Here is a 109503-nt window from a genome sequence, read left to right as displayed (position 1 = left end):
TCGACCACGATGTCGGCGCCGCGCACGCAGGACTCCCAGTCTTCGGTCACCGTGATCTTCGTGCCGAGATCGCGTTCCAGGCGTGCGGCAAAGGCATCCCGGCTCTCGGGTCGGCGCGAGTGCACGCGAATCTCGTCGAAGTGGAAGATCGAATGCAAGAGGCGCACGTTCCAGTACGAGGTGCCGCGCGCGCCGATGTGGCCGAGGATCTTCGAATTCTTGCGCGCCAGATGCTTGGCGCCGATAGCGGTGATCGCGCCGGTGCGCATGTCGGTGATGTCGGAGGCATCGATGATCGCCACAGGGACGCCGGTCTTCGGGTCGAAGAGGTTGAGCAGCGCGAGCTCCGACGGCAGGCCCACTTCGTAGTTGCGATAGAAGTCGCCCACCACCTTCACGCCCGCCACGCCGAGCGGCCGGATGTAGCCGCGCAGCACGTTGAAGTGGCCCGGGTAGTCCTTCTCGGGCACCAGGTGCATGCGCGGCTCGATGGTGGTCTGGCCACGACCCTGGGCCAGCAAGCCGTCCTCGACCGCAGCGACGATCTCGGCGTCGGTCATCGCCAGCGCCTGGACGTCGAGATGGTTCAGGTAGTGCAGGTAGATCTCGGACGACATCGCGTCAGCCCTGCTTGACCATCGGCAGGTTCAGCGCGTGCTTCTTCGCGGTGGCGACGGCCTGCTCGTAGCCCGCATCGGCATGGCGCATCACGCCGGTGGCCGGGTCGTTCCACAGCACGCGCTCGATGCGCTTGGCCGCGGCGTCGCTGCCGTCGCAGACGATCACCACGCCCGAATGCTGCGAGTAGCCCATGCCGACGCCGCCGCCGTGGTGCAGGCTGACCCAGGTCGCGCCGCCGGCGGTGTTGAGCAGCGCGTTGAGCAGCGGCCAGTCGGAGACGGCGTCGCTGCCATCCTTCATGGCTTCGGTCTCGCGGTTGGGGCTTGCGACCGAGCCGGTGTCGAGGTGGTCGCGGCCGATCACGATCGGGCCCTTGAGTTCGCCCGACTTCACCATCTCGTTGAAGGCGAGGCCCGCCTTGTGGCGCTCGCCCAGGCCCAGCCAGCAGATGCGCGCCGGCAGGCCCTGGAACGCGATGCGCTCGCGCGCCATGTCGAGCCAGCGATGCGTGTGCGTGTTCTCGGGGAACAGTTCCTTGATCTTGGCGTCAGTCTTGTAGATGTCTTCCGGGTCGCCCGAAAGCGCCACCCAGCGGAACGGGCCCTTGCCTTCGCAGAACAGCGGCCGGATGTAGGCCGGAACGAAGCCGGGGAAGTCGAAGGCGTTCTTGACGCCCTCGTCGAAAGCGACCTGGCGGATGTTGTTGCCGTAGTCGACCGTGGGAATGCCCATGGCCTGGAAGTCGAGCATGGCCTGCACATGCACCGCGCAGGACTTGGCGGCTGCCTTGCGCAAGGTCGGATGCTGCGTCACGTCTGCCTTCGCGGCCTCCCATTGCGCAAGCGTCCAGCCGATCGGCAGGTAGCCGCTCGCGAGATCGTGCGCCGAGGTCTGGTCGGTCACGAGGTCGGGCTTGATGCCGCCGGCCCTGGCGCGCTTCACGAGTTCGGGCAGCACCTCGGCCGCGTTGCCCAAGAGGCCGATCGACACCGCTTCCTTGGCGGCCGTGTGCTGCTTGATCAGCGCGATCGCGTCGTCGATGTCCTTGGCCTGCTTGTCGAGGTAGCGCGTGCGCAGGCGGAAGTCGATGCTGGCCTGCTGGCATTCGATGTTGAGCGAGACCGCGCCGGCGAGCGTGGCCGCCAGCGGCTGCGCGCCGCCCATGCCGCCGAGGCCTGCGGTGAGGATCCACTTGCCCGAAAGATCGTCGTTGTAGTGCTGGCGGCCGGCCTCGACGAAAGTCTCGAAGGTGCCTTGCACGATGCCCTGGCTGCCGATGTAGATCCAGCTGCCAGCAGTCATTTGGCCGTACATCATCAGGCCCTTGCGATCGAGCTCGCTGAAGTGTTCCCAGGTGGCCCACTTGGGCACGAGGTTGGAGTTGGCAATCAGCACGCGCGGCGCGTTCTCGTGCGTCTTGAACACGCCGACCGGCTTGCCCGATTGCACCAGCAGCGTCTCGTCGTCGTTGAGCTCCTTCAGCGTCGCGAGGATCTGGTCGAAGGAGGCCCAGTCGCGCGCGGCGCGTCCGATGCCGCCGTAGACCACCAGGTCCTGCGGGCGCTCGGCGACCTCGGGATCGAGGTTGTTCTGCAGCATGCGAAACGGCGCCTCGGTGAGCCAGCTCTTGCAGCTGAGCGTGCTGCCGCGAGGGGCGCGGACCACGCGGCTCGCGTCATGGCGAGGATCGTTCTTCTGGGCGACGAACTTGTCGGGTGCATTCATGGCGTAGTGTCCTTTCGATGACGGAGGAGCGGTGTGTCAGGCCTGGCTGGGCAGGATGGCTTGCAGGGCTTCGGGCCAGCGGCCCCGGCGCGCCCACTGGCGCATGGATTCGATGTCGGGCGCGAGGAAGCGGTCCTGGTCGATGAAGGCGACGCGCTCGCGGATGGTGGTGAATTCGGCTTCGACGAGCGGTGAACTCTTGGGGCCACGCTTCAACTCGATGCCTTGCGCGGCGGCCATGGCTTCGATGCCGACGACGACCGCCGTGTTCTCCACCATCTCGGCCAGGCGCCGGCCCGCGAAGGTGGCCATCGACACATGGTCTTCCTGGTTGGCCGAGGTCGGCAAGCTGTCGACGCTGGCCGGATGCGCGAGCGACTTGTTCTCGGAGGCAAGCGCCGCGGCCGTGACCTGCGCGATCATGAAGCCCGAGTTGACGCCGCCGTCGCGCACCAGGAAAGGCGGCAGGCCCGAGAGCCCACTGTCGAGCAGCAGCGCCATGCGGCGCTCGGAAATGGCGCCGATTTCGCTCACGGCGAGCGCGATGATGTCGGCCGCGAAGGCGACCGGCTCGGCGTGGAAGTTGCCACCGGAGATCACGTCGCCGTTGTCGAACACGAGCGGGTTGTCGGATGCGGCATTGGCTTCGATGCGCAGCACGCGCGCCGCATGCGCGAGGTTGTCGAGGCAGGCGCCCATCACCTGCGGCACGCAGCGGACCGAGTACGGGTCCTGCACGCGGCCGCAATCGGCATGCGAGGGAATGATCTCGCTGCCTTCGAGCAGCGTGCGCACCGCGGCCGCCACGGCGATCTGGCCCGGCTGGCCGCGCGCGGCATGGATGCGCGCATCGAAGGGCTTGATCGAACCCTGGATCGCTTCGAGCGAGAGCGCGCCCGCCATCAGTCCGGCCGCGAACACGTCCTCGGCGCCGAACAGGCCGGCGAGCGCGAGCGCCGTCGACACCTGCGTGCCGTTGAGCAGCGCGAGACCTTCCTTGGGGCCGAGCACGAAGGGCTTGAGCCCGATGCGCGACAGCGCCTCCGCGCCGCCGATCACCGCGCCGTCGGGCGCCGTGACCTCGCCCTCCCCGATCAGCACGCAGGCCAGGTGCGCCAGCGGCGCCAGATCGCCCGACGCGCCGACCGAGCCCTTGGACGGAATGCGCGGCAGCAGGCCGGCATTGCCAAGCGCGATCAGCGCATCGACGATCTCGGGCGCGATGCCCGAGTGGCCGCGCGCCAGGCTCACGGCCTTGGTCGCAAGCACCAGCCGCACCACGCCCTCGGGCAAGGGCGCACCGGTGCCGGCGCTGTGCGAGAGCACCAGGTTGCGCTGCAGCTCGGCCAGGCGCTCATGCGGAATGGTGGTCTGCGCGAGCTTGCCGAAGCCGGTGTTGATGCCGTAGACCGTCTCGCCGGCATCGACGATCCTGCGCACCGTCGCCTGGGACGCGAGCAGGCCGCTGCGCGCCGACGGATCCAGCGCGAGCTGCACGCCGCCGGCATGCACGCGGCGCAGCGTGGCGAGGTCGACTTCGCCGGGGGTGAGCACCAGTGGTGGGAGGGAAAGGGAGGCGTTGTCCATGCGGGGTCCTGTCTATACAAGTAGGTGCGTGCGAAGCCGGTTCTGGATTCGCCCGTCAGCCAAAGCTGGGATTGCCGTCGGCGCGGAAGCGGCTGCCCAGCCGATAGCGCGAAGCGGGATGCAGGCAGCGCACCATCGTCACCGGCACGCTGCGCGTCCAGGTGCGGCGCGTGAGCAGCAGGCAGGGATCGGTCACCGGCATCGCGAGGCGCTCGGCCTGCTCGGCCGTGGGCAGCACCGCATCGACGACGTGCTCGATCTGGTCGAAGGGCACGTTGCGAACCAGGTACTCGCTGGGCGAGACGGTGGAGAAGTCCTGCTCCAGGAAAGTCGGCACGGCGTGCGGATTGACGTGGCGGTCTTCGAGCTGCACCGGGATTTCGTTTTCCAGATGCAGGCACACGGTATGGAAGACCGACTCGCCGGGCCTGAGGTCCAGCCACACGGCGACGTCGGGTGAGGCCGCGATGCGCTCGGCCACCAGGAATTCGCAGCGGTAGTCGTGGCCGCGCACCCGGATCTCGCTCGCGATGTTGGCGATCTGCAAGAGCGTCGACTGCGGCTTGTTCTCGGCCACGAAGCTGCCCACGCCGGCCACGCGCACGATGCGCCCCTGCTCCACCAGCTCGCGCAGCGCGCGGTTGACCGTCATGCGCGCGACGCCGAACTGCGCGACCAGTTCGCTCTCCGACGGCAGCCGATGGCCGGCCGGCCAGGAGCCGTCCTGGATCTTGTGCGTGATGAAGGCCTTGACCTGCTCGTACAGCGCGAGTGCGGGCTGCGGCGGCTGGGCCTTGCGTGGGTTCATCTCAATGCTCCACCGCCGCCATCGATTCGGCGCGGATCTCCTCGGTCAGCCGTGCCTTGATTTCCATGAACTCGGGCGAGGTCTTGATCGTGTAGTGGCGCGGATGCGGGAAGTCGACCGCGATCTCGCTCTTGATGCGGCCAGGCCGGGCGCTGAACACCGCCACGCGATTGGCCATGAAGATGGCTTCGTCGATGTCGTGAGTGACGAAGAGCACCGTCTTCTGCGCCGATTCCCAGATGCCGAGCAAGAGCTCCTGCATCAGCACGCGGGTCTGGTTGTCGAGCGCGCCGAAGGGCTCGTCGAGCAGGAGCATCTTCGGGTCGTTGGCGAGCGCCCGCGCGATCGCGGTGCGCTGCTGCATGCCGCCCGAGAGCTGCTTGGGAAAGTGGCTCTCGAAACCGCGCAGCCCCACCTTGGCGATGAAGTAGTCGCTGCGCTCCTTTTGCTCGGCCTCGCTCATGCCGCGCTCGCGCAGGCCGAAGCGGATGTTCTGCGCGATGGTGAGCCAGGGGAAGAGCGTGTAGCTCTGGAACACCACGCCGCGGTCGGCGCCCGGGCCTTCGATGGTCTGGCCGTCGAGCAGCACGCGGCCTTCGGTCGGGTAGTCGAGGCCGGCGACGATGCGCAGCAAGGTCGACTTGCCGCAGCCCGAGGGGCCGAGGATGGTGACGAAGTCGTTTTCCTTGACCTCGAAGTCGATGGGCAACAGCGCCTGCGTGCTCTGGCCGCGCGTGCCGGTGAAGGTGCGGGACACGCCGCGGATCGAAAGCTGGTTCATCAGATCGTGCTCCATGCGAACAGGCGGCGGTTCAAGGCCTTGAAGGCGAAATCCGAGATGAGGCCGATCACGCCGATGACGATGATCCCGAAGATGATCTGCCCGGTGTTGAGCAGCGCCTGGCTGTCGGTGATCATGTGGCCGATGCCCGAAGAGGAGCCGATCAGCTCGGCGACGATCACGTAGGTCCAGGCCCAGCCCAGCACCAGGCGCAGCGTTTCGGCGATGCCCGGTGCGGCGCCCGGGATCAGCACCCGCGCGACGATGCCGCGGCTGTTGGCGCCCAGCGTGTACGCAGCCTCGACCAGGTCGCGGCGCGCGCTGCCGACGGTGACGGCCACCATCAGCGTGATCTGGAACACCGAACCGATGAAGATGACCAGTAACTTCTGCGCCTCGCCGATGCCGGCCCACAGGATCAGCAGTGGGATGAAGGCCGAGGCCGGCAGGTAGCGGCAGAAGGAAACGAAGGGCTCGAAGAAGGCCTCGACGCTCTTCCAGGTGCCCATCGCGATACCCAGCGGCACGGCGACGATGGCGGCCAGCACGAAGCCGCCGAACACGCGCCACACCGTCATGCCGATGTCGTGGATGAAGTTGTACTCGGTGAAGAGCGAAACGCCTTCCTTGAGCATCGTGACCGGGCTGGCCAGGAAGGTGGGCGACACGAAGCCACCGAGCGTGAAGAAGGTCCAGACGACCACGAAGAGCACGAAGAAGCCCAGGCCCAGCAGCCATCGCGCACGCGCGCTGACGGGCTCGAGCGGCGCGAGGGCGCGGCGCCGCCGCGGCGCCGGCTCTGTGGCGGCCGGGCCGGCAGAGACTGCCGGCTTCGAAGCGTTGATGACGGGCGTCGCGTCCATGCTTGCTGCTCGCTCTTACTTGATGAAGCTGGTGTCGAAGGTGACCGAGAGATCCTCGGGCGCCTTGCGGATCACGCCGGCCTCCAGCAGGATGGCTTGGGCGTCCTTCATGAAGGGCGTGATCTCGCTGGCGAAGAACTTCTGGTTGGCCGCCTTGTCCGACCAGCGCAGATAGGCCGAGGACTTGGCGAACTGCTCGCCGGTCTGCTTGACGGCCGCGCCCATGATCTCGTTCGACTTGGCCGGGTCGGCCTTGATCATCTCGATGGCTTCGAAGTACGAGTTGGTCAGAGCCTGGGCTGCCTTGGCGTTGGCCTTGAGCCAGGTCGGCGCGCAGCCCACCGTGTCCATCACCATCGGGTAGTCGAGCGTGGTGGCGAGGATCTTGCCGGCCGCAGGGTTGGCGCGCACGGTTGAGAGGTAGGGCTCGTAGGTCATCGCGGCATCGTTCTGGCCGGCCACGAAGGCCTGCGCAGCGGGCTGCGGCTCGAGCGAGACCAGCTTGACGTCCTTCATCGTCATGCCGTTCTTGTTGAGCATCCAGGCCAGGCCGAAGTACGGCGCGGTGCCCGGCGCGCTGACGCCGATGGCCTTGCCCTTGAGGTCGGCGAAGCTCTTGACGTCGTTGCGCACGGCCAGGCCGTCGGCGCCAAAGGACTTGTCCATCTGGAAGATCTGCACGATCGGCACGCCGTTGGCGTTCCAGGCCACATGGGTCTCGACCGTCGTGGCCGCGCACTGGATCGCGCCCGAGGCGAGCGCCAGATGGCGGTCCTTCTGCGGGATCATCTTGATCTCGACGTCCAGCCCGTTCTTCTTGAAGATGCCGGCCTTGTCAGCCAGCGTGAGCGGCGCGAAGCCGGTCCAGCCGGACATGCCGAGGGCGATCTTGGTTTCCTGCGCGTGGGCGTTCGCCGCCATGCCAGCGACACACACGCCCGCCGCCAGCAGCGAGGCGATTTTTCCGACCGTCTTGACCATCAAGGTTCTCCTGTTGCATTTGAAAAAAATTCGGCTCGCTGCAAGCGTCCGCAGGGACGGTTTGCTGGCAAGGGGCCGAGTTTCATCCGCTGCGATGCACCTGTATATACAGGTTAACCCGGGATTGCGGCCCCGATCAAGCCTGGCTTTGCCCGCTCCCAGTGCGCGGAATCGGTTTCATGCACCAAAAGCTGTCTAGACAGGATAGCGCAGCAGCGAATAGCGCCCTTGTTCGCAAGCGCCATGCCAGCCGGAAAGCCGCTCGCTGCCCGCCCTCGCTTCGTGGACAATCGCCATCGCGCGCACGGGAGGTGCGCGCGTCCGTTTCCCCGCATGCAGCCCCGCCCCTCGGGGCGCCCCTAGAAATACAGCAATCCCTTGTCCACCCTGGCTTCCGATTCACTTGACGCCGCGCCGGAACAGATCCTCCACGAGGTCTTCGGCTACGCGCAGTTCCGCGGCCCGCAGCAGGCGATCGTCGACCACGCGGTGGCCGGCGGCGATGCGCTGGTGCTGATGCCCACGGGCGGCGGCAAGTCGCTGTGCTACCAGATCCCGGCCATTGCGCGGCAGCGCGCAGGCCGCGGCGTGACGGTGGTGGTGTCGCCGCTGATCGCGCTGATGCACGACCAGGTCGGTGCGCTGCACGAAGCCGGCGTCGACGCGGCCTTTCTCAACTCCACGCTCGACTGGGAGCAGACGCAGGACGTGGAGCGCCGCATGCTGCGCGGCGAGATCACGCTGCTCTACGCGGCGCCCGAGCGCGTGACGACGCCGCGCTTTCTCTCGCAGCTCGATTCGCTGCAGGAGCGCGGCAAGCTCTCGCTGTTCGCGATCGACGAGGCGCATTGCGTGAGCCAGTGGGGCCACGACTTCCGGCCCGAGTACCGCGCGCTGACGGTGCTGCACGAGCGCTATCCCGGCGTGCCGCGCATCGCGCTCACCGCCACGGCCGATGCGCTGACGCGCGCCGACATCGTCGAGCGGCTGCAGCTCGAAGAGGCGCGCCAGTTCGTCTCCAGCTTCGACCGGCCCAACATCCGCTACACCATCGTCGAGAAGAAGGACGCGACCATGCAGTTGCTGCGCTTCATCGAGCGCGAGCACGAAGGCGATGCAGGCGTGGTCTATTGCCAGTCGAGAAAGCGCGTGGAAGACGTGGCCCAGACGCTGCGCGATGCGGGCACCAACGCCCTGCCCTACCACGCGGGCCTGGATGCCGCCGTGCGCCAGAAGCACCAGGACCAGTTCCTTCGCGACGAAGGCATCGTGATGGTCGCGACCATCGCCTTCGGCATGGGCATCGACAAGCCCGACGTGCGTTTCGTCGCCCACCTCGACATGCCGAAGAACATCGAGGGCTACTACCAGGAGACCGGCCGCGCCGGCCGCGACGGCGCAGCGGCCGACGCCTGGATGGCCTACGGCCTGCAGGACGTGGTGAATCAGCGCCGCATGATCGACGAGAGTCCGGCCGGCGAGGAGTTCAAGCAGGTGATGCGCGGCAAGCTCGATGCGCTGCTCTCGCTGGCCGAGGCCAGCGATTGCCGGCGCGTGCGGCTGCTCGGCTATTTCGGGGAGAGCTACCAGCGCGCCTCGGCCGACGCCGGGCCGCCCCAAGGCGGCCGCGGCCCCTTCGGGGGGCAGCGAGGACACGAAGTGCCGAGCGTGGGGGCCACATGCGGGAATTGCGACAACTGCTTGAACCCGCCGCAGGTGTGGGACGGCACGGATGCGGCGCGCAAGCTGCTGTCCACCATCTACCGCGTGCAGCAGCAAAGCGGCATCAGCTTCGGTGCCGGCCACATCATGGACATCCTGCGCGGCAAGACGACCGAGAAGGTCACGCAGTTCGGCCATGGCTCGCTCAGCACCTTCGGCATCGGCAGCGAGTTCAGCGAGGCGCAGCTGCGCGGCGTGCTGCGCCAGCTGATCGCGACCGGCGCGCTGGCCGTCGATGCGCAGGCCTACAACACGCTGCAGCTCACCGAGGGCTCGCGCGCCGTGCTCAAGGGCGAGACGCAGGTGCTGCTGCGCGAGTCGGTGTCATCGCCGGCCGAGCGCAAGCCGCGGCGCGAGAAAACCGCGCGCGGCGCGCCCTCGCCGGCCGCGGCCACGCTCGATGCGACCGGCCAGGCACGCTTCGCAGCGCTCAAGGCCTGGCGCGCCGAGGTGGCGCGCGAGCACAACCTGCCGGCCTACGTGATCTTCCACGACGCCACGCTCGCCGCCATCGCCGAGCGCGCGTCGGCCACGCTCGAGGACCTGCAGGGCATCAGCGGGATCGGCAGCAAGAAGCTCGAGGCCTACGGGTCGGACGTGCTGCGGGTCTGCGCGGCGTTCTAGGGCCGCGCCAGCAGCCGGCTTTCACGCGCCGGCGAGCGCACCAGGTAGGGCTGTCCGGCCGCCTCGGCCTTGCGCAGCGCCATCTCTTCCTTGTTCGATGAAACCGGCGCAGGACAGGCGCCGCCGCTGCGCAGCGCCAGCGCGGCCGCGAGCCGCGCCTCCGCCGGATCGCCGAGCGCATGGCCGAAATCGTCGGCGACCACGCAGGCGGGCGCGAAGCCGTCGCTGTAGTCGCCGAAGCCCTGCTGGTTCAAGCCCTGGAACTGGATCGCGAAGTAGGTGGTGCCGCAGTTGTCCTGCGGGAAGAAGCCGTAGGGCTTGCCGCAGGTGGTGCCGCCGACCAGGTTCACGGTGACGCCGATGCCTCGCAGGCCGTTGACCACCGATTCGCTGGCGGAGCAGGTGTCGGGGCCCGCCAGCACGGTGACGCGCGACAGGCCCAGCCGCGGCAAGGCCTGGCCCGCCGGCACCGAGAAGCCGCGCGAAGTCGCGTGGAAGGGCAGGGTGGCCTGCGAAGGCGCCAGGTTGAAGGGGTTCTTGTTGTTGAACTGCAGGCGCTCGAACACGGCGCCGGTGGTCGCTGCGCCCGAGCTGACCATGGAAGCCAGCTCGCTGGCGATGTCGAGCAAGCCGCCGCCGTTGTAGCGCATGTCGATCACCAGGTCGGCGATGCCGGCGCTCTTGAGCTGATTCACGGCCGCGACCAGCGGCGCTTCGGCCGTTGCGAGGTGGTCGTTGAAGAGCAGGTAGCCGACCGGGCCGCTCGCCGTGGCGATGGTCTTCACGTTCTGCACCGGTGTACGCGTGATGCGCGCCGCGGTCAGCGTCAACGTGCGCTCGCTGCCGTCGGGCGCCCGCAGCTTGAAGTTGTGCGCCTCGCCTTCGCGCGCCGGCGCGAGGCCGGCATTGAGCGTGGCGGTGTCGGTGCCGCTCACCAGATCGACGCCATCGATTTCGATGAGCCGCGTGCCGCGCACGATTGCGGCTTGCGCCGCGGGCGAACCGGGCTCGGTGTAGGCCACGCGCACGTCGCGCGGCGGCGAGGCGCTCAGAAAAGCCAGCTCGGCGCCATAGCCCACGCCGACGCCGTTCTGCGACAAGGCGCGGTAGGCGGCAGTGTCCTGCGTGAAATGGAAGCGGTCCTTGGCGCGGCCGGCCGCCGTGAGCTTGGGCGTCTTGAGCACGTTGAAGTAGGTAGTCGGCGTGGCGTAGTCGCCGGCGGCCAGCGTGGTCGGCACCTCGTCGAACCAGAGGTAGGTTTCGTCGATCCATCCGCGCACCCAGCGCTTCTCGGCGGCGAGGGTGCCGAGCTGATCCGGGAAGGCGGCGCCGGTGTCGGGGTCGACGCCGGTGCGCGGAGCCGCGCACTGGCCGGCGACGCTGGAGGACGCGACGATGGGCTCGTCGCCGGAAGCCGCGGGCGTCGGCGCCATGGCCAGCGGCAATCCACCGCCGCCCCCACCGCCGCCGCCTCCGCAGGCCGTGAGCGCGGCCGCGGCCACGAGCATGGCCAGCGCTGCGCGCATGGGCAGTACAACCCTCATGAAGCTCTCCCTCGCGCGCCGGTGCCCGGCGCGGCTATTGCGTTGGTCTTGCTTATTGGACGAAGCCGATGCCGCGCGATTCGCGCACTTCGGGCTTGATCCGGTGCTCGGCATCGAGCTGATCGAGAAACTCGGCGGCCGAAAACTCGACCGCAAGAATATCCGTCTGGCGTTTCACGGCAGCGAAATCGCCCGGACAAAGCTGCGGGAGGCGGGCCAGCCGCCGCGTGATCTCGCTCGTCATGCGGGTCGCGTCGCCGCCCAGCGCCTCGGTGACGAACATGCGCTCGCGCTGCTCGCCGGTCAGCGGCATGAACTTGATCTTGAAGGTGAAGCGGCGCAGCGCCGCCTGGTCGATGCGGTCGAGCAGGTTGGTGGTGCAGACGAAGATGCCGTCGAAGCGCTCCATGCCCTGCAGCATCTCGTTGACCTCGGTCACTTCGTAGGTGCGCTGCGCGCCGCGGCGGTCCTGCAGAAAACTGTCGGCCTCATCGAGCAACAGGATCGCCTTCTCGGCTTCGGCTTCCTTGAACATGGCCGCCATGTTCTGCTCGGTCTCGCCGACGTACTTGCTCATCAGGTCGCTCGCCTGCCGAATGATCAGCGGGCGGCCGATGGTCTTGGCGATGTGTTCGGCCAGCGCGGTCTTGCCGGTGCCGGGCGCGCCGTAGAAGCACAGCGTGCCGTGGCCGCGCGCCTTGAGCGCCTCGACGATGCGTGGGATCTCGAAGCGGGTCTCGACGTTGAGCATGCCGAGGTCGTAGGTGGTCACGCTGCGGCGCGCGCCGAGGGCGTCGGGCGTGCCCAGGGCGAGATCGGCATTGCGCAGCTGCCGCTCGATCAGGCTTTCGACCGACGCGCCTTCGGTCATGGCCAGGCCGGCGAAGCGCACCGCGGTGCGGATCTGCGCCGGCGTCAGGCCCTTGCGGCCGGCCAGCTTGGCGGTGAAGGCCTCGGACACCGAAACGCCTTCGAGCGTCTTGCGAACCAGCTGCTCGCGCGCGCCGGGCGGCGGCGACTTGAGCTCGAGGTGGTAGGCGAAGCGGCGCCGGAAGGCCGGATCGATCTGCTCGATGCGGTTGGTCACCCACAGCGTGGGCACCGCATTCGATTCGAGGATCTGGTTGACCCAGGCCTTGCCGCTCACGCTGCCGCTGGCCGGGGCGGGCACCTGCTCGGCGCGCGCCATGAGCTGGGCGGCCTCGGTGCTGATCGGCGGGAACACGTCTTCGACCTCGTCGAACAAGAGCGCCGCCTGGGCGCTGCCCTTGAGAAAGACCTGTGCGATCTGCAGCGAACGGTAACGGTCGCGGCCCGACAGCGAGTTGCCGTCGCGATCGGCGTACTCGACCTCGAAAAGCTCGAGTCCCGCGGCCTGCGCGACCACCTTGGCCAGCTCGGTCTTGCCGGTGCCGGGCGGGCCGTAGAGCAGTACGTTGACGCCGGCCTCCTTGCGCGCCACCGCGGCGCACAGCAAGGTGACCAGCATCTGCGCGTCGTCCTGGACGAAGGCGAAGTCCTGCACCGACAGCGCGCTCTTCGCGGACGGCCGCGTGAACACGGCCATCAGCTCGTTGTGGTCGCGGTATTCGCGCATCAGCACCGGCGGCAGCTTCTCGCTGACCTTCATCAGGTCGGCCAGGTCGGTGATGTTGTGCTCGGAGATCAGGTTCTCGACCAGGCCAATGCGCTCGAGCCGCGAGCCCGCGCGCAGCGCTTCGCCCACATCGCTGGCATTGACGCCGGCCACCTCGGCGATCGCGGCGTAGGCCTCGGGCGCGTTGTTGACCTTGAACTCGACCAGCAGCGAGCGCAGGTCGCGCTGGTAGCGCGCCAGCGTGCCGTAGAGCAGCAGCGCGCGCTCGGCCTTGTTGAGCTGCAGCAGGCCGGCGAGCGCGTCGATGTTCTTCTCGACCAGGGTCGACTGCTTGCGCAGCGCATGCGTGAGCCAGTCGCGCGTGACCGAGAGCACCGAGAGCAGGTCCTTCGGCTGGTCCTTGGCGTATTCGTCGAGGTAGAAGAACAGCGTGCCTTCTTCATAAGGGCCGCGCCAGACACCGTGGCGCTCCAGCAGCGTGCGGCCGTCGAAGTTCTCGACGCCCTTCCAGATCTCATTGCCCGCGCAGCGGCGCCCCAGGAACTCGCGCAGGCGCAAGAGCACCGGCGCCGGCCACACCAGGTGCCGGCCGGTGAGCGAAAGAAGGCCGTTGAGGTCGCGCCGCACGTTGAAGCGCGGCCCCTGCTTGGCCGCCAGCGTGAGCACGAAATGCGAGCACATGAGCTCGAGCACGGGCGCTTCCTTGAGCCCGGGCGACGGCAATGCGTGCCCGCGCGAAGCAGCCGCTACCACGTCGACCCCGGAACGCTTGACCATCGAACAACCTCACGCTAGGAGAATGAGAACCTGAGCGCGACCATAGCGCAGAGTTTTGGCTTGGGGAAGACTCGGGAACGGTAAAAACCCTGATGTTGCGAATCCGGCCACAATGCCGCCCATGCTTGGAATCGAAGACATCGAACGCGCCGCCGTGCGCCTGCGCGGGCAAGTGCTCAATACACCCTGCGTGGAATCGCGCACTCTTTCCGAAATCGTCGGCGCGCAGGTGTTCCTCAAATTCGAGAACCTGCAGTTCACGTCGTCGTTCAAGGAACGCGGCGCCTGCAACAAGCTGGTCGACCTGTCCCTGGCCGGCACCCGTGGCGTGATCGCCATGTCGGCCGGCAACCACGCCCAGGGCGTGGCCTATCACGCGCAGCGCCTCGGCCTCCGGGCGCTGATCGTGATGCCGCGCTTCACGCCGGGCGTGAAGATCGAGCGCACGCGCGGCTTCGGCGCCGAGATCGAACTGCACGGCGACACCCTGGACGCGGCGCGCGCCCACGCGCTGGCGCTCGCGGAGCGCGAAGGCTTGGCCTTCGTCCATCCTTACGACGACGAAGCGATCATTGCCGGGCAAGGCACGGTGGCGCTCGAGATGCTCGATGCGGTGCCCGATCTCGACACGCTGGTGGTTTCGGTCGGCGGCGGCGGCCTGATCGCCGGCATGGCGCTGGCGGCGCGGGCGCGCAAGCCGGGGATCGAGATCGTCGGCGTCCAGACCCGGCGCTTTCCGGCGATGGTCAACGCCGTTCAGGGTACGCAGCACGTCCAGGGCACGAGCACCATCGCCGAGGGCATCGCCGTGGGCACGCCCGGCGTGCTGACGCGCGAGATCATCGCCTCCCAGGTCGACGACCTGCTGTTGGTCGACGAGGGCGACATCGAGCAGGCCGTGCTGATGCTGCTCGAAATCGAGAAGACGCTGGTCGAAGGCGCCGGTGCCGCCGGGCTGGCCGCGCTGATCCGGCATCCGGAGCGCTTCAAGGGCAAGCGGGTCGGGCTGGTGCTCTCGGGCGGCAACATCGACCCGCTGCTGCTGGCCGCGATCATCGAGCGCGGCATGGTCCGGGCCGGCCGGCTCGCGCGCGTGCGCGTCAGCGCGCGCGACGTGCCCGGCTCCCTGGCCCAGATCACGGCCACTGTGGCGGAAGCGGGCGCCAACGTCGATGAGGTGCATCACCAGCGCGCCTTCACCATGCTGGCGGCGCAGAACGTCGAGATCGAACTGGTGCTGCAGACCCGCGGGCGCCCCCACCTGTCGGCGGTGCTCGACGCGTTGCGGGATGCCGGTTTCGAAGCGGCCGAGCAGCGCTGAAAGCTCTGGCAAGCCCCTAGATGGCCATCCGCAGGCCAGTCGGTAAAATGGCCTCAGTTTTGCGAACCCAAGGAACAACGATGTCCAACCCAACGCCTGTCGAACCCGGCCAAGACGCCGTCGTCGAGAACGACGCCGTCGAATCGATCGTTCATCTGATGCCCCTTGTCCTGCCGGTGGCCGGCGGCGTGCTGATGCTGCTTTTGGCATCCATCGCCGTCTACATGGCCTGACATCCGGCTGTGGCGCCGGCGGACACCGAGCGCCGCCCCGCCCACCGAGGATGCACGAGCCCACCCGGCCGCATCGATCCTCGCCTCCCGAGACGGGAAACGTTTTTTCCAACGGACCTCGCCTGTTCCAGGCACCGAGCCCCGTTCGGAAAGACGATTTTTCAACTTAGGAGACACATTGATGAACGCACCTCTCAAGGGTTTGACCGTACAGGCGCCCTCGTATGTCAGGAATGCGAAGCTGATCGCCTGGGTGGCCGACATGGCCGCGCTGTGCAAACCCGAGGCCATTCACTGGTGCGACGGCAGCACCGAAGAGTACGACCGGCTCTGCCAGCGCCTGGTCGACGCCGGCACCTTCAAGAAGCTCAACTCCGCCAAGCGCCCCAACTCCTTCCTCGCGAGTTCCGATCCGAGCGATGTCGCCCGCGTCGAAGACCGCACCTTCATCTGCTCCGAGAAGAAGGAAGACGCCGGCCCCACCAACAACTGGATGGCGCCGGCGGAAATGCGTGCCACCCTGCAACCGCTGTTCGACGGCTGCATGAAAGGCCGCACGATGTACGTCGTGCCCTTCAGCATGGGGCCGCTGGGCTCGCCGATCGCGCACGTCGGCATCGAGCTGTCCGACAGCCCCTACGTGGCGGTCAACATGAAGATCATGACCCGCATGGGCCAGGCCGTGTACGACGTGCTCGGCGCCGACGGCGAATTCGTGCCCTGCGTGCACACGGTGGGCGCGCCGCTCGAGCCCGGTGAGAAGGACGTGGCCTGGCCCTGCAACAAAACCAAGTACATCGTCCACTACCCCGCCACGCGCGAGATCTGGAGCTATGGCTCGGGTTATGGCGGCAACGCGCTCCTGGGCAAGAAGTGCTTCGCGCTGCGCATCGCCTCGAACATGGGCCGCGACGAAGGCTGGCTCGCGGAGCACATGCTGATCCTCGGCGTGACCAACCCCGAGGGCAAGAAGTACCACGTGGCCGCTGCCTTCCCCAGCGCCTGCGGAAAGACCAACTTCGCGATGCTGATCCCGCCGGCCGGCTTCGAAGGCTGGAAGGTCACGACCATCGGCGATGACATCGCCTGGATCAAGCCGGGCGCCGACGGCAAGCTGCACGCGATCAACCCCGAGGCGGGCTATTTCGGCGTCGCGCCCGGCACCAACATCCAGACCAACCCGAACTGCATGGCCAGCCTGGACCGCGACGTGATCTTCACCAACGTGGCGCTGACCGACGACGGTGACGTCTGGTGGGAAGGCATGACCGAGGAAGCCCCGGCGCATGCCATCGACTGGCAGGGCAATGACTGGACGCCGGCCATCGCGAAGGAGACCGGCGCCAAGGCCGCGCATCCGAACGCCCGCTTCACGGTCGCGGCAATCAACAACCCGGCGCTCGACGACGCCTGGGACGACCCGAAGGGCGTGGCGATCGACGCCTTCATCTTCGGCGGCCGGCGCTCCACCACCGTGCCGCTCGTGACCGAGGCCCGCAACTGGGTCGAAGGCGTGTACATGGCTGCCACGATGGGTTCGGAAACCACCGCCGCGGCCGGCGGCAAACAGGGCGTGGTGCGGCGCGATCCGTTCGCGATGCTGCCCTTCGCCGGCTACAACATGAGCGACTACTTCCAGCACTGGCTGGACCTCGGCAAGAAGCTCGAAGCCCTGGGCGCGCAGCTGCCGAAGATCTACACCACCAACTGGTTCCGCAAGGGCGAGGACGGCAAGTTCGTCTGGCCCGGCTACGGCGAGAACATGCGCGTCCTGAAGTGGATGATCGACCGCATCGAGCACAAGGCCGAGGGCACCGAGCATGTGTTCGGCGTCAGCCCGCGCTACGAGGATCTCAACTGGACCGGCCTGGACTTCAGCGCCGAGCAGTTCGACACCGTCACCCACATCGACAAGGCCGCCTGGCAGGCCGAGCTGAAGCTGCATGCCGAGCTGTTCCAGCAGCTGGCGCACCACCTGCCGAAGGAGCTGTCGGCTACCAAGGCCGCCATCGAGCAGCGCCTGGCAGCCTGATCGCTGCGCTCGCCCAAAAAAAAAGCCGCCCGAGGGCGGCTTTTTTTCAGGTTAAAGAAGATCAGTAGTACTGGCCGAGGTTCACGCGGCGCATCGCCTGGTAGAGCGTCGGCGTCGCGGCATCGGCGGAGCGCTTGGCGAGCACCGGCTCTTCGACCGTGTCCGCTTCCTGGCGCGAAGCGATCGCCTGCAGGTCGCGAAGAATGCGCGGATCGAGCTTCGCATAGGCCATGAACTGCTCGTCGGCGCGGGCCGCGGCACGGCGGCGAGCTGCGGCGCGCATGGCAGACAGGGCACGGACGGCCAGGCTGCGTGCGGTACCGGCGAAGAACGCGATGGCGGCGAACGCCACGCCCCAGAGCACCAGCCAGGCGACGAGCAGGCCGCCGTCGTTCCAGGTCGACATGAGCTTGTCCGCCACCACGAGCAGGGACGCGACGATGGCGGCCAGCAGCAGCGCTGCCAGGCCGCGGGCACCGTCGAAGCTGCGGCGTGCGACGCGAATGTGGTCGATCACGGCCTCCGCGCGGGCGACGCCCGGGTGAGTGGCCGGTTGGTCTACGTGAACAAAGCTGGTCATGATGAAGTCCCTCCAAAAGGACGAAAGGCCGAAGCCGATGGGGTGATATTAGTAGTTTCCCTAATGTTCCACCACTTTATCTTCGTGATGCCTATCATTCACATGACTGATGGACGTCAACTTCCGCACGCTCGACCTCAACCTGCTCCGCGTCTTCGACGAGGTGATGGCGGAGCGCAACCTCACGCGCGCGGCGCGCAATCTCTCGATCACCCAGCCGGCCGTCAGCAATGCGCTGCGCCGCCTGCGCGAGACGCTCGGCGACGAGCTGGTGCGCCGTTCGGGCAGCGGCGTGGAGCCCACGCCGCGCGCGCTGGCGCTGTGGCCGACCGTGCGCGACGCCCTGCGGCAGCTGCAGCACACGCTGGCGCCGGGCGAATTCGATGCCGGCATTGCCGACACCACCTTCCTGCTGGCCATGGCCGACGCCACGGCCGCCGAACTGATCCCCGGCCTGGTGCAGATCGTCGAAAAGGAAGCGCCCGCCGTCTCGCTGCGCGTGCTGCCGCTGACCACCCGCGATCCCCGGCGCATGCTGGAGAACGAAGAGGTGGACATGGCGATCGGCTACTTCCCGGCCGTGATCGCCAGCCTGGCGGCACGCGGCCAGTCCGATGCCGCGGTGCCTTTCGAGACGCAGCGGCTCTACGTCGGCGAATATGTCTGCGTGATGCGGCGCGGCCATCCGCTGGCGCGGGCGCCCCTGACGCTCGACAGCTTCTGCGCCGCACGCCACCTGCTGGTGAGCTTCTCCGGCCGACCCTACGGCTTCATTGACCAAACGCTGGGCGCGCTGGGACGGGAGCGGCGCATCGTGGTCACGGTCAACCAGTTCTTCACTGCCGGACGGGTGGTCGCCAACTCGAATCTGCTGACGGTCCTGCCGCGCCACTTCGTCAAGGTCACGGGCATCGACGAGCAGCTGGTCCTGCGCGAACTGCCCTTCCAGCAACCGCTGGTGCACGTCGATGCGATCTGGCACCGGCGGGCGCAGCACGGCCATGCGCACGAATGGCTGCGGCAGGCGCTGCTGCGCTCCGCCGAGGCGGCCTTTGCAGGCTCAGCGGACGACGCTTAGCCAGGCGCTGGCGGCGGCGCGCAGTTCCTGGGCGTGATGGGCGTCGATGCCGGCGCTGTGGTCGGCGCTTTCCATCAGCGCGGCGGCCGGGCTGGCGGGGACTTCGATGGTTTCGAAACGGAAGAAACGTGCCACTTGGGCAACAAGGCTGAACATGATGGTGCACGGCCCGAAGCCGGCGTTGGAGTGGTGATGGAACCAAGATTAAGGGTTTTCCCCAGTATTTCCAGCCCCTCCTCATGCACGTTATGCATGAGGATATTCGCCTAGACTGGCGCGCCATGAAGCTTCAGCTGCTCTCGGACCTGCACCTGGAAGTGCATCCCCAGCTCCAGATTGCACCGGCGCCGGGCGCTGATCTGCTGGTGCTCGCGGGCGATATCGGCTCCTATCAGCTCGGATCACGCATCATCGAGCCCGATTTCGGGCTGACCCGCTTCTCGCCTCGCCATGGCTGGCCGATGCCGGTGCTCTACGTTCCGGGCAATCACGAATACGACAACGCCGATTTCGACACGGTTCATGCCCGCCTGCGCGAGCTCTGCGAAGCGCTGGACATCCTGTGGCTGGAGCGCGAAAGCCGCGTCATCGAGGGCGTGCGCTTCATCGGCACCACGCTGTGGGCCGACTTCGATGCGCTGGTCGAACCGGCCGACGCCATGACCGAGGCGCTCAGGAAACGCGGCAAGGCGATGCGCGCGGCGAACTTCTACCTCGAGAAAGCCGCCACCTTGCGCTCGGGCGAGATCTTCCTGGCGGACGCACTGAGAGAGCACTCACTGACGTGCCAAGCGTGGCTGCGCAACGCGCTCGCCCAACCCTTCGACGGCCCCACCGTGGCGATCACGCACTTTGCACCCACGCTGGCGAGCGCCGATCCGCGCTACGGCCTGAGTCCGGGAACTGCAGGTTTCTGCAATTCGCTCGATGAGCTGCTGCCGAGCGCCGACTTCTGGCTGCACGGGCATCTTCACCATGCCTTCGACTACGTGAAGAACGGCTGCCGCGTGGTCGCGAACCCGCTGGGGTACATGGGCAAGGGCGAACAGGAGGGCTTCAGGCCCGATTTGCTGATCGAAGTGCCGCGTCGCTGAAAGAATCTAGGCCGGCAGCACCCCGGCCCGACCGGCCTCGACCGCAAAGCGCGCCTGCGTGTGGAAGCTCGCATCGGACGTCACCGGATACGCGGTCGCGCGGAATTCGCACTGCATCGCCTCGGGCGTGAGCTCCATCAGCGCATAGCCTCGCTCGTTGCCGCGGGCATGCACGACGTCCGGGTTGTCGCGCCGCATGCGTGCCATCGCAGCCTGGCTCGCGCCGCGCGAGCTGATCGAACCGCCCACGAATTCGCTCGCGACCACCGGCGAGCCGGGGTCGTTCGGCTGCACGCGCAGATTGGCGGCGACGTAGCGGTGCACGTCGCCGCCCAGCGCCACCACATCCTTGACGCCGGCGTCGGCGACGCCCTGAAACAGGCGCCGGCGCGCTTCGGGATAGCCGTCCCAGCCGTCGGTCCAGGTCTGGCGGCCCTGCGGCGTCTCGAGGCCGGTGGGGCTCATCTGGGTGGATTGGCCGAACAGCTTCCACTGCCGCCTCGAACCGGCCAGGCCCTGCGCGAACCATTGCGACTGCTCGGCGCCGAGCATGGTGCGCGCCGGGTCCGCGAGCTCCGCGCAGCCGATCACCCCGCGGCCGGAATCACGGGCCGGATCGGCGCAGGCATGGTGGCTGCGGTACTGGCGGCAGTCCAGCGTCCAGAGCTCGGCCAACCGGCCCCAGGCATAGCGGTCGTGGATGCGCATCGCCGCGCCCTGCGGCGGCAGCACGAGCGGCATGTGCTCGAAATAGGCCCGGTAGGCCGCGGCGCGGCGGGCCAGGAAAAGCGCGGGCTCGGTATAGGCCGGGTCGCGGTCGCCGGCGTAGTCGTTGACCACCTCGTGGTCGTCCCAGGTCAGGATCCACGGATGCGCGGCATGCGCCGCCTGCAGGTCCGCATCGCGCTTGTAGAGCGCATGGCGCTCGCGGTAGGCCTCCAGCGTGTGCGGTATGGGCGCGCCGTGCCGGCGCATTTCGGGGGCCGTGCTGCTGCCCTCGTAGATGTAGTCGCCGACGAAGAGCACGAAGTCCAGCTCGCGCCCGGCGATCTCGCGGTGCGCGGCATAGAAGCCATGCTCGTAGTTCTGGCAGGAGGCGAGCGCGAAGCGCAGCCGCCGCACATCCGCATCCGGCGCCGGCGCGGTGCGCGTGCGGCCCACCGGACTTTGCGCGTCGCCGCAGCTGAAGCGATACCAGTAGTCGCGCTGCGGCGCCAGGCCCTGCGCGTGGACGTGCACGCTGAAGGCGCGCGAGGCATCGGTCACGATCTCGCCTTGCATGACCAGGCGTTGCAGCGCGGCGTCGCCGTAGATCTCGTAGCGCACGGTGCAGGCCGGCATGGCATTGCGGGCCGATTCATCTTCGGCATCCGGCATCAGCCGGGTCCAGAGCACGACACTGTCCGGCCGCGGCTGGCCGCTCGCGACCCCGAGCGTGAAGGGGTTCGAGCGCCAGCGCGGCGCGGCCTGCGCGCAGGCGGCCAGCGGTGCAGCGCAGCCGGCGAGCGCAAGCCACAGGGCGGCACGATTGAGGTCTCGACGGCTGAGATTCATGGCACTCCTTACAACAGCTCTTCGCCCACCAGCGGCAACAACATCCAGTTCTGGAAGCGCAGCCAAAAGTAGCCGCCCGGCTCGTCATCATGGACGATGTCCTTGCCGGCCTCGTCGTACTCGAGCCACTGCACGTGCTGGCCGTCGGGTGCGAGTCGGAGCCGGTATGAGATGTTGGTCCGCGCGCCTGACAGGAGCCGCCTGAAGTCCGCGACCAGCTCGGCGCTGTTGACGACCAAGCCCGTCTCGGTATTGACCGAGGACGAGCGGCGATCCAGGTTCATGGAGCCGATGAAGAGGCGGTTGTCGTCGATCACCGCCAGCTTGGCATGCAGCCGGCTGATCGACTTGCCGAAATCGCCGAAGCGGCCGGACTTTCCGCTGAGCACCGGCCCGATCTCGCGAATGGTCACACCGATCCTGAGCATGTCGGCGCGGTAGCGCGCGTAGCCCGCGTAGACCAGCGGTTCGTCGGTGGCGCCCAGCGAGTTGGTGACGAGCTCGATGCGTCCGCCCCGCGCCATCGCCGTGTTCATCATCGCCATGCCACGCTCGCCGGGAATGAAGTACGGCGACACGATCATCACCGCTTTGCGTGCCGAATTCACCACGCCGAGCGCGCCTTCGTTCACGCTGCCGCGATAGGCTTCTTCGCTGCTCGCGCGCGTGATCTTGGCCGGATCGTCGGCGAACAGTTGCGCGCTGGCCCAGTAAAGGTCGAGCGCGCCCGCCTCGAGCTGCTGGCCGACGGCGCTGCGGTCCAGCACGTCGCGCGGGCGCAGGGGCACATCGGGCGCGGCCGCGCTTGCGAGCTCGTCGAAACGGCGCCGGGCAAGCTCGGGCGGCATCGCGCCCGGCACCACGTTGCCGATCGGCCGCACCTGCTCGCTGTTCCAGTAGCGGTCGAAGGCGTCGGACATCTCGCGCACGATCGGTCCGCAGGACAGCAGGTCCACGTCGATGAAATTCGCAGACGTGCTGCGCATGAAGTATTCGCTCGCGATGTTGCGGCCGCCCGAGACCGCGAAGCTGTTGTCGGCCACCAGCTGCTTGTTGTGCATGCGGTGGTTGATGCGGCCGAATTCATGCAGCGAGAACAGGACCCGCATGACCAGCGACCCACCGCGTGAAGGCAGTGGATTGAACAGCCGCACTTCGACGTTCGGGTGCGCGGCCAGCGCGAGGAGCAGCTCGCCCTGGCCGCCCGTGTAGAGGTCGTCCATCAAGAGGCGCACGCGCACACCGCGCGCGGCCGCGTCGCGCAGCTCGCGCAGGAACAAGAGGCCCACTTCGTCGTTGTGGATCAGGTAGTACTGCACGTCCAGCGACTTCCGGGCATGGCGGGCCAGCGAGATGCGCGCATCGAAGGCGAAGGGCGCTTCGGGCAGCAGGCGAAAGCCCGAGGAGCCGGACTGCCCGGCCGGGGCAGCGTTTGCGGCGAGCTGCGCCAGGTGCGTATCTGCGACGTCGGTGATCGCGTGCGTCGGCACGCCCGGCACCGGTGCGGGTAGCGTGGCACAGCCGCCGAGCAGCACGGGAGCGAGGAGCATCAGCACGGCGCCGAATTTCGCGAGCTTCGACATCCGCCGCAATGTAACGCTGCACCGCCCCCTATGATCGGCGCGCATTCAACAAGGGATACGCGTGCTCAACGGCCTCTGGCTCGGTTTCTTTCTGACGGCAGCGCTGGCTGCGCTTGTGCGCTGGCTCGTCGGCGGCGACGCCGCGGTGTTCGCCGCCCTGGTCGAAAGCCTGTTCGCGATGGCCAAGCTGTCGGTCGAAGTGATGGTGCTGCTGTTCGGCACGCTCACGCTGTGGCTGGGCTTCCTGCGCATCGCCGAGGCAGCCGGGCTGGTGGCCGGACTCGCGCGCATGCTGGGGCCGCTGTTCCGGCACCTCATGCCCGAGGTGCCCGCGGGCCACCCGGCGCTGGGCCTCATCACGATGAACTTCGCGGCCAATGCGCTGGGCCTGGACAACGCGGCCACGCCGATGGGCCTGAAGGCGATGCGCGAACTGCAGACGCTCAATCCGAGCACGACCACCGCAAGCAACGCGCAGATCCTGTTCCTGGTGCTCAACGCCTCCTCGCTGACGCTCTTGCCCGTCACGATCTTCATGTACCGCGCGCAGCAGGGCGCGGCCGATCCGACGCTGGTGTTCCTGCCGATCCTGATCGCGACCAGCGCTTCCACGCTGGTCGGGCTGCTCTCGGTGGCCTTCGTGCAGCGCCTCAGGCTGTGGGACCCGGTGGTGCTGGCCTACCTGCTGCCGGGCGCGCTGCTGCTCGGCGGCTTCATGGCGCTGCTGGCGACGCTTTCATCCGCTGCCCTGGCTTCGCTGTCCTCGCTGCTCGGCAACCTCACGCTGTTCGGGATCGTGGTCGCGTTCCTGCTGGCCGGCGCGCTGCGGCGCGTGAAGGTCTACGAGTGTTTCATCGAGGGCGCCAAGGAAGGCTTCGACGTCGCGAAGAACCTGCTGCCCTACCTGGTCGCGATGCTGTGCGCGGTCGGCGTGCTCAGGGCCTCGGGCGCACTCGACATGGTGCTCGCCGGTATCCGCTGGCTGGTAGGGCTGACGGGCTGGGACGCACGCTTCGTCGATGCGCTGCCCACGGCGCTGGTCAAGCCCTTCTCCGGCAGCGCGGCGCGCGCGATGCTGATCGAGACCATGCAGAGCCAGGGCGTCGACAGCTTCGCGGCGCGGGTCGCGGCCACCATCCAGGGCAGCACCGAGACCACGTTCTATGTGCTGGCCGTGTACTTCGGGGCGGTCGGCATCCAGCGTGCGCGGCATGCGGTGGGATGCGCGCTGCTGGCCGAATTGGCGGGGGTGATCGGCGCCATCGCCGTCGGCTACTGGTTCTTCGGCTGAAACCTCCCGGACAGCGCCGTCCGAGGCGATCGGCCAGAATAGGCCTTCACTTCCCCGCCTCCCCGTGACCGCTCCTGCCCAGGCGCAACCGCCTTCCTTCACGTCCGACGAATTCCGCGAGGCCCTCGGCATGTTCGCGACCGGCGTGACCATCGTCACCGCGCGCGCCGCCGACGGCAGCCTCGTCGGCCTGACGGCCAATTCCTTCAACTCGGTCTCGCTGGCCCCGCCGCTGGTGCTATGGAGCCTGGCGCGCGGCGCGGCCTCGATGGCGGCGCTCAGCACCGGCTCGCACTACGCGATCAACATCCTGTCCGCCAGCCAGAAGGACCTGGCCGAACGCTTTGCGACCAAGAACGTCGACCGCTGGGCCGATGTGGCCTTCACCGAGGGCCTGGGCGGCGCGCCGGTGCTGGTGGGCGCGGCTGCGATCTTCGAATGCTTCAACCGCAGCCGCTACGACGAAGGCGACCACGTGATCTTCGTCGGCGAGGTCGAACGCTGCACGCACAACCCGGGCGCCTCGCCCTTACTGTTCCACGGCGGGCGCTTCTATACCGAACATCCGCTGTAGCGCGGGCAGCGCTCAGCGACGCAGGGTGAGCTTGTAGCGGAAGGTGTCGGCGCGGTAGACCGCGGTCTCCACATGCACCGGCCCGCCGCCGGCCGCGTGCACCAGCCGCTCGACCTGCAGCACCGGCGAGCCGGGCGCGAGCTGCAGCAGCTTCGCTTCTTGCGGCCGGGCCAGGCCGGCGCCGATCTCGAGCTGCGCCTCGCCGATCTCCAGGCCCCCTTCGTGCTCGAAGACCTCGATCAGATCGCGCTGCGAGAAGTCCACGCGCGCCAGCTTCTCGCCCAGGAAGCGCGGCAGGTAGGAGTTGTTGACCGAGAGCGGCTCGCGGTCGAGGTAGCGCAGCGTCTGCAGGTGGTACACCGTCTCGCCGGCCGCGAGCTGCAGCTGGCGCGCCACGGCAGCCGGCGCCTTCACTTCGCGCCACGCGAGCCGCTTACTGCTGACCGCATGCTGCTCCAGCGCCAGCGCCTCGTTGAGGCCCTGCAGGCGGTTCAGGCTCTGCGCCGCCTTCGGATGGGACACGAAAGCACCTTTTCCGTGCAGCTTGACGATCAAGCCCTCGGCCTGCAGCGCGCCCAGAGCCTGCCGCACGGTGATGCGGCTTACGCCGTGCTCGGCCGTCAGTTCGGCTTCGGAAGGCAGCTTGGCGCCAGGCGCGAGCCGGCCGTCGAGGATGCGCGCACGCAGCGCGTCGCGAAGCTGTGCATGCAGCGATTGCGGAAGTTCAGACATTCGTCACCCTGGGATTTGATTTGGCATAGGGTTTGTATGGCTTGTTATGACATGTCATAACAAGTAGTATCTCACACCGTCTGGGTGCTTTTCTTTCCGTTCATTCCATCGACCGAGGAAACGACCATGTTTGCAACCCGCGCCTTCTTCCGTTCCGCCGCCGCGCTCGCGCTCGGCGCCAGCCTCGGCGCCGCCCAGGCCCAGGGCTACCCCGCCAAACCGATCTCGCTGATTGTGCCGTTCTCGGCCGGCGGCGGCGTCGACGCCACGGCGCGCCTCTTGACTGCCAAGCTCGGCGAGCTGCTCAAGCAGCCGGTGGTGATCGAGAACGTGGCCGGCGCGGCCGGCACCATCGGCACCCAGAAGGCCGCGCGCTCGCCGGCCGACGGCTACACGCTGCTGTTCGCGGTGGCCAGCCCGCTCAACGTCGCGCCGCTGGTCGCACCCTCGGCCGTGCGCTACGACACCTTCAAGGATTTCGTGCCGGTCGCGACGGTGGGCACCTCGCCCTTCGTGCTGATCGGCAAGACGGCGCTGCCCGCGCGCACCGCGGCCGAACTCATCCAGCTCGCGAAGGCGCAGCCCGGCAAGCTCAACTTCGGCACCGACGGCGTCGGCACCTCGCTGCACGTCACGGCCGAGATGTTCAAGCAGCGCGCCGGCATCGACATCGTGCACGTGCCCTACAAGTCCGGGCCGCAGGTGCTGACCGACGTGGCGGGCGGCCAGGTCGATCTGGCGGTGCTGCCGCTCACGCTGGCGCAGCCTTTCATCAAGGACGGCAAGGTCAAGGCCTTCGGCGTCACCTCGCTGGCCCGTTCGCCCAGCGCGCCGGCGATACCGGCGCTGGCCGAAACGCCGGAACTCAAGGGCCTGGAGATGGATTCGTGGCTCGGCGTGCTGGCCCCGGCCGGCACCCCGCCCGCCGTGATCGCGGCCTGGGTGAGCGCGCTCGACGCCACCCTCAAGGACCCGGAAATCGCGCGCAAGCTCGGTGACATTGCGGTCAAGCCGCAGCTGATCGCCGGCCCGGCCTTCGCCGACTATCTGGCCAAGGAACGCAAGACCATCGCCGGCGTGGTCCAGACCGCCGGCATCAAGGCCGAGTGACAACGAGAGATTCCCGATGCTGATGACGATGACCAGCGCCTGGATCGTGCTGCCGGCCGTGCTCTTGGCCGGCGGGCTGATCGGCGCCAGCGGCATCGGCGGCGTGCTGCTGGTGCCGGTGCTGACCCAGCTGGGCGCGGTGCCGCTGCCGCAGGCCATTGCCGCGGCATCGCTGGGTTTCGCGCTGCCGGCGCTGGTGGCGCTCGGCCCGCTGCACCGGGAGCCGACCCTGGCCGCGCGCTGCGTGCCCTTGCTCGCGGGCGCGCTCGCGGGTGCCGCCGCCGGCGCGCTGCTGCTGCGCTGGCTGCCGGCCGGGCTCCTCATGTCCGGCGTGACGGCGTTGGTGCTTTTCGCGGGCTGGCGCGGCTTGATGGCGGCATCCAACCCGGCGCCCGCATCTGTGGCAGCGCTCGGCACCACGGCCCTGCTCGCGCTGGGTGCGCTGGTGGGGCTCGGCTCCGCACTCACCGGCACCGGCGGGCCGGTGCTGGTGATCCCGCTCCTGATGCTGCTGCGCCAGCCGCTCGCCTTCGCGGTGGTCGCGGCGCAGGCCATCCAGTTGCCCGTGGCGCTGGCGAGCAGCACGGTGCATGCGATCGAAGGGCGGCTCGATCTTTCACTTGCGCTGCTTTGCGGCGTGTTGATGCTGGCGGGCTCGATCGCGGGGCAGCGCGCCGCGGCCCTGCTCGACGTGCGGCAGATGCAGCGCATGGTGTCCCTGCTGCTGCTGGCCGTGGGGGCCTGGTTCGCCTGGCTGCTGCTGGCCTGAGACTTTCAACGGAGCGACCATGCTGTCTCCTGACCAACTCGACACACGCAAGGACTTGTTGCTGGCCCCCGAATGGCTGATGCTGCCCGAGGGCCCGCAGCAGGACATGGCCGTGCTGGTGCGCGACGGCCGCTTCGCGCAGGTGGGCCGGCTGGCCGAGGTGAGCGCGGCGCATCCGGGCCTGGCGCCGATCGCATTGCCCCAGCGGCTCCTGATGCCGGGCCTGGTCGACACCCACACGCACCTGACCCAGTCCTTCGGCAAGGCGCTCGCCTTCGGCGAACCCTCGGAGATCTTCCGCCGCATCTGGGTGCCGATGGAATCCACGCTCGGTGCCGAAGCGGCCTACCTCGCCGCCAAGCTCTCGGCGCTCGAGTCGCTGCGCGGCGGCTTCACGACGGTGGTCGATGCGGGCACCCGGTCGGAGGTCGGCCTGGATGCCGTGGCGAGCGCGGCACGCGACACCGGCATCCGCTGCGTGCTCGGCATGATCTGCAACGACGCGGGCCTCGAAGGCGACGAGGCCGGCACCCGGCGCATCCTTGACGCGGCCGCGACCTTCCTGGCCCGGCTCGAACACGACCCGCTGGTGCATCCCTCGCTCGCGATCTCGATCCCGGAGGCCGCGACCGATCGCATGCTGCACGACGTGGCGGCCCTCACGCAGGAAAGCGGGCGCCGCTTCCAGACCCATGTGAACGAACACCTGGCTGCCGTCGAACGCTCGCTGGTCGCGCGCGGCCAGCGTCCGCTCGAACTGCTGCATGCCTGCGGCGCGCTCAACGCCTCGGCCCTGCTCGCGCATGCCACGCTGCTGACGCCGCGTGAAATGGGCCTCTTGCGCGACAGCGGCGCCGCCGTCGCCTACAACCCGGTGGCCAGCCAATGGAAAGGCAACGCGGTGCTCGATGCCGGCCTGCTGGCCATGCTGGGCGTGCCCTTCGGCCTCGGCACCGACGGCACGCGCGCCGACGGCTTTCGGCTGATGGACGCGGCCGAGGCCACCCAGCGCCTGACGCACGGCCTGGCCAACGGCGACTCCTCCTGCGGTGGCGGCTGGCTCTGGCTCGACCACGCCACGCACCGCGGCGCCGAGGCCGCGGGCCTGGGCAGCGTCACCGGCCGCATCGCCTGCGGCCTGGCCGCCGATTTCCTGCTGCTGGACCTCGACGTGCCGGAGTTCGTGCCGAGCTGGGACCTCAGCTGGGAGCTGGTGCGCTTCGCGAACCGCGACCAGATCGAGGCGGTGTTCGTCAACGGCGCGCTGCGCCTCTGGCAGGGCTGGCCGATCGACTGGGATGCGCGCGCGCTGATGAGCGAAGTGGCCGCCATTGCGCGCCGCGATGTCCAGCGCGCGCCGATCCAGCGCGTGCATCCCACGGCCGACCTGCACCGCGCGCAGCAACGTCCCCCGGCCACCGCCTGAAGGATTCGCGCAGGCGGGCTACGATCGGCGCATGCCTTTACGCCTGCGCCGCGCGGCGCCGGTGGCACTGCTCGCCATGGCCTGCGCAGCAGCCATCGCCAGCCCCGAGAAGAAAAACTGGTTCGACGATCCCTTCTTCCAGGTGTCGTCGGGTGCGCGCGGCTGCCCCGTGCCAGAAGGCCCGCTCTACACCGCCGAAGAGCGCCGCAGCCAGATGCATGCGCGGCTGGAGCGCGGCACCAGCTGCTGGCTCGAAGGCAAGTGCAGCGACAGCAACGCCTACCGCTACGACAAGGTTCTGGCACCCAAGCTGCAGACGGCGCTTGCCGCCGTGCCCGGCGTAAAGCGCGCGAGCGTCTGGGCCGTGGTGCAGCGGCGCTGGGTCTATCTGCAAGGCTGCGTGCCATCGCGCGCGCTGGCGCAGCGGCTGACGCGGGCGGCGCGCGCCGTGCCCGATGTCGAGCTCGTCGTCGACGACCTGATGATCGGCACGCACGGCAATCCCTCGTATGCGCTTGCCCCACCCAGAACAGAGACAAGTCCCAGAAGAAAAGAATGATCGAAAGAAAACACCACCTCGACACCCGTGCCACCACCCTGCTGCTCGCCTGCTGCGCTTTCTGGGGACTGCAGCAGATCCTGATCAAGACCACCGTGACCGAGGTGCCTCCTCTGTGGCAGGCATCGATCCGCATGGTGGGCGCGGTGGTGTTGCTGTGGCTGTGGTGCCTGTGGCGCGGCGTGCCGCTGTTCGAGCGCGACGGCACGCTCGCCGGCGGGCTGCTCGCGGGCCTGCTGTTCGCGGGCGAGTTCACCTGCATTTACATCGGGCTGCAGCACACCACCGCCTCGCGGCTCACGGTGTTTCTCTACACCTCGCCCTTCGTGGTGGCATTGCTGCTGCCGCGCTTCGTGCCGGCCGAACGGCTGCGCGGCATGCAATGGATCGGGCTTGCGATCGCCTTCGCCGGCGTGGTGCTGGCCTTCAGCGAGAGCTTCGGCCACAGCAGCTCGGGCCAGTTGTTCGGCGATGCGCTGGCGCTCGCGGCCGGCGTGCTGTGGGGGCTCACGACACTGGCGATCCGCGCCACCCGGCTCGCCACTGCCAGCGCCGAGAAGACGCTCTTCTATCAGATCGCGGTCACCGCGGCGGTCTCGCCGCTGCTGTCGCTCGCGCTCGGCGAGCGGTGGGGCTTCTCATACTCCACCTACGCCTGGTTCTCGATCTTCCTGCAGACCGCGATCGGCGCCTTCGCGAGCTACCTGGCCTGGATGTGGATGCTCCGGCACTATCCGGCGACGCGCATCTCGTCCTTCACCTTTCTCACGCCCTTGTTCGCGCTGGTGTTCGGCGTGGTGCTGCTCAAGGAGCCGCTGACCTTGCAGCTGGTGCTGGCGCTGGCAGGCGTGGCCCTGGGTATCGTGCTGGTGAACCGACGCGCGGGCGTGAAGGAAAAGCCTGAATCAATGGGTCGTGCAAACTGAAGAAAATTTCTTCAATTTGCACGACCTGCCTAGAATCGGGGCATGATCCCGCGCGACATCGCCCCATTGGCCGCACGCCTGGCACAGCAGTACCCGGTGCTCACCCTCACGGGTCCACGGCAAAGCGGCAAGACCACGTTGTGCCGCGAGTTGTTCGCCGGCAAGCGCTATGTCACGCTGGAAGACCCTGACACCCGCCGCTTTGCGCAGGAAGATCCGCGCGGCTTCCTGAAGGGCATCGAAGCCGGCGCCATCGTCGACGAGATCCAGCGCGCGCCGCAACTGCCGTCCTATCTGCAATCGCTGGTCGACGAGGATGCGTAGCCAGGCCGTTTCATCCTGACCGGCAGCCAGCAATTCGAACTGATGTCGCACGTAAGCCAGTCGCTGGCGGGCCGAACGGCCGTGCTGCGCCTGCTGCCGTTTTCGCTCGCGGAAGTCGCACAGATCCATCCCGTTCCCGAACTTTCACAGACCCTGCTTACGGGCTTCTATCCGCGCATCCACGACCGCGGCCTGGATCCTTCGCAGGCCCTCGGCGACTACTTTGCGACCTACGTGGAACGCGATCTGCACCAGCTGGCTGCAGTGCACGACCTGCAACGCTTCGAGCGCTTCGTGCGCCTGTGCGCAGGTCGCATCGGCCAGCTCGTGAACCTGACGAGCCTGGGCAACGATGCCGGCGTCTCGCACGCGACTGCGCGAGCCTGGCTGGACCTGCTTCAGACCAGCTACATCGTGCACGTCCTGCCGCCCTGGTTCACCAACACATCGAAGCGTCTGGTCAAGAGTCCCAAGCTCTACTTCCACGATGTGGGGCTGGCGTGCTGGCTGCTCGGCCTGCGTACGCCGGAACAGGTCGCGCGCGATCCGCTGTTCGGCAGCCTGTTCGAGAACTTCGTGGTCATCGAGGCGTTGAAATCGCGTTTCAACCGCGGCGAGACGGCGGAGATGTATTTCTACCGCGACGCCACCGGCAACGAAGTCGATCTGCTGCTGCCATCCGGACGTCGATTCCGCGCGGTCGAGATCAAGGCCGGCGCCACGGTCAACTCCGACTACTTCAGGGGGCTGTCGGGGTTTTCTGCGCTATTTCCGGATGCGCTGGAAGGCGGCAGTGTTGTCTATGGCGGCGAGACGGCCCAGATGCGCAGCGACTGGCCGGTCATTGCGTGGAAGCGACTGCAGAATCCACCGAAATGAATGCGTCACGCCCACGCTCATGAACTTCCAACCCATCCTCGACGAGATCAACGCCGCAATCCGCCCCCTGCTGGGCGCCGGCGGCACGGTCGCCAGCTACATCCCCGCGCTCGCGCGCGTGCCGGCGCAGCAGTTCGGAATCGCGCTGCGAACCTGCCAGGGACAGGAGGCATCTGCCGGCGATGCTACGACGCCCTTCTCGATCCAGAGCATCTCCAAGCTCTTCACGCTCACGCTCGCGATGCGGCGCATGGGCGACGCGCTGTGGGAGCGCATCGGCCGCGAGCCTTCGGGCAATCCATTCAACTCGCTGGTGCAGCTCGAGCATGAGCAGGGCAGACCGCGCAATCCCTTCATCAATGCCGGCGCCATCGCCGTGGCCGACCGGCTCGTGAGCCAGGGCGATGCCAAGGCCGACATCCTCGAACTCATGCGCAACCTGTGCGGCGAGCCCATCGGCTTCGATTCCGAGGTGGCAGCCTCCGAGGCCGCGACGGGCTACCGCAACTACGCGCTCGCGAATTTCATGAAGAGCTTCGGCAAGCTCGACAATGGCGTCGAGGCCGTGCTCGACATGTACTTCCACCAGTGCGCGATCCGCATGAGCTGCGTGCAACTGGCGCGCGCCGCCGGCTTCCTGTGCCGCGACGGCGCCCACCCGCGCGACGGCGAGCCGGAGATCACGACCGAGCGCCATGCGCGGCGCATCAACGCACTGATGCTGACCTGCGGCACCTACGACGCCGCCGGCGACGTGGCCTTCTCGATCGGGCTGCCCTGCAAGAGCGGCGTCGGCGGCGGCATCGTCGCGGTGGTGCCCGACCAGCTCACGCTGTGCGTCTGGTCGCCCGCGCTCGATGCCACGGGCAATTCGCTGCTGGGCATGAAGGCGCTCGAACTCTTCGTTGCGCGCACCGGCCTTTCCATCTTCTGACCCACCCCCATGACAGAACAGACCACCCTCATTCAAGAAGCCACCCTCTGGAGCGACGAGCGCTGGACCGCCCGCGTGATCAAGAACGAAGACGACGACGGCTGGGCCGTTTCGATGACGCGCCACGGCGACCCCGAACCAGCGCTGGTCGGGCCCTGGACCATGGGCCGCGACAAGAAGAATCCCAAGCCGCTCGATGCGCCGGCCTTCCACACGCTGGTCAAGACGGCTGCCGAGGTGCTGCGCCGGCACGAGCAGCAGCTGCATGCGCAGCTCAACAAGAGCGTGAGCGTCGGCGCGGGGTCGGAGCGCATCCGAGTCTCGCTGCAGATCGTGCCGGACGAGGACAACCCGCATGCCGTGCTCCGCGCGCACGACGAACTCGGCGCGCAGCTGGGTGAGGTGCGCGTGGCCCCGGGCTTCAAGCTCAATGCCGACAGCGCGGCGGTGTGGATCGAAGGCGACTTTCAGAAACCGCGCTGAGCCTGCGGCAGCGCGCTCCTCGGCAGCGCCAGCAGCATCAACAGCGCCGACAGCACGAGCGCGCCGCTCAGGATGTAGAGGCTCAAGCCGAAGCCGCCGGTCGCGGTCTTGATCACACCGACCATCATCGGCGCCACCATGCCCGCGCTCCCGCCCACGGTGCTGATCAGCGCGATGCCGGTGGCGGCAGCGTTCTTCGACAGGAAGGATCCGGGCACCGCCCACAGGATGATGAAGGCGCTGCCGATGCCCGCCGCGGCCAGCGCCAGGCAGGCCACCGCGGCCGGCGGGTTGTGCATGAACAGCGTGGTGAGCGACAAGCCGAGCGCGCCGACGACTGCCGCCACCGCAAAGTGCCAGCGTCGCTCGCGCGTGCGGTCGGAATGGCGGCCGACCAGGATGCTTGACGCGATGCCGACCACCGCAGGCACGATGGAATAGAAGCCGATCTGCAGCACGCTGAGGCCCATGGCCTTCATCATCGTCGGCTGCCAGAACGCCAGCGCGTAGCTGCCCAGGATGATCAGGAAGGACATGAAGCCCAGCAGCCACACGCGCGCGTCGCGCAGCGCGCTGCCGATGGTCTGGCGCCCGGCCGAGCCTTGCGCGGCCTGGTCTTCCTCCAGCGTGCGCAGCACGCGCAGCTTTTCGGCGCCGCTGAGCCAGGGCGCATCGGCGGGGCTGTTGGAAAGCCAGAGGAAGGCCGCGATGCCCAGCAGCACGCTCGGCAGGCCCTCCAGCAGGAACAGCCATTGCCAGCCCCTGAGCGAGAGAGCGCCGTCGAGATAGGTCATCGTGAGCCCGGCGATCGGCCCCGCGACGATGGGCGCGGCGCCATAGGCCATGAAGAACAGCGCCGTGACCTGTGCGCGGCGGCGCGAGGGGTACCAGAGCGTCAGGTAGAACAGCACGCCGGGCGCGAACCCGGCCTCGAACACGCCGATCAGGAAGCGCAGCACGTAGAACTGCGTGGGCGTGCTGACGAACATCATCGCGGCCGAAGTCAGCCCCCACAGCGCCATGATGCGCAGCAGCGTCGCGCGCACGCCGATGCGCGCCAGCATCAGGTTGCTCGGGATCTCGAACAGCGCGTAGCCGACGAAGAAGATGCCGGCGCCGAGCCCGAAGATCGCATCGCTGAAGCCCAGCTGGTCCTTCATCTGCAACTGCGCGTAGCCGACGTTGGTGCGGTCCAGGTAGTTGAGGACATAGCACGCGAACAACAGCGGGATCAGCCGCCAGGTGATCTTGCGAAAGAGGGCGTCGTCGGCGCGCGCCGCCATTTCGTGCGGGGCGCCGGTGGGGGAGCCGGCGAGGGTTGCGGTGTTCATCGGGTTTCTCCTTCGTTGTCGTGTTTCGTGCGCGCGTCTCAGGCCGCCACCGGCGTGCCAAAGGCGGTCTCGCCCCACAGGTGGCTCGCGGGCGCCCCCGGGAACAGCCAGTGCGGCGTGCACTCGCTCGACGGCACGACGTTGCTGAACTCGTGCGTGGCCGAGGCGCCGGCGATGGTCTTCTCGAGCACCATCGAGAGGTACTGGTCGTTGCTGCCTTCCTGCGTGTTGCCGTTGAGGATCGCTTCCGCGCCCGTGGCAAGAGCGTAGCGGCGAATGCCGTTGTGGCGCGAATGCTCGGGCGCCCAGCTGTCGGCCGACACGCCGTTCTCGCTGCTCACGCGGATGCCGTCGGGCGTGCGGTACACCAGCGAATGGTTGCCTTCGGTATGGCCGGGCGTATGCACCAGCGCCACGCCGCGGCCCAGTTGCACGCTGCCCCCGAAGCCGAGGATGCGTTCGGCCGGAATGCCGTCCAGCCCGTGCGGGCAGTACCAGTCGGCCTGCACGGGCAGCAGGCCCTGCACGCTCGCAAGCTCCTGCCGATGCACCAGCAGCTTCGCGTTGGGCATGAGGCCCGGCGTCGTGCCGGTGCCGAGCCAACGCCTCAGGTCCTGCGTGTGCAGGTGGTCATAGCTGATGTAGTCGATCTGCGCCGGCGCCACGCCCATGTTCGCCAGGGCCTGCGGCACGGTCGAATAGATCGGTGCGATGGTGCTGTGCAGGAATTTCGGCGTCTGCTCGCTCAGCCGCTTGAAATAGGGTGTCTCGCCGCCGGCCTCGAAGTCGGCCGGCGTGAAGAGCAGCGTGCGAAGCTGGCCTTCGAAGTCCTTGAACTGGATCAACACGGTGCGCGACAGCAGGTGGACCATGTGCGGCTTCAGCAGCTGCTGCGCATACACGCCGCTGAAGGCGTACCAGGCCGGATACGGGATGCGCAGCAGGTCGACGCTGCGCGCGCAACGCACCGGCGCTTCGTCGAGAAAGCGCTCGCGGAACTGTGCGCCGCGATGGCGCAGCGCACGCAGCCGGTCCTGCGGCATCGGCGCGCTGCGGGCGCCGTCGAAGTCGGTGATCGGCAGCAGGCCGATCCGATGGGGATCGCGGATCATGGCTTGTCTCCTCTTTTCTTGATCCGGGTGCCGCTCAGTAGACCGAGCGCCCGCCCGAAATGTCGAACACGGCGCCGGTGCTGAAGGAGCAGTCGGCCGAAGCGAGCCAGCAGGCCATGGCGGCGACCTCGTCGACTTCGACGAAGCGTGCCATCGGTACACGCCCCAGCAGTACGCGGCGCATCTCTTCGCGGTGCTCGGGCGGAACGCCGGCAAAGATCGCGGTGTCGGCCGAGGCCGGCGTGATGCAGTTGACCAGCACGCCGTCGCCGGCGAGCTCCTTGGCCAGCGATTTGGTGAAGGCGATCAGCCCGGCCTTGGATGCCGAGTAGGCGGCATTGAAGGCATTGCCCTCCTTGCCGGCCACCGAGGCGATGTTGATCACGCGCTGCCTCGCCGGTGCGCCCGGGTCCCGCCTTGGCTCGCGGCTGCGCACGGCCCGCATGGGGGGGCACCAGCGCACGGCAACAGAGGTACGCGCCCGTGAGATTGATGTCCAGCACCTCGCGCCATTGCGCCGGCGTGTAGTCCCAGCTCGGCGCCACCGGGCCGAGCACGCCCGCGTTGTTGACCAGGATGTGCACGTCGCCGAAGGCCTCGTGCGACTCTTGCGCGGCCTGTTCGATCTGCGCCTCCTGCCGCACGTCGACCACCGCAGTGTGCACCCGCCCGAGCGGCGCCAGCAGCTCACGGGCCTCGGCGAGTGCGCCGGCTTCGAGGTCCCACAGCGCGACGCTCGCGCCGGCCTCCAGGTAACGACGTGCAATGGCCAGCCCGATGCCGCGCGCGCCGCCGGTGACGACGGCATGGCGCTCCTTGAGATCGATTGCGTTCATGGCGCGATCAGGCCAGCGCCGCCCCAGTCGCCGCCTCGGCCCGGGGCTGGCCGAGCAGCGCTCCGATCAAACCCGGCAGCGCCGCACTCGGCATGCCGACCAGCAGCTGCCGGAGCATGCTGAGCGTGTCGTAGTAGACGCGCTCGCACACCAGCCGCTCGCCCTCGAAGATGAAGAACGCGACCATCCGGCAGCGGAAGGCATTGCCCGTCGGCGGCAGGCCCTTGAGCGGCCCGCGATGGGTGCCCAGCAGCCAGAACTCGACGACCACCGAATCGTCGGCGTGGCGCAGCCGGATGATCTCGTGGCGCTGATCCGGAAAGGCCTTGCGCGTCTCGGCGTAGTACGCACGCACCTTGTCGATGCCGTCGTGCACCTCGCCGCTGGCGATGAGTTCGTAGTGCGGATGCGGAAAGGTGCCGAGCACGGCATCGAAGTCCTGCCGGGTTTCGTCGGCGAAATGGTCGAGCACGAGTCGCTCGCGCAGCGCTTGGAGTGGTGTGGGGTTGTTCATCGTGGGTACTATCGGCAGGCGTCTGCGCGCAGACTGTCCTTTGTTGGCAGTTGCTTCTCCGGAGAAACCCGCAATGCCAGACTCGACGCCCCCGCCCGGCCAAGGCGCAGACGACATGCGCCTGCCCGAAGACATTCAGCAAACCCTGCTCGCCGTGGCCCATCGCCGGACGCTGGCACGCGGCGATTCGCTTTTCCACAAGGGCTCCTCGCCCGATGCCTTGTTCGGCGTGGTGAGCGGTTCGCTGCGCGTGAGCGTGGTCGCCTCCGGCGGGCGCGAGGCAGTGATCTCGATGCTCGAGCCCGGCCACTGGTTCGGCGAAGTATCGCTCCTGGTCGGACGCGAGCGCGTGTACGACACCTGCGCTGTCGACGCCACCGAGATGGCGGTGGTGGCCGCGAGCGACTTCCACCACCTGATCGCGACGCGTCCGGACGTGCACATGGCGTTCACGCGGCTGGTGTGCCTGCGCCTGCGACAGGCCCTGGCCTGGATCGACGACGCAATCCTGATGCCGCTGCCGGTCCGGCTCGCGCATCGGCTGTTGACGCTGGATGCGCGCGCCGGCAGTACCCTGCTCGCCGTGTCGCAGGAAGACCTCGCCTTCATGCTCGGTGTTTCGCGCCAGAGCGTGAACCGGCAACTGAAGCTGTGGGAAGAGGACGGGACGCTGCGCGTGGGCTACCGCAGCATCGAGCTGCTGGACCGCGCCCGGCTGGAGCACCACGCCGCCACGGCCTAGGCCTGCCCGAAGCGCGCGAGGATTTCAAGCACGCTCTCGGTGGCGCCGTCGAGCGTGGCGCGCGGCCGGTGCGCGATGCCGAGCCGGCGCACCAGGCGCGGGGAAAGCGGCAGGACCTGCATGCGCTCGTTGAGCGGCGCATCGGTGGTCTGCTGCAGCGGCAGCAGCGCGGCGCCGTAGCCGGCGGCCACCAGGCTTCGGATCGCCGCGTCGTAGTTGAGCTCGATGCGGGCGCGCGGCGAGTGGCCGGCGGCGGCGAACCATTCCATCGTCAGCCGATACATGTGGGTGGTGGCGTCGTTGAAGATCAAGGGCTGCGCGGCCAGCCACTGCGGCGTGGCCCGTTTCGGCGCCTTCCAGCGCTGCGGCACGAAAGCCATCATGGCCTGGCTGCGCCAGTGCGTGACCACCAGGTCGCGCAGCGGCGGCTGCGGCATCGCGACCAGGCCGATGTCGAGCGTGCCGGCCGCCAGCCGCGACATCGCCTCGTTCGAACCGAGGATGCTGACCTCGACGTCGATCCCCGCGTGGTGCTCCTCCAGCGCTTCGAGCACCTGCGGCAGCAGGTCGACCACCACGCCGGTCGAGGTGCCCAGGCGCACGCGGCCCACGCGCCCTTCGGCCTGGCGCCGCACCGCATCGACCGCCTCGTCGGCATCGCGCAACAGGCGTCGCGCGCGCTCCACCAGCGCCGCGCCGGCCGCGGTGGGCGTCACGCGCCGGCTGCCGCGCACCACCAGCGGCGCGCCGAGCCGCGATTCGAGCTCGCTGATGTGCAGGCTCACCGTCGGCTGCGCGAGGTGCAGCGCCTGCGCGGCGGCGGAGAAGGTGCCCAGATCGGAGATCGATACCAGGGTGCGGAGTTGGTCCAGGTTCAGCTGTCGCATCAGGAATCCTGATTGGTGGCTTCAGAAATCTCAACTTCCACAATAGCACGCGGCGTCGCACCATCGCTGCATCTCAAGGAGAGACGCGATGGAACTCAGGATGAATCTGCCCGCAAAGGAACCGCTGCAAGCCTTTATCGACTGGTTCGCGCGTGCGCTGGCCAAGCGCCGCGAGCGCCACCAGGCGCTGCAGCTCGCGGCCATGAGCGAGCACGAGCTGCTCGACCTCGGCATCGGACGCAGCGAAGTGCCGGCGCTGCTGAACGGCCACACCGGCACGCGCCGCGAACCCGTCTAGGCCGTGCCGTAGCCGCCGCCTGCCGGCGTTTCGATCACGAACACGTCGTTCACCGCCATCTCGACCTGCGCGCTGTGGCCCAGCGCTTCGATGCGCCCGTCGGCGCGCTCGACTCGGTTGATGCCGACGGCACCCGGCTGGCCGCCGGCCATGCCGAAGGCGCCGTGGTCGCGGCCGTTGCTGAGTATCGATGCGGTCATCGGCTCCAGGAAGCGGATCCTGCGCACGCCGCCGTCGCCGCCGCGCCAGCGGCCGGCGCCGCCCGAGCGCGCGCGGATCTCGTAACTGTCGAGCCGCACCGGGTAGCGGAATTCCAGCACCTCGGGATCGGTCAGGCGCGAGTTGGTCATGTGGGTCTGCACGACGCTGGTGCCGTCGAAGCCCGAGCCGGCGCCCGAACCGCCCGAGATGGTTTCGTAGTACTGGTGCTGCGCGTTGCCGAAGGTGAAGTTGTTCATCGTGCACTGGCTGGCCGCCATCACGCCCAGCGCGCCGTACAGCGCGTTGGTCACGCAGCTCGAGGTCTCCACGTTGCCGGCCACCACGGCGGCCGGCGGCGTCGGGTTGAGCATGCAGCCTTCGGGCACCACCACGTGGATCGGCTTCAGGCAGCCGGCGTTGAGCGGAATGTCGTCGTCCACCAGCGTGCGAAACACGTAGAGCACGGCAGCCATGGTGATCGACCTGGGCGCGTTGAAGTTGTTGGAGAGCTGCGCGCTGGTGCCGCTGAAGTCGACCGTCGCGCTGCGCGCGGTGGTGTTCACGCGCACCCGCACCCGGATCTGCGCGCCGTTGTCCAGCGGCAGCGTGAACTCGCCGTCGGACAGCGCGGTGATCACGCGGCGCACCGACTCCTCGGCGTTGTCCTGCACATGCTGCATGTAGGCGGCCACCGTGGCGCGGCCGTACTGCGCGACCATCGCCCTGAGTTCCTGCACGCCTTTTTCGTTGGCGGCGATCTGGGCCCGCAGGTCGGCCAGGTTCTGCTCGATGTTGCGCGAGGGATGGGCGCCGCCGGCCAGCAGCGCGCGCAGTTCCTCCTCGCGCAGCAGGCCCTGGTCGACCAGCTTGAAGTTGTCGATCAGCACGCCTTCGTCGGCGATGGTGGTCGAGAACGGCGGCATTGAGCCGGGCGTGATGCCGCCGATGTCGGCATGGTGGCCGCGCGAGGCGACAAAGAAGGACGGCCTGGCGTCTTGCTGCTCCAGATACACCGGCGTGACGATCGTGATGTCGGGCAAATGCGTGCCGCCGTGGTAGGGATCGTTGAGCACATACACGTCGCCCGCACGCATGCCGAGGTTGCCGTCGATCACGGTCTTGATCGATTCGCTCATCGAGCCCAGGTGCACCGGCATGTGCGGCGCATTGGCGATCAGGTTGCCGGTGGCGTCGAACAGCGCGCACGAGAAGTCGAGCCGCTCCTTGATGTTGACCGAGTAGGCCGTGTTCGACAGCCGGAGACCCATCTGCTCGGCGATGTTCATGAACAGGTTGTTGAACACCTCCAGCATCACCGGGTCGGCCTCGGTGCCCACTGCGTGGGCCGATACGCGCGGCTTGATGCGCTTCAGCTCGACGCCGAGCGCGGTGACGCGCGCCTGCCAGCCCGGTTCGACCACGGTGGTGGCGTTCTTGCCGGCCAGGATCGCCGGGCCGTCGATGCGTGCGCCGGGGGCCAGCGACTCGCCCACATGGAGGGCCGCCTGGCGCCAGCCGGCCGGCTGCTCGTCGGCCTGGCAGTACATCGAGACGTGGCTGGCCGGCTCGGGCCGATGGCCCTCGGCCGGATCGGCCTGCGGCGCCGATACGCTGCGTTCGCCGGCGCCCACGGCCTCGACCGAGACGGCTTCGATCACCAGCGCCCGATCCGGCATCAGGAAAGCGAAGCGCTGGCGGTAGGCCTGCGCGAACTCGTCGCTGATCGCGGCGACCGCTTCGTCGGGCGTCATGCTCAACGGCAGCGTGCAAGGCAGCGCGGTGTCGGTGCCCTCGTAGCGCACCTGCACGCGATGGAAGCTTTCGATGCCGGCGCGGCCGACGCCCTGCGCTGCCAGCTCGTCTTCGGCCGCGGCACGCAGGCGCCCGGCGGCCTCGGCCGCCGCTGCGAGACCCGCGGCGTCGAGCTGGCGCTCCACCGCCGCCTCGCGCATCGCGATCTGGTCGGCCAGGCCCATGCCGTAGGCCGACAGCACGCCGGCGAACGGATGCGCGTACACGGTGCTCATGCCCAGCGCGTCGGCCACCAGGCAGGCATGCTGGCCGCCGGCTCCGCCGAAGCACTGCAGCGTGTAATGCGTGACGTCGTAGCCGCGCGCCACCGAGATGCGCTTGATCGCGTTGGCCATGCTCGCCACCGCGATCTGCAAGGCGCCGCTGGCCACGTCCTCGGCGCTCACGCTGCGGCCGGTGGCGTCGCTCATCTCTTGTGCCATGGCTTCGAAGCGCTGCCTCGCCGCCTCGCGATCCAGCGCCTCGTCGGCCGCGGGGCCGAACACCTTGGGGAACCAGGCCGGCTGGATCTTTCCTAGCAGCACGTTGGCATCGGTGGTGGCGAGCGGCCCACCGCGCCGGTAGCTCGCGGGGCCGGGGTTGGCGCCGGCCGATTCGGGGCCGACACGCAGGCGCGCGCCGTCGAAGCGGATCACCGAGCCGCCGCCGGCCGCCACGGTGTGGATGCTCATCATCGGCGCGCGCATGCGCACGCCGGCCACCTGGGTTTCGAAGGCGCGTTCGAACTCGCCCGCGTAGTGAGAAACATCGGTCGAGGTGCCGCCCATGTCGAAGCCGATCACCTTCTCGTGTCCGGCCTGCACTGCCGTGCGCACCATGCCGACGATGCCGCCGGCCGGGCCGGAAAGAATGGCGTCCTTGCCCTGGAAGCGCTGCGCCTGCGTGAGGCCGCCCGAGCTCTGCATGAAGAACAGGCGCACGCCCGGCATCTGCGCCGCCACCTGGTCGACATAGCGGCGCAGGATGGGCGAGAGGTAGGCATCGACCACCGTGGTGTCGCCGCGCGGCACCAGCTTCATCAACGGGCTGGTCTTGTGCGATGCCGAGACCTGGGTGAAGCCGATGGCGCGTGCGATCCGCTCGGCCGCGAGCTCGTGCGCGGTGTAGCGCCAGCCATGCATGAAGACGATGGCGCAGGCGCGGATGCCGGCGTCGAAGGCGGCCTGCAGCGAGGCGCGCAGGGCCGCTTCGTCCAGCGCCTGGACCACGTCGCCCTGGGCACCGATGCGCTCCTTCGCCTCGATCACGCGCTCGTACAGCAGTTCGGGCAGCACGATGTGGCGGTCGAACAGGCGCGGGCGCGCCTGGGTGGCGATGCGCAGCGCATCGCGAAAGCCGCGCGTGGTGACCAGCACCGTGCGGTCGCCCTTGCGCTCCAGCAGCGCGTTGGTGGCGACCGTGGTGCCCATCTTCACGCACTCGACGCGCTCGGGGGTGATCAGCTCGCCGGCTTTCAGGCCGAGCAGGCGGCGGATGCCTTCGACGGCCGCATCGCGGTAGTGCTCGGGGTTTTCCGAGAGCATCTTGAGGGTGTGCAGCGTGCCGTCGGGCGCGCGGCCCACCAGGTCGGTGAAGGTGCCGCCGCGGTCGATCCAGAACTGCCAGAGGGAGTGTGCTTGCTTGTTCATTGCTGGGTGAAGTAGGGAACGAAGATGGTGTTGGCGTCGGCGCCGACCTCGCGCACCCATTCGAGCGAGAAGCGCTCGCCCAGGCGCTTGACGTCGGTGAGCAGATCCGGCGGGATGGGCTCGACCTTCATGCCGCGCCGGCGAAGTTCATCGACCGAGGTGGCGGCGACCCTTTCGCTGGCAGCCCAGCCGCGTGCTTCGGCGGCCTCGGCGGCGTTCATCAGGCTGCGCTGCGCGGGTGCCGGCAGCGCCTTGAAGGCAGCCTCGCCGGCGAACACGATGTTCTTGGGGAACCAGGCATTGATCTCGTAGTAGTGCCTGACGTGGTCCCAGACCCGGTTCTCCACGCCGGTCACGGCCGAGGTGATCATGCTGTCGATGCGGCCGTCGGCGAGCGCCTTGCCGACCTCGACCATGGGGACGTCGACGGCACTGGCGCCCATCAGCTCGGCGATGCGCTCGGTGGTGCGGTTGTAGGTGCGCATCCTGCCGCCGCGCAGGTCGGCCGCGCGGGCGATTGGCTTCTGCGTATAGAGCCCCTGCGGCGGCCAGGGCACCGCGTAGAGGACCTTGAGCCCCGCTGCCGCGAACCTGGCCTCGATCACCGGCCGCTGGTGGCGCCACATGCGGCGGGCATCGGCATAGCTGCGCACGATGAAGGGCACCGCATCGGCGCCGGCGACAGGCATGTCCTTGACCAGGCTCGCCATGATGGTCTCGCCGGCTTCCAGCTTGCCCGCGCGCACGGCCGGCGCGATCTCGTTCAGTTTGAACAGGCTGTTGTTCGGGTGCAGTTCGATCCTCAGCCCGCCCGGGCCAGCCGCCGCGTCGGCGGCAAACTGCTGCAGGTTCTCACCATGGAAGGACTCGGCCCGATAGCCGGTGGCCAGTTTCCAGACGGTCTGCGCGCGGGCCGCCGGCAGCAGGCTCGCGCAGGCCATGCCGCAAAGGGTTCTGCGATCGATCACTTCGCCACGCCCATCACGTAGTCGGGCAGCCAGGTGACGATGCCCGGGAACAGCGTGATCAGCGCGATGCACACCACCAGGCAGAAGAAGAAAGGAATCGCGGCCTTGGCGATCAGGTTGCTGTCCTTGCCGGTCATGTTCTGCAGCACGAACAGGTTGAAACCCACCGGCGGCGTGACCTCGGCGATCTCGACCAAGAGCACCACGAAGATGCCGAACCAGACGAGGTCGAAGCCGGCCTTCTGCACCATCGGCAGCACCACGGCGGCCGTGAGCACGATCATGCTGATGCCGTCGAGCGCGGTGCCCAGCACCAGGTACACCACCACCAGCGCCGCGATCAGCGCCGTGGGAGACAGGTGCATGGCCTCGACCCACAGCGCCAGCTCGCGCGGGATGCCGGTGAAGGCCATGGTCTTGGTCAGGAAGGCGGCGCCGGCCAGGATGAACATGATCATGCAGCTGGTGCGGGCCGCGCCCATCAGGCCTTCGCCGAAGTTGCGCCAGGTGAGCGACCGGCTCCACAGGGCCAGCGCCAGCGCGCCGACCACGCCATAGGCCGCGCATTCGGTGGCCGTCGCCCAGCCGGCCACCAGCGCCCAGCAGATAAAGACGATCAGCGCGCCGCAGGGAATCAGGTTGCGCGAGCGGCGCAGCTTCTCGATGAAGCCGATGGCGGGCTCGGCCGGCGGCATGCGCTTCGGGTTGCGCAGCGCCCACCACATGATGTAGCCCGAGAACAGCGCCATCAGCACGAAGCCGGGCAGGAAGCCCGCGAGGAAGACGCGGATGATCGAGGCGTCGGCCGCCACCGCGTAGACCACCATGGTGATCGAGGGCGGGATCAGGATGCCCAACGTGCCGGCCGTGGCCAGCGAGCCCAGCGCCATCTTCTCGTCGTAGCCGCGCTTCTTGAGCTCGGGCAGCGCCACCTTGGCGATGGTCGCGCAGGTCGCGGCCGAGGAGCCCGAGACCGAGCCGAAGATGCCGCAGCCCAGAATGGTGGTGTGCATCAGCCGGCCCGGCACGCGGCCGAGCCAGGGCGCCAGGCCCTCGAACATCTCCTCGCTGAGCTTGGTGCGGAACAGGATCTCGCCCATCCAGATGAAGAGCGGCAGCGCGGCGAGCTCCCAGCTCGCGTTGCTTTCCCAGAAGGCCGAGAACAGGTTCAGGCCCGGCTGGGTCGAGGTGAAGAAGGCCTGCCCGACCCAGCCGCAGATGGCCAGCGTCATCGCAATCCACACGCCGCCCGAGAGCAGCGTCAGCATCAACAGCAGCAGAACGCCGCCGACCATCAGGATGTCCATGATTCGGGCCTCAGGTCAAAGGTCGGAAGAGAAGTCGCCCTGCGCATGGCGTTCCTCGACCAGTCGCACAAAGGTCGGGACGCCGCCGCGCAGCACGATGACGAATTCGTCGACGACTGCGAGCACCAGCAGCAGCGCGCCCAGCGCAAAGCTCAGCTGCGGAATCCAGATCGGCAGCGGCAGCAGGCCTTGCGCCACTTCGTTGAAGGCCCAGCTCTCGTAGGTGAACCTGCAGGCCCACCAGGCCAGGTAGGCGGTGGCCAGCGTCGCGATGCCCAGCGAGAGCAGCTCCAGCACGCGGCGTGCACCGGGTCCGAGCTTTTCCAGCAGCAGCGTCACGCGCACGAAGTCGCCGTGCTTGAAGGCATGCGCCATGGTCAGGAAGGCGGCTGCTGCGCACAGCCAGGCCACCACGTCGGTGATGGCGCCGGTGGCGACGTCGAACTGGCGCCCCAGGCTCTGCACCACCATCAGCAGGCAGATCAGCGCCACGCAGCCGGCGCCGAGGATGCCGGCACCGAAGAAGAGGCCGTCGAGCAGGCGGCGCAGCGCGGTGGCGCTGGCCGCAGGGAAGGTGCCGATGTCGGAAGGCAGGCGCGCCGCTCCCTCCACCGTGGCACTCGGTGCCGGTGTTTGCATGGATGTCTCCGGTGGGGGGATTTACTTCTTGTAGGCGTCCACGATGGCCTTGCCATCGGCGCCGGCGACGCGCAGCCAGTCCTCGGTCATGCGCGTGCCGACGAGCTTGAGTTCCTGCTTGAGGACTTCGCTGGTGGCGTCGATCTTCATGCCCTTGGCGGCCAGCTGCTTGATGTACTCGCCGTCCTTTTCCTCGCTGATGCGCCAGCCGCGCTGCTCGGCGGCGGCGGCCTGCTTGAGCACGGCGTCCTGCGTGGCCTTGTCGAGCGTGTCGAAGGCCTTCTGGTTCACCACCACCGCGTTGCGCGGCAGCCAGGCGTTGACGTCGTAGAAGTACTTGGCCTGCTCGTAGAGCTTGCTGTCCACGCCGCTGGCACTCGAAGTCAGGAAGTTGTCGACGCCGCCGGTGGCCAGCGCCGCGCTGAGCTCGGCCAGCTGGATCGTGACCGGCTGCGCGCCGACCGATTGCGCGATGGCCGAAGTGGCCGGGTTGTAGGCGCGCATCTTGGTGCCCTTCAAGTCCTTGGTCGAGGCCACCGGCTTGATGGAGTACAGGCCCTGCGGCGGCCACGGCACGGCGTACAGCAGCTTCAGGCCTTGCGCCGCGAGCGTCTTGGTCAGGTAGGGCTGCGACACCTCGTGCAGGCGCCTGGCTTCGGCATAGCTGGTGGCCAGGAAGGGGACCGAATCGAGCCCGAACACCGGCGCTTCGTTGGCGGCGCTGGAGAGGATGAATTCGCCGATCGGGGTTTGCGCCGACTGCACGGCGCGCTTGATCTCGTTGGCCTTGAACAGCGAGGCGTTGGGGTGCACCGCGATCTTGAGCTTGCCGGCGGTGGCCTTGTCCACGTCGTCGGCGAACTGCTGCAGGTTCTGCACCTGGTAGGTGTTGGCGCCGTAGCCGGACGGCAGGTCCCATTTGGTCTGGGCCGTGGCGGCGGTGGCGGCCAGCGCAGCCACGAGGGCGGCAGAGAAGCGAATCTTCATGGGGAGTCTCCTTGGGATGGGGATCAGCAGCGGCCCAGCTGCCGGTTGAGAAGGTCGGTCACCAGCATGGCGCCCGGTGCGTGGGTGATGCAGAACGCCGGCTTGGCCTGGGCGATGGCCGCTTGCGGGGTCACGCCGCAGGCCCAGAACACGGGGATCTCGCCGGCGCGGATTTCAATCGCGTCGCCGTAGTCGGGGTGGGCCAGGTCGGCGATGCCGATGGCGGCCGGGTCGCCCAGATGCACCGGGGCGCCATGGACCTCGGGCATGCGAGAGGTGATCTGTACCGCGCGGATCGCATCGGCGGCCTTGAGCGGCCGCATCGACACCACCATCGGCCCGTGGAAAGCGCCGGCGCGCGCGGTCTGGATATGGGTGCGGTACATCGCGACGTTGCGGCCCTGGTCGACGTGGCGCAGCCGGATGCCGTCGGCCAAGAGCGCATGCTCGAAGGAAAAGGAGCAGCCGATCACGAAGCTCACGAGGTCGTCGCGCCACAGCGTGCGGATGTCGGTGGGCTGCTCGACCAGTTCGCCCTCGCGCCAGACGCGGTAGGCCGGCACGTCGGTGCGGATGTCGAGTTCCGCGCCCAGGCCGGGCAGCATCGGATCGCCGGGCTCGGACACCGCCAGCAGCGGACAGGGCTTGGGGTTGCGCTGGCAGTAGCGCAGGAAATCGCCGGCCAGCGCCTCGGGCAGGATCACCACGTTGCCCTGCACGTACTCGCGGGCCAGGCCGCTGGTATGCGTGGCCAGCGCGCCGCTGCGCGCCGCGCGGCGGACGCTCAGCGCATCGGAAGCGGCATCAAGGGTCGGACTGGCATTCGTGTTGGCGGTAGGTTCTGCGGGCATCGTGCATCCTCGTAAAAGGCTTTCGTGTGTGAAAGCTCTGTGACGGGACGCATTGTGGAAATTAACGCGCGCCAACTCCAACGCAAAATTTCTTGCTCAGCTCATCGATTTTTTATGTGACCCAGTTTTGGGCGACGCGAACTGCAAGGCCGAGGCCAGCGCCGCCTCGGTCAGGTGCGAGGTCGGGTCTTCGCGGTAGCTCGCGTGGATCGGCAGCGGCGCCGGCGCGGTGTCGCACTTCAGCACGCGCAGCGGCAGCCGCAGCGCCAGATGCTCGGCCGCGGCCCTGGGCAAGGTGGCGATGCCGAAGCCGGCCTCGACCAGCTGCGCCATCGCAGAGATCGACGAGATCGCATGCACGCGCGGCGTCTCCAGGCCGGCACGCCTGAACAGATCCAGCAGCGCCACATGCGGCTGCGAGCCGCGCTGGAAGGTCAGCAGGTCGAAGCCGAACAGGTCCTGCAGCTTGTAGAGCCGCCGCGGATGCAGCACCTGGTGCCCGACGAAGCTCATTTCCATGGTGGGCAGTGCATGCGTGCTCACGCCCTCGCCGCTGGCCGGCAGTGCGGCGAACACCAGGTCCTGCTTGCCGCGCTGCAGCTGGTCGACCAGCACCGGCGTGGTTTCCACCGTGAGCTCCAGCTCGAAGTCCGGATGCGTGGCCTGCATGTGCTTGAGCCAGTCGGTCAGCCAGGTGTGGACCACCGACTCGATCGCACCGATGCGCAGCACCTGCGCGCGCACCGTGCCCGATCCCATCTCGGACTTGATCTGCTGCTGCATTTCCAGCAGCCGCTGCGCCAGGCGGTGGAAGCGCTGGCCGGCCACCGTGAGGCGGAACTGCTTGTCGCGCCGGTCGAGCAGCAGCACGCCGAGCTCGCGCTCCAGTGCGGCGATGCGGCTGGACAGCGCGGACTGCGTGAGGTGCAGCTTCTCGGCCGCGCGCGTCACGCTCTTGAGCGCCACGGCCCAGTGGAAAGCTTCGACGAAGCGCAGATTCATGGGGCCATTCTCCCCCGTGCCCCGTGCCCGCTCGGCCCAGGCCTCAGCGCGGCACCAGTTGGCGCGTCGACGCGCGCACCACCAGCTCGGGCCGCAGCACGACGGTGGAGGCCGACAGCGCCTTGCCCTCGATCTCGTCGAACAGCATCTCGGCCGCGCGCCAGCCGAGCTCGCGATGCGGCAGGCGGATGGTGGTGAGCGGCGGATCGACCATGTCGACCAGCGGCATGTCGTTGTGGCCGGTGATCGAGATGTCCTGCGGCACGCGCAGGCCTTGCACGCGCAGCAGGTCGTAGGCGCCCAGCGCCACCAGGTCGTTGCAGCAGACCACGGCTTCGGGCCGGTCGTTCTGCGCCAGCAGCTGTTGCATGGCCTTGCGGCCGGCCTCGCGGCTGTAGCTTTCGCATTCCGCCACGCAAGCCAGCTCGAGCCCGCGATCGCGCAGTGCCTGCTCCACGCCCTGCCGGCGCGCGACGCCGGTCGGCACGTTCTGCGGCCCGGCCAGGTGCGCGATGCGGCGGTGCCCCAGGGACACCAGGTGGTCGACCGCCAGCTTCATCGCCAGCCGGTCGTCGCTGACCACCGCCGGCAGGCGCCCGCTTTCGTCGGCGCGGTTCACGAGCACGGTGTGCATGCCGGCCTTCTTGAGGTAGTCGACCAGCGGATCGTCGCGCGTGGCGATGGCCATCACCAGCCCGTCGACCTGCTGCGCCAGCATGCGCTCGACCACCGGCCGCGCGAGTGCATGGTCCATCACGTTGGTCACGAACACGAAGTAGCCGCGCGCCGCGGCGCTGGCCTCGATGCCCTGCAGGATGGGCGGGAAGACCGGGTTGGTGATGTCCGGCACCAGCACGCCGATGGTGTGGGTGCGGCCGGTGCGCAGCGCCGAGGCTGCGCGGTTGGGCCGGTAGCCCAGGCGCTGCGCTGCCTCTTCCACCACGCGCAGCACCTCCTCGCTGATCAGCGCGCGCTTGTCCGGATTGAGCGCGCGCGACACGGTCGAGACATGCACGCCGGCGGCCTGCGCGACGTCGCGGATCGTGACCGGGGAAGACAGTGAGGGGCTCATTTACTGCAAACGATTGATCTTGGCGAGAACACAGAGTATCGCCTTGATTTCATTGGGGGCTCTCGCAAACCCCTTTCTTGCGCGGAAATTATTCCTCGCCATAATCTGCAAACGTTTGCAAAGAAAGAGGCAGCCCCATGAACATCGTGACCACCCCCGATTCCGTGCTCCAGATCGCGACCGCCGCGATGGCCCGCACGCCCGACGAACGCCTGCGCACCGTGATGGCCGCGCTCACCCGCCACCTGCACGCCTTCGTCCAGGAAGTGCACCTGAGCGAAGAGGAGTTCGAGCAGGCGCTCGAATTCATCGTCGGCATCGGCCAGGCCACCGGCGAGAAGAAGAACGAGGTGGTGCTGGCCGCCGACCTGCTGGGCGTCTCGACGCTGGTGGCGCTGCTCAACAACCAGGACCCGCAGGGCGAATCACCGGCCGCGCTGCTGGGCCCCTTCTGGCGCGCCAATGCGCCGTTGTGCCAGGCCGGCGAGTCGATCGCGCGCTCGAGCACACCGGGCGTTCCGCTCGAGGTGCGCGGCGTGGTGCGTGACACGCAAGGCCGGCCGCTCGCCGGCGCCGTCGTCGATGCCTGGCAGGCCTCTCCGGTCGGCCTGTATGAGAACCAGGACCCGGAGCAGGACGACATGAACCTGCGCGGCCGCTTCGAGACCGATGCCGAGGGCCGCTACCACTTCCGCACGGTGCGCCCGGCCGGCTACCCGGTGCCGACCGACGGGCCCTGCGGCGTCTTGCTGCGCGCGCAGCAGCGCCATCCCAACCGCCCGGCGCACCTGCACTTCATGGTCAGCAAGCCCGGCCACAAGGTGCTGATCAGCCAGGTCTTCGCCGACGACGACGAGAACCTCGAGAGCGACCCGGTGTTCGGCGTCACGCGCAGGCTGATCGGCTGCTTCGAGCCCCAGCGCGGCGGCGAGCAGGCCACGCTCCAGTACGACTTCGTGCTCGAACCCGGGGAGATGAAGTTTCCCCGTCCTCCCATTCCCTGAACTTCCACGGACTTCACTCGCATGAGCTTCGATCCCACACCTCGACTCGACGGCAAGGTGGCCGTCATCACCGGCGGCCTCGGCGCCATCGGCTGGGCAACGGCCCAGCGCCTCGCGGCGCTCGGCGCCAGCTGCGTGCTGCTGCATCGCAAGGGCGACGACGCGGCCGAACGCGCGACCGCACTCCCAACTGCACAAGGCCAGCGCCATGCCGCGCTGCGCGCCGACATCGTCGACACGCCCAGCCTGCAGAAGGCCGCGGCCGACGTGCAAGAGGGCTACGGCCGCTGCGACATCCTGGTCAACAGCGCCGGCCACACGCAGCCCATCGCAGCCGGCGACCTCGACGCGCTGAGCGATGAACTCATCGACGAGTTGCTTGCCGCCAACTTCCGCGGCGTCTTCGCCACCATCCGCGCCTTCGCGCCGCTGCTCAAGGCGAGCGGCGACGGCTTGATCGTCAACATCTCGTCGATCGCCGGCTTCACCGGCGTCGGCAGCAACCTGGCCTACGTCGCGGCCAAGGCCGGCCTCGACGTGGTCGGCGACGCGCTGGCCAAGGCGCTGGCGCCCGCGGTGCGCGTGGTCTCGGTGTCGCCGGGCGCGGTCGAATCGGCCTTCGTGCCGGGCCGCGGCGAAGAGTTCAAGGCCAAGATGGCCAGCACCACGCCGCTCGGCCGCATCGGCAAGCCCGAGGACGTGGCCGCGACCGTGGAAGCGCTGGCCACCACGCTGCGCTTCGTGACCGGGACGCGCATCGTGGTCGATGGGGGGAGACACCTGTGAACAGCAAAACTCTGATCACCTGCGCGGTCACCGGCAACCTGGTGAAGCCCGAACAGACGCCGCACCTGCCGATCACGCCGGCACAGATCGCCGACGAATGCCTGGCCGCGGCCGACGCCGGCGCCGGCCAGGTGCACATCCACGTGCGCGATCCCGAAAGCGGCAAGCCCTCGATGCAGGTCGAGCTCTACCGCGATGTGGTGAACCGCATCCGCCGGCAGAACCGCGAAGTCGTCATCAACCTCACGACCGGGCCGGGTGGCCGCTTCGTGCCGAGCGAGGACGACCCCAAGATCTACGCGCCCGGCACCAGCCTCTTGCCGCCGGAAAAGCGCGTCGAGCACATCGCGCTGATCAAGCCCGACGTCTGCTCGCTCGACCTCAACACCATGAACTCGGGCCCGGACGTGGTCATCAACACGCCGAAGAACGTGCGCCGCATGGCGCGCGTGATCCGCGAAGCGGGCGTCAAGCCCGAGCTCGAGATCTTCGACTCCGGCGACATCCACATGGCGCTGGACCTGGTCGCCGACGGCACGCTCGAAGGGCCTGCGATGTGGACCCTGGTGCTGGGCGTGAAGTACGGCTTCATGCCGACGCCCGAGGCCGTGATGTACGCGCGCAGCATGCTGCCGCCCGGCGCCTTCTGGAGCGCCTTCGGCATCGGCCGCATGGAGTTCCCGATCGTGGCGCAGGCCTGGCTGCTGGGCGGCCATGTGCGCGTCGGCATGGAAGACAACATCTATCTCGAGAAGGGCGTGCTCGCGAAGAGCAACGCGGAGCTGGTGACCAAGGCGCGCGACATCATCCGGAGCCTCGGCGGCGAAGTGGCGAGTGCGCGCGAGGCGCGCACGATGCTCGGCTTGGCGGGAGGGCGCTGAGCAATGAACGCCGTGCTCAACACGACGGTCGCACGCGCCGTGCGCGTCCGCGAAAAGGCCGCAAACCTCGACGCATTGAAGCTCGACTTCGCGGACCAGCCCGAGCCCGTCGCCAAGCCCGGCTTCGCGGTGGTGCGCGTCGGCGCGGCCGCCGTGAACCCGAGCGATGTGAAGGCCAGCCTGGGCCTGATGCCGCAAGCCGTGTGGCCGCGCACGCCGGGACGCGACTTCGCGGGCGTGGTGGTCGCGGGCCCGACCGAATGGGTGGGCCGCGAGGTCTACGGCTCGGGCGGCGATATCGGCATCACGCGCGACGGCTCGCACGCGCGCTTCCTGCTGCTGCCGGTGGAGGCCTTGCGCGATCGGCCGCGCAGCATCTCGATGGACGAGGCCGGCGCCGTCGGCGTGCCCTTCGTCACCGCCTATGAAGGCTTTCGCCGCAGCGGCATGCCGCAGGCGGGCCAGACGGTGCTGGTGCTGGGCGCGAACGGCAAGGTCGGGCAAGCAGCCGTGCAACTCGCTGCGCAAGGCGGCGCACGCGCGATCGCGGTCCAGCGGCGCGCCGGCCCCTTCGAAGGTTTCGCGAGCGGCCCGGTCGACGTGATCGATGCCGGCGCCGGCGACATCGCCGCCCAGGTGCGCGAACTCACGAACGGCCGCGGCGCGGACATCGTCTACAACACCGTCGGCAGCGCCTACTTCGAGGCCGCGAACAAGGCCATGGCCAAGGGCGCGACGCAGATCTTCATCGCCACGCACGACCGTGCCGTGCCCTTCGACATCTTCGCCTTCTACCGCGGCATGCACACCTACGTGGGCATCGACTCGCTGGCGCTGGATTGCGTGGCCGCCACCGGGCAGCTCGATGCGATGCGCGAGGGCTTCGAGCGCGGCACGCTGAAGCCCTTCCCCGTGGCGCGCGCCTACGCGCTCGAAGACGCGGCCGAGGCCTACCGCCTGGTGCTCTCGGGCAGCACCGACCGCGTCGTGCTGCGCCCCTGAGGAAACAACGCCATGCACGTCACCCGTTTCGAACAGGCGCCGACTTATGAGGCGCCCAACCACATCGACATGCGCTGCCTGCGCCTGCAGGGCAAGGAGGCCGGGCCTTCGCTGCAGATGTGGATGGGCATGAGCCAGATCCTGCCCGGCGGCCACACCGGCCTCGACGGCTCGCCGATCGAGAAGCTCTACCTCGTGCTCGAAGGCCAGCTGCACGTGGTGGCCGAGTTCGAGGGCCGGCGCGACGAGCAGGTGCTGGGCCCCTACGACTCCTGCCGCTTCGCGCCGGGCGAGAAGCGGCAGCTCGTGAACCGCAGCAACCGGCCCGTGCTGGTCGCGCTGGTGATGGCGAACGCGCCGCCCGCCGGCTGAGCCCTTCTTCTCTTTCCCCCAACGATTCCAACGGAGACAAAGCCATGACGACATTCCTACCCGGCCGCCGCCAACTGATCGCAGCGGCGCTCGCCGCCTGCGCCTTCACCGGCGCGCATGCGCAAGGCGACTGGCCGCGCGGCCAGACCGTCAAGCTGATCGTGCCCTTCACCGCCGGCAGCGGCACCGACATCGTGGCGCGGCTGGTGGCGGAACGGCTCGGCCCGGCGCTGGGCACCAGCGTGATCATCGACAACAAGCCGGGCGCCGGCGGCACGCTGGGCGCCGCGCAGGTGGCGAAGGCGCCGGCCGACGGCTACACGCTGCTGGTCCACTCGGCGGGGCACCTGGTCAATCCTTCCATCTATCCCAACCTCTCCTACGACACGCTGAAGGACTTCGCGGGCGTGACGCCGATGGCGAGCCTGCCCAACATGCTGGTGGTGGCGCCCAACCGCTTTGCCGACGTGAAGGACCTGGTCGCGCAGGTCAAGGCCAAGCCCGGCGGCTTCAACTACGGCTCGGCCGGCAACGGTTCGGCCACCCACATGAACGCCGAGGTGTTCCGCCTGGCCGCCGGCGTGCAGGCGCAGCACGTGCCCTTCCGCGGCACGCCCGAGGCGATGACCGAGGTGATGGGCGGGCGCATCGACTGGTTCTTCGCGCCGATGGTGTCGGCGCTGCCGCTGGTCAAGGACGGCAAGCTCAAGGCGCTGGCGGTCGGCACCGGCAAGCGCTCGGGCGTGATGCCGCAGCTGCCCACCACGGTCGAGGCCGGCGTGCCCGGCTCGGAGTACCTGTTCTGGGTCGGCCTGTTCGCGCCGGCCAAGACGCCGAAGCCGGTGGTCGACCGGCTGCAGGCCGAGGTGGCGAAGATCATGGCGGCGCCGGATCTCAAGGAGCGCCTGGACAAGCTCGGCGCCGAGCCCTTCACCATGCCCTCGGCCCAGTTCGACAAGTTCATCGTCGACGAAACCGCGAAGGCGCAGCAGGTCGTGAAGGCGGCCGGCATCAAGGTCGATTGAAGGCCATGAGCTTGTTCGGTGGCGCGTCGTCACGCGCCTGGCAGCACTGGTGCGACGCGGAATGCGCGCACGCCGAAGACGCCGCCGTTGCGGCACCGGAGCGCCGGCAGTTCCTTCGCACCTCGCTTGGCGCCGCGGCTGGAGGCCTGTCCAGCCTCTGGCTCCCGGGCTGCGCCACCGCCTCGCCCACGGCGCCGGCCGACACCGTGGTGCTGAACGCCCGCGTCGCGACCATGGACGCGAAGACACCGCGTGCCCAGGCCTTCGCCATCACGGGAGATCAGTTCGCAGCCGTCGGCAGCGACCGCGAGATCTCGCGCTGGGTCGGCCCGCGCACGCGCGTCATCGATGCAGAGGGCCGCTGCATCACGCCGGGCCTCATCGACTCGCATGCGCACTTCATCCGCGGCGGGCTCACCTACACGCAGGAGCTGCGCTGGGACGGCGTGCCAACGCTCGCCGATGCGCTGCGCATGCTGCGCGAGCAGGCGCTGCGCACCCAGCCGCCGCACTGGGTGCAGGTGGTGGGCGGCTTCTCGCCCTACCAGTTCCGCGAGAAGCGGCTGCCGACCCTGGACGAGATCAACGCCGCCACCGGCGAGGTGCCCTGCTTCGTCATGAACCTCTACGACCGCGCGTTCCTGAATCGCGCGGCCTTGCGCGTGCTCGGCTGGAACCGCGACACGCCGAATCCCTTCGGCAGCACCCTCGAAAAAGACGCCACCGGCAACCCGACCGGCCTGGTGGTCAACACCACCAGCCTGGGCGGGCTGGTCGCGCTGTTCGCGCGCGTGCCCAAGCTGTCGGATGCGGACCAGGCGCTGTCGACCGAGCTCTACATGCGCGAGATGAACCGGCTGGGCCTCACCAGCGTGGTCGATGCGGGCGGCGGCGGGCAGAACTACCCGGAGCACTACGGCGGCATCCAGCGGCTCGCGAGCGAACGCCGGATGACGCTGCGCATCTCCTACAACCTGTTCGCGCAGCGCCCGGGCCAGGAGATCGACGACTACAAGCTGTGGTCGCAGAAAGTCTCGCCCGGCCAGGGCGACGACCATCTGCGCATGGTGGGCGCCGGCGAATACATCCTGTGGGCCGCGACCGATCCGGCCAACTTCGGCAAGAGCGTCGCGCAGGCGCCCGCCATCATGGAATCGAAGCTGACCGAGGTGGCGACCTACCTCGCCGGCAAGGGCTGGCCGATCCGCATGCATGCGAGCTACGACGGCACGGCCGCGCGCATCCTCGACGTGCTCGAGAAGGTGAACCGCGAGGTGCCGCTCAAGAACCTGCGCTGGGCGCTCGACCATTGCGAAGGCCTGTCGCCGCGCTCGATGGAGCGCGTGGCTGCGATGGGCGGCCGCATCGCGATCCAGAACCGCATGTCGCTCGACGGCGAGGTGTACGCGCAGACGTGGGGCCGCGAGGCCGCGGCCGATGCGCCGCCGATCGGCCGCATGCGCGCCATGGGCCTGCCGGTGGCCTGCGGCACCGACTCGAGCCGCGTGACCAGCTACAACCCCTGGGTCTCGCTGCATTGGCTGGTGACCGGCAAGACACTGGGCGACACGCGGCTCAACGCCGAGCGTAACCTGGTGAGCCGCGAGGTCGCGCTTCGGATGTGGACGCTAGAGGGTGCGGCACTGACCGGCGAGGACGCCCGCAAGGGCTCGATCGCGCCCGGCAAGCTGGCGGATTTCGCGGTGCTGTCCGACGACTTCTTCGCGATCAAGGAGGACGCCATCAAGGACATCACGGCCGTGCTCACCATGGTCGGCGGCGAGGTGGTGCACGCGAGCGGACCCTTCGCGGTGCAGGCACCGGCCACCGTCAAGCCGATGCCCGACTGGCTGCCGGTCAATGTCTACGGCGGCTACCAGCACCGCCGCACCGGCAACACCGCGTCGTCGCATGGCACGGGCTGCTGCGGCAGCGCCGCAACGGCTCCGATCATCATCGGCGACCGGGGTGCCTGGCGCTACCGGTGCGGCTGCGCGGCGATCTGAGGCGCTGCGCTCACTCGGGAATCAGGAGCGGCCCGCAGTTCTCGTCCGTGACGAAGAAGGCGAGCAGCTTCGCGCTGCGCACGGGGTCGGGGTTCTCCGCGAACACGTGCAGCGTGCCCGGCGGCTCGAAGAAAGTCTGGCCGGCCCGGTAGTCCTGCGCGGGAGTGCCTCCAAGCTGCGAGCGCACAGTCCCCTCGATCACGACGGCGGTCACCGAGCCCGGATGCCGGTGCGCCGGCGAGTAGGCGAGCGGCGGAAACTCGACGCTGACGGTCGTCACGTTCTTGCCCGGCACGTTCGGCAAGGGCTCGCAGGACAGCGGCTTGACGATGGTCGCGGGCCGCGCGCCGGCACCCGACGTCGTTGCGGCCGACGCGAACATCGGCCGGCCGAGCGAGGTGCAGAGATCCCCGAACCATTGCACCGCGGAGCGCGGCGCCGCGGGTGCCAGCAGCATCCAGCCGGCGGCCAGGAGCAGCGCGGCGAGCCCGGCGCCGCGACGCCCTTGAAGGGAGAACGCGTTCATTGCATCGCTCCTTCCGGCAGGCGAAGCCCGGCATGCCATCCCAGTTCGCGCTTGGCCATTTCGCTGCTGACTTCCGGGCCATCCTCGGCGATGTTGAAGATGCTGCCGCCCGGCGAGCGCTGAAGCGCCTTCAGGGCGGCCCAGGCCGCGGCCTCGACGTGAACCGGGCTCGTGCCTTCGGGCGCCGTCCTCCAAGTGCCCGGTCCATAGAGCTGCCCGTATCTCAGCACGGTGCCCTTCAACGCGGCCGAGCCCAGCACCGATTGCTCCAGCGCGGCCACGCCGCGCACGCTGATACCGAGGCTGCCTTGCGCATCGAGGTCGAGCGGCTGCTCCTCGCGGCAGGGCTTGGGACCCGGCGCATAGGCCCAGGCGATGCTCTGCGCGATCATGCGGCCGCAGCCGGCCGCGAGCGCCGCCGCCACCAGGTTGCGCGTGCCCTCGGTGCGAATGCGCGCATTGCGGACCACCGCCTCGGCCATCGCCTTCGGGTCCAGGCTGCCCGGCAGGTCGGTGAGCTGGTGGATCACGGCCGCCGGCGCGATGCGCTTCAGGGCCGCGGCCAGTGCCGGCGCATCGAAGACATCGATCACCACCGGCTGCACGCCCCGCGCCTCGAGCGCCTTCGCCCTTTCCACCCGCCGGGTGCTGCCATGCACCGTGTAGCCCGCGCCGGTCAGCAACGGCACGAGGGCCCTGCCGATGGCGCCCGTGGCGCCGGCCAGAAATACCGTCTTCTCGCTCATTGCATGTTCTCTTTCAAGTTCACGGCGTCCAGCTTAGGTCTACGATGCCCCAGGCAAAAGAGCCAAGAATCGACAGAATGACCAGGCCATGATGAAGCGCCCTTTCCCTACCGGCATGCTGGAGCTCGACAGGACGCGGCAGGCGCCGCTGTCCCGGCAGATCTACGAGCGGTTTCGCGCCGCCATCGAACAAGGCATGCTCCGGCCGGGCGATCGATTGGCCTCGGCGCGCAGCCTCGCCGGCGAGCTCGGCGTGGCGCGCGCAACGGTCGAGGCCGCCTACGGCCAGCTGGCGGGCGAGGGCTACTTCGTTGCGCGCGGGCAGGCGGGCACCGTGGTTTCGCCGCATCTGGCACAGCGCAGGCCGGTGCGCGCCGGCCGCGCCTCGGCCAAGGCACCGGCCGGTGCGCCGCCGGGCGCGGCCGAGGTGCCGCTGCCCTTCCAGCTGGGCATTCCTGCGCTCGATGCCTTTCCACGCAAGCTCTGGTCGCGGCTGGCGGCGCGCAGGATGCGCTCGATGAGCGCAGCCGACATGTTCTATGGCGACCCCTCGGGCTACGGGCCGTTGCGCGAAGCCATCGCCGCCTACCTGCTGGTCTCGCGCGGCGTCGCGTGCCGGCCGGCGCAGGTCTTCGTCACGGCCGGCTACCGAGCCTCGCTGGCGCTGGTCTCGCATGCGCTGCTCCAGCGCGGCGACACGGTCTGGATCGAGGACCCGGGCTTTCCGCCGACGCGCGAAGTGCTCCGCAGCGCTGGCCATCGCAGCGTGCCGGTGCCGGTGGACGAGGAAGGCATCGTGGTCGCGCAAGGCACACGCCGGGCGGCGAAGGCGAGGATGGCCATCGTCACGCCCTCGCACCAAGCCCCGCTCGGCTTTTCGATGAGCATGGCGCGCCGCCTCCAGCTGCTCGACTGGGCGTCGAAGGCGAAGGCCTGGATCGTCGAGGACGACTACGACGGCGAGTACCGCTATGCCGGCCATCCCCTGCCAGCCCTCAAGAGCCTGGACACGCACGAGCGTGTGCTCTACGCCGGCAGCTTCTCCAAGGTCCTCTATCCGGGGCTGGCCCTGGGCTACGTGGTCGTGCCCGAGCCATTGGTGGAGCGCTGCGCGGAAACCGCACGAATCGGGTCCAACGGATGTCCGCAGCTCATGCAGGCCATCGTCTCCGACTTCCTGAAGGAAGGCCATTTCTCGCGCCACATCAAGAAGATGAGGCTGCTCTACGCGCGCCGCCGGGCGATGCTGGCGGCCGAGCTGCTGCGGGTCTTCGGCGAGCACGTACGCATCGACCTTCGCCGCGGCGGCATGCACCTGATCGCGCGCCTCGACGGTCTCGGCAACGACGACATGCTGGCAGGCCGTGCGCAACAGGCCGGCTTGAACTGCCAGGCGCTGTCGTTGCGCAGCATCGGCGCCGGCGGCGCGCAAGGGCTGCTGATGGGCTTCACGAACATCGCCTCGGCCGCCGAGGCGCGCCGGCTGGTGGCCAGGCTGCGCGCGGCACTCGGGTGAGTTCTGGTCTACCCTTCGCCATGCCCGTTCTTCCCGCCATCTTGCTGTTCCTGCATCTGCTCGCTGCCGCCTTCTGGGTCGGCGGCATGGCCGCGATGCACTTCGCCGTTCGCCCTGCCGCCGTTGCCACGCTGGAGCCGCCGCTCAGGTTGCCCTTCATGGCGGACACGCTGTCGCGCTTTTTCGTCGGCGTGGCTATCGCCATCGGCGTGCTGCTTGCGAGCGGGCTCTGGATGCTGATGCTTGCGGGCGGCTTCGCGCGCGTGCACTGGAGCGTGCATGCCATGCTTGCCGTCGGGTTGGTGATGATGGCCTTGTTTCTGCACGTCCGCTTCGCGCCCTACCCGCGCTTGCAGCGCGCGGTCGCGGTGCGCGATTGGCCGGCGGCGGCGGCGAATCTCGGCACCATCCGCAAGCTGGTGGCGACCAACCTGGCGCTCGGCGTGGCGGTGTTCGCGCTGGCGATCGTCGGGCGTGCGCTCTGAGGGCCGCGCTAGGAGCCTAGTTCGTAACTGGTGCTCCGTCCGCCGGCGTCGGATTTCATCAGAACGCCGAGTGCAACCAATTCGTTGATGTCGCGCAGCGCGGTATCGGGCGAACACTTCGCCATCGAGGCCCATTTGCTGCTCGTCAGCTTGCCCTCGAAACCATCGAGCAGCCGGTTGACGAGCTTGATCTGCCGCTCGTTCAACGGCGTCTCGGCCCAGCGCTGCCAGAAGCGTGACTTGCCCAGCACGGCCGACAGCGATGCCTCCGCGCCCTCGATCGCGCGCAACAGGCAGCCCAGGAACCAGGCCAGCCATGGCGTGACGTCCATCGTGCCCTTTTGCGTCCGCTCCAGCATCTCGTAGTAGTCCTTGCGCTCGCGCTGGATCTGTGCCGAGAGGCTGTAGAAGCGCTGGCTCGACCCTTCTGCGCGGGCCAGCGCCATGTCGCCCACGGCGCGCGCGATGCGTCCGTTGCCGTCGTCGAAGGGATGGAGCGTGACGAACCACAGATGGGCCAGGCCCGCGTGGACGAGCAGATCGCCGCCGCGCGACAGCTCGAACCATTCAAGGAAGCGGGCCATCTCCGCCTCGAGCCGCTGCGCGGGCGGTGCCTCGAAGTGCACCTTGCGCCGTCCGACGGGGCCCGACACCACCTGCATCGGCCCTGCCGCATCGTCGCGCCACTCGCCGGTGCGGATCGGCGAGAGACCGCTGTACCCCGTCGGGAAAAGCGCGGCATGCCAACCGAACAGGCGCTCGCGCGTCAGGGGTTGTCCAGCGGCGCCGGTGGCGTCGAGCACCATCTCCACCACGCCGTCGACGTGCCGGTCGGCCGGCGCCAGCGCGCCGATGTCCAGGCCCAGGCGGCGTGCGATGGACGAACGCACGGTCTCCGGGTTGAGCTGCTCGCCTTCGATCTCGCTCGTCTTGAGCACGTCGTCGGTCAGCACCCGCAAGGTGGCCGCATCCCGCTGCGGCATGCCCGTGGCCGTCATCCGCCCGAGCAGATGGCCTTGGGCGCCGTGGACTGCAGCGAGCGGCCCGGCGAGGCGGGACAGGTCGTAGTGCAGGCGCGGCCAGCTGGGGTGCTGCCAGATATAGACGCCTGCTTCACTATCTCCGCTTTTCATGCGGAGATTGTGCGCCCTATTCTCCGCAAACGCCGCATGATTTACCGCGAAATATGCGGAGAATAGGCTCCGCAATCTCCGCAAACAGACGCGGACGCGTACCCCGAAACCTCAGCGAACCACTGTCCACCAGGCTGCGGCCCAGGCCAGCGCGAGGCTGGCGATGAGCGCAGCCGAGACGCGCAGCGCATAGCCGAGGCCGCCGGAGATGGCGGCCACCGTGCAGCGCGTCAGCGTGTTGGCACTGACCGCCAGGCAGACGCCGAGCACGAAACGCTTGGCCTGCAAGGCGCCGGCCGCATGCAGCGAGGCCAAGGACGCCACGGGCGCATGCGCGTCCGCCAAGGCGGCGAGCGCGACGCTGATGCCGAGCCCAGCATCGCCGAAGCGGCGCTGTGCGCTGCCCACCAGCACTGCGACCACAGCCAGCATCGCGGCGACGGCGAGCGCTTCGCGCGGACGCAGCGCGCTGCCCTTTCTCTCCGGCTGCTCGGCTTCACCCACCGATCGCTGCGACCAGACCGGCAGCAGGCCGACGGCCGCCGCGCCGAGCGCACCGGCGAGCGCGGCGGGCAGCAACGCGGCGGCGGCGACGGGCGACAAGGCGACGCTCATCAGCAGGGCCTGCACCCAGGTCGCCACCGCCGACAGCGCGGCGCCCGATGCCAGCACCGGCGTCTGCGCGGGCTGCGCGCGGGCCCGGCCGCCGAACGAGGCCACGGTCGCGGTGCTCGAGACGAATCCCGACAGCAGGCCGGACACCAACAGGCCGGCGCGCACGCCGAGCCAGCGCAGCGCCAGCTGCCCGAAGGCCTGGATTCCCATGATCAGCAGCACCAGTGCCGCGAGCGGCCGCGGCTCGATGCCGCCGAGCGCGGCGATCGGCTGCGACGGAATCAGCGGCAGCGCGATCAGCGCGAGCGCGGCCAGCAGGATCGCGTCATGGACTTCCTGCTGGCTCAGCCATTGCGTCGCGAAACGGTGCAGCCGCGTGCGTGCAACCAGCAGCAGCGCGATGCCGGCCCCGCAGGCGGCGCCCAGCGCCGGCGAGAGCACCGATTGCACGCCGACCAGATAGGTGGCGAAGAGCGCCACCTCGGTCGTCAGCCCCGGATCGCGCGAGCGGCTCTTCCAGTACGAGAGCGCGCCGAGCAGCCCGATCACCGCCGCGCCCACGACGACCAGACCCGACACCGGCAGCAGTTGCGCGAGCGCGCCTGCCACCGACGCCAGCGCGAAGGTACGCAGGCCCGCGGCCGCCCGGTCCGCACCGCGGCCCTTGCGGCGCTCGCGTTCGATGCCGATCAGAAGGCCCGCGCCCAACGCAACGGCCAAGCCGACGATCGCGTCCTGCGTTGGGCCGTTCACGCTGTTTCCGCGCCGCTAGACCACGCCCGCGTCGCGCAGCGCGGCGCGCTGCTTTTCGTCGATGCCCAGTTCGGCCAGCACCTCGTCGGTGTGCTGCCCGAGTGCCGGCGGCGCATGGCGCTGCACCGGCGGCGTGCCTTGCAGGCGCAGCGGACTCGCCACGCCGACGATATGGTCGATGCCGTCGCCGGCCTGGCGCGGCATCGACACCGCGAGGCCGCGCGCCTTGACCTGCTCGTCCTCGAAGGCCTGCGCGATGTCGTTGATCGGGCCGCAGGGCACCGCCTTGTCCTCGAGCAGCGCGATCCACTCGGCGGTGGTGCGCGTGCGCGTGACGGCCTCCATCTGCGGGATCAGCACCTCGCGATGGCGCACGCGCAGCGTGTTGGTCGCAAAGCGTGGGTCGCTGGCCCAGTCGGCATGGCCGGCCGCCTCGCAGAAGCGCGCGAACTGGCCGTTGTTGCCAATGGCCAGCAGCATTGCGCCGTCCTTCGTATGGAAGTCCTGGTAGGGCGCCAGGCTCGGGTGGCTGTTGCCTTGCCGCTGCGGCGCGACGCCGGTGTTGAGGAATGCGCTGGCCTGGTTGGCGAGGATGGCCATGCCGACGTCGAGCAGCGCCATGTCGATGTGCTGGCCTTCGCCCGTGCGATGCCGCACCTCGAGCGCGGCCAGGATGGCGCTCGACGCGTAGACGCCGGTGAACAGGTCGGTGAGCGCCACGCCCACGCGCAGCGGGCCGCCGCCGGGCACCTCGTCGGGCCGGCCGGTAATGCTCATCATGCCGCTGGTGGCCTGGATCATCAGGTCGTAGCCGGCGCGCGAGGCATGCGGGCCGTCGTGGCCGAAGCCGGTCACGCTGCAGTAGATGAGCCGCGGATTGGCCGCGCGCAGGCTTTCGTGATCGAGACCGTACTGCTTGAGGCCGCCGGTCTTGAAGTTCTCCACCACGATGTCGCTCTGCGCGGCCATCTTCTTCAAGAGCGCCTGGCCCTCGAGCGAGGCCATGTCGATGGTGACCGAGCGCTTGTTGCGATTGCAGGCGGTGAAGTAGGTGGCCTGGTCGGTGTCGCGGCCGTGCGCGTCCTTCAGGAAGGGCGGGCCCCAGGTACGCGTGTCGTCGCCGACGCCGGGGCGTTCGATCTTGACGACGTCGGCCCCCAGGTCGGCGAGGATCTGGGTGCACCACGGACCCGCGAGCACGCGGGAGAGGTCGAGAACCTTGATGCCGTCGAGTGCTGCGGCAGCCATGTCAATTGGCGAAAGCGGCGATGCCGGTTTGGGCACGTCCCAGGATCAGCGCATGGATGTCGTGCGTGCCTTCGTAGGTGTTGACCACCTCGAGATTGACCAGGTGCCGCGCCACGCCGAACTCGTCGCTGATGCCGTTGCCGCCCATCATGTCGCGCGCCAGGCGGGCAATGTCGAGCGCCTTGCCGCAGGAGTTGCGCTTGAGCAGCGAGGTGACCTCGACCGAGGCCGTGCCCTCGTCCTTCATGCGGCCCAGGCGCAGGCAGCCCTGCAGGCCCAGCGTGATCTCGGTCTGCATGTCGGCCAGCTTCTTCTGGATCAGCTGGTTGGCCGCGAGCGGGCGGCCGAACTGCTTGCGGTCCAGCGTGTACTGGCGCGCGCGGTGCCAGCAGTCCTCGGCGGCGCCGAGCGCGCCCCAGGAGATGCCGTAGCGGGCGCTGTTGAGGCAGGTGAACGGGCCCTTCAGGCCCTGCACTTCGGGGAAGGCGTTCTCTTCGGGGCAGAACACGTTGTCCATCACGATCTCACCGGTGATGCTGGCGCGCAGGCCAACCTTGCCGTGGATCGTCGGGGCGGAGAGGCCCTTGGCGCCCTTCTCGAGCACGAAGCCACGGATCGGGCCGACCGTGCCGCTCTCGCTCACTTCCTTGGCCCAGACCACGAACACGTCGGCGATCGGGCTGTTGCTGATCCACATCTTGGCGCCGGTGAGCGAGTAGCCGCCGGCCACCTTCTTGGCGCGCGTGACCATGCTGCCGGGGTCGGAGCCGTGGTCGGGTTCGGTCAGGCCGAAGCAGCCGATCCATTCGCCGGTGGCGAGCTTGGGCAGGTATTTCTGCTTCTGCGCCTCGGTGCCGAACTCGTTGATCGGCACCATCACCAGCGAGCTCTGCACGCTGGCCATCGAGCGGTAGCCCGAATCGACGCGCTCGACTTCGCGCGCGATCAGGCCGTAGCAGACGTAGTTGAGGCCGGGGCCGCCGTACTGCTCGGGGATCGTCGGGCCCAGGAGGCCGAGCGCACCCATTTCGCGAAAGATCGCGGGGTCGGTCTCGCCGCTGCGAAAGGCGTCGAGCACGCGCGGCGCCAGGCGTTCCTGGCAGTAGGCATTGGCAGCGTCGCGCACCATGCGTTCGTCGGCGGTGAGCTGCTGGTCGAGCAGAAGAGGATCTTCCCAGTGAAAGGCGGCGTGGGCCATGGCGGTCTCCGGTATAGGGGGCTTGAGGTTCGTCCGCGATCGTAAGCGCGCGGCATGGCGAGCGCAAACGAGGATTCCACACCCAGTTATGCGTTCTGCTCACTTCAGAGCACAATGCCGGAGCGTCTTGCCATTGGAAGCGCCGTTGCTTCAACTATGTAGCACTCGCATACCATGCGTCGAAAAATCCCGTCCACCCAGGCCCTGATCTGCTTCGAAGCGGCCGCACGCCACGAGAGCTACACGCGCGCGGCGCAGGAACTCGCGCTCACGCAGAGCGCGGTGTCGCGCCAGATCACGGCGCTGGAGGACTTCCTCGGCATGGCGCTGTTCCGCCGCACGCGCCACGGCGTGGCCCTGACGCCGGGCGGCGCCGACTACGCACGCCAGATCGCGCGCCAGCTCGACACCATGGAGCGCGACACGCTCGACGCGATGGCGCGCCAGGGCCTGGGCGGCTCGCTGCAGCTCGCGGCGGTGCCGACCTTTGCCACGCGCTGGCTGATCCCGCGGCTGCCCGGCTTTGCCGCCCTGCATCCCGACATCACGGTGCACATCGAAACGCGCACCCGTCCTTTTCTCTTCAACGACACCCCCTTCGATGCCGCGCTCTACGCGGGCACGATCGCGCAGACGGCCAACTGGGCCGGCACGCAGTCGACCCTTCTGCTGCATGAAGACGTGGTGCCGGTGTGCAGCCCGGCGCTGATGGCGCCGCGCAAGCAGCTCTCGCCGGCCGCGGTGGCACGGATGCCGCTCCTGCAGCAAAGCACCCGGCCCGACGGCTGGCACCAGTGGTTCGACGCGCAGGGGGTGGACGCGCCGCGCGCGCGCAGCGGCCCGCGCTACGAGCTGTTCTCGATGCTGGCGATCGCGGCCGCGCACGGGCTCGGCATGGCGCTGATGCCGCACATGCTGATCGAGCCCGAGCTTGCGCGCGGCGAGCTGGTCGTGGCCTGCAATCGGCCGCTGCGCGCGGAGCGCGGCTACTTCCTGGTGACGCCCGCGACGCACGACGAGCGACCGGCGCTCGGGTTCTTTCGCCAGTGGCTGGTCGAGCAGTGCGCGGCCGCCGATCAGACCGGCAAGGCCAGCAGGCGCCCCGACAGGGGCGCGCTCGCCAGCGTGTCCAGTGCCACGCTCTGACGCGCGGTCGTGATGTAGAGCTGCTGGCCATCCGGCCCGCCGAAGACCAGATCGGTCGCGCACGGCACCGGCAGCCCCACCACGCGATCGAGCTGGCCGTCGGCGCTGAAGCGCACCACCGACCAGCCGTCGCACAGCGCGGTCCAGATGCCGCCCGCCGCATCGAAGGCCAGGCCGCTGATCCGCCCCGAGCCCCTGGGCACGGTGGCCAGCCGGCGCACGGTGGGCGCGCCGGCCTGCATCAGCAGGATGGCCCCCGAGCCCGGCGCCGCCGCATAGAGCGTGCGGTCGTCGCCGCGCCAGCGCAGGCACTGCACCGGCTCGCCGATGCGCCACTTCACATCCAGGCCGCCGTCCTCGCGCACCAGGCCGATCGCGGTGCCCGCTTCGGGCAGCGCGACGGCGGCCCAGATCGCATCGTCCTCGCCGTTGCATACCGCGAGGACCGCGCCCTTCAGCCAGGACGCCAGCGGAGTCGTCGAACCATCGGCCGCGACCACGAAGGCGCCGTGCTCGTGCACCGCCACCAGTGCATCGCCGCGCCGCAGCAGGCCGACCACCGGGGCTTCGAGCGTGGCGAGTTCGCGATCCTGATCGCCGTCCCACACGCGCACCGAGGGCGCGAGCACGTCGGCCCACCAGAGGCGCTGGCCGTCCGCCGACCACAAGGGGTGCGCACCATGGAAGGCCCACGGGCCCGGCAGCGCCGAGACCGAGGCTTCGCTCTGCGCCGCGGCCTCGGCGCCCTGCGGCTGCAGCTGCGCACCGACGCGCCGCGCGGCCTCCGCCACTTCGGGACCCAGCAGTTCGAGCCGAGCGCGCGTGAGGCGCCAGGCCGGGCCGGCCACGCTGATCGCGCCGCGCACCTGCCCCGCCGCATCGACCACCGGCGCGCCGACGCAGCGCACGCCGAGCGCGATCTCCTCGTCGTCGATCGCATAGCCGCGCGAGCGCGTGATGCGCAACTCGGCCTGCAGCCGGCGCCGGTCGGTGATGGTGAGCGGCGTGAGTGGCTTCAGCACCGCATCGCGCACGATCGCATCGCGCGCCGCGTCGGGCATGGCCGACAGGATGGCCTTGCCCTGGCTGGTGCAATGCACCGGCTTGCGCTGGCCCAGCACCGCGGCCGAGCGCTGGCTGTGAGCGCCGTCGCAGCGCTCCAGCGAGATCACCTCGCGGCCGTCGAGCGCGGCGAGGTAGGTGGTTTCGCCGGTCAGGTCGCGCAGCGCGCGCAGCTCGAAGGCGGCGGCGGCCACCAGGTCGGGCATCGCATAGGCCTGGCGCGCCATCTCGAAACAGCGGAATCCCAGGCAATAGACCTTGCGCAGCGGATCGCGCCGCACCAGCCCGCGCGCGACCAGGGTCGCCAGCAGCCGGTAGACGGTGGTGCGCGGCAGCGCGAGGCGCTCGGCCAGCTCGCTCTGGCCCAGGCCCTCGGGCGCGGAACCGATCGCGTCGAGCACGTCGAGCGCCTTTTCGAGGGCGCCGGTGCCCTCGCCGGAGGATGTGGCCATGGTTTGTCTCAGATGCTGGTACTGGCCCGCCGATCAGGCCTGCGCAGGCGGTGGCGTCGATTCTATTTTTGGCCACCTCTCACTACGATGCCTGTTCCCCCCCGCGCCGGGTGCCGGCCCACCTTTCGGTTCCACATGTTGAGACAGACCATGACCGCCCACGCTCCCTTGCCGCCTGCCGCGATTCCGCAGCGCCCGCCCGTGCCCCATGTGCCCGACGCGGTGCTCGACCGCCTGGCCCGCGCCAGCAGCGGCTCGCTGACCACGCAGCTCTACATCAAGGGCTTTCGCCAGCCGGTGCTGCATGGCCTGACGCCGCTCAACCGGAGGATCAAGCCTTTCGCGGGCCGCGCCTACACGATGCGCTTCATCCCGGCGCGCGAGGACGTCGACGTCTACGGCAACCTCAAGACCGAACCGAGCGCCGACAACCTGCAGTGGGTGGGCGTCGAGCAGCTCGAGCCGGGCCACGTGCTGGTAATCGACAGCAACAAGGACGGCCGCGCCGCCTCGATGGGCAACATGCTCATCACGCGGATGATGATGCGCGGCGCGCGCGGCGTGGTCACCGACGGCAGCTTCCGCGACGGCACCGAGCTCAGGCAGATGGATTTCCCGATCTGGTGCACCGGCGTGACCGCGACCACCCGGCTGGCCTTCCACCACGTGGCAGACCTGCAGGTGCCGATCGGCTGCGCGGGCGTGGCGGTGTACCCGGGCGACGTGATCCACGGCGACGGCGACAACATCACCGTGATCCCGGCGCACCTGGCCGAGGAGATGGCCGATCTGTGCGAGCAGCGCGACGACATCGAGGCCTATCTCGCGCTGCGCGTGCGCGCCGGCGAGGCGCTGTGGGGCCTGTACCCGCCGAGCGAGGCGACGCGCCAGCAGCACCGCGAATGGGTCGCCGCCGGCCGCCCGCCTCTCGTTCCCAACCAGAGACCGCTATGACCGCCTTCACCCCCGCCTATTACGAAGCCCTCATCCGCCGCTATTTCGGCGCCTGCAACGCCGCCGACTACCAGGCGCTGGTCGACTGCTTCAAGCCCGACGCGGTGCACTACTTCCCCGCCGGCCTGCCCGAGATTCCCTGGCGCACGGCCGACACCATCGCGAAGAAATGGCAATGGTGCGTCGAGACCCTGGGCTCGCAGTGGACCATCGAGCGCATCATCGTGAGCCACGACAAGCCCGAGGCCATGATCGAGTGGACCCACTGGAAGAACAGGAGCGGCACCGCCCTGCGCGGCGCCGAGTGGTACGAGTTCGATCCCGAAAGCGGCCGGATCGCCGAGATCCGCGCCTACTACGCCTCGCCGGCGGACAAGAGCGTGGCGATCAACGAGCTGGTCGATTTCGACTATGCGGGTCGCGGCTATCACCTGAAGAGCGAATAAGGAAGAGAATCGCGTCCCGGGTCCCCGAGTCCCGGTCAAGGATGGAGACGCGCGATGCCTACCTACCAGTACCGTTGCCAGAAATGCGGCGAGGTCTTCGAGCACGCCGAACATGTTGCCGAGCATGCCACCGTCCATTTGCGCTGCCCCAAATGCGGCAGCGAGACGGTCCAGCCGGTGCCGACACAATTCTTTGCCAGGACATCCAAGAAGAGCTAGGCATCCGGCCCGGCGCTCTTCTATGCTTTGAGTCTTGCCGCATCACCGGCAGCAGGAGTTTGTTGTCGGTCAACTCTTTTTTCGAGGAGCGAACATGTCACTGCGCATCAACGACGAAGCCCCCAACTTCACGGCCAAGACGACCAAGGGGGATATCAACTTCCACGAATGGATCGGCGACCAATGGGCGATCCTGTTCTCGCACCCCAAGGACTTCACGCCGGTGTGCACCACCGAGTTGGGCTACATGGCGAAGATTGAGCCCGAGTTCACCAAGCGCAACGCCAAGCTGATCGGCCTGAGCATCGATCCGGTGGATGCCCATGACCGCTGGTCCAAGGACATCGAGGAAACGCAGGGCTACCTGCCGACCTACCCGATGATCGGCGACACCGACCTCGCCGTGGCCAAGCGCTACAACATGCTGCCGGCCGAGGAACCCGGTACCTCCGAGGGCCGCACCGCCGCCACCAACGCGACCGTGCGCTCGGTCTTCATCATCGGGCCGGACAAGAAGATCAAGCTGATGCTGACCTACCCGATGACCACCGGCCGCAACTTCGACGAAATCCTGCGCGTGCTCGACTCGATGCAGCTGACCGCCAAGCACAAGGTCGCCACGCCGGTGAACTGGAAGCAGGGCGAGGACGTGATCATCGCCGGCTCGGTGTCGGACGACGACGCGAAGAAGCTGTTCCCGGGCGGCTGGGACGCGCCCAAGCCCTACCTGCGGGTGGTCAAGCAACCGGGCTGAACCGGGAGCGAGGCATGCTCTTCGAACAGGTCGCGACCGGGGGCTGCCAGTCCTACCTCGTCGGCTGCGACCAGAGCTGCGCCGCCGCGCTGATCGATCCGGAACTGAGCCAGATCGACCACTACATCGCGCTCGCCGCCCGCGACGGCGTGCGCATCCGCTACCTGATCGACACCCACACGCATGCCGACCACTTCTCGGCCACGCGCGAACTCGCACGGCAGCTCAAGGTGCCGGTGGTGATGCACCGCAAGAGCCCGGCTCCCTTCGTCGACATGCGGCTGGGCGACGGCGAGATGATCGTGTTGGGCAAGCTCAGGCTGCAAGTGCTGCACACGCCGGGACACACCGCCGACTCGATGTGCCTGCAGGTGGAAGACCGGCTGTTCACCGGCGACACGCTGCTCATCGGCGCCACCGGCCGCACCGACCTGCCCAGCGGCGACCCGGAAGCGCTCTACGACAGCCTGTTCAACCGCGTGCTGCGCCTGGACCCGGCGCTCAAAGTCTGTCCGGCGCATGACTACAAAGGACGCACGCATTCGACCATCGGCGAGGAGCTGGCATCGAACCCGCGCCTGCAGAAGCGCGAGCGCGTCGAGTTCGTCGAAATGATGAACAGCCTCAATCTCACGATGCCCACACATGTGACCGAGGCGCTGCGCACCAACATGAGCGGCGGCAAGACGGTGGCGCGCCTCCTGGCCGAAGCGGGCGCGACGGTGCCCTTCATGTCGCTGGCCGAGCTCAAGACGCGCGTGGAGGCCGGCGAGGACGATCTCATCGTGCTCGACGTGCGCGAGCGCGAGGCCTACGAGGGCGGCCACATTCCCGGCGCGCGCCTGCTGCCGCGCGGCCAGCTGGAGCTGCGCGTCAACCAGGACCTGCCCGATCCCACGCGGCGCATCCTGAGCTGCTGCGAGCTGGGCTACATCTCGACGCTGGCGGCCGCGACCTTGCGCGACATGGGCTTCCTGCACGCGGTCGCGCTCGATGGCGGCATGAAGGCCTGGCGCGAGGCGGGTTATCCGCTGAAAGCCGGGCGCGAGCCCTGAGCTCGCGGCCGCCGCTAAAGCTGCTCCTCCGGCACGAGCAGCGATATCAGGCGCAGCTTGAGCCGCAGCAGCCAGGTCGATTCCGGCTCCTCGTCGAGCCGTTCCGGTTCGCCCTCCGGATCGAGGCCGATCCATTCGAGGCTCTGTCCATCGGGCTTGAGGCGGACTTCGTAGACGCCGACGTTGGTGTCGACGCGGTAGAAGTCCAACAGCTGCGCAACGAGCCCGGGGCTGCGCACCAGCAAGCCCAGCTCGGTATTGATCAACGCCGAGCGGCCGTCCAGGTTCAGGGAGCCGGCCAGCAGGATCTTCCGGTCGACGAAGCCGAGCTTGGCATGCAGCCGGCCGGTCGAGCTGCCGAGCACGCTGCGCAGGCCGGCATCGCGCTTGAGGCGCCCCGAGGTGACCTCGAACACCCGCACCCCCAGGCGCAGCATCTCGAGCCGGTAGGGCTCGTAGCCGGCGCCGACCAGCGGCTCGTCGCTGACGCCGGCGGCGTTGGTGAAGATGCGCACGTCGACACCGCGCGCACGCAGCTGCCGCAGATGCGCCATGCCGACGCGTCCGGGCACGAAGTAGGGCGAGCCAGGATCACTTCCGACTTCGCTTCGGTGGCCAGCAGACGGATCAGCCGGCCGGTGACCGAGTCCGCGCCCGGCTCGTAGCTGTCGTTGCGCAGCTTGACCGGCGCGTCCGCAAAGGCACCGGCCGGAGCGATGAAGAAGCCGAACAGGCCCTCGTCGCTCGGGTCCGGACGCGGCCGCAGCGCGTTGCCGGCGGCCACCTCCGAGAGCCCCGGCACCGAGCCCCTGGTATCGCCCGCGGTCCGCTGCTCGAAGCGCGCCCGGCGCTGCGCCGCATCGAGGCGGCTGCCCGCCACCGCCTGCAGCGACATCACGGTGATGGCCACGCTATCGAGCTTCGATCACAACCTGATGCGCGCGGCCGCCAGCCTGGGCGCCAGCCCGGTGCAGGCCTTCTTCCGCGTGATGCTGCCAGTGATTGCGCCGGGTGTCGCCTCGGGCGCGTTGTTCGCATTCATCACCTCCTTCGACGAGGTCGTGGTCGCGTTGTTCATCGCCGGTTCGGAGCAACGAACCTTACCGCGCCAGATGTGGAGCGGCGTGCACGAATCGATCAGCCCGACGATCACCGCGGTCGCGACCCTGCTGATCGTGGCCTCGATCGCTGCTCGCCGCCGTGCAATGGCTGCAGGGCCGCGCGGCGCGCGCCGCGGCGCGCCCGGCCGGCTGAATCAGGTGGCTGCGCGCTCGCGGCTGCAACGCCTGCCCGCCGGCTGCCGGTTCAGCAGGTTGCGATGCGCCCGGCCGATCTCGCTGCCCTGCTCGGCAGCGCGGATGAACCAGTCCAGCGCTTCGCAGGGTTGGCGCTGCACCGTGTGGCCGAACAGCGCCGGTCCGCCCAGCAAGGCCATGCCCAGCATCTCTTGCGCGGGGCGGAAGCCGGCTTCCGCCGATGTGCGCAGCCAGCGCAGCATGGCGCGGTAGTCCTTCTCCGTCTGCGCTTCCAGCGCCAGCGCAAAGCGCTGTTCGGGCGTCAGCTGCACTGCGGCCGTGCCAGCGGCGCCGCTCGGCATCGATGCGAGGGCGATCGCTACCGTCGCGGCGACCCACGCACAGCGCCAGCCGATTCGGAGGCTTGCATGCCATTCGCTGCTCATCGATCTCTCCTTGGAAGCATGGGGGCGCCCAGTCTGTCGCGCCAGCGCCTCCTCTGAAAATGCGGAAGTTGCGAAGGCCGCCTCAGGCAGCGGCTGAGGGCTGCGTGATACGGTGATGCCATGCGCTTCGACCTCACCGACTTGCGGCTTTTCCAGAACGTCGTCCAGGCCGGCACGATCACCGGCGGCGCGGAGCGCACGCACATGACGCTGGCCTCGGCCAGCGAGCGCGTGCGCGGCATGGAGGCCGAACTCGGCGTCGCGCTGCTGGTGCGCGACCCGCGCGGCGTGGAGCCGACGGAGGCCGGTCGGACCTTGCTGCACCATGCGCGCGCCGTGCTGCTGCAGATGGAGCGGATGCACGGCGAACTGGGCGAATACGGGGCGGGGCTCAAGGGCCATGTGCGGCTGCTGTGCAATACCTCGGCCCTCACGGAGCATCTGCACGAGGCGTTGAGCAGCTTCCTGGCGCTCCATCCGCGCATCTCGGTCGACCTGGAAGAGCGCGCCAGCCATGACATCGTCGAGGCGCTGCGCAGCGAGCTCGGCGACATCGGCATCGTCTCGGACGCGGTGGACCTGGCCGGCCTGGAGAGCTTCGTCTTCAGGGAGGACCACCTCGTGCTGGTGGTGCGGCGCGGCGACGCGCTGGCGAAGCGGCGCCGGGCGGCGCTGCGCGACATGGTGGACCGCGAGTTCGTCGGCCTGACCGGCAGCAGCCCGCTGCAGGAACTCGTCTCGCACCACGCGAAGCGCCTGGGCCGGCGGCTTGCCTACCGCGTGCGCGTGCGCCACCTCGAAGCGGTCTGCCGCATGGTCGAACAAGGGATCGGCGTCGGCATCGTGCCGCAGACGGTGGCCGCGCGCTGCGCCAGGTCGATGAAGATCGCGCGCATCGCGCTCACCGACGACTGGGCCGTGCGCAACCTGATGGTCTGCGTGCGCCGCCGCGAAGACCTGCCTTCCAATGCGCAGCTCATGCTGCGCCACCTGCTGGAGGCGCCATGACGCTGAACTACCTGGATTTCGAGTACAGCGAGGACACACAGGGCATCGGTGTCTTCGACGCGATGGCCTCCACGGCGCCGGATCGGGCGGCAGACGTGGATGCCGAGATCGCCCTGGTGCTCGACTGGGCGAGCGCCAGCTTTCCGGATCGCCGCGGCCCGGTGGGCGACGGCGGCGACTGGGACTACGACCTGCAGGACACGCAGGAAGCCGGCTGGCGCACGGTCACGCTGTCGATCAGCGGGACGCGGGAATTCTGCGCGGCCTTCAGCCTGCGCTTCGCGCTTGAAAGTGAGCCCTGACTTCTTTCAGGCCAGCAGGCCGGCCATGGTACTGACGGGCACCTCTTCGCTGGTGCGTTGCGGGACGGCGGCGATCACTTCCTCGGCCGACGCCTTGTCGTGTTCGTGCAGCCAGGGGATGACCTCGCCCTCGCGAAGCATGGCCAGCTCGCGCTCGTAAAAGCTCATCAGCTCGGTACCGGTGCTGTACGACAGGAAGAGCTTCATGTCGTGGTCCGCGATGGCTAGGTAGCCGCCGAGCACCTGCTCGACGTGCAGGTGATGCAGGCCGCTGGCCCGCAGGTTCATGCCGGAGCGGAACAGCGCCTCCGCAGTCATCGCCGTCGACATCGACAGCGTTCCCCGGGTCCGCATCAGCGCTTCGGACTGCGCGATGCGGGCGATGAAGCCGGCGAGATTGTGGCCGCGGAAGCGGGGATGCACCCAGCCGGCGCCGATGTAGCCGTACAACGCGTGCGGCCTGAGCTCGGGGCCGCTGTCCGGAAACCAGCCTTCGGGCTTCTTGGGGCGGTAGAGCGCGCCCCGGCTGTAGGCCTCTCCGACACGCCGGGTCTCGCCGCTGTTCTGCATGGTCCGGAAGCCGGTCAGCGCCACGGGTGCGTTGCCGTCGTCGAAGCAGACCCAGAAGTTGTAGGGATTGAAGTCTTTCGGATCTTCCAGAACGAAAGGAAGCTGGACGTAGCCGGTGCCCGTGGCGACTTCATAGGTCTTCAGCAGCACCGCCAGATCGTCGCCGAAGCTCACGTTCAGGCCGGACGCTTCCAGGTGCAGCACGAGTTGGTCCTGATATTCCTCGAGTTCGGAGAGTTGCATGACCGTGTCCTTGAAGTGTTGGGGAGCCGGCAAGCGTCGCGAAATCTCGCCGGCCTGCGCATTACTCCACTTGCTCAGCTACGACGCAAGTTGTATCTGCCTCTCGAACCCCAGGAGTGGGGTATAGAGTACAAACCGTTACACAAAGTAAGCAAAAGGTAGACATGCTACCGCCGGTATGCGCAAGCGCGACCCGGCGCCATAGGCCGTATGGCGGAAGACGAGGCCCCCCGGTGCCCTCCATGATCGCCAAATAGTCACAAAATTGCCGAAATCGGCGACAAAGAGAGCCCGCGAAGAGGCACTCGCGTCTAAAGTCGAAGGCACGCAAGGGAATCATGAGCACAGCGAAACTGCGAATCACGGGGCCCGAATCGAGCCCCTACGTGCTCGGCGCTCCCATGCACCTGTTCGACGGCTCGACACATATCGGCATCCTGGATCCGGTTCCCGTGAACCGCGAAGGCACCGAGGTCCACATCGAGCACTTCACGCCATCGATCCTCGTCAGCCAGCAGAAGCTGGAAATCAGCAAGCTCGCGCTGGTCGAGATGGTGATGTTCGTCGCCGAGAACTTCACCTCCGTGCAGGCGATCAGCCTTTCGCTGAGCCGCCAGATCGAAGGCTACGGCGACGGCATGCGGCTCGCCGGCGCGCGCTCCGCGTTTCTGCAGAGCATCGGCGCCGGCCACATCATGATCACGCCCAAGCCCGACGCCGAGCACATGGGCCACTTCGTGGTCGCCGGGCTGTGGGAATACAACCCGACGAATCTCGCGGCCCTCGCTTCGGTGCTCCGGGCCGAGCGCGAGGCCTACTACAACGGGCGGGAAGCCGCTGCCGCCAAGGCGAAGCTTTCGCGCTCGGAGTCGTGGGTGCGGCGCCTTTTCTCGCGCCCGGCGCCGTCCGCCGACGCGAACGAGTAGCGCCGGGGCGAACGCAAGCGCTCAGGGCCGCTTGCCGAACTCCGCGCTGTCCGCCGTCCAGGCCAGCGCCTGCTCGCTGAGGCTGAAGCCCAGGCCCGGCCGGTCCGGCACCCACATGCGGCCGTCCCTCAGCTGCAGGCGTTCGTTGAACATCGGCTCCAGCCATTCGAAGTGTTCCAGCCAGGGCTCCTGCGGATAGGCCGCGGCCAGGTGCAGGTGGATCTCCATCGCGAAATGCGGCGCGAGCTTGCGGCCCTTGAAGTCGGCGAGCTGCATGATCTGCAGGAAGGGCGTGATGCCGCCCACGCGCGGCGCATCGGGCTGCACGAAGTCGCTCGCGTTGCCCATGATCAGCTGCGCATGCTCGCTGAAGCTGGTGAGCATCTCGCCGGTGGCGATCGGCGTGTCGAGCGAGGCGGCGAGCGCGGCATGGCCTTCGATGTCGTAGGCATCCAGCGGCTCTTCGATCCAGGTGAGGTTGTGTGCTTCGAGGCGGCGGCCCACGCGCTGGGCCGTGGTGCGGTCCCATTGCTGGTTGGCGTCGACCATCAGGTGGAAGTCGGGGCCCAGCAGTTCGCGCACGGCCGCGACGCGCTTCAGGTCTGTCGCGATATCGGGCTGGCCGACCTTGATCTTGATGCCGCCGATGCCGCTCTCGCGCGAGATCCCGACGTTCTTGAGTACCTGTTCGAGCGGTGTGTGCAGGTAGCCGCCCGAGGTGTTGTAGCACTGGACCGAGTTGCGCTGCGCGCCCAGCAGCTTGGCCAGCGGCAGCCCGGCGCGCTTGGCCTTCAGGTCCCACAGCGCGATGTCGAAGGGCGCGATGGCCTGCGTGGTCAGGCCGCTGCGGCCCATCGAGGCGCCAGCCCACAGCAGATGGGTGAAGAGCCTGGCGATGTCGTTCGGGTCCTCGCCCAGCAGGTTGGGCGCCAGCTCCTTCGCATGGGCATACATGCCGGGGCCGCCGGCGCGCTTGGAGTAGCCGAAGCCGATGCCTTCATGGCCGTCGCGCGTGCGGAGCTCGGCGAAGATGAAGGCGATCTCAGTCAGCGGCTTCTGCCGGCCGGTGAGCACCTTGGCATCGCTGACCGGCACGGCCAGCGGCAGGTAGATCAGCGACAGCTTGACCCAGTCGATGCGGTCGGCCGCATCGGCGGCGGTGCGCTCGCCGACGGCCTGGCGGGCATAGGAAACGCTTTGTTCGGTGCTCACTTGAAACTCCTGTCTGTCTGCGGAATGACCTTGCTGCAATTCAGTCGGCCTTGATGCCGGCGGTGTGAATCACCTTGGACCAGCGCTCGATTTCCTTCTTCACGAACTCGCTGTAGTCGCTCGACTTCGAAGCCACCACCACGAAGCCATTGCCTTCGAGCTTGGCGCGCACGGCGGGCTGCGAGAAGGCCGTGACCATCGCGGCCTCGAGCTTGTCGACCACCGCCTTGGGCGTGCCCTTGGGCGCCGACAGGCCGGTCCACGACACGGCCGTGAAGCCCGGGTAGCCCGATTCGGCCACGGTGGGCACATCGGGGTAGAGCGGGTTGCGCTCGGCGCCGGTGACGACCAATGCGCGCAGCTTGCCGGCCTTGACGTGCTGCAGCACCGCGTCCTGGTTGGTGAACATGCCGGGGATCTGGTTGGCCAGCACGTCGTTGAGCGCCGGCGCACCGCCCTTGTAGGGGATGCCGACCATGTCGAGCCCCGCGGTCTGCTTCAGGTACTCGGTCGTGAGATGCCCCGAGGACGAACTGACCTGCCCGTAGCTGAACTTGCCCGGGTTGGCCTTGACCCAGGCGATGAACTCCTTGAAGGTCTTGGCCGGAAAACTCGGATGCACCACCAGCACGTTCGGCCCCGCGGCGAGCTGCGAGATCTGGATGAAGTCGCGCGCGGAGTCGTAGCTCGGCTTGGGCGTGAAGCCGTGCGCGATCGCGTTGCTGCCGATGCCCGAGAGCAGCAGCGTGTAGCCGTCGGACGCGGCGCGCGCCGCCTCGGCCGTGCCGATGGTGCCGCCGGCGCCGCCCTTGTTGTCGACCACGAAGGGCTGCTTGAGCTGCTTGCCGAGTTCCTCGGCGATCAGGCGGCCCATGATGTCGCTGGTCCCGCCGGCCGGGAACGGGACGAGCACCCGCACCGGCCTGCTCGGATAGTCGTCCTGCGCCTGCGCTGCGAAGGGCAGCGCAAGCAGGCCGGCCAACGCGCCGGCGATGAAAAAGGATCGCTTGCTGAGCATGTCTCTGTCTCCTTGGGTGCGCGGAATCACCGTTTTCGAATGTGTTTTCATTCTCGTGATCCATGCCCTCGTCGCAAGGCCGGCCGGCGCTGCACCGGCGCGCTCGTCCCGGCATGTGAGACCCGCTCGCGGATGGGGCGCCGATATGATCCGCAAGATGCTGAACAACCTGGCGCCCTTTCTCCTCCACTGGGCCATCACCGCCTTCTCCCTCTGGGTGGCGAGCCACATCTTCCGCGGCATCACGTTCGAAAGCACCTCGGCGCTGGTGGTCTCCGCGCTGCTGCTGGGCTTTGCCAACGCGATCGTCAAGCCGCTCCTGATCGTGCTCACGCTGCCGCTGACCCTGCTCACCTTCGGCCTGTTCCTGCTGGTGATCAACGCACTGGTGCTGCTGCTGGTGGCGGCGCTGGTGAAGGGCTTCAAGGTCTCCGGCTTCTGGACCGCGCTGTTCGCGAGCATCTTCGTCTCGCTGCTGAGCATCCTCTTCGATGCGCTCTTCAGTGGCGGCGATCCGGCCACCACCATCCAGATGCCGCAAGGCGGGAACTGGCTGTGAGTTCCCCGGCCGCGCTAGGCGCCGTGGCCCGAATGCGTGCGGCGCAGTTCTGAGCGCATCTGCTTCCAGAGGGCGGGCCCGCCCTTCTCGAGCGCGGCCGCGTTCGCGCCGCTCTCCTTGGTGACCGGAAGGTACTTGCGCCCCCAGATGCCGATGTTCGCGAGCACCGGCAGCAGATCGACGCCCATCGGCGTCAGGCTGTAGATCGCCTTCTGCTTGTGGCTCGGGTCCTCCTCCTTCGTGAGGATTCCGGCCTCCACCAGCTTGCCCAGGCGCTCGGCCAGGATGTTCGAAGAGATGCCCTCTTCCGACTGCAGCAGCTCCCGGTAGTGCCGCTTGCCGGCGAACATCAGGTCGCGAACGATCAGGAGGCTCCACTTGTCGCCGAAGATTTCGAGCGCGAGATTGATCGGACAAAGCGAGCGCTGCTGGATGGCCATTGCTTTCTTTCAAAGACTGCTTGCATTTTCGTATCGGTCTGCCGATACTGCAACTGCTTGCATTTCGCAATCAGTAGTTCAAGGAGACCGGCATGAGAAAACTCATCCTGCAGATGCAGATGTCGCTGGACGGCTATGTCGCCGCCGCCAGTCCGGCGCTCGACTGGCAGGTCTGGAACTGGGGCGAGGACTGGAACTGGGACGACGAGCTCAAGCGCGACTTCAACGCCGTCTTCGAATCGATCGACTGCATCCTGCTCGGCCGCAAGATGGTCGAGGAAGGCTATCTCGACCACTGGGGCCGCGTGGCGCAGAACCATCCTGCGGATCCGCACTACGCCTTCGCACGAAAGATCGTCGAGACGAACAAGGTCGTTCTCACGAGCAAGCTCAAGGCATCGAAGTGGGATCGCACCGAGATCGTCCGCGGCAGCATGGTCGACGAGGTGAATGCGCTGAAGCGCCGGCCCGGCCGCAACATCATCGCCTTCGGCGGCGTCGGCTTCGCGTCTTCGCTCGTTGCCGCGGGCCTGGTGGACGAGTTCCAGTTCTTCGTGAATCCGACGGCCGTCGGCAACGGGCGTTCGATCTTCGAGGACGCACACACCGAAGGCCCGCAGCTCCAGCTGATCGGCTCGGCCTCCTACGACTGCGGCATCGTCGTCAACCGCTACGCGCCCTGACCGACTCCCGCTGCCTGCAGCAGTCCGCGCGCGTAGCCCAGCGCGAAGGCCATGAAGCGCTCGCGGTTCTCGTCGAGATCGGACACCGGCACATGGTCGGGGCACAGCGGCCCCTTGTAGCCGCCGCGCTGGTAGGCCCTGACGGCCTCGAACATGTCAACGTCGCCCTCGTCCGGAAACACCTCCTGGAAATCGAGGTACCCGCCGCGGATGTTGCGGAAATGGACCATGAAGATGCGGCCGGTGGAGGCGAACTCCTCGATCACCGGGATCATGTGCTTGCCCGGCTCCCTGAACATCTCGGCCACCGTGCCCTGGCAGAAGTTGAGGCCGTGGTTCGGGCTCGGGCTCAGCGCAAGAAACTTGCGAATGCCGTCGGCCGAGCCGACCACGTGCTCGATGCCGTTCAAGCCGCCCACCGGATAGGCCGGGTCGTGCGGATGGCAGGCCAGCCGCACGCCGGCTTCGTCGGCCGCAGGCACCAGGCCCTCGACCAGGAACTCGATCGCATCCCAGCCGGCCTTCTCGCTGACCGGCGGCACCTCGCGCGCCAGCTTCTGCCCGCAGAGCATCGCAGCCTCGGCATCGCCTTCGTCCCGCGCCGGCGCCGGGCCGCCCCCAGGCGGCGCGCCCCCCTCGGGGGGCGTCGTCGGTATGTCCGACGCCTGGGGGCTGACTTGTCTTGTGGGATAGCCCACGCCCCAGTACGAATGCTTGCGGTCGTCCTCCGCCGAGTACTCGGCGTGGACGAAGCCGGAGTTCTGCGCGCCGCCGCGTCCCGGCTTGAGGCCGGTGCGCGTGATGCCCACCATCTGGACGTTGTACTTGAGGCAGCCGATGCCGGCATCGGCCGCCTTGCGGATGTTCGCAGCCAGCGTGGCGCGCTGCTTCTTCGCGCCTTCGAGGTCGACCAGCGAATCGAGCAGGATGGAGCCGACATCGAGCGCAAACACGTCGAGCTCGAGGCCGAAACCCTCGACCCATTGGCGGTAGTCGGCCAGCTTCCTCGCGTCCCATTCGCTCACGCCGCCGCGGGCCGAGACCAGCTCGGTGCCGCGGTTGTCGAGCACCACGTGCTCGACGCCAAGCTGGGTCGACAAACGCAGGCGGCGCTCGTCGGGGTTGAGCAGTTGTTCGCTGATGTACATGCTTGTCTCCGTGCGTGCACATTCTGGAACGCGCCCTGCCCACGGGCCAAGACGCAGACGGAAGATCAGCGAGACGGGCAACCGCCGCGTCCCACTCCGCGGGACGGGATCAGCGGCCCGCGCTCGCAGCGACCGCGCGCAAGCTGCCGCGCTCGCTCGCCAGCGACCAGGCGAACACGCCAAGCCCCGCCAGCGCGAGCAAGGCGCCCACCCAGCCGGTCGAGGTCCAGCCCAGGCCGGCCGTGATGGCGGCGCCGCCGAGCCAGGCGCCCAGGGCATTCGCCGTGTTGAAAGCCGAATGATTGAGCGCGGCGGCCAGCGTCTGCGCATCGCCGGCCACGTCCATGAGCCGGATCTGCAGCGCCGGGCCGATGGCAACGATGGTGCCGATCAGGAACACGTTGAGCGCCGCGGTCGCCACGTGATGCGCGGCGAAGCTGAAGGTGGTCAGCACCAGCGCCGCCCAGACCAGCAGGCCGCCGATGGTGGGCATCAGCGCCCTGTCGGCGAGCCGGGAGCCGACCAGGTTGCCGCCCACCATGCCGAAGCCGAACAGCGCGAGCACCAGCGGCACGCCGGCCACGGGCAGACCCGCCACTTCGGTGAGCGTGGGCTTGATGTAGCTGAACACCGAGAACATGCCGCCGAAGCCGATCGCGCCGATGCCCAAGGTAAGCCAGACCTGCTTGCGCTTGAGCGCCCCCAGTTCGCGCAGCGGGCTGGCGCCCGAGGGCGCGGCCAGGTCCGGCAGGTCGCGGCGCAGCATCACCATCGCGAGCACGGCGATCAGGCCGACGAAGACGAAGGCGGCGCGCCAGCCGAAGAGCTGGCCCAGCCAGGCCGCGATGGGCACGCCGACCAGCGTGGCGCCCGTGAGTCCCAGCATCACCAGGCCGACGGCGCGTGCGCGGCGGTCCGGCGGCGCCAGCGCGGCCGCCACCAGCGCTGCGACGCCGAAGTAGGTGCCATGCGGCAGGCCGCTCGCGAAGCGCAGCAGATTGAGCGACAGGTACCCGGGCGCGAGGGCGCTGGCGAAATTGCCGAGCGCGAACACCGCCATCAAGGCGATGAGCAGCGCGCGCCGGCGCCAGCCGGCGGCCAGCACCGCGAGCACCGGCGCCCCGATCACCACGCCCAGCGCATAGGCGCTGATCACGTGGCCGGCCTGCGGAATGCTCGTGCCGATGTCGCGCGCCACCTCGGGCAGGAGGCCCATGATGACGAATTCGCCGGTCCCGATGGCGAAGCCGCCGACGCCGAGCGCGAGCATCGCGCGCACGAAGCCGGGCGCAGAGGCGGAAGAAGGCAGGGAGGGTGCGGACATGGCGGTGCGGTCGCGAATTAGGGGTTAACCCTAGGTCACGCGACCTTAGCACGCCCGGCTGTCATTTGCTGCGCTGCGGCATCAATGTCCTATTTCGGCATTCCGCGCTTGCGCATGCCGCGCGGCGAAGGCCACGTACCACTCGAGGCTGCCCGGATTGGCCATGGCTTCACGGTTCACCACCTTCTCGATCGGCTGGCCCAGCAGCAGCTTCTTGATCGGCAGCTCCTGCTTCTTGCCCGAGAGGGTGCGCGGAATCTCGGCCACCTGGAAGATGTCGTTGGGCAGGAAGCGCGGCGAGAGCTGCGTCTTGATCGCGTGGTTGATCTTCGCGCGCATCGCATCGTCGAGCGCGACGCCGGGCCGCAGCACGACGAAGAGCGGCATGTAGCTTTCGCGGCCGAGGTACTCGAGATCGACCACCATCGAGTCGAGCACTTCGGGCAAGCCTTCGACCGCGCTGTAGATTTCGCTGGTGCCCATGCGCAGGCCCTGGCGGTTGATGGTCGCATCGCTGCGGCCGTAGATGATGCAGCCGCCGTCTTCGCCGATCTTGATCCAGTCGCCGTGGCGCCAGACACCCGGGTAGGTATCGAAGTAGCTGGAGAGGTAGCGCGCATTGCCCTCGTCGCCCCAGAAATAGAGCGGCATCGAGGGAATGGGCTGGGTGCAGACCAGTTCGCCGACCTCGCCGATCACCGGCTGGCTCTGCTCGTTCCAGGCCTCGACCGAAGCGCCGAGAAAGCGGCACTGCATCTGGCCCGGCACCTCGGGCAGTTCGCGGTTGCCGCCGACGAAGGCGCCGCAGAAATCCGTGCCGCCCGAAATGTTGTACCACCAGACGGCGGGCGAGCCGGCCGCGAGCACCTGCGCCGTGCCCCAGCGCTGCACCTCCTCGGACAAGGGCGAGCCGGTGCTGCCCAGCGCACGCACGCGCGAGAGATCGCCGCAGTCTTTGGCTTCGACGCCGGCCTTCATGCAGCTCGCGAAATAGGCCGCGCCGGCGCCGAAGAAGCTGACCCGGTGCCGCGCGACGAAGCGCCAGAGTACGCCCCAGTCGGGCTTTTCCTTGCTGCCGGCCGGATTGCCGTCGTAGATGCAGATGGTGGCGCCGAAGGCCAGGCCCGAGAGCTGCGAGTTCCACATCACCCAGCCCGTGGAGCTGTACCAGTGGTAGCGCTCGCCGAAGTTGTTGGCGCTGTAGCTCGGGCCCAGGTCGTGATGCAGGCCGCAGGCGTACATGTTGACGAGGATGCCGCCCTGCCCGTGCACGATGGGCTTGGGCAGGCCGGTGGTGCCGCTCGAATAGACGATCCAGATCGGATGTTCGAACGGCAGCCACTCGGGTTCGAAGGCCGCAGTCTGCGCATCGTCGCGCGCGACCGCGGCGGCCCAGTCGCGCTCGGCCGCGATCTGCTTCGCAGCGAATGGCGTGCGCAGCAACACCAGCGTCCGGACGCTGGGCAATGCGGCGCGCAGTTCCTCGATCACGCCGCTGCGGTCCAGCGCCTTGCCGCCGTAGTACACGCCGTCGGCCGCGATCAGCACCTTGGGCTCTATCTGGCGAAAGCGGTCGACCACCGCGGCCGTTCCCATGTCGGGCGCGCACACGCTCCACACTGCGCCGATGCTCGAGCACGCGAGGAAGGCGATCATGGTCTCGGGCACGTTGGGCATGTAGGCGGCCACGCGATCACCGTGTGCCACGCCGAGTTCGCGCAAGCTCAGCGCGCAGGCGGCGATCTGCCGGCGCAGCTCGGGCCAGGACATCTCGCGCACTTCGCCCAGCTCGTTCTCGCTGACGATCGCCGGCATGCCGGCCGCATGCGCCGCATCGGCATGGCGCAGCACCTCGCGCGTGTAGTTGACCTGGGCGCCGGGAAACCAGCGCGCGCCAGGCATGTGTGCATCGGCCAGCACGGCTGTCGCCGGCGTGGGCGACTGCATGCCGCTGAAATCCCAGATGCTCTGCCAGAAGGCTTCGAGATCGCTGACCGACCAGCGCCACAGCGCGTCGTACGAATCGAAGTTCAGACCGCGCTTCTCGCGCAGCCAGTTTTGATAAAGACGAATCTGGGGAATGAAGGGGGCGGATGTTTGAGTCACCTCCGCAGCCTAACGCGCCGGTGGACCCGGCTTCAATGCGGGAAAGCACAGGGTTTGTACGAGTGTTCAACAAGTTTGTACACTTGTTCAATACCCGCCATGGTTCAACGTGTGCAGCGCGCTTCTTCCGTTCGGCCCGACCGCCGGCAGGCGATTCTTCTCGCGGCCGAGAAGCTGTTCGCGCAGCACGGCTACCACGCGGTGACGATCCGCCAGATCGCCGACGAGGCCGGCGTGCCGCTCGCGCTGGTGGGCTATTACTACGGGCCGAAGCACGAGCTTTTCCACGCGATCTTCGAGCACTGGAGCCACACCATCGAGGAGCGGCTGGCCGGCCTGCGCGCGGTGCACAACGACCCTCATGACCCGCAGACGCTGCCGCGCATCGTCGAAGCCTTTACCGGCCCGGTGCTGGCGCTGCGCGCGAGCGCCGAAGGCGAGTACTACGCGCTGCTGGTGGCGCGCGAGCTCTACCACGCGACCGAGGAAGCCGACCGCGTGCTGCGCGGCTACTTCGATCCGCTGGCCGAGGCGTATATCGACGCGCTGCATATTGCGCTGCCGCATGCGACGCGCGGCCAGGCCGCATGGGCCTACCAGTTCGCGCTCGGCACGCTGCTGCACCACCTGAACGACAACCGCATCGAGCGGCTCTCGCGCGGCGAGAACCGGCGCAGCGATCCGGCCGTGGCGCCGATGCTCGTGAACTTCATCGTCGGCGGCCTGCGCGCCGCGCTGCCGCGACCCAAGGCCTCGCAGAAGAAACCCACCCCCAGGAGACAAAAGACATGATGAAACGACGCACCCTGTTGTCGGCGCTCGCCGCCGCCTCCGCGACCGCGGCACTGCCTGCGCGCGCACAGGCCAACACCAAGATCGTGTTCGGCTACACGGCCGTGACCGACTTCGCCTCGGTCTTCGTGGCGGCCGAAGAGGGCTACTTCAAGAAGCGCAACCTCGACGTCGAGCTCAAGTTCATTCCGCTCAACTCCACCATCCCGGCTGCGCTGCAGTCCGATTCGCTGCAGCTCGGCGGGCCCACGCCTTCGGTGTTCCTGCAGGCGGTCGACGGCGGGATGGACCTGGTGCTGGTCGCCGGCGGCGGCCTCACTTCGAAGACCATCACCGGCTTCGGCCTGGTGGCGCGTGCGGGCTCGGGCATCAAGAGCGCGCAGGACTGCGTGGGCAAGAAGATCGGCGTGCCGGGCCTCGGCGCCTTCCTGCACGTGACCTTCCGCGCCTACCTGAAGGACCAGGGCGTGGACTACCGCAAGGTCAACTTCGTCGAGGCCTCGTTCCCGCAGCATGCCGACCTGCTGCGCGGCGGCTCGGTCGATGCGGTGGTCTCGGCCGATCCTTTCATGAGCCGCATCACCGACAGCGGCGCGGGCTACGTGGCCTCCTACTACTCGACCTTCCTGCCCGAGGGCAACCAGACCATCGTGCACGCGGCCAAGCGCGAATGGGTGGCGAAGAACCCGGCCGCGGCGCGCGGCTTCCGCGAGGCGGTGCAGGAAGGCGGCGCCTTCATGCAGCAGCCGAAGAACGATGCCAGGGTGCGCGCGAGCATCGGCAAGTACATCAAGCTGCCGCCCGAGGTGCTGGCCAAGGTGCAGATCTCGCCGCCCGGCCCGGTGGTGACCGACAAGCAACTCGCCTACTGGGTCGGCCTCATGAAGGAGCAGGAGATGCTCAAGACCCCGATCGACGTTGCCAGGCTGGTCGCGAAGTGAGGCCGGATTTCCTCGCCATCGACGGCGTGCGCATTTGCTATGGCGCGCGCGAGGTGCTGTCGCCTACCTCTTTCGAGGTAGCGCGCGGCGAGTTCGTCTGCATCGTGGGCCCGAGCGGCTGCGGCAAGACCACGCTGCTGCGCGCGGCCAGCGGCCTCGTGCGCGCCAGCGCCGGCGAGGTGCGGCGCAAGGGCAAGCCGATGAACGAGCCTTCGCGCGAAGTGGCCTTCGTGTTCCAGGACTACGGCCGCGCGCTTCTGCCCTGGCGCACGGTCGAGGGCAACGTGAGCCTCGCGCTCGAAGCGGCCGGCGTGCCGGCGAGCGAACGCGCGCCGCGCATCGCCGAAGTGCTGGCCAAGGTCGGCCTCGCGGCGCATGCGCAGAAGTTTCCGGTGCAGCTCTCGGGCGGCATGCAGCAGCGTGCGCAGATCGCGCGCTGCCTCGCGCAGAAGCCCGAGCTGATGATGATGGACGAGCCCTTCGGCGCGCTGGATGCGCTGACGCGCCAGGGCCTGCAGGACGAACTCGCGCGCCTGGTGCGCGAAGACGGGTTGACGGTGCTCTTCGTCACGCACGACCTCGAGGAAGCCATCTACCTCGGCGACCGCGTGATCGCGCTGCAGGCCGATCCCGCGCCGGGGCGGCCGAGCCTGGCGCGCATGATCGATGTGAAGATCCCGCGGCCGCGCGACCAGCTCACGACCAAGGAGCATCCGGAGTTCCTGCATTTGCGGCGCGAACTGTTTGCCTTCATCGAGCAAGGCCATGACTGAACGCCGTGCGTTGTCACTGCTGCGGCCCTGGGTCTTCCCTGCCCTGCTGCTCGCCCTCTTCGAGTGGTATGCGCGCCGCGCCGCCGCACAGGGCAGCGATGCGCTCGCGCCGCCGAGCGCCGCGCTCAAGGCCTTTGCCGGCGCGGCCGTCGACGGCTCTCTGTGGCAGGCCACCGGCTTCACGCTCGGCACCGCGGCCCTCGGCCTGCTGATCGGCGCCGTGCTGGGCATTGCGCTGGGCATCGTGCTGGGCTTGTCGCGGCGCACCGCGCAGTTCGGCCTGCTGTCTATCGAGGTGCTGCGTCCCATCCCCTCCGTCGCGCTGATTCCGCTTTCGATGCTGATGTTCGGCTTCGGCGTGCGCATGGAGCTGGCCATCGTCGCCTTCGCCGCCTTCTGGCCGATGCTGATCCTCGTCCAGTCGGCCGTGCAGCAGGTCGAGCCGCGCCTCTTGGAGGTGAGCCGCGTGCTCGGGCTCACGGCGCGCGAGCGGGCCTGGAAGATCGTGCTGCCCGCGATCGTGCCGCGGCTCTTCGTGGCGCTGCGGCTCGGCGTGGCGGTGGCGCTGGTGGTGGCCGTCACGGTCGAGATCGCGGCCAATCCCAACGGCATGGGCTACGCGATGATGATCGCGCAGCAGAGCTTCGACCCGCCGCTGATGCTGGCCTGGCTGGGCTGGATCGGCGTGGTGGGTTTTGTCATCAACGCGGCGATGCAGCGGCTCCAGCGCTGGGTGGCGCGGCGCATGGGAGTCGTGCAATGAGCCATCGCTTCACCGGATGGCTCGGCTCGGCCGCGGTGCTCGCGGCGCTCGTCGCGCTGTGGTGGACCGCAAGCAACGCGGGCTGGGTCAGCCGCGTGTTCCTGCCGACGCCCGAAGCGACGCTCGCGAGTCTGGCCGAAGGCCTCAACCTGCGCGGCAGCGGAAGCGGAGAGCTGCTGGTCTTCACCATTGCCACCGTGCGCCGCATGCTCGAAGGCTGGCTGTTGGCCTCGCTCTTCGGCGTGCTGCTGGGCGCCGCCATCGGCATCTCGCCCGCGGTGCGCGCCTGGGTGCAGCCGACGCTGGAATTCATCCGCCCGCTGCCGGCCTCCGCGCTGCTGCCGCTCGCAATCTCGATCTTCGGCCTCAACCCGGGCATGGTGCTCTTCGTCGTCGCCTTCGGCGCGATGTGGCCGGTGCTGCTTGCCACCGTGCACGGCTTCGCGGCCATCGAGCCGCGGCTCGCCGAAGTGGCGCGCTGCCTGCAAATGCCGCGCGCGGCCTTCGTCTGGAAGATAGGCCTGCCCAACGCGATGCCCGACATCCTGGCCGGCATGCGCTTGTCGATGACCATTTCGCTCATCGTCGCCGTGGTCGGCGAAATGATCGCCTCGCAGAGCGGCCTGGGCCAGGCCATCCTGCTCGCGGCGCGCGCCTTTCGCGCGAGCGAGCTCTTCGCCGGCATCGTGCTCCTGGGCCTGATCGGCTTCGCGAGCAATGCCCTCCTGGCCCTTGCCGAAAAGAAACTGCTGCGCTGGCAGCACCCCTGAAGAAAAGGAACCCCGCCATGACCCGCAAATTCGTCGACCTCTCGATCTTTCTCGAAAACGACGTGCTCTCCGATCCGCCCGCCTTCGCGCCCAAGATCCAGTACTTCACGCACGAGCAGACCTACGAGCAGATCGAGCCTTTCTTCCCCGGCTTGAAGCGGGAAGACCTGCCCGACGGCGAAGGTTGGGCCGTGGAGTTCGTGCAGCTCTCCACGCACAACGGCACGCATCTCGATGCGCCCTACCACTTCCACTCGACCATGGACAAGGCGCTCGGCGAGAAGAAGCCCGCGATCGCGATCCACGACGTGCCGCTCGAATGGTGCTTCCAGCCCGGCGTGAAGCTGGACTTCCGGCATTTCGAGGACGGCTATGTCGTGACGGCCGACGACGTCGACGCCGAGCTCAAGCGCATCGGCCACACGCTGACGCCGCTGGAGATCGTGGTGGTCAACACACGTGCCGGCTCGCGCTACGGCCACGGCGACTACGTCTCGGCCGGCGCGGGCATGGGCTACGAAGCGACCATGTACCTGCTGGAGCGCGGCGTGCGCCTCACCGGCACCGACGCCTGGAGCTGGGATGCGCCCTTCGTCCACACGGCCAAGAAGTACGGCGAATCGAAAGACGCCTCGCTGATCTGGGAAGGCCACAAGGCCGGCCGCGACATCGGCTACTGCCACCTCGAAAAGCTGCACAACCTCGAGGCGCTGCCGGCGGATGGCTTCTTCATCAGCTGCTTTCCGCACAAGATCCGCGGCGCCTCGGCCGGCTGGACGCGCGCGGTCGCGATCTTCGACGACGCGCTGATGGCCACCGTGGGATGAACATCATGACGACGACGCTCAACCACACGCACGATGCAAGCGCCCGCAGCTGGCTGGCCTCGGCCAACGCCGAAGGCAGCGACTTCCCGATCCAGAACCTGCCCTTCGCGGTGTTCCACCGTACCGGAAGCCGCGAGCCCTACCGCGGCGGCGTCGCCATCGGCGACCAGGTGTTGGACCTCGCGGCACTGGCCGCGGGCCGGCAATTGGACGGCGCGGCGCTCGATGGCGCACGCGCCTGCGCGCAATCGGCGCTCAACGACTTCTTCGCGCTCGGCCCCAGCGTGTGGCGCGCGCTGCGCCATGGCTTGTTCGCGCTGCTCAAGGACGATGCGCCGAAGGAAGTGGCCGAGGCCGTGCGCGCCTGCCTGATCCCGCAGGCCGAGGCCGCGTTCGCATTGCCCGCGCGCATCGGCGACTACACCGACTTCTACACCTCGATCGACCATGCGCTCAACATCGGGCGGCTGCTCAAGCCCGACGATCCGATCACGCCCAACTTCCAGTGGATCCCGATCGCCTACCACGGCCGCGTCTCGACCATCGGCGTGAGCGGCCAGCAGTTCCACCGGCCGATGGGACAGACCATGGCGCCCGGCACGCAAGCGCCGACCTACGGCCCTTGCGCGCGGCTGGACTACGAGCTCGAGCTCGGCATCTACATCGGCCAGGGCAATGCGGCCGGCGCGCCGATTCCGCTCGAGCGCGCGGAGAACCACATCTTCGGCATCTGCCTGCTCAACGACTGGTCGGCGCGCGACATCCAGTTCTGGGAGATGGCGCCGCTCGGCCCTTTTCTGGCCAAGAACTTCGCGACCACCGTCTCGCCATGGATCGTGACGCTGGAAGCGCTGGCGCCCTACCGCCAGGCCTGGGTGCGGCCGGCCGATCATCCGCAGCCGCTGGCCTACCTGGAGAGCGAAGCCAATCGCGCGAGCGGCGCGCTCGACATCCGGCTCGAGGTCTGGCTCGAAAGCGCCAAGGCCCGCGCCGAGGGCAGCAGCCCCTCGCGCCTGTCGGCCACCAGCTTCAAACACCAGTACTGGAGCATTGCGCAGATGGTCGCGCACCACACGGTGGGCGGCTGCAGCCTGAACGCCGGCGACCTGTTCGGCAGCGGCACCATCTCAGGCCCGGGGCCTGGCGAGGCCGGCGCGATGATCGAACTCACGCGCGCCGGCCAGGCGCCGATTGCGCTGGCCGACGGCGAACAACGCGGCTTTCTCGAGGACGGTGATGCGGTGCTGCTGCGCGGCTGGTGCGAGAAGCCGGGCCATACGCGCATCGGCTTCGGCGAGAGCCGCGGGACGGTGCTGCCGGCGCGGGGCTGAAGGGCTCAGCCGCCGTCGTAGGCCTTCTTCAGCGCCGCGATGTCCAGCTTGGACATCTTCATCATGGCTTCCATGGTGCGCTGCGCCTTGGCCGGGTCCTTGTCCTGTAGCATCGTGCCCAGCGCATCGGGTATCACCTGCCACGAGAGGCCGAACTTGTCCTTGAGCCAGCCGCAGGGCTGCGGCTCGCCGCCGCCCTCGGTGAGCCGGGTCCAGTAGTTGTCGATCTCTTCCTGCGTCTCGCACTTGATGAAGAAGGAGACGGCCGGCGTGAACTGGAACATCGGCCCGCCGTTCAGGCCCATGAACTCCTGTCCTTCGAGCTCGAAGCTCACGCCCATCACCGTGCCGCCGGGTCCGGGGATCACATTGGTGATGCGCGAATTCTTGAAGATGGCGGTGTAGAACTTCGCGGCCTCTTCGGCCTTGCCGTCGAACCACAGGAAGGGAGAGATCTTCTGCATGGGATTCCTTTCGAAAGGGCCATAACTGAACTTGAAGGTTCAGTATCTGGTTTGGACCGGGCTCTTGTCAAGGGCCCGCTCAGGCATGATCGACCCGGTCGAAACATCAACGCCCCGATCGACCCTTACATGGCGCCCTCCCCTCCACAGACCTGGACCGCCGACATCGGCCTGCGGATTCGCCGCCACCTGGCACTGAAGATCGTCGGCGTCACGGTGTTCACCTGGCTCTTCTTCATCGGCTACTTCCACATGCTGCGCCACCCGGACTTCGCGGTCACGGTGATGCCGCTGACTGCGCTCGACCACCTGATCCCGTTCCAGCCGCAGGCGCTGGTCGCCTACTTTTCGCTCTGGCTGTATGTGGGCGTCGCGCCCGGGCTGCAGCTGAGCTTTCGCGAGCTGGTGGTCTATGGCCTCTGGGTCGGCGCGCTGTGCCTGACCGGGCTGGGCCTGTTCCATTACTGGCCGACGCAGGTGCCGCTCGCGGCGCCGGCCTCGGACTTCCCGGGCTTCGCGCTGCTGCAGGGCGTGGACGCGCCAGGCAATGCCTGCCCCTCGATGCATGTCGCGGTCGCGATGTTCACCGTCATCCGCATCGACGACGTGCTGCGCCGGGCGCGCACACCGGTCTTCGTGCGCCTCTTGAATTGGCTGTGGTTCGCCGCCATTGCCTGGTCGACGCTGGCGATCAAGCAGCACGTGGTGCTCGATGCGCTGGCCGGCGTGCTGCTCGGCATCGCCTTCGTGCTGCCCTCGCTGCGCTGGCGGCCCGGCCCGCAGCGCGTGGCCCGCGCCATTTTCGGTCGAGCGGATATCATTCCCCATCGATGAGGCCAGGGCCGGCGTGAGGACGGACATCGCACAATGAGCTCGCTGAAAGTATTACAGGATCTGATCCACGAGAAGTACGGCATCGAGGCGGCGGCGCTCGACCCTCACGCGTCCATGCGCGACAAGGGATTCGATTCACTGACGCTGGTCGAATTCGTGTTCGCGATCGAAGACCACTTCTCCATCTCCATCACCGACGACGACGCGAACAGCGTCGACACGCTGGCCGGCCTCGCGGCCATGGTCGACAAGGTCAGGATGGCGCAGGCCAAGTGACAACCGAGGTCGCCGTCACCGGTCTGGGCCTCGTCGCGCCGCATGGCGACGATCCGGGCACGGTCTTCGAAGCGTTGATGCGCGGCGAATCGGCGCTCGGACCCGTCCTCCCCGAGCTACCCAAGCCGGCCGCCGCCGCCACGGTGGCCTTCGACGAATCCCGCTGGTTCACCAAGCTGCAGCTCGCCGGCGTCGACCGCGTGAGCCAGCTGGCCGTGGCCGCGGCCGACCTGGCGGTGCGCGATGCAGGCGCACTCGGCAACGTGGACTCCGAACGCATAGGCGTCTACGCCGGCTGCGGCATGGGCGGCGCGGGCGCGCTCGAGGCGGCCTACCGCGGCGCCGGGCGCATGCCGCCGCTCACCATTCCGGCCTTCATGCCCAACGCGCCGGCCTCGCAGGTGGCGATGCGGCAGCGCGTCCACGGCCCGGTGCTCACCTATTCCGTGGCCTGCGCCTCGTCGGCCGTGGCCATTGCCGAGGCAGCCAAGGCGGTGCAGCGCGGAGAGGTCGACATCGCCATCGCCGGCGGCAGCGAAGCGCTGATCGTGCCGGGCGTGTTGCTGGCCTGGCAGGCGATGCAGACCCTGGCCGGCTTCGCGCCCGGCGAAGCGGCCAGCGCGATCCGGCCCTTTGCCAGCGACCGCAGCGGTTTCGCGCTCGGCGAGGGCGCGGCCTTCCTCGTCCTCGAATCGGCCGAGCGCGCACGCCTGCGCGGCGCGCGCAGCCATGCCACGCTGGCCGGCTGGGGCATCGGCTGCGACGCCACCCACCTGACCAAGCCCGACGCCCCGGGGCAGGCCCGCGCCCTGCGCGCCGCGTTGCGGCAGGCCGGCCTGCAGCCGCGCGACGTGGGCTACTGCAACGCGCACGGCACGGCCACGCGCATCGGCGACGTGGTCGAGCGCAACGCGCTGGCCGAGGTGTGGGGCGAGGCGCTCGACGATCTGCGCGTGAGCTCGACCAAGGCCCTGCACGGCCACCTGCTCGGCGCCGCCGGCGCGCTCGAGGCGGTGATCACCGTGCTGGCGCTGGCGCGGCGCCAATTGCCGCCCAACGCGCATTGCCAGACCATCGACCCGGAGTGCAGCCTGAACCTGGTGCGCGAGGCCGGTGAAGCCGCGCCGCAGCTCGAAGCCGCGATCAGCAGTTCCTTCGCCTTCGGCGGTACGAACGCGGTGCTGCTGTTTCGCCGCGCGTGAACGTCGGCTAGTACTTGATCGTCACGCCGGCCTTGATGCCCGCGTTGCTCTTGCCGTCCGAATGGGCGCCTGCCGAAAAAGAGGTGCTGCCGCCCGTGCTTGCACCGAGCGAATAGTTGGGCCGGGACCCGGAGGTGTCGACGCCGCCGTACGCGCCGCTTCCGTCGAGTCGTTGCGTGCCGATCGTTGCGCCATTCGTGCGGGCCGAGGTCTCGGTGGGCGACACGTTGGGCGCGACGTAGAGGGTGCCCTGGTCGCTGCTTTCAACGGGAAGCTTGAGCGGCTGCGCGAGAGCGCCGGCGCAGCATGCGGCCAAGGCCAGGGATGCGAGGATGGATTTGCTCATACGGATTGGATGGTCAGGTCGACGGGTGGCGGCAGCCACGGGCCCGTGATCAAGGCCTGCGTAGGATAGCTTCTTCGCGCTGGCGCATCCCCACCACCGCCGGCATGGCCTCCCGCATCGCCTCGACGAAGCGGCGCAGCCTGGCCGGATAGAAGCGGGCGTGGGGATACACCACGTAGACAGGCAGTGGCGCGGCGCACCATTGCGGCGCGAGCTGGATCAGCCGGCCCTGGGCCAGGTCCTCGGTCAGCAGCCAGGCCGACCCCACGCCCGCGCCCAGCCCCAGCACCGCGGCGTGGCGCAGGGCCAGCAGGCTGTCGGTGCTCATGCGCGGCCGGATCGCGAAGCGATGGGTTTCGCCGCTCGCCGCATGCGTGAGCGTCACCTCGTTGCGGTAGTAGGTGCGCAGCGCCAGCCAGGGCAAGCCCGCCAGCTCGGATGGGTGCGCCGGCACCGGCGCGCCGGCCAGCACCGAGGGCGCGGCGACCACGATGCGCGGCACCTCGGCCAGCTTGATCGCGACCAGCGCGGGGTCGCTGACTTCTCCGATCTGGATGGCGCAGTCGATGCCGTTGGCGATGAAGTCCTGCGTATCGTCGTGCAGCAGCCACTCGACCGTCACGCGCGGGTAGCGCCGCAGGAAGCGGGCCAGCGGTTCGACGAGCTGCGACTGGCCGAAGGCATGCGGCGCGATCACGCGCAAGCTGCCTTCGGGCTCGTCGCCGGTGCCGCGCAGGTCGGCTTCGAAGGCCTCCCAGTTCGCGAGCAGTTCCTTGGCGCGCTCGAAGCAGCGTTCGCCGTCTTCGGTGAGCTTCATCGCATGCGTGGAACGCTGCAGCAGCCGCACACCGAGCGATCGTTCCAGGACCTGCAGGCGGCGGCTCACGGTGGGTTGCGTCGATCCCATCTGCGCCGCGGCCGCCGACAGGCTGCCGGCTTCCACGATGCGGACGAAGGTCTGCATCAGCGCGATGCGGTCGGCGGAGGCCGAGGGTGAGCCGGGTTCTTTCATTGGTAGACGTTGGCTCTTATGGATGTTGAATCGAAGAGCCAACGCCCCCGTTCAAACCGTGCATGCGGATTTCCCGCACACGGCTTACCGGTGGACTGTCGGCTCGCAGCATTACGCGGCCCCCTTGTTGGGCAAGAGGGAATGCGCCGGGTAGCGGATGGTTCCGCGCAGGCGATACAGACCGAGTGCTTCGAAGTATTCACGCGAGTAGCCGGGAGCTTCGCCAGGACGCAGGTTGCGCCCTTTGCGCGCGACGCGCAGCTTGCGTAGCCGCCGCACCACGAAGGAGTCCAGCGCGCCGAACTGCCGCGCGGCGTTGCCGCTTTGGAAGTACTGACCCCAACCGCGCAGCACCGGGTTGAGCTCAGCGATGACGCTTCGCACATCCTGATGACAGCGCCCCCGAGGCGTTATCTGCCGCACGCGTTCGCGGATGCGGTTCATGGCTCGCCCGCTGGGCCCGCGATGCAGGTAGTACCTGCGCAAGCCCTTGGTTTGCCACAGCCGCCCACTCATGCGCTTGTGCAGGTGACAGCCCAGGAAGTCGAAGCCTTCCTTGCCCTGCGTCAGCTCCACCACGCGCGTCTTGCCCGGATGCAGCTCAAGCCCCAGCCGCTGCATGATGTGGCCGATGCGCTCGCGGGCTTCTTCGCAGTCCGCGCCATTGCGGCACATGATCACGAAGTCATCCGCATAGCGCACCAGCGTGCCCAGATGGGCACACCGTTTCGTCCACACCTGGTCCAGTACGTGCAGGTAGATGTTGGCCAGCAACGGCGAGATCACCCCGCCTTGCGGCGTTCCGGCCGCCGCGCTGCGCACGGCGCCTTCTTCCAACACCCCCGCCTGCAACCACTGGCGCAGCAGCTTGAGCATGCGCCCATCCGACACGCGCCGCTCCACCAGCTTCATCAGCTTGCCGTGATCGATGCTGCCGAAGTAGTCGCGGATGTCGGCCTCCAGCACCCACTGGCCGCCTTGGGCTCCGAGTTTCCTCAGCTCCTCCAGGGCCTGTGTGGCACTGCGCCTGGGCCTGAACCCGTATGAGCAGGACAGGAAGTCCGCCTCGTACAGGGGTTCGAGCACCAGCTTGGCCGCCATTTGCACTACCCGATCTCGCACCGTGGGGATTCCCAACGGCCTCGCGCTTCCATCGGCTTTCGGTATGTATGTGCGCCGCACGGCTTGCGCACGATAGTCGCCCGCCCTCAGCGTCGCCGCAATTTCGCCCAGGAAGCGATCAACCCCGTACTGCTGGATTTGATCGATGCTCTGGCGGTCCACTCCGGCTGCGCCTCGGTTGGCCTTCACTCGCCTCCACGCCTCCTGCAGGATGTCATCCCTGCAAATCTGCCCGTACAACGCGTGGAAACGCCTACCCGGTGCCCGCTTGGCTGCGGCCCAGAGCTGTCTTTGCAGTTGTCGCACTTTGGCATCGGGCTCTCGCCCCACGGGGTCTTTAGGTCCGGTCAGGCCGGCCATTCCCTCGCGCTTACCTGCATCCCCAGCATGTCCACCGCAGGGACCCTTCCCTCCAGCCGCGTTATGCCGCGCGGCCTTCGTCGGTGCGGCTTGCGCCCCACCGTGCAGTACTACGATCCCCTCGGACTGCCGCTGCGCACGCCTCGATTTCGCCTTGGGCTTATACGAGCGCGCTTGCCCCGACCCGGGCCGCGCAGACGGCTCTCTCGTGTTCCGCTCCTGTCCTTGCACACGTGCTGCTCCCCATACCCCGCCGCAGTCTTGCGCACCGTTCGGTTCAAGCGCGCCCGATGTTGCCTTCGCCGCGACATGATCGGCTCGGCCTGCGGGTTGTAACTCTGTCGAGGCTGCAGGCTTCACTTCATGTTGCGGCCCGCGTGCTTGCTCCCCGCTGAACAGCTCAAGCTGCTTCACGGGCTTTTGACACCCCGCTCGGGCGGCCAGGTCTCCCCGCTCCGCCTGGGGTCTGCTACCCGGCGCACCGACGCTTACCGGGACGGGACTTGCACCCGTTGGACAGGCGCAGCAAGCAAAGTCGGTCCCTTCCCCTTTCGGAGTCAGTTCGTTCTTCGCGTCACGACGCACCATGCGAGCAGCGTATATCAATTGTGCGCGGCTTGCGGCTACCACTGAGAGCACTCAAACCTCACACTCCGTCCCTCAAGAGTTTCTAAGGGTTAACACCATGTCTGGTATTCACTGCTCGCATGCCACAGCAGCCGTCGTGCCGGCCCCGGAGCCGGCCCGCGCGGCCCAGGGCCTGCCGGCGTCGCTGGTTCTTCTGCTCGCGACCGCGGCCGGCCTCGCCGTCGCTTCGATCTATTACGGCCAGCCCATGCTCGGCGTGCTGGGTGCGGACATCGGCGCCTCCGACCGGGCCGTCGGCTTCATCCCGACGCTGACGCAGCTCGGCTACGCGCTCGGCATCCTGCTCTTGGCGCCGCTGGGCGACCGCTACGACCGGCGCCGCATCATCCTGCTCAAGGCGGCCGTGCTCGGCGCCGCGCTGCTGCTGGCCGGCGTTGCTCCCTCCATCGGCGCGCTGCTGGTCGTCAGCCTGGTCATCGGCCTGGCCGCGACGATGGCCCAGGACATCGTGCCGGCCGCCGCCACGCTCGCGCCCGACGCCCATCGCGGCAAGGTGGTCGGCACGGTGATGACGGGGCTGCTGCTGGGCATCCTGCTCTCGCGCGTGGCGAGCGGTTTCGTGGCGGAGCACTTCGGCTGGCGCGCGGTGTTCGTCGCGGCCGCGGCGAGCATCGCGCTGATCGGCGCCGCCGCATGGCATCGGCTGCCGCGCTTCCAGCCCACTACGCAACTGGCGTACGGCGCATTGCTCGGTTCGCTGGCCCAGCTGTGGCAGCGCCATGCCGCACTGCGCCGCGCGGCGCTGGCGCAGGGCCTGCTCTCGGTCGGCTTCAGCGCCTTCTGGTCCACCCTGGCCGTGATGCTGCACGGCGCGCCGTTCCACCTCGGCAGCGCCGCGGCCGGCGCCTTCGGGCTGGCGGGCGCCGCCGGGGCGCTGGCCGCGCCCATCGCCGGCCGCATCGCCGATCGCCGCGGGCCGGAACTGGTGACGCGCCTGGGCGCGGGGCTGGTCGTGCTCTCCTTCGCGGCCATGGCGCTGGCGCCGCTGATGCAGCCGCACGCTCGGCTGGCGCTGCTGGTGGCCTGCGCCATCGGCTTCGACCTCGGCATCCAGGCCGCGCTGATCGCGCACCAGACCATCGTCTACGGCATCGAGCCCGGCGCGCGCAGCCGCCTCAATGCCGTGCTCTTCGTCGGCATGTTCATCGGCATGGCCATCGGTGCGGCGCTGGGCAGCCTGCTGTTCGCCGAATGGGGCTGGATGGCGGTCACGGCGCTCGCCACTGCGGCGGCCGGCGCGGCGCTCGCAGTGCGGCTTTGGTCGAGGGCCTAGATCCCGAGCCAGTACATCAGGCTCTTCTCGACTTCCGCTGAAGGCGCGACGAAGCCGGTATAGGTCGAAGTGGCCAGCGCACGCTTGCCACCTTCCGACTGGCCGAGCCCCAGCAAGGTGTCGCGCACCGTGGCGACCGCGCTCGCATCGAGCTTGCTCGATGACAGCCATTGCTTGATGGGGACGGCGCGCGATTCGGCGCAGGTCTTGCCGCCGGTGGACTTCCAGGCCTTGACCACGCCGGCGGAGGCCGTGGCGCCGTAGGCGGCGAAACCATTCTGCACGTAGAAGGGCACCGCGTCCTGGTAGCGCGTGTTGGTGGTCTTGACCGCGCCGTCCTGCAGGCCCTGCTCGCGCAGCATCGCGCGCGTGATCACCGAGGTGATGGAATCCGGGTCGGGCATGACCAGGCTCTTGCCGGCGATCTCCTTCCAGTTGGAGATCGTCTGCAGGTCCTTGCACAGGAACGAGACCTTGTATTCGGTGAAGCCCGCGGTCCAGGCGAGCGTCTTGTAGTTGCCGCCCTTGGTCGCTTCGAAGGCGATGTGGGCCGGATGCACGAAGGCCAGATCGACCTGGTTCTGCCTCAATGCTTCGCGCGCATTGGCGTACGAACTCAAGACCTTGAGGGTCACGGGCTGCTTGAGCGCCTTGCTCAGTGCCTCGGCGATCGGCTCGAACTTGGCTTCTATCTGGCTGTCGCTGGCCTTGTAGGTCACGCCCTCGGTCACGCCGAGCACCAGCGCATGGGCCGGAGCGACAGCGGCCAGCAGAAAAGCCGCGGCCCAAGGGGCGAAGCTTGCGTTGCGATCGACGCGGTGTTTCATCATGGATGTCTCGATTAGTTGCGAGCCCGCAGAATAGGTCAGGGGCCCCGCGCTGCGGTCAACGCGCGCCAACGCCAGGTAGAACTTTCGAGTCAAAGTGCGCAACTTCGCGTATTGATCCGGAATGCGCCGCGCGCTGTAGGTCATGCGCCGACATCCGGCCGCACCGTGCGGAGGCAGAATCGTGACGAAGTGCCCATGCGCTCCAAGGAGACGACCATGACCTATCGAAAGCTCACTCTTGCGCTGGCATGCATCGCCCTGGCAACGCTCGCCGCCTGCGATCCGAAGCCGCAGCCGCCGAAGGCAGCGGCGGCCGATCAGCTGCTGAGCTTGCAGTCGGCCGGCGTTTGATGGTGCGCCACCAGTTGCCAGCGGCCGCCGGTGCGAACATAGACCGAACTGCATTGCGCGCGATAGGCGCTGCCGGTGCTGCCGCGATCGGCGGCAGCGGCGTAGACCAGCACCGCCGTGCCCTCGGCCGGAGCGAGCAGATGCTGGTTCGCGAACTCGACCCGGCGCCAGCGCTTGTCCGGCTCGATCGAGGCCAGGATCTGCGCGCGTCCCATCATGCCCACGGGCTGCGGAAAGACCATGCGCGCATCGACTGCCAGGTGCTGCTCGTAGAAGAGCGCGTCACCGAGCCAGAGCCGCTCTTCCAACGCCCACAGGTCTTCTTCCATGCGCCGCAAACTCACCCGGGACGGTGGCGGCCGGCGTAGGAAACGAGGCTTTGTCTTCCACGGACGAAGCCGACGGGAAGCTCAGGCCCAGGCCTCCAGCACCGCGGTGCGCACCGCATCGACCGCCGTCGTGCGGCTGCTCCCGGCCGCTTCGACCCAGCACAGCCAGGTGTGCGAGCGCCAGCCCTGCCAGATCTTCAGCTCGCCGTTGCGCTCGGCCTGCTCGGCCTGGTCGACGCGCAGAAGCCCGGCGCCCAGGCCGACCGCGACCATGCTGCGGATCGCGCTCTCGCTGTCGGCCGTCCGCGCGGGGCGGTATTCGCGGCCGACGCTTGCGAACAGGCCGTCGAGGTGCGCGCGCAGGATGCATGAAGGCGGCGTGCCGACCCAGGGCAGCTGGGTCAGGGCCTCGAGATCCAGCGCGGGGTGGGCCTCGGCGAGCGGCAGCGGGAGCGTCACCGCCAGGTCGACGACACCGAGGCGTTGCAGCACGAGGCCGTCGAGCTTTTCGCTGTCGCTGAGCGCATAGGCGCAGTCCAGCTCGCCGCGCCGCACGCCTTCCAGCGTCCGGTGCGACAGGCCCTGCTGCAGTTGCAGCGAGACCTGCGGATGGCGCTCGGCCAGCTTCACCAGCACTTCGCCGAGCCGCAGCGCAACCGGATCGACCACAGTGCCGAAGCGCACCACGCCCTGCGCCGCGCCGCGGATCTGCTCGGCCGCCGAGCGCATGCGCGTCGCCGAGGCCAGGGTGCGCTCCGCTTCCTCCAGCAGGGTGTGGCCGGCTTCGGTCGGCGTCATGCCGCGCGGCGTGCGCTCGAAAAGCTTGACGCCGAGTTCGTCTTCCAGCGCCTTGAGCTGCGCACTCACGGCCGGCGCGCTGGTGAACACGCGCTCGGCCGCCCGCGTGAGGCTGCCCTCGCGCGCGATGGCCACGAAGGTCTTGAGTTGGTAGAGCTCCATGTCGCAAATTGTGAGCGCGCCGGCCGGATTCGTCTGTTCGCAAATCCTGAGACCCCGGTCCAAAGAAACGAATGGTCAATGCGGACCCCGATGCCGATATTCGGCTCATGTTCAAGACCATCCACCCACGCGCGCTCGGCATCGCCGCGCTGCTCGCCGCCACCTCCACCTGGGGCGGCATGTTCCTCGTCAGCAAGAACGTTCTCCACCACGTCGATCCATTCTGGTTCACGCTGATCCGCTACAGCCTCTCCGCGCTGGTGTTCGTGGCCCTGCTCGCCCCGCGCGGCGCGGCGCCCTGGCGAAAGCTGCGCGCCCACGCCGGCCCGCTGGCCCTGCGCGGCATCGCGGGCTTCGGCGTGTTCAGCGTGCTGCTGCTCACGGGCCTCGCCCATTCGCTGCCTTCGCACGGCGCGGTCATCATGGCCACCACGCCGATGACCGCACAGCTGCTGCGCTGGGTGCTCGACGGCGTGCGGCCCACGCGCGCGACGCTCTCGACCAGCGCGCTGGCGCTGGCCGGCGTGGTCGTCGTCTCGGGCGTGCTCTTCCCGCACGGCGCAGAGGCCGGCGCATCGACCGCCTACGGCGACGCGATCGCCCTCCTCGGCACGCTGGGCTGGGTCTGGTACACGCGCGGCGCCACACAGTTCGCCGACCGGCTCGACGTCGTCGAATACACCGCGCTGACCGTGCTGACCGCCTGGCCCGTGCTGCTGCTGGGCGCGTTGCTGGCCACCGCCTTCGGCCTGGCCGCGGTACCGAGCGCGGAAGGCATGGCGCTCTCGTGGCACGTGCTGGTCTTCGTCGGCCTGGTGCCCTCGGCCATGGCCGTGCTGGCCTTCAATCACGGCGTGCGCACCCTCGGTGCGGTGACGGGCACGGCCTTCCTGAACTTCATCCCGGTGTCGGCGCTCCTGATGAGCGTGGCGCTGGGCAAGCTGCCCTCGGGCAACGAGCTGCTGGGGATGGCGATGGTGGTCGGCGCCCTGTTGATCCATACCGCGCGCAGCCGGACGGGTGCTGCGACGCCGGTTCGCGGCACCGCACTGGCGAAGCGCAGCGGCAGCGGTGAGTGCGGCGCGACCTCGTGAGGCAACGAAAAACGGGCCCTCAGGGCAATGCGATCAGCTGCAGCGCGAGTCGCAGCCCGCTTTCATAGGCCTCGTCGACCGGAATCACTCTCGAAGGCCGCGCCGATGCAGCGGGGTCGACGGCACTCGGCGACGGCGTGGCCGGCGCGATCTCCAGCAAGGACTGCCACCGCGACGCAGGCAGCATCACGGCCTCGCGCTCGGAGCCCTGCAAGGCCATGCCCGCAAGGCGCCCGTTGGCGTCGAGCACCGGCCCGCCGTGCGGCCCGTCGGCGACCTCGATGCCCAATCGCCGAAGGCCGGCGTTGCCCTGAAACGAACCGAGGAAGCCCTGCCGCAGCCACGGCCATGCGGCGACGGCGGCGCCCGGCGCGGCGTATTCCAGCGCGAAGCCCGGGCTTCCCGCGAAGGGATCGCGCGCCGCCACGGCCTGCGCTCCCGTCGCGTCCAATGCGGCCTCAAGGCGCAGCACCGTGACGCCGAGCGCCTCGAGCGCTTGCGCACTGGCGTCGCCGTCGATCCGCGCGCGCGTGGTCTGCCCGAGGCCGTTGCGCACCCACAGCGTGCCGGAGGCCGCCGAGCGCGCGGCCGAGCTCGGCACGAGTGCGAGCGTGCCGTCGTTGATCAGCACACCGCTCGAGACGATCCGTGCCGTCTCCGGAATCTCTGCCTGCCCGCGCGCCATCACGCCTTGGGGTGCCATCCGGTGCGGCGTTTGCAGCAACGGCCCTGCCGCCACCGGCAAGGGCTTCGCAAGAGCGCTGCGCGCCTCGATCAGCACGGGATCCTGCGGCAAGCGTGCGAGCGTCTCGTTCAGCACGCGCTCGGCGAACGCGGCCTGGCCGCCGGCGCGCAGCAGCCACGCGTACAGCGCGCCGGCCGGGGCCGATTCGAGGTGCGCGCCGGCGGTGTGCGCGCAAAAGGCGAGTGCGCGCCGGTACTGCCCGGCCTGCATGTAGGTGCGCACCAGTCCCATCTCGGTGTCGGGCGCGTGCAGCATCAGGGCGGCACGGTCGAAAGCGTCGGTGGCCGCCGCGATGTCGCCGCGCACGAGCTCCGACTCGGCGCGGCCGAGCAGCGCCGAGCGGGCTTCCATCCGCGTCGTGTCCAGCACGCGCATGTCCGTGATCGCTGCCGGCGAACGCGGCTGCGCATCGGCGCGCATGCCCGGCAGGCCGAGCGCGATGCAGGCGATCGCGACGACGCACGCGGCCCGGTTGCTGGTCAGGGCAGCACCGTGATGCGCGGGATCGCCAGCGCCGGCAGCGTCGGGTCGTAGGGGGACTTCGGCGACTTGTAGCCGGCGTTCAGGTAGGCAGTGAGCGCATCGATGTCCTGCGCGCCGCCGAGCACGTTGGTGCCGCCCAGGAGCACCGTGAAGCCGTCGCCGCCGGTGGCCATGAAGTTGTTGACGGTGACCCGGTAGGTCTTGGTCGGGTTCTGCACCACGCCGTTGGCCACGATGGTCTCCGGCGCGCCGGTCGCAACCGGCGGCGTGACGGTGACGTCGGTCGGCGTGAGCACCACGTTGACGATCTTCGAGCAGGGTGCGGCGGCGGCGCTCCACGAATACTTCAGGCCGTTCGACGCCTGCATGATGCGCTGCTGGATCTGGCCCTGGCAGCCGACGAACTGCTGTTCGAGCAGGTTCTTCAGCTGCAGCGCGGTCAGCGTCATCGTCACCAGGCTGTTGCCGAAGGGTTGCACCGTGAACGCGTTGCCGTAAGTCACGTTGTACGGGTAGCTGGCACCGGCGATCGCGAAGCCGGGGTTGCGCACGCCGCCGGCGTTCATGAACGCCATCACCGCGCCCCCGAGCGCGGCCGGCTGCGTGGCCTGCAGCTGCGCGTCGGCGATCAGGCTGCCCGCCGGCATCTCGCCGGCGCTGTTCGCGGCATTGGGCAGCGGCGCGGCGATGGTGCCGATCACCGCGTTGGCCAGCGGCGACACCAGCGCGTTGTAGCCGTCGACGATGTTCTTCACGCTCGGATCGGTGGCGATCGCGTTGTTGATCGCCACGTCCGTGCGGTCGACCAGCCGGTTGGTCACCGACACCGCCAGCACCTTGTGCAAACGGGGGTGGACGCTCAGGTCGATGTCGGTCAGCACCCGGCCGAAGGCGCTCGCGCTCGTGACCGGGACCAGGCGCCCCTCGCTGTTCGGCAGGCCGGTCGGGCGCGGCGTGCTGACCGCCACCCCGCTGACGTTCTTCACGTCGACCGTGTTGGCGGAGCAGTTGTAGGCCGCGTGCGTGTGGCCGCTGATCACCAGGTCGACGCCGTTGCGCAGGCGCTTGACGATGTTGGCGATCTCGGAGTCGCTGCCGTCGGCGTTCTTCAGGTTGCCGTCGCAGCCGTTGATGTCGCCGACGTTCGGGCTGGTCTGGAAGCCGCCCTGGTGGACGAGCACGACGACCGCGTCGACGCCCTGCGCGCGCAGGCGCGGGATCAATGCGTTGACCGTCTCGGCCTCGTCACGGAACTCGAGACCGGCGACGCCAGTCGGCGTGACGATGCTGGGCGTGCCCTTCAGCGTCATGCCGATGAAGGCCACCTTCACACCACGGAAGTTCTTGATGCCGTAGGCCGGCAGCAGGGTGCGGCCGGTGGCGGTCTCGAACACGTTGGCCGACAGCCACTTGAACTTCGCACCGTCGAAGGTGCCCAGTGCGTTGGAGCCCACGCCCTTGCAGCTGTTCGGGTCGGGGACGCTGTTGGTGAGCTTGCAGCCGCCGTTCTGCAGCCGCTTCAGTTCGGCCGAGCCCTTGTCGAACTCGTGGTTGCCGACGGCATTGAACTCGAGCCCGATCTTGTTCAGCGTCTCGACTGCCGGCTCGTCGAAGAACAGGGCCGAGATCAGCGGCGAGGCACCGATGAAATCGCCGGCGCCGACGACCACGTTCAGCATGTTCTGCGCCTTCAGCCGCGCCACGTAGGCCGCCAGGTACTCGGCACCGCCCACGGCCGGACGCTGCGCCGCGGGGACCACGGTGTTGATGCCGAAGGTGCCGGGCGACTGCAGGTTGCCGTGGTAGTCGTTGAAGCCGATGATCTTGATCTTGATGGGCTCGCGCGGGCGACCGTGATGGTCGCGATCGCGATCATCGTCGTGGTCGTTGAAGGCGATGGTCTTGATCGGCTGGGCCGAACGGGCCTGAACAGGGGCAGAGACCAAGCCGATGCCTGTGACGGCAACGGCAGTCAATGCGCAGCTCAGCGCGAAGTGGCGGATCGTCATGGCAGGGTCCCTCCTGGTCCATCGAATTGCGGCAGCGCTGTTCTTTGGTGCATGTTCCGATCGCACGCGGGAACCGGTGCAGATGGCGCGACTATCGATGCGCCCGGTGACGGTGCTGTGACGCGCCGAATCGGGCTTGACCGTCTTCCGCGATTTCGGCGCTCGCAAAGGCATTGAAGGTTCGTGCAGTTGTGCGCAATTCGCGGCGCGGCGCACGATGTAACCCGTTTGCCTTCATTCGACCGCGTTTGACAATGGCACGACACAATTTCGAGCCTTAAGTCATGAACGCATCTCGCCTTCTCGAACCGCTCTTTCGAATCCCGCGCGGCCTTTGGGCCGTCTTGGCGGCGCCCGTGCCGATGCGGCCGGCCGTGCGGGCCAAGCCTCGAAGCGAGGCCCCGGCCAGGCGCGAGTTCCGTCCGACGAGCTTCGAAGCGGCACGGCCCGAGGTCGAGCCGGTTGCCGTTCAACCCGCTGCTCCCGCGCCAGTCATGAAAGCGCCCACGATCGTCGTGCAAGCCCCTGAGGCCGAAGCGCCCGTCGGCGCGAAGACGATGCGCTCGCTCGAAGAGGTGAGGGCCGACCTGGCGCGGCTGCGCCAGACGGCCAGGGAGCGGCATGCGCTGGCACAGCAGCCAGCGCGCCATGTCGATACCAGCTTTGCGCGGACCGACTTCATGGAGATCCCCGAACCCTTGCCCATGTCCTCGCCGCGCAAGAAGGACGATTCGGAGTTCGAGGCCACTGCCTTCGTGGGCATCCCCGAACCCCTGCCCATGCCGCGCAAGAAAGACAACTCGGAATTCGAGGCCACGGCCTTCGTGGACTTCGCTTACCCGATACCGCTGCTGGCCAGATAAGACCCTCCGTCGGCTAGCGGGCCGGCGCGGGCAACTTGAACCGGACGAGATTCCATCGCGTCACTTTCTCCTCCCACTCGTCGCCCTCTGCGGGCGTGAGCGGCAAGGCAAGGTTCGAGACGATCATCCAGTCGCCTTGCGCGACAGTGCTCGCCGGAAACAGCAGTCCCCGCGGCGCCCCGTCGCTGCCGATGCCATCGAACTCGCCCGCGCGAACCACGGTGCGGCCCTTCTCGTCGAGCCCCAGCACCACGTCAGCCTGGTTCGATGCGATCCACATCAGGCCGCGGTGGAACATCAGGCCGTCGGCGCCATGCACGCTCTCGGCGACGATGCCGAGCGGCCCCGCCGGCATCGGCATGCGCAGCAGGCGTCCGTCGCCGGCGTTGTTGATATAGAGAAGGCTTTCGTCGGCATTGAACGCGAGCCCGTTGGCGCCGAAGGGCAAGGTGCCGGCCGTCGCGAGCAGTGGGTCGCGCGATATCGGCACCACGGCACACGATGGCGCGCAGCTCGTCGCCCGCTCGATGCGATAGATGGCGCCCTGGAACGAGTCGGACACGTACAGGTTTCTTGCCTTGTCGAACACCATGCCGTTGGGCGCCGGGAATCCGCTGGACCCGAAGGTGATGATGTCCTTGCTGCCTTCCGGATTCGCGACCGGCCTCGGCAACGGCGTGGGCGGCACCAGGGCCGTGAACACAGCGACGTCTTCCACCGGCGTGGCGGAGGTGAAGGCGGCATCGATGCGCTGCAGCTTCGATGCGCCGAAGTTCAGGATGTAGAGCTTGCCGTCTGCAAACTCGATGCCGGTCAAGGGCGTCGGCCCGAAGCTCTTCTGCGCGAGCAGGCGTCCATCCGCCGAATAGCGAAGCAGCTGGTTGTTGCGTGCCGACTCGGGCATGCGGGCGTCGAAGGTGCCGACGTAGATCTCGCGGTTCGCGGGATTCGAGGCGAGTCCTTCCGGATGCCGGACGTTGTCGGGCAGGGTCACGAAGGGCTGCACCTTGATGCGAACGGGCCCTTCTTGATCGGCCGCTTGCGCGCTTCCTGCGGCGCCGAAGACCGCGAGGGCCATCGCAAGGAGGCATCCGGACGCGTTCACGGCCCTGCTCCCTGGATGCCCGGCGCAGGCGCATCGGCCCGCAACCGGTGAAGGCGGCGCACCTGCAGCGCGGCGCCCACGACGAAGACGACGAAGAAAAAGCCGACCAGTTTCTGCAGCGCCGGGTCTTCGGGCCCCGAGAACAGCGGCGCGCCGAGCGGCAGGCGGGTGAAGGTTTCGGTCAGCCCCGGAATCATGTGGAAGAAGAAGGTGGCGCTGTAGCCGATGGTTTCGACGTAAGGCGACGCGCGACCGAAGCTGCGCTTCTTGGGGCCAGCGAGTGCTGCGATCCCGAGCACCACCAGCGTGAGCACACCCAGCGCATGCGGCTTGCCGAAGCCGCCGTGCTGGAAGATGCCGAAGCCGGTGAGACAAGTCAGCACGGTGGCCCAGATGTAGGCCCTGCCGAGGCGGTTACTGGGCAGGATCTCCCGGTGGCGGATGAGCGCGAGCAAGCCCGCCGCCAGCGCCACCAGGCTGATGGCGGTGTGGATCGCACCCGGCGGTGTGAGGCCGAGCATGGCGACGCTCAGTCTTCGAGGAAGGCCAGCAGGTCGGCGTTGACCCGGTCCGGCTGCGTGGTGCAGATGCCGTGCGACTCGCCCGCATAGACCTTGAGCGTCGAGTTCTTCACCAGCTTGGACGCCATCGCGGCCGATGCGCCGATCGGCACGATCTGGTCGTCGTCGCCGTGGATGAAGAGCGTGGGCACGTTGAACTTCTTCAGGTCTTCGGTGAAGTCGGTTTCGGAGAAGGCCTTGATGCAGTCGTACTCGGACTTGATGCCGCCGAGCATGCCGATGCCCCAGAACGAATCGATCACGCCCTGGGAGATCTTTGCGCCGGGCCGGTTGTAGCCGTAGAAAGGAACCGCGAGGTCCTTGAAGAACTGCGAGCGGTTGGCGGCCACGCCGGCGCGGATGTTGTCGAAGACCTCGATCGGCAGTCCGCCGGGATTCGCCTCGGTCTTCAGCATGAGCGGCGGCACGGCGCCGATCAGCACGACCTTGGCGACGCGCTTGGTCCCGTGCCGGCCGACATAGCGGGTCACCTCGCCGCCGCCGGTCGAATGGCCGACCAGCGTCGCGCCCTTCAGGTCCAGCGACTCGATCACCGCCGCGAGATCGTCCGCGAAGGTGTCCATCTCGTTGCCCTCGGCCGGCTGGCTCGAGCGGCCGTGGCCGCGCCGGTCGTGCGCGATCACACGCCAGCCGTGCTGCAGCAGAAAGAGCATCTGCGGGTCCCACGCATCCGCATCGAGCGGCCAGCCGTGGGAGAAGACGACGGGCTTGCCGGTGCCCCAGTCCTTGTAGTAGATCTGGGTGCCGTCCTTGGTGGTGACATAGCTCATGGCGCTGCTCCTGGTTGGGGTGGAAGGGATGGGCTCGAAGGTACGAGCCGAGCGCTTGGCCGTCCCGGACCGGCGCTGAAATCTCCTGAAAAAAGCGAAGCCCTGCCCCTAAACTCGCGCGTCTCAGCCCAGGCCAGCACGTCCGTGCCTCATCCGCGATGAACCCCGCCGCCTCCGCGCCTTCCTCGTTCGAATTCGGCAGCTGCCGGGTCTTGTTGCAGCGCCGTGAACTGCTGTGCGAAGGCCAGCCCGTGGCGCTGGGCGGCCGCGCCTTCGACATCCTGATCGCGCTCATCGAAGGGCGCGGTTACGTGGTGACCAAGGACGAGCTGATGCGCCTGGCCTGGCCCGGCCGCATCGTCGAGGAGAACACCCTCGAGGCCCAGGTCTCCGCCTTGCGCCGCGCCCTGGGCGAAGACCGCAACCTGATTCGCACCATCGCCGGCCGCGGCTACCAGTTCGTCGGCGAGATCAGCGACGGCGCCAGGGTGGCCACCGCCGTGGCGAGCAACGGACATCTGCCGGTGAGCGTGACCCCCTTGATCGGCCGGGAAGCGGCGCTGCGGGAGATCGTCGAACTCGCCGCAGCCCATCGATTGATCACGCTGGTGGGCACCGGCGGCGTCGGCAAGACGCGCTTGGCGCTGGAAGCTGCCAGACGCCTGGCGCCGCTGTTCCCCGATGGCGTGTCGCTCGCGGAACTGGGGCCGCTCGGCGCGCCGGAGTTCGTGCCGGCCGCGGTGGCCCAGGCGCTCGGCTTTCCGCAAGGTGCGGGCACCCCTTCGCTGGACCGCATCGCCTCGGCGATCAGCACCCGCCGCATGCTGCTGGTGCTCGACAACTGCGAGCATCTGGTCGAGGCAGCCGCTCAGATCGTCGAGAAGCTCCTGCACGCGGGCGCGTTCGCGAGCGTCATCGCCACCAGCCGCGAAGCGCTGAAGGCCGACGGCGAATACGTCTACCGCGTCGCCTCGCTCGACGTGCCCGCCGAAGAGAACCAAAACGTCGCCGATGTGCTGCGGCACGGTGCGCTGCAGCTCTTCGATGCCCGCGCGAGCTCGGTGGCGGGCGCCGGCCGCAGCGAGGACCCGCGTGTCGTCGCGCTCAAGGCCCGCATCTGCCGTCAGCTGGACGGCATCCCGCTGGCCATCGAGCTCGCGGCGGCACGCGTGCGGGTGTTCGGCATCGAGGGCGTGGCCGAGCGCATCGACGACCGCTTCAACCTGCTGACCAACGGTGCCCGCACGGCATTGCCGCGGCAGAAGACGCTGCGCGCCACGCTCGACTGGAGCTACGAACTATTGTCGGTTCCGGAGCGCGAAGTGCTGGGCCGCCTGAGCGTCTTCGCCGGCCCCTTCTCGATCGACTCGGCGACGGCGGTGGCGTCGTCTGCGGAGATCCCGACCGACGCGGTGGTCGACTGCCTCGCGCAGCTGGTCGAGAAGTCGCTGGTGTCCGTCGACGGCGCCGCGGCCATGCAATACAGGCTGCTGGAAACGACGCAGGTCTATGCGCGCGAGAAGATGGCCGCGAGCGGCGTGCTGCGCGAGTACGCGCATCGCCATGCGCAATACCACTGCGAGCTGCTGACGCGCGCCGAGCTCGAATGGGAGAGGCGCCCCACCGTCGAATGGATCGCGGTCTACGGACGCCATCTCGAAGACCTGCGCGCAGCCATCAACTGGAGCTTTTCGCCGGAGGGCTCGCCCGCCCTCGGCGTCGCCTTGACCACCCGCGCGGTGCCGC

General features: G+C 68.6%; 108 protein-coding genes and 3 pseudogenes (2 of these 111 running past the window's edge). 55 read left to right on the top strand and 56 right to left on the bottom strand.

The genetic code is table 11. The annotated features are described in order from the left end of the window. The 7 genes in view from ACSQ9A_RS01420 to ACSQ9A_RS01390 are tightly spaced (at most 55 nt apart) and all read right to left on the bottom strand, a layout consistent with a single transcriptional unit that may run on beyond the window. Positions 1 to 617, bottom strand: partial view of an ornithine cyclodeaminase family protein gene (locus ACSQ9A_RS01420; RefSeq protein WP_436302429.1) — the 5' portion only. Its footprint begins 388 nt before the window's first position; the window shows 617 of its 1005 coding nt (coding positions 1-617); its start codon is at positions 615 to 617; its stop codon lies off the left edge, out of view. A gap of 4 nt (positions 618 to 621) precedes the next feature. Continuing rightward, positions 622 to 2346, bottom strand: a complete 1725-nt coding sequence (gene hutU / locus ACSQ9A_RS01415) for a urocanate hydratase (protein WP_436302428.1) — start codon at positions 2344 to 2346, stop codon at positions 622 to 624. Positions 2347 to 2382: 36 nt separating this feature from the next. After that, a complete protein-coding gene (gene hutH, locus ACSQ9A_RS01410; protein WP_436302427.1) occupies positions 2383 to 3933 on the bottom strand; it encodes a histidine ammonia-lyase in 1551 nt (516 codons plus the stop codon). Between the two features lie 55 nt (positions 3934 to 3988). Then, positions 3989 to 4741 (bottom strand): histidine utilization repressor, encoded by a 753-nt coding sequence (gene hutC / locus ACSQ9A_RS01405; RefSeq protein WP_093104383.1) that lies wholly within the window; start codon positions 4739 to 4741, stop codon positions 3989 to 3991. A gap of 1 nt (position 4742) precedes the next feature. Beyond that, positions 4743 to 5522: an ABC transporter ATP-binding protein gene (locus ACSQ9A_RS01400; protein WP_436302426.1), complete on the bottom strand. Its 780-nt coding sequence runs from the start codon at positions 5520 to 5522 to the stop codon at positions 4743 to 4745. Beyond that, a complete protein-coding gene (locus ACSQ9A_RS01395; RefSeq protein ID WP_093104385.1) occupies positions 5522 to 6385 on the bottom strand; it encodes an ABC transporter permease in 864 nt (287 codons plus the stop codon). Before ACSQ9A_RS01395 ends, ACSQ9A_RS01400 begins: the two co-directional genes overlap by 1 nt. Before the next feature lie 15 nt (positions 6386 to 6400). Further along, positions 6401 to 7366, bottom strand: coding sequence for an ABC transporter substrate-binding protein (locus ACSQ9A_RS01390; protein ID WP_436302425.1), 966 nt, complete (start codon positions 7364 to 7366; stop codon positions 6401 to 6403). Between the two features lie 378 nt (positions 7367 to 7744). Between ACSQ9A_RS01390 and ACSQ9A_RS01385 the strand changes: the two genes are divergently transcribed. Continuing rightward, on the top strand, positions 7745 to 9712 hold the full coding sequence (locus ACSQ9A_RS01385) for a RecQ family ATP-dependent DNA helicase (protein WP_436302424.1): 1968 nt from the start codon (positions 7745 to 7747) through the stop codon (positions 9710 to 9712). Here ACSQ9A_RS01385 and ACSQ9A_RS01380 read toward each other — a convergent pair. Next, the gene (locus ACSQ9A_RS01380; RefSeq protein WP_436302423.1) at positions 9709 to 11256 is read right to left on the bottom strand and encodes a S41 family peptidase; all 1548 of its coding nucleotides are present in this window, start codon (positions 11254 to 11256) and stop codon (positions 9709 to 9711) included. The two genes, ACSQ9A_RS01385 and ACSQ9A_RS01380, sit on opposite strands and share 4 nt — an antisense overlap. Positions 11257 to 11308: 52 nt before the next feature. Further along, complete coding sequence (locus tag ACSQ9A_RS01375; RefSeq protein ID WP_093104391.1) at positions 11309 to 13630, bottom strand: ATP-binding protein; 2322 nt, start codon at positions 13628 to 13630, stop codon at positions 11309 to 11311. Positions 13631 to 13751: 121 nt separating this feature from the next. Between ACSQ9A_RS01375 and ACSQ9A_RS01370 the strand changes: the two genes are divergently transcribed. From ACSQ9A_RS01370 to ACSQ9A_RS01360, 3 genes are all read left to right on the top strand, one after another. After that, positions 13752 to 14951: a threonine ammonia-lyase gene (locus ACSQ9A_RS01370; RefSeq protein WP_436302422.1), complete on the top strand. Its 1200-nt coding sequence runs from the start codon at positions 13752 to 13754 to the stop codon at positions 14949 to 14951. A gap of 80 nt (positions 14952 to 15031) precedes the next feature. Beyond that, a complete protein-coding gene (locus ACSQ9A_RS01365; protein WP_170855540.1) occupies positions 15032 to 15184 on the top strand; it encodes a hypothetical protein in 153 nt (50 codons plus the stop codon). Positions 15185 to 15365: 181 nt separating this feature from the next. After that, the gene (locus ACSQ9A_RS01360; RefSeq protein WP_436302421.1) at positions 15366 to 17216 is read left to right on the top strand and encodes a phosphoenolpyruvate carboxykinase (GTP); all 1851 of its coding nucleotides are present in this window, start codon (positions 15366 to 15368) and stop codon (positions 17214 to 17216) included. Between the two features lie 61 nt (positions 17217 to 17277). Here ACSQ9A_RS01360 and ACSQ9A_RS01355 read toward each other — a convergent pair whose 3' ends face one another. Further along, on the bottom strand, positions 17278 to 17796 hold the full coding sequence (locus ACSQ9A_RS01355; RefSeq protein ID WP_093104395.1) for a hypothetical protein: 519 nt from the start codon (positions 17794 to 17796) through the stop codon (positions 17278 to 17280). A gap of 109 nt (positions 17797 to 17905) precedes the next feature. Between ACSQ9A_RS01355 and ACSQ9A_RS01350 the strand changes: the two genes are divergently transcribed. Next, a complete protein-coding gene (locus ACSQ9A_RS01350) occupies positions 17906 to 18874 on the top strand; it encodes a LysR family transcriptional regulator (RefSeq protein WP_093104397.1) in 969 nt (322 codons plus the stop codon). Here ACSQ9A_RS01350 and ACSQ9A_RS01345 read toward each other — a convergent pair. After that, positions 18857 to 19030, bottom strand: coding sequence for a hypothetical protein (locus tag ACSQ9A_RS01345; RefSeq protein WP_436302420.1), 174 nt, complete (start codon positions 19028 to 19030; stop codon positions 18857 to 18859). The two genes, ACSQ9A_RS01350 and ACSQ9A_RS01345, sit on opposite strands and share 18 nt — an antisense overlap. 125 nt (positions 19031 to 19155) lie before the next feature. Here ACSQ9A_RS01345 and ACSQ9A_RS01340 point away from each other — a divergent pair, with 125 nt between their 5' ends. Beyond that, positions 19156 to 19968: a metallophosphoesterase gene (locus ACSQ9A_RS01340; RefSeq protein WP_436302419.1), complete on the top strand. Its 813-nt coding sequence runs from the start codon at positions 19156 to 19158 to the stop codon at positions 19966 to 19968. 6 nt (positions 19969 to 19974) lie between these two features. On the opposite strand, the gene ACSQ9A_RS01335 is transcribed toward ACSQ9A_RS01340, so the two are convergent. Both ACSQ9A_RS01335 and ACSQ9A_RS01330 read right to left on the bottom strand, forming a co-directional pair. Then, on the bottom strand, positions 19975 to 21522 hold the full coding sequence (locus tag ACSQ9A_RS01335; protein WP_436302418.1) for an alkaline phosphatase D family protein: 1548 nt from the start codon (positions 21520 to 21522) through the stop codon (positions 19975 to 19977). Between the two features lie 8 nt (positions 21523 to 21530). Then, positions 21531 to 23072, bottom strand: coding sequence for a phospholipase D family protein (locus tag ACSQ9A_RS01330; RefSeq protein WP_436302417.1), 1542 nt, complete (start codon positions 23070 to 23072; stop codon positions 21531 to 21533). Positions 23073 to 23166: 94 nt separating this feature from the next. On the opposite strand from ACSQ9A_RS01330, the gene ACSQ9A_RS01325 reads away from it, so the two are divergent. Both ACSQ9A_RS01325 and ACSQ9A_RS01320 read left to right on the top strand, forming a co-directional pair. Then, positions 23167 to 24396 (top strand): nucleoside recognition domain-containing protein, encoded by a 1230-nt coding sequence (locus ACSQ9A_RS01325; protein WP_436302416.1) that lies wholly within the window; start codon positions 23167 to 23169, stop codon positions 24394 to 24396. Positions 24397 to 24460: 64 nt separating this feature from the next. Beyond that, entirely contained in the window at positions 24461 to 24970 is a 510-nt protein-coding gene (locus ACSQ9A_RS01320) for a flavin reductase family protein (RefSeq protein WP_436302415.1), read from the top strand. A 12-nt stretch (positions 24971 to 24982) separates the two neighbouring features. On the opposite strand, the gene ACSQ9A_RS01315 is transcribed toward ACSQ9A_RS01320, so the two are convergent. Continuing rightward, a complete protein-coding gene (locus ACSQ9A_RS01315; protein ID WP_436302414.1) occupies positions 24983 to 25702 on the bottom strand; it encodes a GntR family transcriptional regulator in 720 nt (239 codons plus the stop codon). 126 nt (positions 25703 to 25828) lie between these two features. On the opposite strand from ACSQ9A_RS01315, the gene ACSQ9A_RS01310 reads away from it, so the two are divergent. From ACSQ9A_RS01310 to ACSQ9A_RS01270, 9 genes and pseudogenes are all read left to right on the top strand, one after another. Continuing rightward, on the top strand, positions 25829 to 26812 hold the full coding sequence (locus ACSQ9A_RS01310; RefSeq protein WP_436302413.1) for a Bug family tripartite tricarboxylate transporter substrate binding protein: 984 nt from the start codon (positions 25829 to 25831) through the stop codon (positions 26810 to 26812). Between the two features lie 16 nt (positions 26813 to 26828). Next, positions 26829 to 27581, top strand: a complete 753-nt coding sequence (locus ACSQ9A_RS01305; RefSeq protein ID WP_436302412.1) for a TSUP family transporter — start codon at positions 26829 to 26831, stop codon at positions 27579 to 27581. 19 nt (positions 27582 to 27600) lie between these two features. After that, complete coding sequence (locus tag ACSQ9A_RS01300) at positions 27601 to 29007, top strand: amidohydrolase family protein (protein WP_436302411.1); 1407 nt, start codon at positions 27601 to 27603, stop codon at positions 29005 to 29007. A 31-nt stretch (positions 29008 to 29038) separates the two neighbouring features. Then, on the top strand, positions 29039 to 29566 hold the full coding sequence (locus tag ACSQ9A_RS01295; protein ID WP_436302410.1) for a BON domain-containing protein: 528 nt from the start codon (positions 29039 to 29041) through the stop codon (positions 29564 to 29566). After that, positions 29563 to 30492: a DMT family transporter gene (locus ACSQ9A_RS01290; RefSeq protein WP_436302409.1), complete on the top strand. Its 930-nt coding sequence runs from the start codon at positions 29563 to 29565 to the stop codon at positions 30490 to 30492. The genes ACSQ9A_RS01295 and ACSQ9A_RS01290 overlap by 4 nt, the downstream gene beginning before the upstream one ends. 42 nt (positions 30493 to 30534) lie before the next feature. Further along, positions 30535 to 30921, top strand: a pseudogene (locus tag ACSQ9A_RS01285) (ATP-binding protein); the annotation flags it as partial. After that, entirely contained in the window at positions 30898 to 31695 is a 798-nt protein-coding gene (locus ACSQ9A_RS01280; protein ID WP_436306234.1) for an ATP-binding protein, read from the top strand. The pseudogene ACSQ9A_RS01285 and the gene ACSQ9A_RS01280, both read left to right, overlap by 24 nt. A gap of 19 nt (positions 31696 to 31714) precedes the next feature. Next, a complete protein-coding gene (locus ACSQ9A_RS01275; RefSeq protein ID WP_436302408.1) occupies positions 31715 to 32629 on the top strand; it encodes a glutaminase in 915 nt (304 codons plus the stop codon). A gap of 9 nt (positions 32630 to 32638) precedes the next feature. After that, the gene (locus ACSQ9A_RS01270) at positions 32639 to 33112 is read left to right on the top strand and encodes a hypothetical protein (protein WP_436302407.1); all 474 of its coding nucleotides are present in this window, start codon (positions 32639 to 32641) and stop codon (positions 33110 to 33112) included. Here ACSQ9A_RS01270 and ACSQ9A_RS01265 read toward each other — a convergent pair. The 5 genes and pseudogenes from ACSQ9A_RS01265 to ACSQ9A_RS01245 form a co-directional block, all read right to left on the bottom strand. After that, on the bottom strand, positions 33097 to 34443 hold the full coding sequence (locus ACSQ9A_RS01265) for an MFS transporter (protein ID WP_436302406.1): 1347 nt from the start codon (positions 34441 to 34443) through the stop codon (positions 33097 to 33099). The genes ACSQ9A_RS01270 and ACSQ9A_RS01265 overlap by 16 nt on opposite strands. A 38-nt stretch (positions 34444 to 34481) precedes the next feature. Continuing rightward, entirely contained in the window at positions 34482 to 35555 is a 1074-nt protein-coding gene (locus tag ACSQ9A_RS01260) for a hypothetical protein (RefSeq protein WP_436302405.1), read from the bottom strand. Between the two features lie 34 nt (positions 35556 to 35589). Beyond that, positions 35590 to 35940 (bottom strand): SDR family oxidoreductase, encoded by a 351-nt coding sequence (locus ACSQ9A_RS01255; RefSeq protein ID WP_436302404.1) that lies wholly within the window; start codon positions 35938 to 35940, stop codon positions 35590 to 35592. A 121-nt stretch (positions 35941 to 36061) separates the two neighbouring features. Further along, positions 36062 to 36391 (bottom strand): annotated as a pseudogene (locus tag ACSQ9A_RS01250) (SDR family NAD(P)-dependent oxidoreductase); the annotation flags it as partial. A 7-nt stretch (positions 36392 to 36398) separates the two neighbouring features. Then, a complete protein-coding gene (locus ACSQ9A_RS01245; protein WP_436302403.1) occupies positions 36399 to 36905 on the bottom strand; it encodes an ester cyclase in 507 nt (168 codons plus the stop codon). Between the two features lie 73 nt (positions 36906 to 36978). Here ACSQ9A_RS01245 and ACSQ9A_RS01240 point away from each other — a divergent pair, with 73 nt between their 5' ends. Further along, the gene (locus ACSQ9A_RS01240) at positions 36979 to 37647 is read left to right on the top strand and encodes a Crp/Fnr family transcriptional regulator (protein WP_093104425.1); all 669 of its coding nucleotides are present in this window, start codon (positions 36979 to 36981) and stop codon (positions 37645 to 37647) included. On the opposite strand, the gene ACSQ9A_RS01235 is transcribed toward ACSQ9A_RS01240, so the two are convergent. Further along, positions 37644 to 38534, bottom strand: coding sequence for a LysR family transcriptional regulator (locus ACSQ9A_RS01235; protein ID WP_436302402.1), 891 nt, complete (start codon positions 38532 to 38534; stop codon positions 37644 to 37646). The two genes, ACSQ9A_RS01240 and ACSQ9A_RS01235, sit on opposite strands and share 4 nt — an antisense overlap. A gap of 88 nt (positions 38535 to 38622) precedes the next feature. On the opposite strand from ACSQ9A_RS01235, the gene ACSQ9A_RS01230 reads away from it, so the two are divergent. Beyond that, positions 38623 to 38832: a DUF1127 domain-containing protein gene (locus ACSQ9A_RS01230; RefSeq protein ID WP_436302401.1), complete on the top strand. Its 210-nt coding sequence runs from the start codon at positions 38623 to 38625 to the stop codon at positions 38830 to 38832. Here the strand turns inward: ACSQ9A_RS01230 and ACSQ9A_RS01225 are convergent. The 8 genes from ACSQ9A_RS01225 to ACSQ9A_RS01190 all read right to left on the bottom strand — a co-directional run bounded on the left by ACSQ9A_RS01225 (position 38829) and on the right by ACSQ9A_RS01190 (position 49299). After that, the gene (locus ACSQ9A_RS01225; RefSeq protein ID WP_436302400.1) at positions 38829 to 42473 is read right to left on the bottom strand and encodes a hydantoinase B/oxoprolinase family protein; all 3645 of its coding nucleotides are present in this window, start codon (positions 42471 to 42473) and stop codon (positions 38829 to 38831) included. The two genes, ACSQ9A_RS01230 and ACSQ9A_RS01225, sit on opposite strands and share 4 nt — an antisense overlap. Beyond that, entirely contained in the window at positions 42470 to 43441 is a 972-nt protein-coding gene (locus ACSQ9A_RS01220) for a TRAP transporter substrate-binding protein (protein ID WP_436302399.1), read from the bottom strand. Before ACSQ9A_RS01220 ends, ACSQ9A_RS01225 begins: the two co-directional genes overlap by 4 nt. Next, positions 43438 to 44748, bottom strand: a complete 1311-nt coding sequence (locus tag ACSQ9A_RS01215; RefSeq protein WP_436302398.1) for a TRAP transporter large permease — start codon at positions 44746 to 44748, stop codon at positions 43438 to 43440. The genes ACSQ9A_RS01220 and ACSQ9A_RS01215 overlap by 4 nt, the downstream gene beginning before the upstream one ends. A 15-nt stretch (positions 44749 to 44763) precedes the next feature. Then, entirely contained in the window at positions 44764 to 45297 is a 534-nt protein-coding gene (locus ACSQ9A_RS01210) for a TRAP transporter small permease (protein WP_436292407.1), read from the bottom strand. Positions 45298 to 45408: 111 nt separating this feature from the next. Further along, positions 45409 to 46374, bottom strand: coding sequence for a TRAP transporter substrate-binding protein (locus ACSQ9A_RS01205; RefSeq protein ID WP_093104433.1), 966 nt, complete (start codon positions 46372 to 46374; stop codon positions 45409 to 45411). Between the two features lie 23 nt (positions 46375 to 46397). Then, positions 46398 to 47225: a putative hydro-lyase gene (locus tag ACSQ9A_RS01200; RefSeq protein WP_436292305.1), complete on the bottom strand. Its 828-nt coding sequence runs from the start codon at positions 47223 to 47225 to the stop codon at positions 46398 to 46400. 96 nt (positions 47226 to 47321) lie between these two features. After that, positions 47322 to 48227, bottom strand: a complete 906-nt coding sequence (locus ACSQ9A_RS01195) for a LysR family transcriptional regulator (RefSeq protein WP_093104436.1) — start codon at positions 48225 to 48227, stop codon at positions 47322 to 47324. 43 nt (positions 48228 to 48270) lie between these two features. After that, the gene (locus tag ACSQ9A_RS01190) at positions 48271 to 49299 is read right to left on the bottom strand and encodes a LacI family DNA-binding transcriptional regulator (protein ID WP_436302397.1); all 1029 of its coding nucleotides are present in this window, start codon (positions 49297 to 49299) and stop codon (positions 48271 to 48273) included. A 137-nt stretch (positions 49300 to 49436) separates the two neighbouring features. Here ACSQ9A_RS01190 and ACSQ9A_RS01185 point away from each other — a divergent pair, with 137 nt between their 5' ends. From ACSQ9A_RS01185 to ACSQ9A_RS01155, 7 genes are read left to right on the top strand one after another with little or no spacing between them, the layout of a single operon-like run. Further along, on the top strand, positions 49437 to 50303 hold the full coding sequence (locus tag ACSQ9A_RS01185) for a dioxygenase (protein ID WP_436302396.1): 867 nt from the start codon (positions 49437 to 49439) through the stop codon (positions 50301 to 50303). Between the two features lie 21 nt (positions 50304 to 50324). Further along, positions 50325 to 51089, top strand: coding sequence for an SDR family NAD(P)-dependent oxidoreductase (locus ACSQ9A_RS01180; protein ID WP_093104439.1), 765 nt, complete (start codon positions 50325 to 50327; stop codon positions 51087 to 51089). Further along, the gene (locus ACSQ9A_RS01175; RefSeq protein WP_436302395.1) at positions 51086 to 51970 is read left to right on the top strand and encodes a 3-keto-5-aminohexanoate cleavage protein; all 885 of its coding nucleotides are present in this window, start codon (positions 51086 to 51088) and stop codon (positions 51968 to 51970) included. The genes ACSQ9A_RS01180 and ACSQ9A_RS01175 overlap by 4 nt, the downstream gene beginning before the upstream one ends. A 3-nt stretch (positions 51971 to 51973) precedes the next feature. Continuing rightward, the gene (locus ACSQ9A_RS01170; protein ID WP_093104441.1) at positions 51974 to 52972 is read left to right on the top strand and encodes a quinone oxidoreductase family protein; all 999 of its coding nucleotides are present in this window, start codon (positions 51974 to 51976) and stop codon (positions 52970 to 52972) included. A 12-nt stretch (positions 52973 to 52984) separates the two neighbouring features. Further along, positions 52985 to 53344 carry a cupin domain-containing protein gene (locus ACSQ9A_RS01165; protein WP_093104443.1) on the top strand — a complete coding sequence of 120 codons (360 nt, stop codon included), beginning with the start codon at positions 52985 to 52987 and terminating at the stop codon, positions 53342 to 53344. A 44-nt stretch (positions 53345 to 53388) separates the two neighbouring features. Next, positions 53389 to 54369, top strand: coding sequence for a tripartite tricarboxylate transporter substrate binding protein (locus ACSQ9A_RS01160; protein WP_436292302.1), 981 nt, complete (start codon positions 53389 to 53391; stop codon positions 54367 to 54369). A gap of 5 nt (positions 54370 to 54374) precedes the next feature. Next, positions 54375 to 56375, top strand: a complete 2001-nt coding sequence (locus ACSQ9A_RS01155; protein ID WP_436302394.1) for an amidohydrolase — start codon at positions 54375 to 54377, stop codon at positions 56373 to 56375. 10 nt (positions 56376 to 56385) lie between these two features. Here the strand turns inward: ACSQ9A_RS01155 and ACSQ9A_RS01150 are convergent, their stop codons facing one another. Together ACSQ9A_RS01150 and ACSQ9A_RS01145 are read right to left on the bottom strand one after the other, a co-directional pair. Beyond that, positions 56386 to 56901: a cupin domain-containing protein gene (locus ACSQ9A_RS01150; RefSeq protein ID WP_436302393.1), complete on the bottom strand. Its 516-nt coding sequence runs from the start codon at positions 56899 to 56901 to the stop codon at positions 56386 to 56388. Continuing rightward, positions 56898 to 57647 carry an NAD-dependent epimerase/dehydratase family protein gene (locus ACSQ9A_RS01145; RefSeq protein ID WP_436302392.1) on the bottom strand — a complete coding sequence of 250 codons (750 nt, stop codon included), beginning with the start codon at positions 57645 to 57647 and terminating at the stop codon, positions 56898 to 56900. Before ACSQ9A_RS01145 ends, ACSQ9A_RS01150 begins: the two co-directional genes overlap by 4 nt. An 88-nt stretch (positions 57648 to 57735) precedes the next feature. On the opposite strand from ACSQ9A_RS01145, the gene ACSQ9A_RS01140 reads away from it, so the two are divergent. After that, entirely contained in the window at positions 57736 to 59163 is a 1428-nt protein-coding gene (locus tag ACSQ9A_RS01140) for a PLP-dependent aminotransferase family protein (RefSeq protein WP_436302391.1), read from the top strand. 20 nt (positions 59164 to 59183) lie between these two features. Next, positions 59184 to 59648, top strand: a complete 465-nt coding sequence (locus ACSQ9A_RS01135; RefSeq protein WP_436302390.1) for a CopD family protein — start codon at positions 59184 to 59186, stop codon at positions 59646 to 59648. Positions 59649 to 59656: 8 nt separating this feature from the next. Here ACSQ9A_RS01135 and ACSQ9A_RS01130 read toward each other — a convergent pair whose 3' ends face one another. The 4 genes from ACSQ9A_RS01130 to ACSQ9A_RS01115 all read right to left on the bottom strand — a co-directional run bounded on the left by ACSQ9A_RS01130 (position 59657) and on the right by ACSQ9A_RS01115 (position 64595). Then, positions 59657 to 60781: a Fic family protein gene (locus tag ACSQ9A_RS01130; RefSeq protein ID WP_436302389.1), complete on the bottom strand. Its 1125-nt coding sequence runs from the start codon at positions 60779 to 60781 to the stop codon at positions 59657 to 59659. Between the two features lie 111 nt (positions 60782 to 60892). After that, positions 60893 to 62149: an MgtC/SapB family protein gene (locus ACSQ9A_RS01125; protein ID WP_436302388.1), complete on the bottom strand. Its 1257-nt coding sequence runs from the start codon at positions 62147 to 62149 to the stop codon at positions 60893 to 60895. A 15-nt stretch (positions 62150 to 62164) separates the two neighbouring features. Next, on the bottom strand, positions 62165 to 63397 hold the full coding sequence (locus ACSQ9A_RS01120; RefSeq protein ID WP_093104451.1) for a CaiB/BaiF CoA transferase family protein: 1233 nt from the start codon (positions 63395 to 63397) through the stop codon (positions 62165 to 62167). Between the two features lies 1 nt (position 63398). Beyond that, entirely contained in the window at positions 63399 to 64595 is a 1197-nt protein-coding gene (locus ACSQ9A_RS01115) for an acyl-CoA dehydrogenase (protein WP_436292296.1), read from the bottom strand. A gap of 174 nt (positions 64596 to 64769) precedes the next feature. Here ACSQ9A_RS01115 and ACSQ9A_RS01110 point away from each other — a divergent pair, with 174 nt between their 5' ends. Continuing rightward, on the top strand, positions 64770 to 65741 hold the full coding sequence (locus tag ACSQ9A_RS01110; RefSeq protein WP_436302387.1) for a LysR substrate-binding domain-containing protein: 972 nt from the start codon (positions 64770 to 64772) through the stop codon (positions 65739 to 65741). On the opposite strand, the gene ACSQ9A_RS01105 is transcribed toward ACSQ9A_RS01110, so the two are convergent. Beyond that, positions 65672 to 67255 carry an IclR family transcriptional regulator domain-containing protein gene (locus tag ACSQ9A_RS01105; RefSeq protein WP_436302386.1) on the bottom strand — a complete coding sequence of 528 codons (1584 nt, stop codon included), beginning with the start codon at positions 67253 to 67255 and terminating at the stop codon, positions 65672 to 65674. The two genes, ACSQ9A_RS01110 and ACSQ9A_RS01105, sit on opposite strands and share 70 nt — an antisense overlap. A 150-nt stretch (positions 67256 to 67405) precedes the next feature. Between ACSQ9A_RS01105 and ACSQ9A_RS01100 the strand changes: the two genes are divergently transcribed. The 5 genes from ACSQ9A_RS01100 to ACSQ9A_RS01080 all read left to right on the top strand — a co-directional run bounded on the left by ACSQ9A_RS01100 (position 67406) and on the right by ACSQ9A_RS01080 (position 70683). Further along, on the top strand, positions 67406 to 68209 hold the full coding sequence (locus ACSQ9A_RS01100) for a ribonuclease activity regulator RraA (RefSeq protein WP_436302385.1): 804 nt from the start codon (positions 67406 to 67408) through the stop codon (positions 68207 to 68209). Beyond that, on the top strand, positions 68206 to 68655 hold the full coding sequence (locus ACSQ9A_RS01095) for a nuclear transport factor 2 family protein (protein WP_436302384.1): 450 nt from the start codon (positions 68206 to 68208) through the stop codon (positions 68653 to 68655). Before ACSQ9A_RS01100 ends, ACSQ9A_RS01095 begins: the two co-directional genes overlap by 4 nt. A gap of 54 nt (positions 68656 to 68709) precedes the next feature. Then, positions 68710 to 68874: an FmdB family zinc ribbon protein gene (locus tag ACSQ9A_RS01090; RefSeq protein ID WP_093104460.1), complete on the top strand. Its 165-nt coding sequence runs from the start codon at positions 68710 to 68712 to the stop codon at positions 68872 to 68874. A 94-nt stretch (positions 68875 to 68968) separates the two neighbouring features. After that, a complete protein-coding gene (locus tag ACSQ9A_RS01085; protein WP_093104462.1) occupies positions 68969 to 69628 on the top strand; it encodes a peroxiredoxin in 660 nt (219 codons plus the stop codon). Positions 69629 to 69642: 14 nt separating this feature from the next. Further along, complete coding sequence (locus ACSQ9A_RS01080) at positions 69643 to 70683, top strand: MBL fold metallo-hydrolase (protein ID WP_436302383.1); 1041 nt, start codon at positions 69643 to 69645, stop codon at positions 70681 to 70683. A 14-nt stretch (positions 70684 to 70697) separates the two neighbouring features. Here the strand turns inward: ACSQ9A_RS01080 and ACSQ9A_RS01075 are convergent, their stop codons facing one another. After that, positions 70698 to 71255, bottom strand: coding sequence for a phospholipase D-like domain-containing protein (locus ACSQ9A_RS01075; protein WP_436302382.1), 558 nt, complete (start codon positions 71253 to 71255; stop codon positions 70698 to 70700). Positions 71256 to 71579: 324 nt separating this feature from the next. On the opposite strand from ACSQ9A_RS01075, the pseudogene ACSQ9A_RS01070 reads away from it, so the two are divergent. Next, positions 71580 to 71937, top strand: a pseudogene (locus ACSQ9A_RS01070) (ABC transporter permease); the annotation flags it as partial. Between the two features lies 1 nt (position 71938). Here ACSQ9A_RS01070 and ACSQ9A_RS01065 read toward each other — a convergent pair. After that, positions 71939 to 72364 (bottom strand): sel1 repeat family protein, encoded by a 426-nt coding sequence (locus ACSQ9A_RS01065; protein WP_436302381.1) that lies wholly within the window; start codon positions 72362 to 72364, stop codon positions 71939 to 71941. A gap of 120 nt (positions 72365 to 72484) precedes the next feature. Between ACSQ9A_RS01065 and ACSQ9A_RS01060 the strand changes: the two genes are divergently transcribed. Together ACSQ9A_RS01060 and ACSQ9A_RS01055 are read left to right on the top strand one after the other, a co-directional pair. Further along, complete coding sequence (locus tag ACSQ9A_RS01060; protein ID WP_436302380.1) at positions 72485 to 73372, top strand: LysR substrate-binding domain-containing protein; 888 nt, start codon at positions 72485 to 72487, stop codon at positions 73370 to 73372. Then, the gene (locus tag ACSQ9A_RS01055) at positions 73369 to 73674 is read left to right on the top strand and encodes a hypothetical protein (protein ID WP_436302379.1); all 306 of its coding nucleotides are present in this window, start codon (positions 73369 to 73371) and stop codon (positions 73672 to 73674) included. The genes ACSQ9A_RS01060 and ACSQ9A_RS01055 overlap by 4 nt, the downstream gene beginning before the upstream one ends. Before the next feature lie 6 nt (positions 73675 to 73680). On the opposite strand, the gene ACSQ9A_RS01050 is transcribed toward ACSQ9A_RS01055, so the two are convergent. Beyond that, complete coding sequence (locus ACSQ9A_RS01050) at positions 73681 to 74487, bottom strand: hypothetical protein (RefSeq protein WP_436302378.1); 807 nt, start codon at positions 74485 to 74487, stop codon at positions 73681 to 73683. A gap of 338 nt (positions 74488 to 74825) precedes the next feature. On the opposite strand from ACSQ9A_RS01050, the gene ACSQ9A_RS01045 reads away from it, so the two are divergent. After that, on the top strand, positions 74826 to 75413 hold the full coding sequence (locus ACSQ9A_RS01045; protein ID WP_436302377.1) for a hypothetical protein: 588 nt from the start codon (positions 74826 to 74828) through the stop codon (positions 75411 to 75413). 21 nt (positions 75414 to 75434) lie between these two features. Here the strand turns inward: ACSQ9A_RS01045 and ACSQ9A_RS01040 are convergent, their stop codons facing one another. After that, positions 75435 to 76550, bottom strand: coding sequence for an L-talarate/galactarate dehydratase (locus ACSQ9A_RS01040; protein WP_436306233.1), 1116 nt, complete (start codon positions 76548 to 76550; stop codon positions 75435 to 75437). Positions 76551 to 76665: 115 nt separating this feature from the next. Next, positions 76666 to 77643 carry a Bug family tripartite tricarboxylate transporter substrate binding protein gene (locus ACSQ9A_RS01035; RefSeq protein WP_436302376.1) on the bottom strand — a complete coding sequence of 326 codons (978 nt, stop codon included), beginning with the start codon at positions 77641 to 77643 and terminating at the stop codon, positions 76666 to 76668. A gap of 157 nt (positions 77644 to 77800) precedes the next feature. Between ACSQ9A_RS01035 and ACSQ9A_RS01030 the strand changes: the two genes are divergently transcribed. Then, positions 77801 to 78202, top strand: a complete 402-nt coding sequence (locus ACSQ9A_RS01030) for a phage holin family protein (protein ID WP_093104696.1) — start codon at positions 77801 to 77803, stop codon at positions 78200 to 78202. Positions 78203 to 78216: 14 nt separating this feature from the next. Here ACSQ9A_RS01030 and ACSQ9A_RS01025 read toward each other — a convergent pair whose 3' ends face one another. Further along, entirely contained in the window at positions 78217 to 78642 is a 426-nt protein-coding gene (locus tag ACSQ9A_RS01025; RefSeq protein WP_093104475.1) for a winged helix-turn-helix transcriptional regulator, read from the bottom strand. 92 nt (positions 78643 to 78734) lie between these two features. Between ACSQ9A_RS01025 and ACSQ9A_RS01020 the strand changes: the two genes are divergently transcribed. Beyond that, positions 78735 to 79325, top strand: a complete 591-nt coding sequence (locus tag ACSQ9A_RS01020) for a dihydrofolate reductase family protein (protein WP_436302375.1) — start codon at positions 78735 to 78737, stop codon at positions 79323 to 79325. On the opposite strand, the gene ACSQ9A_RS01015 is transcribed toward ACSQ9A_RS01020, so the two are convergent. The 3 genes from ACSQ9A_RS01015 to ACSQ9A_RS01005 all read right to left on the bottom strand — a co-directional run bounded on the left by ACSQ9A_RS01015 (position 79313) and on the right by ACSQ9A_RS01005 (position 83903). After that, the gene (locus ACSQ9A_RS01015) at positions 79313 to 80473 is read right to left on the bottom strand and encodes a mannonate dehydratase (RefSeq protein ID WP_436302374.1); all 1161 of its coding nucleotides are present in this window, start codon (positions 80471 to 80473) and stop codon (positions 79313 to 79315) included. The genes ACSQ9A_RS01020 and ACSQ9A_RS01015 overlap by 13 nt on opposite strands. A gap of 109 nt (positions 80474 to 80582) precedes the next feature. Further along, positions 80583 to 81797, bottom strand: a complete 1215-nt coding sequence (locus tag ACSQ9A_RS01010) for an MFS transporter (protein WP_436302373.1) — start codon at positions 81795 to 81797, stop codon at positions 80583 to 80585. An 81-nt stretch (positions 81798 to 81878) separates the two neighbouring features. Next, positions 81879 to 83903, bottom strand: a complete 2025-nt coding sequence (locus ACSQ9A_RS01005; RefSeq protein WP_436302372.1) for an acetoacetate--CoA ligase — start codon at positions 83901 to 83903, stop codon at positions 81879 to 81881. Positions 83904 to 84002: 99 nt separating this feature from the next. Here ACSQ9A_RS01005 and ACSQ9A_RS01000 point away from each other — a divergent pair, with 99 nt between their 5' ends. From ACSQ9A_RS01000 to fahA, 7 genes are read left to right on the top strand one after another with little or no spacing between them, the layout of a single operon-like run. After that, complete coding sequence (locus ACSQ9A_RS01000; RefSeq protein ID WP_436302371.1) at positions 84003 to 84695, top strand: TetR/AcrR family transcriptional regulator; 693 nt, start codon at positions 84003 to 84005, stop codon at positions 84693 to 84695. After that, the gene (locus tag ACSQ9A_RS00995) at positions 84692 to 85636 is read left to right on the top strand and encodes an ABC transporter substrate-binding protein (RefSeq protein ID WP_436302370.1); all 945 of its coding nucleotides are present in this window, start codon (positions 84692 to 84694) and stop codon (positions 85634 to 85636) included. The genes ACSQ9A_RS01000 and ACSQ9A_RS00995 overlap by 4 nt, the downstream gene beginning before the upstream one ends. Next, on the top strand, positions 85633 to 86409 hold the full coding sequence (locus tag ACSQ9A_RS00990) for an ABC transporter ATP-binding protein (RefSeq protein WP_093104483.1): 777 nt from the start codon (positions 85633 to 85635) through the stop codon (positions 86407 to 86409). The genes ACSQ9A_RS00995 and ACSQ9A_RS00990 overlap by 4 nt, the downstream gene beginning before the upstream one ends. After that, entirely contained in the window at positions 86402 to 87172 is a 771-nt protein-coding gene (locus ACSQ9A_RS00985; protein WP_436302369.1) for an ABC transporter permease, read from the top strand. Before ACSQ9A_RS00990 ends, ACSQ9A_RS00985 begins: the two co-directional genes overlap by 8 nt. Then, on the top strand, positions 87169 to 87942 hold the full coding sequence (locus ACSQ9A_RS00980; protein WP_093104487.1) for an ABC transporter permease: 774 nt from the start codon (positions 87169 to 87171) through the stop codon (positions 87940 to 87942). Before ACSQ9A_RS00985 ends, ACSQ9A_RS00980 begins: the two co-directional genes overlap by 4 nt. A 17-nt stretch (positions 87943 to 87959) precedes the next feature. Then, complete coding sequence (locus tag ACSQ9A_RS00975) at positions 87960 to 88769, top strand: cyclase family protein (RefSeq protein ID WP_436302368.1); 810 nt, start codon at positions 87960 to 87962, stop codon at positions 88767 to 88769. 5 nt (positions 88770 to 88774) lie between these two features. Continuing rightward, positions 88775 to 90100: a fumarylacetoacetase gene (gene fahA, locus ACSQ9A_RS00970; RefSeq protein ID WP_436302367.1), complete on the top strand. Its 1326-nt coding sequence runs from the start codon at positions 88775 to 88777 to the stop codon at positions 90098 to 90100. A 5-nt stretch (positions 90101 to 90105) separates the two neighbouring features. On the opposite strand, the gene ACSQ9A_RS00965 is transcribed toward fahA, so the two are convergent. After that, on the bottom strand, positions 90106 to 90564 hold the full coding sequence (locus ACSQ9A_RS00965; RefSeq protein WP_436302366.1) for a VOC family protein: 459 nt from the start codon (positions 90562 to 90564) through the stop codon (positions 90106 to 90108). Positions 90565 to 90693: 129 nt separating this feature from the next. Here ACSQ9A_RS00965 and ACSQ9A_RS00960 point away from each other — a divergent pair, with 129 nt between their 5' ends. Genes ACSQ9A_RS00960 through ACSQ9A_RS00950 form a run of 3 tightly spaced genes read left to right on the top strand, consistent with a single transcriptional unit; the run spans position 90694 to position 92876 of the window. Next, positions 90694 to 91398 carry a phosphatase PAP2 family protein gene (locus ACSQ9A_RS00960; RefSeq protein ID WP_436302365.1) on the top strand — a complete coding sequence of 235 codons (705 nt, stop codon included), beginning with the start codon at positions 90694 to 90696 and terminating at the stop codon, positions 91396 to 91398. A gap of 33 nt (positions 91399 to 91431) precedes the next feature. Further along, a complete protein-coding gene (locus ACSQ9A_RS00955; protein WP_093104493.1) occupies positions 91432 to 91674 on the top strand; it encodes an acyl carrier protein in 243 nt (80 codons plus the stop codon). Continuing rightward, a complete protein-coding gene (locus ACSQ9A_RS00950; RefSeq protein WP_436302364.1) occupies positions 91671 to 92876 on the top strand; it encodes a beta-ketoacyl-[acyl-carrier-protein] synthase family protein in 1206 nt (401 codons plus the stop codon). Before ACSQ9A_RS00955 ends, ACSQ9A_RS00950 begins: the two co-directional genes overlap by 4 nt. Positions 92877 to 92883: 7 nt before the next feature. Here ACSQ9A_RS00950 and ACSQ9A_RS00945 read toward each other — a convergent pair whose 3' ends face one another. From ACSQ9A_RS00945 to ltrA, 3 genes are all read right to left on the bottom strand, one after another. After that, positions 92884 to 93222, bottom strand: coding sequence for a hypothetical protein (locus ACSQ9A_RS00945; RefSeq protein ID WP_436292278.1), 339 nt, complete (start codon positions 93220 to 93222; stop codon positions 92884 to 92886). A gap of 49 nt (positions 93223 to 93271) precedes the next feature. Next, positions 93272 to 94234: a LysR family transcriptional regulator gene (locus tag ACSQ9A_RS00940; protein WP_093104497.1), complete on the bottom strand. Its 963-nt coding sequence runs from the start codon at positions 94232 to 94234 to the stop codon at positions 93272 to 93274. A 111-nt stretch (positions 94235 to 94345) separates the two neighbouring features. Next, positions 94346 to 95716 (bottom strand): group II intron reverse transcriptase/maturase, encoded by a 1371-nt coding sequence (gene ltrA, locus ACSQ9A_RS00935; RefSeq protein WP_436302363.1) that lies wholly within the window; start codon positions 95714 to 95716, stop codon positions 94346 to 94348. A gap of 685 nt (positions 95717 to 96401) precedes the next feature. On the opposite strand from ltrA, the gene ACSQ9A_RS00930 reads away from it, so the two are divergent. Next, on the top strand, positions 96402 to 97637 hold the full coding sequence (locus ACSQ9A_RS00930; protein WP_436302362.1) for an MFS transporter: 1236 nt from the start codon (positions 96402 to 96404) through the stop codon (positions 97635 to 97637). On the opposite strand, the gene ACSQ9A_RS00925 is transcribed toward ACSQ9A_RS00930, so the two are convergent. Next, the gene (locus ACSQ9A_RS00925; protein ID WP_436302361.1) at positions 97634 to 98467 is read right to left on the bottom strand and encodes a phosphate/phosphite/phosphonate ABC transporter substrate-binding protein; all 834 of its coding nucleotides are present in this window, start codon (positions 98465 to 98467) and stop codon (positions 97634 to 97636) included. The genes ACSQ9A_RS00930 and ACSQ9A_RS00925 overlap by 4 nt on opposite strands. 216 nt (positions 98468 to 98683) lie before the next feature. Here ACSQ9A_RS00925 and ACSQ9A_RS00920 point away from each other — a divergent pair, with 216 nt between their 5' ends. Next, positions 98684 to 98818, top strand: coding sequence for a hypothetical protein (locus ACSQ9A_RS00920; RefSeq protein ID WP_280142623.1), 135 nt, complete (start codon positions 98684 to 98686; stop codon positions 98816 to 98818). Here the strand turns inward: ACSQ9A_RS00920 and ACSQ9A_RS00915 are convergent. Next, positions 98785 to 99147, bottom strand: coding sequence for a nuclear transport factor 2 family protein (locus ACSQ9A_RS00915; RefSeq protein ID WP_436302360.1), 363 nt, complete (start codon positions 99145 to 99147; stop codon positions 98785 to 98787). The genes ACSQ9A_RS00920 and ACSQ9A_RS00915 overlap by 34 nt on opposite strands. Before the next feature lie 81 nt (positions 99148 to 99228). Then, positions 99229 to 100107, bottom strand: coding sequence for a LysR family transcriptional regulator (locus ACSQ9A_RS00910; protein WP_436302359.1), 879 nt, complete (start codon positions 100105 to 100107; stop codon positions 99229 to 99231). Positions 100108 to 100178: 71 nt separating this feature from the next. On the opposite strand from ACSQ9A_RS00910, the gene ACSQ9A_RS00905 reads away from it, so the two are divergent. Beyond that, positions 100179 to 101201: a DMT family transporter gene (locus ACSQ9A_RS00905; RefSeq protein ID WP_244503804.1), complete on the top strand. Its 1023-nt coding sequence runs from the start codon at positions 100179 to 100181 to the stop codon at positions 101199 to 101201. Between the two features lie 19 nt (positions 101202 to 101220). Here ACSQ9A_RS00905 and ACSQ9A_RS00900 read toward each other — a convergent pair whose 3' ends face one another. Further along, positions 101221 to 102366, bottom strand: coding sequence for a tetratricopeptide repeat protein (locus ACSQ9A_RS00900; protein WP_436302358.1), 1146 nt, complete (start codon positions 102364 to 102366; stop codon positions 101221 to 101223). A 59-nt stretch (positions 102367 to 102425) separates the two neighbouring features. After that, positions 102426 to 104438: a bifunctional metallophosphatase/5'-nucleotidase gene (locus tag ACSQ9A_RS00895; protein ID WP_436302357.1), complete on the bottom strand. Its 2013-nt coding sequence runs from the start codon at positions 104436 to 104438 to the stop codon at positions 102426 to 102428. A gap of 284 nt (positions 104439 to 104722) precedes the next feature. Here ACSQ9A_RS00895 and ACSQ9A_RS00890 point away from each other — a divergent pair, with 284 nt between their 5' ends. Then, positions 104723 to 105301, top strand: a complete 579-nt coding sequence (locus ACSQ9A_RS00890; RefSeq protein ID WP_436302356.1) for a hypothetical protein — start codon at positions 104723 to 104725, stop codon at positions 105299 to 105301. A 13-nt stretch (positions 105302 to 105314) separates the two neighbouring features. Here ACSQ9A_RS00890 and ACSQ9A_RS00885 read toward each other — a convergent pair whose 3' ends face one another. From ACSQ9A_RS00885 to ACSQ9A_RS00875, 3 genes are read right to left on the bottom strand one after another with little or no spacing between them, the layout of a single operon-like run. Next, the gene (locus tag ACSQ9A_RS00885; protein ID WP_436302355.1) at positions 105315 to 106406 is read right to left on the bottom strand and encodes an SMP-30/gluconolactonase/LRE family protein; all 1092 of its coding nucleotides are present in this window, start codon (positions 106404 to 106406) and stop codon (positions 105315 to 105317) included. Further along, positions 106403 to 106927 carry a hypothetical protein gene (locus tag ACSQ9A_RS00880; protein WP_436302354.1) on the bottom strand — a complete coding sequence of 175 codons (525 nt, stop codon included), beginning with the start codon at positions 106925 to 106927 and terminating at the stop codon, positions 106403 to 106405. The genes ACSQ9A_RS00885 and ACSQ9A_RS00880 overlap by 4 nt, the downstream gene beginning before the upstream one ends. A gap of 8 nt (positions 106928 to 106935) precedes the next feature. Continuing rightward, complete coding sequence (locus ACSQ9A_RS00875; protein WP_436302353.1) at positions 106936 to 107757, bottom strand: alpha/beta fold hydrolase; 822 nt, start codon at positions 107755 to 107757, stop codon at positions 106936 to 106938. A 158-nt stretch (positions 107758 to 107915) separates the two neighbouring features. On the opposite strand from ACSQ9A_RS00875, the gene ACSQ9A_RS00870 reads away from it, so the two are divergent. Continuing rightward, positions 107916 to 109503, top strand: partial view of an ATP-binding protein gene (locus ACSQ9A_RS00870; protein WP_436302352.1) — the 5' portion only. 1244 nt of this gene lie beyond the right edge of the window; the window shows 1588 of its 2832 coding nt (coding positions 1-1588); the start codon lies at positions 107916 to 107918; its stop codon lies off the right edge, out of view.

Origin of the sequence: Variovorax sp. LjRoot290, from assembly GCF_964253985.1 — a bacterium.
In the GTDB taxonomy this organism is placed as follows: Bacteria; Pseudomonadota; Gammaproteobacteria; order Burkholderiales; family Burkholderiaceae_C; genus Variovorax.
Note: the sequence above shows the minus strand (reverse complement) of the source record. Positions and strands in the feature narration are given on the sequence as shown.

Coding starts and splice junctions, on each gene's coding strand:
- ACSQ9A_RS01020 (WP_436302375.1), top strand. CDS start 78,735: ATGAGAAAACTCATCCTGCAGATGCAGATGTCGCTGGACGGCTATGTC.
- ACSQ9A_RS01025 (WP_093104475.1), bottom strand. CDS start 78,642: ATGGCCATCCAGCAGCGCTCGCTTTGTCCGATCAATCTCGCGCTCGAA.
- ACSQ9A_RS01030 (WP_093104696.1), top strand. CDS start 77,801: ATGCTGAACAACCTGGCGCCCTTTCTCCTCCACTGGGCCATCACCGCC.
- hutC (WP_093104383.1), bottom strand. CDS start 4,741: ATGAACCCACGCAAGGCCCAGCCGCCGCAGCCCGCACTCGCGCTGTAC.
- ACSQ9A_RS01100 (WP_436302385.1), top strand. CDS start 67,406: ATGACCGCCCACGCTCCCTTGCCGCCTGCCGCGATTCCGCAGCGCCCG.
- ACSQ9A_RS01080 (WP_436302383.1), top strand. CDS start 69,643: ATGCTCTTCGAACAGGTCGCGACCGGGGGCTGCCAGTCCTACCTCGTC.
- ACSQ9A_RS01275 (WP_436302408.1), top strand. CDS start 31,715: ATGAACTTCCAACCCATCCTCGACGAGATCAACGCCGCAATCCGCCCC.
- ACSQ9A_RS01060 (WP_436302380.1), top strand. CDS start 72,485: ATGCGCTTCGACCTCACCGACTTGCGGCTTTTCCAGAACGTCGTCCAG.
- ACSQ9A_RS01330 (WP_436302417.1), bottom strand. CDS start 23,072: ATGCTCCTCGCTCCCGTGCTGCTCGGCGGCTGTGCCACGCTACCCGCA.
- ACSQ9A_RS01265 (WP_436302406.1), bottom strand. CDS start 34,443: ATGAACACCGCAACCCTCGCCGGCTCCCCCACCGGCGCCCCGCACGAA.
- ACSQ9A_RS01190 (WP_436302397.1), bottom strand. CDS start 49,299: ATGAGCCCCTCACTGTCTTCCCCGGTCACGATCCGCGACGTCGCGCAG.
- ACSQ9A_RS01395 (WP_093104385.1), bottom strand. CDS start 6,385: ATGGACGCGACGCCCGTCATCAACGCTTCGAAGCCGGCAGTCTCTGCC.
- ACSQ9A_RS01390 (WP_436302425.1), bottom strand. CDS start 7,366: ATGGTCAAGACGGTCGGAAAAATCGCCTCGCTGCTGGCGGCGGGCGTG.
- ACSQ9A_RS00955 (WP_093104493.1), top strand. CDS start 91,432: ATGAGCTCGCTGAAAGTATTACAGGATCTGATCCACGAGAAGTACGGC.
- ACSQ9A_RS00925 (WP_436302361.1), bottom strand. CDS start 98,467: ATGATGAAACACCGCGTCGATCGCAACGCAAGCTTCGCCCCTTGGGCC.
- ACSQ9A_RS01155 (WP_436302394.1), top strand. CDS start 54,375: ATGAGCTTGTTCGGTGGCGCGTCGTCACGCGCCTGGCAGCACTGGTGC.
- ACSQ9A_RS00995 (WP_436302370.1), top strand. CDS start 84,692: ATGATGAAACGACGCACCCTGTTGTCGGCGCTCGCCGCCGCCTCCGCG.
- ACSQ9A_RS01230 (WP_436302401.1), top strand. CDS start 38,623: ATGGAACTCAGGATGAATCTGCCCGCAAAGGAACCGCTGCAAGCCTTT.
- ACSQ9A_RS01240 (WP_093104425.1), top strand. CDS start 36,979: ATGCCAGACTCGACGCCCCCGCCCGGCCAAGGCGCAGACGACATGCGC.
- ACSQ9A_RS01000 (WP_436302371.1), top strand. CDS start 84,003: ATGGTTCAACGTGTGCAGCGCGCTTCTTCCGTTCGGCCCGACCGCCGG.
- ACSQ9A_RS01375 (WP_093104391.1), bottom strand. CDS start 13,630: ATGGTCAAGCGTTCCGGGGTCGACGTGGTAGCGGCTGCTTCGCGCGGG.
- ACSQ9A_RS00965 (WP_436302366.1), bottom strand. CDS start 90,564: ATGCAGAAGATCTCTCCCTTCCTGTGGTTCGACGGCAAGGCCGAAGAG.
- ACSQ9A_RS01355 (WP_093104395.1), bottom strand. CDS start 17,796: ATGACCAGCTTTGTTCACGTAGACCAACCGGCCACTCACCCGGGCGTC.
- ACSQ9A_RS01145 (WP_436302392.1), bottom strand. CDS start 57,647: ATGAGCGAGAAGACGGTATTTCTGGCCGGCGCCACGGGCGCCATCGGC.
- ACSQ9A_RS01195 (WP_093104436.1), bottom strand. CDS start 48,227: ATGAATCTGCGCTTCGTCGAAGCTTTCCACTGGGCCGTGGCGCTCAAG.
- ACSQ9A_RS01295 (WP_436302410.1), top strand. CDS start 29,039: ATGCCTTTACGCCTGCGCCGCGCGGCGCCGGTGGCACTGCTCGCCATG.
- ACSQ9A_RS01360 (WP_436302421.1), top strand. CDS start 15,366: ATGAACGCACCTCTCAAGGGTTTGACCGTACAGGCGCCCTCGTATGTC.
- ACSQ9A_RS00915 (WP_436302360.1), bottom strand. CDS start 99,147: ATGGAAGAAGACCTGTGGGCGTTGGAAGAGCGGCTCTGGCTCGGTGAC.
- ACSQ9A_RS01160 (WP_436292302.1), top strand. CDS start 53,389: ATGACGACATTCCTACCCGGCCGCCGCCAACTGATCGCAGCGGCGCTC.
- ACSQ9A_RS00930 (WP_436302362.1), top strand. CDS start 96,402: ATGTCTGGTATTCACTGCTCGCATGCCACAGCAGCCGTCGTGCCGGCC.
- ACSQ9A_RS01370 (WP_436302422.1), top strand. CDS start 13,752: ATGCTTGGAATCGAAGACATCGAACGCGCCGCCGTGCGCCTGCGCGGG.
- ACSQ9A_RS01235 (WP_436302402.1), bottom strand. CDS start 38,534: ATGCGACAGCTGAACCTGGACCAACTCCGCACCCTGGTATCGATCTCC.
- hutU (WP_436302428.1), bottom strand. CDS start 2,346: ATGAATGCACCCGACAAGTTCGTCGCCCAGAAGAACGATCCTCGCCAT.
- ACSQ9A_RS00875 (WP_436302353.1), bottom strand. CDS start 107,757: ATGAGCTATGTCACCACCAAGGACGGCACCCAGATCTACTACAAGGAC.
- ACSQ9A_RS01015 (WP_436302374.1), bottom strand. CDS start 80,473: ATGTACATCAGCGAACAACTGCTCAACCCCGACGAGCGCCGCCTGCGT.
- ACSQ9A_RS01310 (WP_436302413.1), top strand. CDS start 25,829: ATGTTTGCAACCCGCGCCTTCTTCCGTTCCGCCGCCGCGCTCGCGCTC.
- ACSQ9A_RS01170 (WP_093104441.1), top strand. CDS start 51,974: ATGAACGCCGTGCTCAACACGACGGTCGCACGCGCCGTGCGCGTCCGC.
- ACSQ9A_RS00945 (WP_436292278.1), bottom strand. CDS start 93,222: ATGAGCAAATCCATCCTCGCATCCCTGGCCTTGGCCGCATGCTGCGCC.
- ACSQ9A_RS01105 (WP_436302386.1), bottom strand. CDS start 67,255: ATGGCCACATCCTCCGGCGAGGGCACCGGCGCCCTCGAAAAGGCGCTC.
- ACSQ9A_RS01050 (WP_436302378.1), bottom strand. CDS start 74,487: ATGCAACTCTCCGAACTCGAGGAATATCAGGACCAACTCGTGCTGCAC.
- ACSQ9A_RS01165 (WP_093104443.1), top strand. CDS start 52,985: ATGCACGTCACCCGTTTCGAACAGGCGCCGACTTATGAGGCGCCCAAC.
- hutH (WP_436302427.1), bottom strand. CDS start 3,933: ATGGACAACGCCTCCCTTTCCCTCCCACCACTGGTGCTCACCCCCGGC.
- ACSQ9A_RS00920 (WP_280142623.1), top strand. CDS start 98,684: ATGACCTATCGAAAGCTCACTCTTGCGCTGGCATGCATCGCCCTGGCA.
- ACSQ9A_RS01065 (WP_436302381.1), bottom strand. CDS start 72,364: ATGAGCAGCGAATGGCATGCAAGCCTCCGAATCGGCTGGCGCTGTGCG.
- ACSQ9A_RS01180 (WP_093104439.1), top strand. CDS start 50,325: ATGAGCTTCGATCCCACACCTCGACTCGACGGCAAGGTGGCCGTCATC.
- ACSQ9A_RS01055 (WP_436302379.1), top strand. CDS start 73,369: ATGACGCTGAACTACCTGGATTTCGAGTACAGCGAGGACACACAGGGC.
- ACSQ9A_RS01335 (WP_436302418.1), bottom strand. CDS start 21,522: ATGAATCTCAGCCGTCGAGACCTCAATCGTGCCGCCCTGTGGCTTGCG.
- ACSQ9A_RS00890 (WP_436302356.1), top strand. CDS start 104,723: ATGAACGCATCTCGCCTTCTCGAACCGCTCTTTCGAATCCCGCGCGGC.
- ltrA (WP_436302363.1), bottom strand. CDS start 95,716: ATGGCCGGCCTGACCGGACCTAAAGACCCCGTGGGGCGAGAGCCCGAT.
- ACSQ9A_RS01205 (WP_093104433.1), bottom strand. CDS start 46,374: ATGAAGATTCGCTTCTCTGCCGCCCTCGTGGCTGCGCTGGCCGCCACC.
- ACSQ9A_RS01340 (WP_436302419.1), top strand. CDS start 19,156: ATGAAGCTTCAGCTGCTCTCGGACCTGCACCTGGAAGTGCATCCCCAG.
- ACSQ9A_RS00980 (WP_093104487.1), top strand. CDS start 87,169: ATGAGCCATCGCTTCACCGGATGGCTCGGCTCGGCCGCGGTGCTCGCG.
- ACSQ9A_RS01090 (WP_093104460.1), top strand. CDS start 68,710: ATGCCTACCTACCAGTACCGTTGCCAGAAATGCGGCGAGGTCTTCGAG.
- ACSQ9A_RS01120 (WP_093104451.1), bottom strand. CDS start 63,397: ATGGCTGCCGCAGCACTCGACGGCATCAAGGTTCTCGACCTCTCCCGC.
- ACSQ9A_RS01365 (WP_170855540.1), top strand. CDS start 15,032: ATGTCCAACCCAACGCCTGTCGAACCCGGCCAAGACGCCGTCGTCGAG.
- ACSQ9A_RS01225 (WP_436302400.1), bottom strand. CDS start 42,473: ATGAACAAGCAAGCACACTCCCTCTGGCAGTTCTGGATCGACCGCGGC.
- ACSQ9A_RS01135 (WP_436302390.1), top strand. CDS start 59,184: ATGCCCGTTCTTCCCGCCATCTTGCTGTTCCTGCATCTGCTCGCTGCC.
- ACSQ9A_RS01400 (WP_436302426.1), bottom strand. CDS start 5,522: ATGAACCAGCTTTCGATCCGCGGCGTGTCCCGCACCTTCACCGGCACG.
- ACSQ9A_RS01140 (WP_436302391.1), top strand. CDS start 57,736: ATGATGAAGCGCCCTTTCCCTACCGGCATGCTGGAGCTCGACAGGACG.
- ACSQ9A_RS00985 (WP_436302369.1), top strand. CDS start 86,402: ATGACTGAACGCCGTGCGTTGTCACTGCTGCGGCCCTGGGTCTTCCCT.
- ACSQ9A_RS01290 (WP_436302409.1), top strand. CDS start 29,563: ATGATCGAAAGAAAACACCACCTCGACACCCGTGCCACCACCCTGCTG.
- ACSQ9A_RS00960 (WP_436302365.1), top strand. CDS start 90,694: ATGGCGCCCTCCCCTCCACAGACCTGGACCGCCGACATCGGCCTGCGG.
- ACSQ9A_RS01150 (WP_436302393.1), bottom strand. CDS start 56,901: ATGAACGCGTTCTCCCTTCAAGGGCGTCGCGGCGCCGGGCTCGCCGCG.
- ACSQ9A_RS01035 (WP_436302376.1), bottom strand. CDS start 77,643: ATGCTCAGCAAGCGATCCTTTTTCATCGCCGGCGCGTTGGCCGGCCTG.
- ACSQ9A_RS01130 (WP_436302389.1), bottom strand. CDS start 60,781: ATGAAAAGCGGAGATAGTGAAGCAGGCGTCTATATCTGGCAGCACCCC.
- ACSQ9A_RS01260 (WP_436302405.1), bottom strand. CDS start 35,555: ATGATCCGCGATCCCCATCGGATCGGCCTGCTGCCGATCACCGACTTC.
- ACSQ9A_RS01270 (WP_436302407.1), top strand. CDS start 32,639: ATGACAGAACAGACCACCCTCATTCAAGAAGCCACCCTCTGGAGCGAC.
- ACSQ9A_RS01045 (WP_436302377.1), top strand. CDS start 74,826: ATGAGCACAGCGAAACTGCGAATCACGGGGCCCGAATCGAGCCCCTAC.
- ACSQ9A_RS01380 (WP_436302423.1), bottom strand. CDS start 11,256: ATGAGGGTTGTACTGCCCATGCGCGCAGCGCTGGCCATGCTCGTGGCC.
- ACSQ9A_RS00910 (WP_436302359.1), bottom strand. CDS start 100,107: ATGGAGCTCTACCAACTCAAGACCTTCGTGGCCATCGCGCGCGAGGGC.
- ACSQ9A_RS01095 (WP_436302384.1), top strand. CDS start 68,206: ATGACCGCCTTCACCCCCGCCTATTACGAAGCCCTCATCCGCCGCTAT.
- ACSQ9A_RS01110 (WP_436302387.1), top strand. CDS start 64,770: ATGCGTCGAAAAATCCCGTCCACCCAGGCCCTGATCTGCTTCGAAGCG.
- ACSQ9A_RS00900 (WP_436302358.1), bottom strand. CDS start 102,366: ATGCGCGCCGATGCGCAGCCGCGTTCGCCGGCAGCGATCACGGACATG.
- ACSQ9A_RS01010 (WP_436302373.1), bottom strand. CDS start 81,797: ATGTCCGCACCCTCCCTGCCTTCTTCCGCCTCTGCGCCCGGCTTCGTG.
- ACSQ9A_RS01200 (WP_436292305.1), bottom strand. CDS start 47,225: ATGCCCGCAGAACCTACCGCCAACACGAATGCCAGTCCGACCCTTGAT.
- ACSQ9A_RS01215 (WP_436302398.1), bottom strand. CDS start 44,748: ATGGACATCCTGATGGTCGGCGGCGTTCTGCTGCTGTTGATGCTGACG.
- ACSQ9A_RS01085 (WP_093104462.1), top strand. CDS start 68,969: ATGTCACTGCGCATCAACGACGAAGCCCCCAACTTCACGGCCAAGACG.
- ACSQ9A_RS00895 (WP_436302357.1), bottom strand. CDS start 104,438: ATGACGATCCGCCACTTCGCGCTGAGCTGCGCATTGACTGCCGTTGCC.
- ACSQ9A_RS00880 (WP_436302354.1), bottom strand. CDS start 106,927: ATGCTCGGCCTCACACCGCCGGGTGCGATCCACACCGCCATCAGCCTG.
- ACSQ9A_RS01315 (WP_436302414.1), bottom strand. CDS start 25,702: ATGTCTGAACTTCCGCAATCGCTGCATGCACAGCTTCGCGACGCGCTG.
- ACSQ9A_RS01185 (WP_436302396.1), top strand. CDS start 49,437: ATGAACATCGTGACCACCCCCGATTCCGTGCTCCAGATCGCGACCGCC.
- ACSQ9A_RS00940 (WP_093104497.1), bottom strand. CDS start 94,234: ATGAAAGAACCCGGCTCACCCTCGGCCTCCGCCGACCGCATCGCGCTG.
- ACSQ9A_RS00905 (WP_244503804.1), top strand. CDS start 100,179: ATGGTCAATGCGGACCCCGATGCCGATATTCGGCTCATGTTCAAGACC.
- fahA (WP_436302367.1), top strand. CDS start 88,775: ATGACGACGACGCTCAACCACACGCACGATGCAAGCGCCCGCAGCTGG.
- ACSQ9A_RS01305 (WP_436302412.1), top strand. CDS start 26,829: ATGCTGATGACGATGACCAGCGCCTGGATCGTGCTGCCGGCCGTGCTC.
- ACSQ9A_RS01115 (WP_436292296.1), bottom strand. CDS start 64,595: ATGGCCCACGCCGCCTTTCACTGGGAAGATCCTCTTCTGCTCGACCAG.
- ACSQ9A_RS01350 (WP_093104397.1), top strand. CDS start 17,906: ATGGACGTCAACTTCCGCACGCTCGACCTCAACCTGCTCCGCGTCTTC.
- ACSQ9A_RS01345 (WP_436302420.1), bottom strand. CDS start 19,030: ATGTTCAGCCTTGTTGCCCAAGTGGCACGTTTCTTCCGTTTCGAAACC.
- ACSQ9A_RS00975 (WP_436302368.1), top strand. CDS start 87,960: ATGACCCGCAAATTCGTCGACCTCTCGATCTTTCTCGAAAACGACGTG.
- ACSQ9A_RS01300 (WP_436302411.1), top strand. CDS start 27,601: ATGCTGTCTCCTGACCAACTCGACACACGCAAGGACTTGTTGCTGGCC.
- ACSQ9A_RS01245 (WP_436302403.1), bottom strand. CDS start 36,905: ATGAACAACCCCACACCACTCCAAGCGCTGCGCGAGCGACTCGTGCTC.